The sequence below is a fragment of the Spirosoma pollinicola genome, assembly GCF_002831565.1.
Taxonomy (GTDB): Bacteria; Bacteroidota; Bacteroidia; order Cytophagales; family Spirosomataceae; genus Spirosoma; species Spirosoma pollinicola.
In genome coordinates, this window is record NZ_CP025096.1 from 4,930,587 (window position 1) to 5,045,929 (window position 115,343).

The window sequence follows — 115,343 nt, forward strand, 5'->3', positions numbered from 1 at the left end:
AACCGATGGCAAAGCTGCGTCAGGTCGTGCTGCCTATGGATTGTTAAAGTGTTGTATTAAATGGGATACTGCCACTGGACTGGATCTGCTCGACTGGTTACTAAAGAAACTGTATATTGATGTTGATGATGGGATCGAACTTATACTTGATAATTTATTGCAAGAAGAAGTAAGTTCGGATTTGTTGTCTTGTATTGCCGATCTGTTCGGAAAAGTACTCTTACTTTCATCCAAGTCGGCTTCAAGTAAAACGTTTTCCCATCTTATACTGCTACTCCAACAGCATCAACAGCCAGAACTGATAAATGAGATAGTTGAGGATGTTGAGCGTTATGCCTTACAAGAAAATCGTCCAGAGTACTATGATTTATTAAGGAAGGCAAATGTCTCTTTTTCTCCAGCGAAAGGTTTTCCAATGGATCAACGCGAACATAAGGAAAAGAGCGAGGCCACAGTGCGTTTGAGGAACGACACACGAATTTCTCAAGCAGCATTTATTGAAAAGTTTACGACAGCCTCAGAATTACAGAATTTAATAAGTCAGGTATACGAAACATCAGGTAAATTCAACTGGCAGGCTTGTTTACTAAAAGTTGTGCATGAGATAGATGAGCCATGGTTAATTCAAACATCAACTGTCATAATCGCAGATACTCATAGTTCATTCTTGTTAATATTAGCATTAGGAGAGTTAGCCTATCAAAAAGTGTATACTAGTGCAGTTAAAAATATTTCGACAAAACTGCTATCGATTGATGATGCATCTTGGTCTCCGTTTAATGATGGTGGACTAAGGCTACGAGCTTTTGAATTTGCTATAAAGGTTGAAGGTGATTTGGCACGCAAAGCCGCTTGGCTCGATTTTATACGTCAATTTGAACGATCATCGGCAGTTGAATTACTACGTGAGCTCGACGAAATCATTCCTGTTCTATCAACTTCTTCTGACATTCGCTCAATTTGGTTAGAAATTGAATCGTACCTGAGTCGGATGTTTTTACACATAGAAGCAAGTACCGATGTACCTGAATTAATCGCTGCTCCAATTGATAACCAACCAGAAGCATTGATTGCCAGATTAGCATGCAACCTCAGTCTGATTGCAGAATGTGGCTTGAGAGAAACGGCCTTAGTTCACCTAGCAAAGCAGACCGCAATGGGCTATACTGGTTACATAGAAGAGATTCGTCGCTTTGTCAAAGATATCACTGTGGACATCGACCAAGAGATATTTGCCAAAATTGTTCTGTATGTTGGCGAAATTGATCTTGTTGTTTTAGCTAAATTCACAAATGAACTACAAAAGTTATCTAGATCTTCACTGTTAAGCAGTCGGATAGCCGCCAATGTCTTGCTGCAAAAGCTCAATGAGCCTATTCAACCAAGTCCATTGATTCAACGTCCATTAGCTTGGTTAAGAATGCCGTCGAGCAGAATAAACCAAGATAAGGAATTACATCGGTTTAATGAAGCAATGAGCGAGCTTTGGATTGGTTCCCGATTTTCAAAGGAGCGGCTTTTCAATATGTTGATGTATCATTTAGAAACTGTAGGTAAGATTACAAGTTTTGATGCATATGCACTATTCAGTCGGACTGTCGATTTATTAATAATCGAATTAGGGCGCGGAGATAGTCGTTTAAAAAAGCTGGCAAATGGGAGCGAAATTAAGTTAGAAACTACATACTCCCCATATTTTGTTATAGTCTCTTTCTTAACTGACACGCTCCTGAACGAATTATGGGAAGGAGGTTATTTGCCAGATTTACATGAAGTAGCATGGTTGAACTCACTCGTTGATCCACAAATTTTTCAATTGGAGCAGCATCGTCGCCCAGAGGAGCTGCCAGGAGTCAGGGGATTTGAAGACTATTATACATTGCCTTCGGACTGGATAGAGCAGATCAAGGATGGCTTTATTCATTTCACAAAGCAATTGGGGAACCGTATTGTAATTGCTGAAAGGACAATATTTAGAGGCTTGGGTTGGGATCTTGCCTCTGAAACACGTGAATCTTGTTTAACTATTAATGAAGGTAAATCATCTTATGAATTTCAAACTGGTGTGCTCTATAGAAAAGAAAATCTATTAATAGCTGACTATGTAGAAATGAGCCAAACTCACTCCACTCTGACTCCTTCTACCCCACTAATCTTTGCTAATCATGCAGACCGTTTCATTGATACACCAACCCATTTAAGTGAATGGGTCGCTATAAATCCAGAAATTGCTCAATTATTAGGATGGCGATTGGCTGACCCGCTCAAATTCCAATGGATTGATGAAAACGATTCAATTATGACAGAATCTTTCTTTTGGGTTGATGGTAACATTCGTATGACACCTCCCCAATTTAGAAGCCAGGCCGGTTGCGGGTGGATTGTAACGGCATCTCAAGAAGCTTTCAGTACACTGAAAGCTAAGTTTAATTTAATTCAAAAATCACAATTGGATCGACAAACACATGATAGTTCTACACGAAAGCCATTCCGTAAAACTCTTCAGCATATTGAGAAAATAATTTAAAATCATTATTGAATTAGGAAACTAAAGTGTGGCTATCAAGTTGAGCTTACAAAAGTAGTCTAAGTTAGTAAATGGAAGACATAAAGCCTGTAATTAAATAAATAATATGCCGTATTCAAATCCTGATGTATTAAAACACGTTGAAAACGGTAAGTATTATTATGTTGAACATAGTGATTATGACAACACTAATGTCTATGGTGAAGTTAACCAAAGTGATGTGCAGTCAATTATAGATAGCAATAAAGCTATTATTGAGTACGAATATTTTTATTTAAAAAAATGGGAGATAGAATTAAATTTAGAGGATTTTTATGCAACAGTTTTTGAATATGAACAAAAAGTAAAAAAACTAACTAGTTTTGAGGAGATATATAATTTCAGTAAAGAAGAGATTCACGTTAATATTAATAGAAAATTTATTAGTTATATAAATTCTGCAAGAATTTATATAGATCATATGGATGCAAGGTTAAAGCATAAGTATGGACAAAATTCAATACAGTACATGAAATTTGAAAGTGCAAAAAGATATTGTTATGATACATATTTCTCCTATAGGTTTTTCAATCAATTGAGGAACTATGCAGAGCATTCTGATTCTCCAATCACACAAATAGTATTAAGTGGAGAGCCAGAAAAAGACGGAAAATTAAAAAAAGGATCTACATCAGTTTATTTTGAATTTGACAAAAAAAAGCTTTTAGAAGACGCAGGAATAAGGAAAAAGCTTTTGGTTGACATGAAACGAAGAAATGATTTCTTTCCAATACTGCCTCAAGTTGAAGAATTTAAGAAGCCTATAAAATACTTAATAGATATGTTATTAATAATTGAAAAAGAGTATTATTTATTAAACTGTAAGACGATAGAGGATTTCTACAATTCTAGAAAACAAGGAGGAGCTCCTGAAATAACAAAATTCATATTTGGACCAACAAAACAAACATTAATTTATTCCTCAACAAATATAAGGTTAGATTTAGTAAAAAAGATAGATAAAGAACTTAGTAAATTAAAGTGAATACTTGAATATTTTATAAATTTAAAAATCGATTCATATGCCCGAAAATGACCCTTATCGTAGTCGATTCAATCGTTGGCATGACAAGCAAATGGATTATTTATCCTTTTCAATAAATCTCGTGTTCACAATAACTATTGGGGTGGTAAGTTTTGTAATTAGTCAAAAAGATCTTTGGGCTAAACCGCATGTAATTGAAACCAGCCTACTTTATCGGGGCACTTTAGTGTTACTTGGTTTATCTGCTACTGTAGGTGTTGGAGCAGTTATGGCAAGACTTTTAGCTTTCCGCTATACCAAAGACAAAGTGAAAGTAAGATGGAATATAAAAAGAAACACAAGCAATCTCACGCAGGAAAAAAGGTTAGTTTACAAGAATGAATTAACTAAACTTGCTAAACGTATACTTATCTGTGAGGCTTATATATGGCCTTTGTTTTACTCTCAGGTGGGCTTATTGCTTTTGGCCATTTGGTCTTTAATAGTATTCTTTTGAAAATAATTATTGTATCTGGTTACCTTAATAACTGGACATAAAAGAAATGTAAATTTCAGAACTGTGTTCAAGATAAATTTATAAAAAAATTACTTCTTGAGGGCATTGTGCCAGATTTTTAAAATAGGTAGGTTTGGTAAAAACTATTATCAACTAAACAGCTACTTGAAATGGGAAAAAATATAATAACTAAAACATGTTATATGTGTAACTCCCTGGCTACAAGTACGGAGCATGTTCCACCACGTTGTCTATTTCCAGAAGAGAAAGATTTTAAAGGGGTTAACTTAAGAAAAAATTTACTAACCGTTCCATCTTGTGATCTGCATAATATTGAAAAATCACAAGATGATCAGTTTTTAATGGCCACATTAGCGGGTGTAGTTGGCAATAATATAGTTGGGTATATTCATACGAATACTAAAGTAAAACGCGCGTTAGATAGAAAAAAGGACCTTGTCAACTCTACAATTTTTAATGCAAAGAAAATTACTGGTAAGACAATTGAAGGCTTGAAATTTCCTTTACTTAAAGGCTCTCCTGATATCAACAGGCTAACCAAATGTTTTGAATATATCGCTTATGGACTTTATTTTATTGAGTATAAAAAAAGATTCGAAGGGGAATGTAGCGTCTTTATAAGCTTTGTAAGATATAAAAACCCTAATTTAGAGAAAACAAAAATTTTAAAAAAGAAGCACTTAATAAGGATAATATTGTAAAAATTAAAGGTGAAAACCCTAGTGTATTTAAATATTACTTTTACCCGCCTGATCAATCTGGAATCATACTATTGAGACTTTTTTTTTATGAAGGCTCAGAAGTATTTGTCTCCTTTAAGTTAAAAGATTTACGTTTCAATTTATTTCTAGAATTGAGTAAGATAAGTGATAAAACTATTTTTAAATTTGATAATGGAGAAACTATTGAGTTTAGTAATAATGTAAAAAGAATTCAACCGTAATGGCTATAAATATTGTAAAATGTAAATTGGTATAATAATCCTACAATGATTTCTTCAAGTCATCCCTTTGCCTAAATACGTTCAATTAAAGGCTATTAAGCAACTTTAAATGTACTCGTATTGCATTATAAATCAACACATTACTTGATTAAAATAGGGTCAAAAAAATCGTTCAGGAAAACCCTTGGACCTATGAACGCTTTTCATGACTTACAGTGATAATATATCGTTCAACTCCTGTGCCTGAAATCGTTCACGAAAAGGTTGCCTTTTCTGAACGATTACTATGAAAAGTACAAATATTGAATAGGGGAAGGGAAGATTTACTTATTTCTACTTTAGCGGAAAAATACTATTTTTAGAATAGATTTAGATTGACTATTGGCTCGTAGTTAGCAACTCTATGCACTAGTTAACGGACATTTGTATAAGGGCCAATACACCGTCTCCAGTAGGAGCGTTTTCGTGAGATTATTGAGTTTTAGCTTATCCGAATTGAAGGGGTTAACTATTTATCAAAATTTGACCCCTCGATTTGGAGAAGCCAATAGACTATAAATGAAAACCATGAGTTTACCTTGACGCTGGCCAGTAATGACCCTCAAAACAAAAGTCGGTACTGAGGAACTGGAAAAAAACCGATTTGGTATTGTGTGGCTAACTGCTGCGTGCGGTTGTTGTACGTGCGCGTAAACACATTCTGTTGCCCGGTGAAATTCTGTAAATCCAGTGAGATTTCATGCGTCAGTCGGCGGCGGTTGAGTCGGTACGAAAATTTCAGATCCGTGCGGAAATAAGCCCTTAGCTGCTCAGAGTAAGCCGCTTCGTTATGATAAACCGCCCGCCCCGCCCGAACGGAACGAGCGTAGTCGATGGGCGTTTCGTACCGACCACCGGCCGTCGTCAGCTTCCAGTCCACGTTGAACGTGTTATCGCGGTGACCTGTTTTAAACGCCCGCCCGGCCAGTAAATTAACGACGTAGTGCCCATTGAACGCGGTGTTGCGCCAGACACCGTCACTACCCTGGTAGTTTGAGTCGAAAAGCGAAACAGTCGTCAGGAAATAAAAACCTTGCTGGTAGGACCGCTCCAGCGTGAGTTCCAAACCATAATTCCGTCCGTGTCCCCGGTTGACTAAACTATCGTTGTCGGGCAGATCAAACGAGGCGCCCGCGTTCAGCATTGAAAATGACCCGGTAGTTGGATCAACTGGAGCCTGACGAATGCCCTGGTAATAGGTTTCTACTTTTAGATGCAGGCTGGCCGACAGACTTCGTTCATAGGCCAGAGCCAGGTGACGGCTGCGGGTAAAATCCAGGCTGGTATTCGTAAGCCGGTACGCATTGTCGGTAGCTGGTGTTTGCACGAAATAGCTGGTCAGCGGTTGTAACTGGCTATGTTCGCCGTACCCTAACCGAACAGACTGCCGGTCATTTAACTGGTATTTCAGACCCAGTCGGGGTTCAATTACCCGGCTGTTGGTCAGCGCGAAATGCTGCCCATGCAAGCCGCCATTAACGACCAGACGTTCCGAAAAACGGTGCTGCCACTGGCCGTAGAACTGGATCAGGCGGCTTTGCCCGGACTGCCTCAGTACGGATTGGTCGTTTGCGGCTGCCGGCTCATACCGGTTTTGATGGAGTGAAAACGTAAACCAGTCGAGGGTGAAGCCCGCAGTAAATAGGTCTTTGACGCTTAGTTTCTTGTTGAAAATTCCGTTAATCGAATATTTAGTCTGGGCATGACGGGTTTGCTCGAGCCGGACGGGTTGCCAGTTCTGTCGGCTCAGCGAATCAGTTGTCACCCATTGGTCGGTGTAGGAACCTGCCACGGTAAGTTTATAAAACGTGGTTGGGCTCAAATGGTGCTGGTACGAACTGCCGACTATACCCGTTCGGTAGCCCGAACGCATATCCTGGTTTTCATCGCCAAACAAATCCTGTTTGGTCGTGTCCATTGTGCTGCCCAGCAAGTTAATGCCACTCAATCCGCCCAGTCCAAATACCGAAAAATGACCATTCCGCCCGGTGGGTATGTCCACCTTAAGCGACAAGTCCTGATACTGGGGTACGGCCGTTCCCAGACCCAGATCCAGGCCCAGGGCATTAAACACCGCCAGCGTAGAATACCGGTAATTGACCAAATAAGAGGCTCCTCCACCAGTACGTGCTTTATCTTTTTTTGACAGGGGTCCCTCAGCGCCCAGTTCAAAGCCGTTAAATCCCATCTGAGCCAGGTACTCGGACTTGTCAGCGTTGCCTGTACGCATGTTCAGGTCAAATACCCCGGCAATTGCGTTACCATACTGAGCGGGAAACGCTGCGGTCAGAAAATCAGACCGGTCCAACACGTTGTTGTTGAGCATACTGACCGGGCCGCCTGTGGTGCCTAATGCACCGTAGTGATTTGGATTGGGAATGTTGATGCCTTCCAACTGCCAGAGAAGTCCCAATGGCGAGTTTCCCCGCACGATGATATCGTTTCGGTTGTCATTAGCCCCACTAACCCCCGCGTAGTTGCTGGCCATTCGGGCGGGGTCACCCCGGCTCCCGGCAAATCGGTTGGTCGCTTCCGGATTAAATGAATGGACACTCACCAGGGCCAGTTCATTGACCGGGCTGGTCTGGTCCCGACGGGCTTTGACAATGACTTCCTGAGCCGTAATCATCTGCTCGGTTAGTTCAACCGTCAGGCTCACTTCCTTACCCGCCGTAACCAGCACATTGGGAATGATTCGTTCCCGGTATCCCAGAAATGAGATCCTGACCGTTTGGTAGCCCAGGGGCACCTGACGGAGGCTGAACGAGCCGGTTTCGTCGCTGGTTGAGCCGAGTAGAGCCGATGTGTTGAGCACCATAACGGTAGCGCCCGGTAGGGGGTATTTCGACTGACCGTCAATAATCACCCCTTTGATCGTTTGGCTGGCTGGCTGGGCTTGACCCAGTGAAAAGTTGAGTAGGGAGAACAATAGAATCAAGCGTATGTGCATAACGAAAACGTTTATGGTCGGTTGAAAAAGCCTGAAAAAGGCTACCTGTCCCGTTTATAGCGGGCGATGAAACCGCCGACTGGCTACTAGTCGCTGGGGATAAATGACGGCCTGAATGAAGTTGAATTCGAGTTGCTGAAACGAAATAGTCTGCCCGTTCACCTGAGTCCTGAGAAAAGGTGAGTAGCGCAGGTTGGTGCGTAGCAGGATGGACTCGTAGCGGACGGGCCGGATGTCCCAGCCCACGACCAGACCGGGGGTGTACTGTAGGTCGCGCTGGTCAGTTACCAAAACGTCATCGTCTGTCTCCCGAACGCTTAGTTGTTCCCGCGAAAAGCTAAGACCCACAAAGGGCACAAACCCGTGATAGTCCAGCAGGTTCTTATACACCTCTAGGCTGATGGAGCGGCGGTCGAGTTGCTGGGTCAGACCGTAGGCCGTGTGATCGGCGACGATGTGGCGGTGCGCCAGTCGGATGTCAAAATCGGGCTTGTAAAAATAATAACCGATCGATGCATCGAGGAAGGTGTTATTGCCCGACGGGTTATTAAGGTAAGGCCGGTTACGGGCATTGTATGCCGAACGGGGCAGCGTAAAGGCTGCCGAGGGTCCCACATCCAGGTGAAAGCCACTGAGCTGTCCACGCTGACGCAGGTACTGACCGAAGGCTTGTTTATTGTCTTTTTCCAGCGGACGGGTTACGTCGATCAGGAATTTATACGATAGCTGAGCGGTAAAGGTTGGAAAACGAACGGGAGTCGTAGTTTGGCGGGAGGTAGCATAGCTAAACGTACGGGCGGGCAGGTACTGCACGCCCAGCTCAAACCAATGGGGGCCGCTCAACCAGTTCAAACCGCCCTCCAGGGTAATCACGTCTTTGGTAAACGTGGTTCCCGCTAATTTTTCATTGACCCGCTGGTTATAGGACAACGTTGACCAGTTAACGCCCACATACGGATTGAGTCGGTGGTAATGCAGTTGCAGCGGATGCACCCGGGCACCGGTGGCCACATTGGTCGACACGCTGTAGTCCTGAAGCTGGTCAATTTTAGGACGAATCGAGGTCAGTGGTATCGAGACGAACAAATCGGCCAGGCCCCAGAAATGCGTAGCCCCAATGGTAAACCGGGGATGATAGGTGCCGGGCAGCGTTAGGAGTCGCTGCTCACCCGTTGCACTTAGATACCCGCCCTGAACCGGGGGAATATACTGCCCGTCGAGACCCAGATGCAGTTGCGCGAAGCGAAAACGGCTCCTTTGGTTAATCACTGGCTGAGCGAGCGTGGCGGTGGGCAAACTAATCAGTCCCGTGGCGGCCAACAGGCCGTATAAAAAGAAAGTCCGAATCATACCGATGGCGGTTAGGGGTTGTATCGACTACCAAAATTGCGGCAGTACACCCGGAAACTGCCCCGTCAAACGGATTCTTAACCCCGTCAAACGGATTAGTGCTGATTGATTGAGCGGCTACGCCAATTTTGAGCGGCCAATCCTTTTGGGTATATTTACCCGACAGCGATTGGGCAAATCATAATCGAAGCCTATGATTATCAGGGCGAAGGACGAAACGGGTCAGTACGCGCCCTTTGAGAGCCAGTATCAGACCGAGACGGATGAACCGGCGGGGGTGATGCAAACCAGAATCCTGGTTCCTAGCCCTATTGTACCCTGGTCCATTACGGACCTGACCAGTCAGCAGATCAAGATTACTCATGCCACGAGTCAGATCAAGCAGAACGTGATTCTGCTCACCGAACAGGCGAGCCCAACGGTTGATTTATTTGTGCAGTTGAGTGGTCAGAGCCTGATTCGGCACACGGACCAGGTCGACCGGGCTTATCAATCCGGTCAGTGTAATATGGTTTACACCCCAGCCTACGAGGGTGAGCTCCGGTTGAGTGGGCCCGCCATCTCGACGGTTGCTGTGCAGTTTTCACCCCTGTTTTTTGGCCAGTTTCTGGATGAGCAGGTAGGTTCGCTGAATCGATTAGCGGAGGGTATGGCCAATGGGCAGATGCAAATGCTTGCTCCCCGTAACTTGCCCGTTAGGCCTGCCATCAAGAGCGTCCTGCACACTTTGTTGCACTGTCCCTACCAAGGTCTAGTGAAACGTTTATTTCTGGAAGCCAAACAAATAGAACTGTTAGCCTTATTGATTGATGAGGCCCAGAAACAACCCTCAACCCGGCCAGCCGGACTGAAAGCCTACGATGTGGATAAACTAATGGCGGCCAAAGCCTGGTTAGACGAGCATTTTTTGGAACCCGTTACCCTATTCTATTTAGCCCGGCTGGTTGGCTTAAATGATTTCAAATTAAAGAATGGCTTTCGGATCTTGTTTGCGACAACGGTGTTCGGTTATCTGAGCGGGTTACGGCTGAACCATGCTCGCCAGTTGCTGCTGGACGGGGGGCATTCGGTCGCTGACGTAGCCGATATAGTGGGCTACGGACGGGCCGACCACTTTAGCCACGCCTTCCGCCTTTATTTTGGTTATCGGCCCAGCGACCTCAAAGGTTAAGCCAAAAGCCTGTTATACTACGCTCCTGGTGCTCGATAACCGAATCAAGTTGTTAGGATACCGACACTTGGTCGGTTCGGCTAAAGAGTCAACTTTTTTCCAGGGCAATACAGTTTAACCGCTTATTACTATCTCTTTGAACGCCCATTTATCGAAGCAGATATATACCCCCCTGTCGTCTCAAGGAGGAGCCTTAGGCGAGAATCCGAAATCCTGGTAGATTAGCTGACGTGAAAGCGGTTAGTCAACAAAGTAAAGGTCCACAAGGCACGCGTTCACTGAAACCTAGATGACCGAATAGAATGAACTATGTACGGACCGCTATGCTGGTGCTTACCTTACTCCTCAACCCAGCCCGCAAGGCCCTGACTCAGCCCATAACGGCCCGGCAAGTGGACCAATTAGTGCAGCCTAACCGAGCCTTGTTTCACATTCCTGGTATCGCCATTACCATCATCAAGGATGGTCGGCTCATCTTCAACAAAGGCTATGGCCTGCGTTCGCTGCGCACCAAACAAGCCGTCACCCCCCAAACCTTGTTTGGGATCGCCTCCAATAGTAAAGCATTCACCGCCGCCGCCGTTGGCTTACTGGTAGAGGAAGGTAAACTCCACTGGGACGATTTAGTGACCCACTATCTGCCTGATTTCCGGCTCTATGACTCCTTGGCTACTCGACTCCTCACGATTCGGGATCTGTTAAGCCATCGTAGCGGATTGCCCTCGACCACTGGCGATTTGATGCACGATCCCGATTCAACCAGTTTTAGTCTCGAGCAGATTTTGTTCAATCAACGCTTCATTAAGCCGACTTCCTCCTTGCGCAGCCAGTTTGCTTATACCAACAACGGGTATTTGGTCGCAGGCGCTATCGTGGCGAAGGTCAGTGGGATGAGCTGGGAAGCCTTCGTTGAGCAACGTATCCTTCACCCCTTAGGAATGACCCGTAGTGCCGCCTCGTTCCAAGACTGTCAGACAAATCCGAATCTGATTGACGCCCACAAACGAATTAATGACTCAATTCGGGTGGTTGCTCGCTATGGCTCGACTAAAAATGATGCTGCCGGGGGTATTTATTCCAGCGCCGAGGAAATGAGTCAATGGATGCTACTCTTTCTGAACTGGGGTCGGTATAGCCCTTCTCTGAGCAAACGCTTGCTGAGTGAGTCGCTGATGGCTGAGCTGGTGGCCCCTCAGACGATCATCCCGGTTGGCCAGCCAGGCTCGTATCAAACCCATTTCGCCGCTTACGGGCTGGGGTGGTTTCTGAGTGATGTGAAAGGCTATAAGGAGATTGCGCATTCGGGTCAGGATGTGGGCATGGTCTCGGCGGTAACCCTGTTGCCCGAACTAGGCTTGGGTGTGCTGGTACTGACGAACTCAGAAAGTGGGGCGGCTAGTACCATCACGGATCAGATCGTCGATAGTTATATGGGTATAGGGGGCCAAGATCGAACGGCTCAATTGGATCAACGAGAGCAATTTGGACGCCGAGCGAGGCAGACCGTGCTCGACTCGATTCAGCGGCAAGTGGCCCGGCAAGCGCCTTTATCGAGCGCTGATTTAGCTGCCTACGTAGGCATTTACCAGGATCAGTGGTTGGGCAAGGTAAGGATTAGTTTGCGCCATGATCAATTGTGGTTTGCCACCGAACGCTCGCCCCAGTTGCGAGGCCGTATGGATTGGTTTGGGGATGCTCAGTTTGTGGTGCAGTGGCAGAATCCGGAGTTAGATGATGGCGTGCTGATTCGCTTTGGTTCTTCCTCAAGGGAAGTAAAGAGCAGCTTTGTGCTTCAAGCGCTAACCTCCCCAAGGAGTCACACCTACGATGATCTCCGGTTTGAACGGATAGTAAGATAAGCTTGGATTTTCTGTCTAGGTACCCTTTATACGGGTAAATTTATACATACTCCTTTGTCTCAGGTGGGAGCGTGGCTGTTGCACAACTCTGCCTGTGCATAAAATGGCTGAATAGGTTGGGTTTTTGTATCTTCAACTATGCAAGGCAGAAAACACGATCACGAAAAACTCGTCACCCGTTTCCAACTTTCCAGCCGCATTCCGAAAGATAACTTCTACCGTCGGCTGAAGGAAACGCTTGATCTGACTTTCCTTTATGAGCATACCAAAGCCTGTTATGGCTCGACAGGCAATCCCTCGATTGACCCAGTTGTCTTCTTCAAGTTCATGCTCATCAGCTACCTGGAGAATATTACCTCTGATCGTAAGCTGATTGAGCACTGCTCCATGCGCATGGATATGCTGTATTTCCTGGGCTACAACGTTGATGAACCGCTTCCCTGGCACTCTACGTTGAGCCGTACCCGCCAACTTTACCCAGAAGCACTTTTTGAGCTACTATTTGATCAGGTGTTCAGCTTGTGTGTCGCCAACAATATGGTGGCTGGCCGTCGAGTAGCCATCGATTCAGCCCCTGTTAAAGCGAATGCCTCGATGGAAAGGCTAGTAGAGAAACAGCCGCAAAGGCCAGGGCCCAAGCTACTTCCGCAGGCTGAAGACTCTAATGGATCTGTAGATTTGGTACCCAAACCCAGCAAGCGTCAAGCTGCGCCGGTGATCACCGCTACTGATTATCAGCTAAGACAGTTGAAAAAGCGCCAGCAGAAGTTGAAAAGTGCACCAACTACCCTGGGCGCTGGCAACGAAAAAGCAAAATTATTGAGTAACAAAACTCATTACAGTCCTACTGATCCCGATGCCCGTATTTCCATTAAGCCAGGAAAAGCTCGCAAACTCAACTACCATTGTAGCCTGGCAGTGGATACCGCCCAAGGCGTTATCAGCCATGTGCAGGCCGATTTTGCCGATGGTCGGGATAGCCAGTCACTACCTTCTATTACGCTGAAGCTTCAGCAACGGTTGGCCCATAATCAACTGCGTCTAGAGGAGCTACTGGCCGATTCTGGCTATTCCAATGGGAGTAACTACGCCTTGCTGGAGGGGTGGAACATCACGGGATGGATACCTGTCTTCGGTCAATACAAACCCCAAATCGAAGGCTTTCCCTATGCCCCTGAAGGCGATTACTTTACCTGTTCGCAAGGTAAGCGTTTAGTGTTTAAGACGTTTGACAAGAATGTCGATGGCGGCTGGATGAAAGTCTACCGGGCGGATTACCAAGACTGCCGACAGTGCCCCCTCAAACCCGCGTGTGTGCCCAAGAGTCAATGCCGACAGATTATTCGGACGGCCTATGATCCCTTCTACCGGCGAGCCGTGGAACGCCAGCAAAGTCGGCGGGGAAAGCGTATGAAACGACTTCGCCACCAGACGGTGGAACCGGTCTTGGGCAGTCTGGTGGAATACTATGGATTACGGAAGGTAAATGTACGAGGCAAAGCCAGTGCTCACAAGCTGATGCTGATGGCGGCTATTGCCTTCAATCTGAAGAAGTATATGAAGTTCACGCCCAAGTCTACTGTCAGCCAGGCCATAGCCCTAAAAGTGGAGTGGTCATGGGCTTCTGGTGACACTTTTCTGAGCTTTACCATGCTTTATCTCAACTGAGATGGGGCAACGAGGTGAGAAAATCTGACCACTAGCCTATACAGGATGAACAACCGATATGGGAAGCGGAGTTGTGCAACAGCCACGAGCGTTATTTAAGACAATCAGTCAACTCCAGTTAGTAGCATACCACTCAACTTAACCTAGCATTGATTCTATGATTGCCGCACAAATTTCATCGGGCGCATTCTCCTGAATGAAATGTTTAGCCTCTGCTAACAAACGAATTCGATGGATGGGAAAGTAGGTGAGCAGCCGAAGCCGTTCCGACGTTTGAAAGGCCCCGTCAGCTTCGCCCCACACGACTAAGACTGGTTTTTCCCGTAACTGGCTCAGACCGGCTTCTACTTCCCTTAAATAAGCCGTACTACCCCGAATCTCTTTGGGAAATATCCACGTAGGTAGCCGGGAAGCTGGCGTTGAGAAAGGACCCAGGTAAGCCCCTAGTTCCGACTCGGTGAGGGTTCGATTGGTACCGGCTGGAATGAGCCATTTGGCTAGGGTGTTATAGCGCGTAATTAGCAAACGGGCCAATGGGTTGCCAAAGACGACCGAGAACGCAGTCATGCCTCCCCTGGCAGGCCACGCCCAAGTATTACCCAGGATGAGCGAATGAACTAAATCGGGCCGACGACCAGCGAAACCCAAGCCAATGGGACCGCCCCAGTCCTGAACCATAATACGCAAATTGTGGAGCCTTAGTTGATCGACTAATCCCTCTACAATCATCGAATGCTCACGGGGCGTAAAGCCGTAGCCTGCTTTGGCCGTGCTGAGCCCGAAACCGGGGTAATCCAAGGCAATACAGCGGAACGTTGGGGCAAGCTGTTGAATTATATGCCGATATAGGAACGACCAGGTAGGATTGCCATGCAGTAACAACAAAGTGGGTCCCTCTCCTTCATCTACGTAATGAACCAGATTACCATCAATGCTCAGGGAATGACTGGTAAAGGGAAACAAGCTGCGGTCAAGCCAAGTAGGGTTTAAATCGTTTCGGATCATTAGTTTGTGCTTTATGTAGGTTACAGTGTTCAGATTTCGAGGAAGACCTGAGTCCATGACTAAACTAAATTCAGGAATAGATATGTTCTCTACGTTGCTAGTCATCAACATTTAGTTACACAATGTGAGCTTTGTTAAAAGTTAAAAATTGAGCGTATTAAGAGATCATTATACACATATGATTTGGACATTCTCTGACCGTCCTAAAAAAGATAGCAAGTCCACTTTAGCATCATTACCCTTGAGGAACAGCCACAAGGATGACTTCTTTGTCAGTGGTTTGATCTAGGGGCGACGAGGAGCCTTTCAAGGGAATAACAATGCCTCCACCGACAGTCCGTTGATAGAACTGCTTGTTGACTCGAGACAGTTTTGAGTCAAAAACAGTACCGGCCTGTGCATCCGTGGCGGTAAGCCGATAATAGTAATCATTTAAGACGCTGCCCGTGACCTTCCTGGTAAATGTAGGTACCTCACCCGTTGGGTTATGATAATAGGAATAGGTTAGGGTGTATTGATCGCCACCCGTCTGCTTGATGACAAGGGCAAAACTGTCAATATCCAATTTACTCTTTATGGGAAACCCCGCCTTATTGGCTGTGTGCAAGGTATCTCCAGCGACAATGTAAGTCGTGACTAAGTACCGTCCCGCAGGTCCATCGATAGTTGTCGCTGGCGATGGAGGTTGAGTTGGTCTGACTGGGTTTACAGTAGGTTGAACAGGCTGAATGGGCGCTATAGGTGCTTTAGGTCGACAGGCAAACAGGCTAACAAAAAACGAAACTAATAATAGCTTTTTCATGAGATGAAAAGTTTATACCGTTGAGAACCAAACCTATTTAGGCTTAAATTTAGGGTTTGAACTAATATAATCACAGTGGCTGTTGCAAAAGTAGATCAGTATATAATAAAATTGATCAGGTACCGGTAGGGCGATTACCATTCCACTCTGTTCAATGGGTGTGAAGCGCAAATACTTCTTTAGATTGTAGGCCATGGCCGCCACATACATCACTTTGGCGGCCGCTTCCCGGCTCCGGGTATTGATTTGACGCAAGCCGTAATAGTTGATTAGGCTCCCAAGGACGGGCTCTACCGTTGCCGACCGGATTCGCATCATTCGCTTGCCAAACCGACTCGATAACCGCTTCACCATTCGCTCGTATTGGGCTTTGTAGTAGGTATGATGCAATCGCTTTTCGCTGGCTTTCTTGCCCTTACACTGCTCACGGATGGGACAACTCTTGCAATCGGAGGCCTTAGCCAGGTACCGTTTTTGGGGATTCCCCTACTTATCGACCAGCAACTTGTCAAAGGCCAAGCGTTTTCCTTGACTACACGTGTAGCTGTCGCTCTTGGTATCGTAGTGAAAGCCTGGCCGCTCATTCTTGTACTTGCCATGGGGTGAAATGAATCCAGTTAACCCTCTGATTTCCAGTTGTTCGTAATTCTCACCGGAACTGTACCCGGCGTCAGCCACTACAGTACTTACGGCTATGCCAAACCCGGTCAAACGGTCTCGCGTCGTGTCGACAATAGGCATCAGGTTGCGACTGTCGCGCCGGTCGGCCGAGTTGGCCTGAATGTGGGTAATCACGTGCTGAGACACATCGACGCTCACGCTGGCCATATACGCCAGTTGACGGGGCTTGCCCGTTTTGAAGGCAATGCGGGCATCGGGGTCTGTGGGACTATAATGAGTGAGATTGCTCAGCAGTTGGCCCGCTTTGTTGGGCGCTGCTTTTCGAATATTGCCATGAAAGCGGTGAATGTGCTTTATGCGTTCTTCAGAAGCCGTCAATCGAGGGGCGCTCGGTTTACCTAAGGAAGCAGTAGTCTCAGACGGCCAGATGGCCGTTTTTAGCTTCAACCGACTCATCGATGCATTGGCTTTGATGTAGGCGGAATCGATCACTTGAGTATGGCCACTAACCAGTCCTTTCTGAATGCATAAGCCAACAATGTGCGTAAAGCACGTTTCGAAGACCGAAACCGGGATGCGTTGGCGGGTTCGGCAGAGCGTACTGTGCCAAGGCAAGGGCTGCTCTAACTGGTAGCCCAAAAACGCACGAATACCCAAGTGTAAATTGGCTAGTTCCAGCAATTTACGATCTGAGGTGATGTTTTCAAAATGACTCACCAACAGTAGTTTAACAAACACCACCGGATCAATGGATGGTCGTCCGGTGACACTATAAAAGGGCTCAAATAGTGGCCTTATGAAGCTAAAGTCGATAGTTTTGAACAGTTGCTGGTAAAAGTGGTGGGCTGGCACCAGTTTCACCAGCGAAGTTTGGATCGTGTGAACGCCTAGCATAGGCTAACAACTAATCTATCCTTCAATGAGTTACTTTTGCAACAGCCACATCAGTTATACAACCTGCCTAGAAATAGTACAATTATTGATTCCGATACAAAAGTGACCATCGGGGTGATTTGTTCAGGTTTTTAGTTAATTGCCCGGACGATTCATCACTTTGCTTAAGACTAATTCATACGCCTGGGGAGAAACGCTCACTTCACCCCAATACGGATGGTCTAACGCCGCGATCAGAAAGATCAGCAGTCCAATCACGGCCGCCAGTAAACTCACCAGCACCCCATGAAACCAGAAGGACTTGACCACAAATAAGTAACCGAACGTTAACGTTAACAGGGCGCCTAGTAACACCACGTACCAAATCACACCCGGTACACTCCCGCTGATGGACTCAGCCCGTAACCGACGCAGTTCGACCAACGAATTAAACGTCCGAATCGCTTCCTGGTGAAGGATCTTACCCGTTTCGGTGGTGGGCTCAAAGGCCATCAAGGGCCCCTGCAAGCCAACCAATTCCGCCGACTCGCCGTCATGGATAAAGCCCTGCCGCTGTAAGGGCCACGACTGCTCGATGATAAACCGGGTGTAAGTCCGTAACTGAGTTCGCAGCTGGATTCGCTCCGGGAGGGGATACCCGGCCAGATCCCGGTACAACACCGCCAAACTAGCCGCTTCTTGGGAAGCTAGTCCCGTGGCCTGGGTGTAATTCGTCCAGGTAGCTACCGTGAGCAGGCCCAGCAATAAACCATACAGCACCGTTACCCCCGAAAAGAACCAGCCCACCGTGCCGTTGTCAATTAGGGTAGCCAACGTGCCTGCATTCAGGCGACGGTGGATCAGGCGTAGGCCTACCAAGGCCAGGCTCACGAAGCCACTCATGGTCAAGAAGGCAAACAGCCAGGTGGGCAAGTTATAGAGCCAGATCATAAAAAGTCCGTTGTCGTCGACCGCATGGATCAGCGGGGACCAGTTGGGTGGTTGTGGCATGGGTTCATCCAGATGGCAGGGAGTAGGCCACCAGCACCAGGGGTAGATACAACCAAGGGGTGGGAATTGTTTGACGGCAAGCCGTTGCCTAGTCCTTGGCTGATTAGTAAACTCCTGTTTTATATTGAGTAGAGATTCTTCTACTAAACATTTCAGGGTCTGTCGAGGCTTATGGCATTTTACAAACGTCCGTGGCTGTTGCACAACTCTGCTTCCCAAATCGATTTTTCAACATCTGACTTGGCGAATAAGATTTTCTACCATCGTCTGCCTTATTAGTTGAAAAAAAGCACGCTAAAGCCTAGAAAAGTGTCTTGAAAAGACAATGACCATTCCACCTTTAGGGCTATGGCTTGGCTGAGAGTGGACTTGGTGGTGAACTTCATATACTTCTTCAGGTTGAAGGCAATAGCCGCCATCAGCATCACTTTGTGAGCCCCCGCTTTACCCCGTACATTGATCTTTCGTAACCCATTGTACTCTACCAGACTACCTAGGACCGGCTCCACCGTTCGTTGGCGAAGCCGTTTCATGCGTTTGCCCCGCTGACTTTGCTGGCGCTCCAGAGCTCGACGGTAGAAGGGATCATAGGCCGTTCGGATAATTTGTCGGTATTGACTCTTTGGCACACAGGTGGCTTTGAGCGGACACTGTTTGCAGTCCTGGTAATTCGCCCGATAGATCTTCCACAACCCGGTTTCAGCGTAGCTGGCAAAGGTCTTGAAAGGCAATCGCTTGCCAGCTGAACAAGTAAAGTAATCCCCCTCAGAATCATAAGAAAAGCCTTCGATTTGAGGCTTATAGTGGCCGAAGACAGGTATCCAACCCGTTATATTCCATCCTTCCAGCAAGGCGTAGTTACTACCGTTTGAGTAGCCCGTGTCAGCCAATACCTCTTCTAAACGTAGCTCATTGGCTACCAGCCGCTGCTGAAGCTTGAGGGCAATATCCGGCAAGTATTGGCTGTCCCGGCCATCAGCAAAATCGGCCTGCACATGACTAATGACGCCTTCGGCCGTATCGACTGCCAAGCTACAATGGTAGTTGAGTTTGCGGGCTTTGCCGGGCTTGACCGAGATACGAGCATCGGGATCGGTAGGGCTATAGTGCGTCTTATTACTCAGCAATTGAGCTTTTGTGTTGCTGGCTCCTAGATTAGCAGGTGCACTCTTTAATTTTTGCTGGTGCTTTTTCAACTGTCTCAACTGATGATCGGACGCCGTAATAATCGATCCAGGGTGGCGGTTGCTGGGTTCAAGTATCGTGTCCACTCCCTGATTCTGATCCTCGACCGATTGGACCAGCCTAGGACCGGGCAAGTTGGGTTGTTTTTCTAGTAGACTTTCCATGGAAGCATTGGCTTTAACAGGAGCCGAGTCAATGGCTACTCTGCGGCCCGCCACCATGTTGTTGGCTACACAAAGATTGAATACTTTGTCGAAGAGTAGCTCAAAAAGTGCTTCTGGGTAAAGTTGGCGGGTACGGCTCAGCGTGGAGTGCCAGGGTAAAGGCTCATCCAGGTTGTAGCCCAAGAAAAACAGCATATCCATGCGCATGGAGCAATGCTCAATCAACTTTCTGTCAGACGTAATATTCTCCAGATAGCCGATGAGCATGAACTTGAAGAATACGACGGGGTCAATTGAAGGATTGCCGGTTGAGCCATAACAGTCTTTGGTCTGTTCGTACAGGAAAGTAAGGTCAAGCGTCTCCTTCAACCGACGGTAAAAGTTGTGCTTGGGGATACAGTTGGAAAGCTGAAACGAAGTAATGAGTTTTTCGCGGTCGTTTTTTCTGCCTTGCATAGCTGAAGATACGAAAACTCAACCTATTCCAAGTTCTAGGTACTGTATAGTTGTGCAACAGCCACGTCCGTTTGTAAAATGCCATAAAGGGGTATATTTAAGAAATCAGACCGTGGAACATCTGTTTTCTACGTGATAAGGGTTATCGTATGAATTACATCTGTTACTACCGGGTATCCACGAAAGCCCAAGGCCGCTCCGGGCTTGGCCTGGGGGATAAACGGTCTATTGTGAATCAGTATTTCCAAGATGGGGATAAACTTTTGTTGGAATTTACCGAAGTTGAGTCCGGCAAAAAGGGCGACCGGCCAAAGCTTCAGGAGGCTATCCGAGCTTGTCAGCAATGGGGGGGCGAAATTATTGATTGCAAAGCTCGACCGGCTCAGTCGGAATGTAGCCTTCGTGATGACGCTACGGGATTCAGGCGTTGATTTTGTCGCCTGCGATTTGCCGGATGCCAATACGCTTACGGTTGGTATGATGGTTACGTTTGCCCAATATGAAGCGGAGCGCACTTCCGAACGTACCCGTGCTGCCCTGACTCAAAAGAAGGTGCAAGGTTTTAAACTAGGTAAACCAGAGAACCTGACCTTAGAGGCCATTCAAAAGGGTGAAGCAATTAGAGTAACAAATGCGCTAACTCATAAAGCTAACGTTCAAGCTACGGAGCTGGCTACACTCTACCGGAATAATGGCATGACCTATGCTGAAATAGCTGACAAGTTGAACCAGACACATTACCAGACCAGACGGAACAAACAATTTGATGGTAAAGCGATATATCGATTGCTTCAACGAGTGAAAATGTAATTCACTACAAATCGACTACACTATAAAATAGTTTCAATACCATAATACATTCAATGCTCAAAAAAATGATATTTCCATACACCGCACAAGAATTAGATGATGTACTAAAAGCTTGTATTGAGCTTAAAGAATATCGTCCAGAGGATTATATATATACAGGAAATATTTCTGTAGGTGAACCAGATGATGTACCGATATAGCAGTTAAAACAAAAATTGAAGTACATAGCGAACTTAAATATATTTCTTTTAGAAGATTTAGGTCATGGACATGATAATATAGAGTATTTTCAAATTGGGCCTTATGCCAAAAAATTTATCACTGAAGGTGGATTCGAAAAGTATTTTGAAAACTTACTCAATGAACAAGAAATAAGTAAAAAGAAAGACACTATTTCTGTGACCCATGAATCAAGTCAATGTGATTATGTTATCATAACGGCATTAGAAGAAGATGAAATGGAAAGAATAATACCAGTTTTTACCAAAGTTGGAAATATTAAAAATGACAGACATTTAATTGAATATGGGTATCTAACATCGAATAAGGATAAAAGAATTGCTTGGTCGTCTCAACAAGCTACCGGTATGGTAGATGCTTCTATTCTTGCAGCAGAGATGATTATCCGGTTTAATCCTAAGTTCTTAATAATGCCAGGAGTCTTAGGTGGAAAGCCAGAAGATACTAATATTGGCGATATTGTTGTTTCAACCAAGGTATTTACTGTTGATAAAGGAAAATTTAATGAAAATGATTTTAAAAGGGAGATTGAAGCTGATAATACAAATAGCTCTTATATCACTGCATTTCACAGGAACAAAAATAAAATAATTAATTACATAAAAGATAGTGATCCAACTAGAAAAAATAGTATAAATATTCATTTTGAGCCTGTAGCCTGTGTTAGACAAGTGATTAATAAAAAATCTTTTTTTATTGAAAATATCGTTACAATCGAGAGAAAAGCAATTGCTTTAGAAATGGAAAGTTATGGTATTGCTAGAGCTTGTGAATTAATAAATGATGGCAAAACAATTCCATTAATAATAAAATCTGTAATGGATAATACACAAAATAAAAATGATGGAGCAAAAACATACGCTGCTTGGACAAGCGCAATGTTTGTCATTTTTATACTGGAAAATGATTTAATCTAAAAAAGGGAGAATCATCTTTTCGAAATTAGATAGTAATAGACGGACGTTGCGACAGAGTCTGCGACTGAACCTTGAGCGGGATTGGTATCAGTAGCAACATTCAAGTGGATGTCTAACTTCTTTTTTGGGCTTTGAGATGGTTTATACTTTCAACCTTAGTTGTACTTATTGATAGCTGTGGCTAATTCGTCAAATTGTGCACGTTGAGCCCCCACTTGCATCAGTCGTTACAACGTAATGGTTTTCTGAGTGGGACATACATCGTTTAGGATCGATTTATTAAGGGTAAAAAATGTCCATTGATCCAAATTGAGTGGATTGATAGTCGGTTTATCCTGGTGATGAAGTAAGCAAAACACATATAAATCCGACTGTCGTTTTACTTGGTTGCTATACTAGCCAACTGCTGCATCCCATCCTAAAGTAGGGCGAATACCAAAACTGATGGAAGAGAGCTTTTTATGATACCATGACTGCAAATAGGCTGCGGATTTAACTTCAATTTGCAAACCTGTACTTGTCATCAAGTCAAATGAATCCCATTCGGTTCGTAACGACGATGCAATACCCAGCGCTTGAGTTACCAGGTATTCAGCCAGTTTTCCGCGTAATGTATTGTTGACTAAGTCAGAAGATGACCAACGCCAAAAGTCAAGAAGCGTAGTGTCCAGTAGCCGTCCTTTGGAGTGAAAGTGCTCATCTCCAGTTTTGATTTTTATCTTAAGAGCATCATATCCAGCAAGGTCATCATGAGGCTTTTGGTCCATAATATAACTAAGAATTATACTTGATAATAAGCATCCAACTGCGGCAACTTACTACTAGGGGAAATATTACGTGAGCGACGAACGCGTTGATTGTGTCTAACAAAGAGATGTAGCTTGACATGGCTTTTAGAGGATAGCTGAAGGGTTCAGTTGATTTACTTGAAGATAGCCGCTACCTTCGCCCAATACTTAACTTTAAAGTGAATAATTTTGTAACGATTCGATTATTCAAAACGTTTAAACAGGTAACTTACTATACCTTTTTGGTAGAAGGTAGGGAGCAATCTGAAACTGATACTTTCTTTGCTCGTTTTGAAAATGACCTTGCTTTAGCCAACGATTTGAATCTATTAGTGGCATGGATTGGGGAAATTGGCCAGAACCGTGGAGCCAAAAGTCGCTACTTCCGCTTTGAGAATGATGCGTTGGCTTTACCACCTCCGGCTAAGATCATGGCTGAGTTGGGTAATAGCTATTGCCAATTTCGCTTGTATTGTATTCGGCTATCGGATGAGATTGTCATCTTGGCCAATGGTGGACGAAAAACGAGTCAGACAGTGCAGAATAGTCCAGAACTGATGACTCACTTCCGATTTGCCAATAAAATGGCTCAACAATTAATCGAGTTGATCCAATCCGGCGAACTGGTGCTGGATGGCAAACAGATAGCGAATCTAGAAACGATTGAACTACTCGATTGATTGAACTTATATATGGACGCATTCGACCGTATTACCGCCCGAACGCCCAATGAGACCCGGCGTTTAGTCACTAAGATGCTAGATGTAGCTGATCGCATTCATGCTATTCTTGAGCAAAAGGGCATGAGCCAGAAAGACTTAGCCGTTGCTCTCCACAAATCAGAATCCGAAATCAGCAAATGGGTCAGTGGGACGCATAATCTAGAGCTGAAAACCATCGTTCGGATTGAAGAAGCCCTGGGTGAAGATATTTTAACCGTGCCTAAGTCTCAAGCCCTAGCTTAGTAGCTTTCACCAATAATCTTGTTACTGTGTAGACCAACGTTTGTATGTGAACAAAATAACTATTTACCGCTCATTCCGGGGCTTTCAAATTGACAAACATTTTGGGACAGGCCCTGAATAACTAGTCAGAGCCTGCTCCAAGGGTGCTACTTACTGTGAGCGACCAATGCGGAAATGTAGTCCTGCAACGTAGTGGTCCCACGCATGGGTGCATCAGGTAGCTCGTAAGTCTGATCCAACGTAATGGCTGTCATGGCCGCCATCGACTCAGCAGCTGGCCTAGAAAAACCGGTCTGTTGTAAAGTGCTCACCCAGGCCTCACGCGGAGTTTCAACCGCTTTAACCTTTTTGCCCAGCGCATCGGCAAAGGCAGCTGCCACATCGGCTGACGAGTAGCGTTCCGGCCCTTCAACATAGTGTAAGCCGGTTTTTTCAACCGATTCCTGTAAGAGACGAGCACCTACTGCCCCCAAATCCTGCGGGGCAGCCATTGGCAACTTAAAATTAGCTGGATACAGCGTGTGGACTTGACCCGCTTGCTGGGCTGTTGCCAGGGCCATATCCCAGTTACTCATGTAGTAAGCCGCTCGAACAATGCTGGTAGGAATGCCGGTTTGAACTAAACCCTGTTCCAACTCATAGAGCACTCCCAAATCGCCCATCTGGTAGCCAGGCTGCGCACCGTACGTTGATTCAACGACGATCTTTTCAATGCCCGAGTCCGGTAAAGCCGCCAGAATCGATTGGACACTTTTGCGTTCTTCCTGGGCCGTGTCGGTGGTGATCGGGGCGGGCGGATTGAGCACGAACAGACGCTTGCCCCGCTTAAAGACCGTCCGTAACTGGTTGGCGTCATGCACGTCCGCTATAGCGACGGTTGCTCCTTTCTGCTGCCACTCTTCCTTTTTCAGGGCATCGTGGGTAATAACGGTGACTTCCTCACCTTGGTCCAATAATGATTGAGCTACTGCCGATCCGACATGGCCAGTAGCACCCAGTATGATGTACATAATGTTCTTAAGTTTAACGAGCTGAGTGATGAACGACAGCGATTACTACTGGCTGTCCCGTCAAAATTAGGGTGGCCCTGCGACAAGGGTATGTCAGGGGTAGCTAACTTTATTCACTCAAGCTCTCGAAATACTGCTTCAAGGTGAGTGGATGCGGAACGAATGTCTCATCTAGCACTTCAAGCTGCTCGATGCGGTCGAGCCTAAAGATGCGATAGGCACCGCGCAGCCCACACCAAGCCACCAGCAACCAGTTTTCTTGGGTGCTCATCAGTAAGGCGAAAGGTTCCAGCGTTCGACAGGTCAATTCTTCTGAAGCGGCCCGGTAGTCGATGCGTACCCGATGGAAGCTGGTCAGCGCATTTTGTAGGGTAGCTAGGTAGCGGCTCTCGGGCTGGTCGTTGACATATACCTTCAAGCGAGAAGCCAGAAAATTAGCCTTCTCTTGGGTAGGGCTTCGTAAGACGGCCTTGAGCTTGATCATAGCCTGACTGTAGGCCTGCGCTAAAGAAGTGTCTTGCTGGGCCTGGACCAATTGCTCCACCGTAATGAGGGCATTAGCCTCTGTCTGAGTGAAGGAAACAGGTGGTAGTCGGTAGCCTTCAACTAGCGCATAACCTCTACCTTCTTCAGTCAGGATAGGTATTCCGGCGCTTTCCAGGGTTTTGATGTCGCGGTAAATGGTGCGGACGCTGACGGCAAACCGGCTAGCCAGTTCCGTTGCCGTAATTAGTTGTTTAGTTTGTAGAATGGTTTGGATAGCCACTAAGCGGGAAAGTCGTTTTGTTTCGGCATCAACCATAATTAATGATCAGTTCATAACAGGCTAAAATTACGAAACGAAAACTATCGTTTATCGCTGGACTACACTCATATATAATGTTTGCTCGTATCAAGCTGAGAGGGTTTTATGGAACAATCCCTTTTAGGTTGGCAGTCGATGATTTCAAAATCTGTCCAATTCAATCCATAGCATACGAACACAAAAACACGCCCGGCTGTGAGCGTGTTTTTGTGTTGTCTTCAGGTAGCGACTTTGTATGATCTAGCTTTATTGCCGGGTTACATTGCCCCGAATAGCGCCCGACGGGAATTGAGTAGAGTGGATGTTGGCATAATAAAACCCATTTTTCATACTATCAACCCGCGCTTGACTCGGCAGAGTTGCCGTGCCTACGATGGGCGAAGTCAGGGAGGGAAACGGAATTTCCGGCGTCGGGTTCGCGCCGTTTACGCCCGCCGCATCGCCCGGGATAACCCGGTGAAGATGGCCAGCGGTAACCGTCGATGAAGTCGGAAACCCCGAGTAGGTAACGGTATAACTCAGTACGCGGGTCGATTCGTTGAGCGATCCCATGAACGTACCCGTAGCGGGTGATGTCGTGGAGGTTGGCTTCTCGTTAGCGCCATTGAGTGTGGCCATGAAGTTGGTCGTCGTGATGGCCGTGACTGGATTATCATCCTTTTTACAGGCTGTCATCGTTAGGCCAACAGCCAGAAGGGCTACGGTTGATAAGGCAACTGATTTCATTGGTTTCATAATTTTTTTTGATCGTTGAGTTAACCGAATCCGGCTTATTAATGGCAGGAAGACTTACGGAAGTCTTCCTGCCATTAATAAGCCCTTTGGGATGTGTTTTGTTAGACGGACTGAGCATATTGGGGTAGTTAACATAGTTGGGTCGCTTTGCCGTTTCGGTGTTACCCTCCCCTTGCCGCCTATCCCCACTTTTGGTGGTTTCAGACGAACGACCGGGCTGCCGGAGCAGTCACACCGAAACGGCAAAGCGACCCGATGTTAGGTTATCGTAAAACAAAATACACAACAAAAAAGCAGACCAACAGGGTCAGTCTGCTTTCCGTATCTATCCACACCAATAGAGTATTGTTAAATCCTCTTTGATAGGTAGTTAAGCAATTATTTAACTTATTTATTACCAGTTAGATTAACATAATTACCAAGTTGTCAAAGGGTTACCCCTTTTTCCACCCGTCCCTGATCTTGCAATCATTTAAGGTGAACGAATCGCACAACTAAGATTATGTTAGTCGATTTAACTTGGATTGCTGTATTTACCTCGACAGAACTAATCTTAAACTTGTCCTGTCAGCAGCTTAATTTGTTCGATGCAGAAACTCATAACCATTCCCACAGGGATCTTCAAAGTAAACCGAATAGTAGGTAGGACTAATTGGAAACAAACCTGGTCCAGCCGTGACGGTACCGCCTGCTTCTTTGACTAAAGCAGCTATCTGATTCACCTCCTCTTGATTCTCAGCCCAAAAGCCCACCAAATTTTTATTCGGCTGATGAGCCTTATCCTCGGTAATGGCAAAGTAAGCCGCACTTGGAAGCTCACCTTGTGTGGCAAATACCTTCCATTTTGGCGAATCATATCGATTGGTGAAACCCAGTTGAGGCAGTAGCTTCTCGTAAAATGGGAGTGTCTTTTCAAAGCTAGTCACATAAAGGTCAATGTGGCTAAATGGATTTGGCTTGAGAGTCATAACAAGTCGATTTTTGCTGTTGTATAAGTAAACATTATGCTAAACAGAAGTAATTACGAGGCTAAAAAATAGAGAGATAAAGTCGTGTTAGTATATTCATATTTGAGTATTCGATTCAGATTATACCAAGAGTGGTCAACCTCAATAAATTCGTGACTAAAGACCCAACTGGAGCTTTCACTATACAACTTTTCCGAATCGAATCTATAAATCTGAACTAATGTAATCTGCTTGAGCTGGATTAACTCTTGTAGATTACTGGCTAGCACCTCACCTGGTGTTATCATGCGAGCGATTTAAGCAGGTGTTGATTTCATTAAACAGATGTTTCTGGTTGACTATTAGATTAAACCAGTTTTCTGCTGTGTAATCACCTTATGTTATATACTCAGTAAAAATACTCAGTTAAGCCCTATCAAGAAGCATATGTTACTGTAGTTTTATTTATATTCGAAAATCAAAGGAGCAAGTCTCCTATGGTGTGGATAGAAGCGGAAAGCAGGCTAGCAATGTTAGTCTGCTTTTTTGTTGTGTAATCTACGTTATGTTCACCTAGACGAAAAGTTTAACAAATCTGGAGTTCTGTTAAACAACTAAGTTAGGTGCTTTCTCCTGAATTTATCGTTTATGAAAGAAGAGTTTTACAGCCGAGTGATGGCGGTGGCCGACTGCTAATTTGACAGTCGGCCACCGCTACCACCTTTTCAGGTTTATCCCCTGTTCCCAGATACATAGCCTTACGGTACCGTTTCTTTAAACGCCCTATTAAAGAAGCAGATACATGAAGGCCGCTTCGTCTCAGGGAGGAGCGTTTTCGTGAGATGGATAAAGTTTAAAAAAATAAGACGCCCTAATCTAATAATAGGAGGGCTGAATGAAAGCGCTATACAGCCCCTCGCCTAGCCAACGATTAAGGAGCCATATACAATAGTGAACCCCATTGATTAAGAGCTATATGATTCGTTGGCTAAATACTCTTCAATCAATCCCTACTAAGGATTGCCCATCAGTTGGTTGTACAGGCTCTCAAATTCTTTTGTTTTTAACTCCGGCATGACCTGCGTATGGCGCTGCTCAACGGGCTTCAGCAGTGACTCAGCCAGTTCTAGGGTATCATCTCCTACTGGATGGAAGAGCATCTCTGCCGCTTTTGCTGCGTACAGATAGGCTTTCTCTAACGCCTGTCGGCCTGTAGGGGTTAATTGAATGAGTTTGGCCCGCTTGTCCCTTGGATCGGCCCGTTCACTGATAAAGTTGCTGGCCAGCAATCGATTGATGGCTTCCATACCCGTGGTGTACTCCGCAAAAAGATAATTGATCAACTCCGTTTTACGGACTTCACCCAAATAGCTTAACCCATTCAAATAATAGAAACTGTCGGCCGAGGGTAAACTGGTTTGAGTCATGGCCGCTCGGTGGTAGAAGCTATAAGCGCTGGAGATACGCCCTAGGGTTCGCAGCAGATTACCCTGCTGCTGACTACGGGTTAAATCAGGCTTTGACTCGGGTTGCTGTTTTTGCGCTAAATAATACCGACAAAAGTGTTCAATGGGCTGATGGGGGAATTGCTGATCGTATTCCGCCCAAGCCGATACAAGATTAACTACTGGATTAGCCATTGCCTAATATATCGCATTCGATGTAAATAAGGGTAAAAAACATTCACAAAGTCCCTATTTGTATCTTTATGGATGTATATTTGATTAATTAACATCCGAAAAGATACAAATATGACAGGCGAAGCAAAAAATTTACCACCAATGATATTTGGTATTTATCCCGGTGGTGTAGCTGGTGCACCAGGGAATACAGGAACCGTGGCTGACTTTGCTGTGGGTAAAGCCGACAATCCAATCCAGATCCGTCGGGCACTCGCGCAATTGCAGGGATCGACTTCGCTGTTTATCATCCGAAGTTACGTGCACTATATAGGCCAAGGTATCATCGAAGTTAGTAGCTCCATCGTTGATCAACTGGATCAATATAGGGGACCATGCCAGCAAGTTGATTTAGTGGTTGGCTACCATGCTGATTCGTATGTTAAGCAGGATTGGCAACAGGGGCTTAGCCAGCTATTCGATCAGTACGGCCCCCTCCTGCATAGTTTACAGATCGCCGAAGAACCCAACTTATATCATTTCCCGGGCGATGGCGTGTTTCCTCAAATTAGTCAAGTAATCGTAGACGGCGTCAAATGGGCCAAGCAAGAAGCCCTCAAACGGAACTTAACGGTCAAGATTGGTTTCAATACCTTACCCAGCTTTGCCGAGACTGATCCGTTCTGGAATTCGCTTAAAGAGTTAGTTGATGCGTCCTTTCTAGCGTCTTTGGATTACGTAGGGTTAGATTTCTTTCCGGATGTGTTTAGGCCGGTTGCGGAGGATGGTCAGCCTATGGACTTACGCCAATCCGTTCAAGCGGTACTAACTCACTTACGGGAGTCTACTCTGAAGAAAGCAAACATTCCTTTTAACGTTCCTATTCATATCGCTGAACACGGTTGGGCTACAGGCCCCGATCGCAGTTATGAACGGCAGGCTCAGGTATTAGAAATCGTCATTCGAAGTATCTATGAATTGAGGCAAACCTTGCATATTACTCACTATGAGTTGTTTGCGCTTCGCGATGCGGATAGTTCGAATCCCGGTCTGTTCCACCAATTTGGACTTCTGCGGGATGATTACTCACCGAAACCTGGGTTTTTAACCTACCAACGGTTGATTAACGAATTTGGTTAGTAGCCTTTCAATAGGTAGAACAGCCATCGAAAGCGGTTCCATAGCATCAAAACTGCTTTTGATGGCTTTAAAAAGAAATGAATTCCTGGCCATTTGCACACTCAACTTGTTCATAGTATTTGCCTTGACTAGATTATATCATTCACTCTATGTTGGAAGTTGCCACCTTTAAGCTTCATTGATCATCTCAAAAATCGCCCGTTTTTCTGAGATAACCTGTTCAGGATAATAAGGATGTTCTTAGAAAATGGTTGCTGTCCGCCCGGCGGCCCGGTTAAATTGCCATTCGCTCCGGCGACCCGGTCATTAATCAACCGCAGCCGCGGACGGTCGCAACGGCGGCCCGTGCCTTATTTTGTTTTATGAGATGAGTTTGTAAAACAATTGGGAAGAGGTTATAGCCAAGCAAATTTTGATGGATATCATTCATGTGTTAAGCTAGCCAAGTTTATTTCTGGCTCATAGGAATCATACAATTAAATATTATCCTAAATATCTCGAATGTGTGTTTTCGTTATCTATAAAAAGTGCAAAAATAGTTTTTTGAGCTTTCGTTCATGAAAACCCTTCGTTGATTGTACAATCAGTTTAACTATCTGTATATTGGCCTGCTACTGCGACTTTGAATCGATCAAGTAGTTTTAACGCTTTGTGTCGTAAATCTTGCTTGCTTAGTGTCGCCAGCTATACCGAATAATAGAACCACGATACTGATTCATTGAATTAGCTAACTGAGTCTTCTTGCTTGGCAAACAGCTCATGCCAGTTCATAGAGGGCCAGGCCGGTGAATGACGATTTCGGCGTTTCCCTAACCGGTGTTTAAGCCCGGCTTGCCCAAGCCACCTCCGTGCAAGGGGCCACCCTGTGGCCCAATCCGTTTCGATAAACAATGCACAACAACCCGTTTCATAAATAATAAGAAGACAAATTTGTTCACCGTTACACAAAGACTTCTTTGTGTAAATTGGTGAATCCTCTTTATTTTGTAAGTTGCCATCGGTTTACCACCCGTCGTACTTTACGACGTACCCAAACCTGTACATCGACGCTTGTTCACGTTTGTCCCTATGCCCTCTTCCCAATCATCGAGCCTGACCTTACCCGCCTTGCTCAGCTGGTATCGTGAGCTGACCAGGGACTCGCTTCCGGTGGGTGGTCACAACGGGTTGATTCACGTCTATCACTCGGCCGCTATTGACGGATGCAGTCTGACACTTGCCGAAAGTCTGGTCTTGCTGGAGAATGGCGAAACCACCGACACTAAACCCGCCCCCCATCATTGGATGCTGCTCGATTATCAGCAAGCCCAGCAACAGATGCTGGCCTGGGCCGCCGACCGGGAACCCTTGAACCGCGCCCGGCTTCAATCCATTGGCGCAACTCTGATGCGCCGGACGGGTGGGCCCCTGCATACATTACTGGGAAGTTATGATTCCAGCCAGGGCGAATTCCGGCTGGCCAGCCCCATGACGGCCCAGCGTAAGTTAATCGACGCGCAAAAGCTACCCGCCGCCGTGGATAAACTGCTCAAGCAGCTGAATACAAACCTGGCCACCCCGAAAACCATGCGACAGCTTTATGATCTTTCCTTTCAGGCGCATTACGACCTGCTCTGTCTGCAGCCCTTTGGGGAAGGAAATGGCCGGGTGGCTCGCCTGCTCATGAATTACGTACAGCACTACCACAAACTACCCATGAGTTTAGTGCACGCCGTTGATCGTCAGGCTTACCGGCGGGCTTTAGATCAACCTCCCGCGCCGTCCTTCGACCCGCCCATCCTAGACTTCCTGTATACCCAACTCATCACCTATTTACAGACGGAGTGTGAACGCATCACCCAGGAACCGTTTTAACCCCGGTGGATAAGCCTGTCCCACCAAGGTGTCTGTACTTGACCTATTTAATGACTATTGACTACCACTGGAATGCCACTACCTGCCAAACGTCCCGACGATCAGCCCCAATCACCGGCCTCCGCCCCGGCGAGCTATACTGTATCGCGCCTGATCGCCTATTTTGCCACTACGCTTTCGGCTTCCAGTAACTATCCCCGTCATGCCAGGGCCTATCTCGACTACTGCTTACAGCAGGGGTATGGCGTAGATCGGTTTAGCCTGGGTATATACACGGCTGGTTTTCGGCCCAATCGCATCTCGCCCCTGCGCAAGTTTCTTTTCTTTTATCAGCAACTGGGCTATCCGCTGATCGTGGCGGACCCGCCCAAAAAAGAGATCTCTCCCGCAGCCAACGAACTGGTCCTGCGCTTTATTCGGGAGCACAAAGGATTGAAAGGGGAGCGTTCGAAACAGACCTATACCCAGGCATTGAATGCTTTTTTTCACTACATCGATGCGCAGCTGCAGCAGGGCCAGCAAGCCTCGCTGACCGGTATAACGGTCAACGACTACATTACCCAACTGAACCAGCAGGGAAAGTCACCCTTCACCATCAACGTTTACCTGTCAACGGTGAAGCAACTCGCCGCCTGGTGCGTGCTGAAGCGAAAGGAGCTGGCCCTTACCCCCGATCAGGTCGATGCCCTGCAGGAGGTGCAGGCCGTGAAAGGCTTTACGGTGGAGCGTCGCTTTTACAAAGAGAGCCTGGAAACCAGGGAGCGAACCGACCTGCTGGCCTCGGCAGCCTCGCCCCGCGACCGGGCTATTCTGGCCCTGTTGAGCCTGGAGGGATTACGTACCGTTGAGATCACGCGTCTCCTATTGGCCGACGTGGATGTCGAGCGTCGCCTGATTCATGTGCTGGGAAAAGGAAAAAGCACCAAAAAGCCCATTAAGCTTTTCGAGGCCTGCCTGGAGCCGCTGGCGGATTACCTGCGGAGTATCCGGCAGTGGCCCCTGCCCGAACAGGATCAAAAAACACCTTTATTTACGAATCTGACCACGGCTCAGATTCGCTACATCACCAACAAGCACCTGCGAATAAATGGGCTTAAAAAGAAAGGGATGTCGGCGCACAGCCTTCGGCATACGACCGCCCAACTCCTGCTGGATGAGGGCGTTGACTTAGTGTATGTGCAGCAGCATCTGCGCCATGAATCCATTGAAACGACGCAGTTTTATACCTTAAAACAAACCCTAAAAACGTATTTTCAGAAACTTCCCAATTAGCGGCCTGTTTACTCCTAGTTATGCCAACTCATCCCTTTAATCGCCTAACGCGGACCGCTTGCAGTCGTGATGGTCAACCATATACTTACTTCAGAAAATGAACCAAATCTTGGCTTAACCAGCAACCCCTGATTAGGAAGCAATAATCATCATCAGTACTAATAAAAATGCGCTAATTGTTATCCCAATTAACAAATCCATTATTGTTCTGGTCCATTTAGAATACTGTTTTCGACGCGCAATAAGGATCATGATGAGTATTCCTATTAGGCCAACAGCTAGTAGATTAATTATAGTCTGGCTGTTTTCCATAATTACTAGGTATTATCATGACAACTGAATTTGCTGTTGAGGTGTACTAAACTACTTAATTTTCACCTGGTGAAGCCTTTTAAAGCGGCTTTAGTCCCGTAGCCAGAAAATAGTTTCTCCCCTTTTAATAGGTTTCTGCTACTGCCAATTGGGCAATTACATACCAGAAAAAAACAATTATTAGCCCCTAACTTGTTACCTTGTTGAAACATTTCACCAGTTAACTATTTACTGTTATGGGCTTTATACGAATCTTCCGCGTACTGTTCGCCAATAGTTATATGCGACCGTTCGAACAGTCTTTTTTCTTTACTCTGTATGCACCCATGATCAAGCCGTGGGTCCAACGGGTTGTGCAACGGGAGTACATGCAACCCTGGACCTTATTATTTGTCATCTGGGCGATAGCGATGGCCGCCTTGCCCACCCTTACCATTTTATAGCTCCGTGAGTAGGTTTATAATACTTATGGCTTGTTGTCGGTATGCCAAAATATAAACCAGCGGATTACGAAGTATTACGACGACGCTGTGTCGAGCTCGATCAGGCGGGCTGGAAACAAGGTCCTATTGCCCAAGCCCTGGGCTTAACTCAAGGCTGGGTTAGTCAGACTCTAAAGAAATATCGTCAACAAGGGCCACTAGCCTTGCAGTGGCGCAAGCCCCCTGGAGCACCCACCCGGTTGACGCCTGATCAGCTTTGCCAGCTTGTTGAAGAACTTAATAAAGGAGCGGAGCATCAGGGTTTTGCGGGGGCAGTTTGGACCCGGCCTCGTATTAATGAAGTCATCAAGAAATTATTTGATGTCAGTTATGATCCTTCTCAAGTCGGTCGTCTGTTGAAGAAAATAGGTTGGAGCCGACAAAAACCACAGCCTAAAGCCCGGCAGCAGGGTGCAGGAGCGGTGGCTCAATGGCGTCAGGAGCGGCTACCCGAACTCAAAAAAAGCTAAAGCCGAAGGGCGGGTAATTCTTTATGTCGATGAAGCAGCTTGCTATCTATTACCACTGTTAGCTCATACTTGGGCACCGTGTGGCCAAACACCAGTGCTCCTCGAGCAAGCCGGTCGTTTACACTTGAGCCTAATTGCTGCTATAGCTCCTAATGGGCGCTTGTATGTAGCTGGGCAAGATCAGCCTTTCACCAGCGAAGATATTGTATGGTTTCTGGGCAAGCTTTGCAGTCGGTATCGAAAACGAGACTTGTTGGTGATTTGGGACGGCGCATCGATCCACCGCAGTGAGGTGGTAAAAACCTTTCTAAAAGAGCGGCCAGGTCGGATTCATTTGGAGCGTTTACCGGCCTACAGCCCTGAACTTAATCCAGTCGAGTTGGTCTGGAGTCAACTAAAACGAAGTTTAAAAAATCAAGTATTTAGCAGTTTAAAAGGACTCGCAGTAGCCGTTTTGGAACAGGTACGGCTTTTAGAGCAAGACCCAAAACTGGTTAAAGCCTTTTTCCGTAAAAAAGAGATAGGCTTTATTACAGGCTAATGCACGGCTCTATATCATCGTTTCTTTTACAGGGGCTCAGTCAGTTTACCTGTATACCTACCGAGCTTATAACGACGGCCATCTTACTGGTTCAATTGGTGATTGGGGGTATTGAAGTATGGGGTATCTACTACGTAACCCGGTTGCACCTCACCAAGTTTTTTTACTGGCATCGGGGTAAATATCCGGATTGGCCCAATCGACCGATCTGGTTTCAAATGGATCGATACGTGTTCCGACCGGAGGTGTTTGCGCTGGTCTTTGTTACATTCTTCTGGCTACAGCTCGGAAATTTTATGCAGCATAATGACTTGCTGGCCCTTCAGAACGGCGGGTGGATCTCGTTGATTCAACTCTGGTTGCCGTGGGTAGGTGGAGCCGTATGGCCAATGGTATCTATTTTTTATCACCGTCAACTCCTGGAATTATAACGATTTATCCAGGATGAATAAGTGAAGTAAAGTAGATAGACGTCAGCAAAAAGCCGCTTCCTAGCAGGGAACGGCTTTTTAGTTGGCTAACAACAAATCGAACGCTTTAGACTGCTTCGATCACTTCGGTTTCCAGTTGTTTTTTCAATTCACTAACCAGCAAGCTTAATTGGGTCAACTGCTTCTGTTTTTTGAAAGGTTGATTCAAATTCTGACTAAAGGCTTTCTGTTGACTAATGGCCCGTTCCAGTTGTTTTTTCCCTACTTCGGGCGCGTCTAACGTTCGATTAATGGCCGCTCGCAGGGACGTACCTAATGCCCATCCGTAGTTAATCTGACCCTTTAGATTTACCCCCCACTGGTAACTGATGGAGTAAATAGCGCGGCCTGTTTCCCGATCATGGCCGGTCCATTCGCCTTTCAACTGTATATCCAAGCCGTTTACCGTAAGCAGACCTGAACTATACGCGCCGTTGGTGCGCCGGGCTTCGGATTTGATTTCGGAGAAATACCGCTCTAGTGGTTCGCTCCAATCGGCTTTACTGGTAAACTGCTGACCATTAAACCCAATCGTTTTAATCATTCCTTCAACCTCATCGGTCGGCACGGCTACGAACTTATTTTTTATGATTTCGGCCTCCAAACTCAATTTTGGCAAAAGCCCGTTTAAATGAACACTTGTGCGCCGGGCTTCTTCAATCATGGATTGTGCGTTCATTAGACCCCGTTGCCACGCCTTTTTCTGCTGATTCAGCCGCGTTAATTCGTGGTTTTTAGCCGTATAAAGCAAGGCGGTCTGAGAGCCGGATAAAGTAGCCATCATCTGTTCATAATTCATCGACGAAAAATCGTCGTCGTCCGATACATCGGCCATTGTTTCAACCGTAGCCCCCCCTTTTAGAACCTGGTTGATAAATTTTTGCTTCATGGCTAACCGTCCGTAACTCGTCGCGTCAAGGGTTTTTTCTACGCCATAGGTTAGTACCTCAACGCATCGTTTCCAGACGGCGAATAAATTACCCTGTCGGATAATTCGCCCGTTCCGCTGTTCAAAATCGGTGGGCCGGTTAGGAGCGTCTAAATGATGGATTGCGGCTAACCGTTCCTGCACGTTTACGCCAACGCCCATGCGTTCACTACTGCCCATCAGAACGCGAATCTGGCCGGTGCGAACGTTGGCAAAAATGGGCTCCCGTTTGTTTTTATCGGCGGGAACGATACAAATTTCCCCGGCGGGAATGCCCAAAAAGCGCAGTTTACAGGCAATTTCATCGAATAGATTGAATTGAGCAGGCGTCACCACAGCACCGGCGGACCGGCCGGGCGTCGCCATCGCACCGGCGAACCGGCCGGTTTCCTCGTCAGCCTCGCCAGCAAACAAGCTGGCTGACGACTTAAATACATCGCAAAAAACTAACTGCGTTCCTTTAACGTCGCTGGTCTGGTGGTAAATCCGGTGTATTTCTGTAACAGCCCGGTTCACTTTATTACCGGGTTCATCCTCGGCGGTGGGATCGATCAAGCGTATATCCAGCGTCGCTTTTTTAGCCCTGCCGTACATCACTAACGGTATATGACTGTTCTCGCGCTTTTCTTTGCCGGTTAACTGCTCGAACCAGCGCAGCGTTTGCCGAATATCAAAAAGTTCAGCCTTAACGCCCGGCGTTTGGGGTAGCAAAATACGGGTAAAGCCGGGATTGGCGGGGGTGGTTTCCGTAGCGGGTTGCGAGGTTATTACCGGCAAAAAGTCGCCGGTTTTAAACTCGTGTACATCATCGGCCAATACAACGTCTACCGACTGCCGGTATAAGGCTGACAATTGGGCAACGTTCATAAACTGCGCCAGTCGTTCCACAGTCTTAAACTGACCCGACGTACTTAATTCAAAAACGGGCACTACCTTACAGAATGTTCCGCAAAACTGGTCAAAGGTGGCTAGTTGCAATTTTTCCAGTCGGTCGCTGGCAATATAGCGTAGCATCGTCCAGGCTTCGGCCATTGTGTTTGAAATAGGGGTTCCCGTAGCCAGAATGACCCGTCCGTTTTTATTTAGAATGGTCCGGCATTTGACCATGGCTTGAAAGGCATCCTGACTCCCGGCTGTGTCGATGCCTTTAATTTGGTACCGGCTGGTTGTAAAGCCAAACCGTTTGTATTTGTGGGCTTCATCCAGAAACAGCGCATCAATTCCTAATTGAGAGAAATTAAGCATCTTATCTTTTTTGCGGCTGGCCTGTTCAAGCCGTTTTGCTTCTATTTTGGCTTTCCGTTTGTTGATTTGTTTAACGCGTTGCTTTCCGCTCCGGCGGTTGGCCCGGCCCTCGGCGGACTGGTCTCTATCGTCGTAGTCAATGCGGCTTAGTTCATCCCGAATTAATTCTTCTTCGATCGCCACATCATCCGGGATAAGCTTTAAGAACGACTGCGGAATAACAATACCGTCGAACCGGTTCGTCGCTATCCGTTGCAGAAACCGTTTTCGGTTGGATGCCTCTAAGTCTGCCGGGGTTGGCTGGTAAACAATTGCGCCGGGGTATAGCGCGCGCCATGCCTTGGCAAAATCCTCGACGGTTGAATTCTGCACGGCAACGAGGGCTTTTGATGCTCTGCCAAGCCGTATCAATTCCATGGCGGTCGAAATGATTTCCCAGGTTTTACCCGTTCCGACCCAATGAGCCAATAGGCAATCTTCCTGTTTTCCCCGCTCAACGGCTTTAAACTGATGGTCACGTAAGGTAATTAACGGGGAGGCACCGGGATAATGGGCCATGGTCGGTTTGGCAAACTGGCGTTCGACGTAGCTATTAAACTGTTCGTTAAATGCGTTTTCTATGGCGGGTGCGTAATGCTCCCGCGCCCATTCGTTAAATTGTACCTGCAAGACTTCCTGTTGCTGTACGGCGGCTGTCATGGCCTCAATGTCCTTGACCTCCTTTTTATTTCCGGCCTCATCCCGCAGCGTTTTGGTAATGACAATAGTACGCTGATTCAACGCCGCTTCGATTAAGTCAAGGGCGGTACGTTCTTTAGTACCTTGTGACTGATTGAGCGCGGAATACCCCGTTTGATTCGCTATACTGTATTCGGCCCGTTGAGGACTATATACGAGTGTTAGTTTTACTGAAAGCAACGTCTGTATCCAGTCGGTTATACAAGCCAGTGGCAACCAGTTCGATCCTAATTGAAAACTAATCAACGATATCGGTAAACTGGGCGGTAATATGGCTTGTAAAGCATCTGCATTGGCCTGTAACTGTGGCTCATCCAGCAATCGGCCTTCCAATAGGGTTAGTTTCTCCCGAATATCCCCCGACAGATACGTACCGGCATCTAGTAACTCATCGGCCCGCTCAGGGTCAATGAAGGCTAGCGCGTTCGTTAAAAGGTAGGTACGGACTTCGCCAATAGGCTTGCCCGTTAGCGTACTGATATAATCCAGATCAATACGTCCGTGGTTAAATAAGGACAGACCTAACCCGTCCTCTACTAAATCAACGTGCGTAATGGTGGTAACGGCTCCAAAAACCCGTTCCCGCAAAATGGCCGATTCAACAATGACTGGTTTTCCTTGGGTATCCAGCTTTTGAATTTCAAGCGCCTGAACGCTTAAAAACTGACCGTCTACGGATTCAATCCAGTTTAGCGACCGATTGGCGGACAATCGCCCGTACGTGGTGACAAAGAACGTATAGTGGTCTTGTAGCTCCTGACGTAAGGAATCACAAACGGAATCGGGCTGATTCTGTTCCGCCTTTAACAAATCAAAGAACAGGCGTTTTAGGGTCGAATAGGAACGGTATATACTCTGCTTGCTCCACATCCGGCCCCGAATTTTCACGGTTCCGCCCAAAGCGGGATTTATACGTTCCGTGCGTTCTTCGGGCAACTTTGCCCCTGTTTGACCAAACCGGCTGGCGGCCCCCTGTAGCTGGTTACCTAAGTGAGTTACGGCTTCATCCAGGCGGGTAGCCAGTTCGCTACTGCGTTCCAGAAATAACGTCTGGCGGTCGCCCCGGTAGAGCCCTCCCTTTCCTACTTCGCTGGCAAAGGTCATTTCCCCTAACATCCTATGGGGGTTTTCAACGTAATATTGGTTGACCTGAATGCTTGGCATAACGGGGGGGTCGTCCTGGTCTTCCCCCTCGCTAATCAGTGTTCGCAGCGTAGCCGTATTGACAAAGGGTTGGGCAAACGAGGTACGAGCCTGATTTTCGGGCCGCTTTTGAAATAGTAAAATATCCGTCGTTACTTCGGTGCTGGCGGTTTTATCAAAGGCGCTGGAGGGCAGACGAATGGCACCCAACAGTTCCATGCGCTGTTCATCCAGTTTAAGGCGAAAGGCTTTACTACCGGCATCCAGCGTGCCCATTGACGTAATGAAACAAACCATTCCACCGGGAACGACAAGCCGGGAGGCTTTACCGATAAAATAATTATGAATGTGAAACGAACACCAATCCCTGTCCACGGCATCAAAAACCGTGTAATCCCCGAACGGCACATTGCCAATAATTAGATCGTACTTGCCTCGTTCCAGCGGGGCCACCTCTACCCCCGTTGCGTGGGTAATCACTTCGGGATAAAGCAGCGCTAAAATAGCGGCTGACAGGGGGTCTTTCTCCACGGCGGTAATCGTAGAGGCTTGCCGTAAATGGTCGGGCATAGCCCCGATGAAATGACCTGTACCGGCGGCTGGCTCTAAAATTCGGCCTCCCTTGAAGCCTACTTTCTCCACTAACGCCCAAATTCGTTTAATGACCTCAATGCTGGTAAAGAATGCGTTTAATGTGCTCTGCCCGGCCCGTTCCCGCTCCAAAGGTGTCATTAACGAATCGGCCTCCATTCGCAGATTCTTATATTTCCGGTGCCAGCGGTTTTGTTCTTCGGTCTGCACGTCTGCGTCGGTAGCTTTGTGGGTTATCTCATCCCATAAAGCCGCTAAACTGCCCCATCCGCTAAAACGGGCCAATTCGTTACACTGCTCCGGTGTGGGTTGCTCCTGATTGGCAGTAAGCGATTTACAGAGGGCAATAGCCGCCAGATTAGCGCGTATCCGGCCTATTTCCCCCGTTGGGGCGGGTTCTTGCTGTAAGGTAAACCGTTGAATTTGTGGCGAAACGATCTGGTTAACCGCTCGAACAGCAGGAACCAGTTCGGGTGCAACTTGTAGCAATACGTCAAATAAACTGAGTTGAACGGGTGCGCCCTGTTGCGAAGTTGCCGGGCGTTTGGATTTGAGCGATTTCATACGATTCCTAGGTGTTCTCTTTGTTGTTTAGCATATAAAAATACCCATATGCCGACCAAGAAACCCCCTAAGACCTTTTCGCTAACTAACTAAAATTCAACCCTTTACCCTGTTATAGTAGGCCCGTAGGGCCTTTATTTCGAACGTATTCCAACTTGCCCATCCGAGTTTCGTTCATTCTTTACTCATGAAGCTGGTGAGGTGATGTCGACAAAAATTGATAAGGCCTCGGGTTCATAAGGGGATTATTCCGAGATTTAACCCACTGGAAGGAGCGTTGAAGGAAACCCAAAGCAACCGCTAATAAACTCGTGTAGACCACGCCCTAACTACCCCGAACAGCCATCGCCAATTCATACGGTTACGACCCAGAATGGAACTGCATGAGAACGGATAGTGGAATCAAAAATGTCGTTAAATTTCGGCTAACCGGAACCGCTGCGGCGGGCCGTGCCCGATGGCAATTTAATGGTGAGTTTCTACTACTTGAATATCGCCAGCCAGGAGGCCGTCAATTGGCATATTGCCGAGCAACTGGTTGAAGGTAGGCTGATGGCTGAAGTCCTATATGAAGGAAATTTGCAGAATAATACCGCCTATTCAGCTGCGATTTACCGACTCCTTGAACGGGTCGAAGTATACGTCAACTGCGTCCGGATCGAACGGGTAAAGTAGGGCCATTAAGTGCATTGTATTGACAGGTATATACCAGAACCAATATAGGCTAAATTAGGCAACACGATATGATGAGTTTTGAAATAGGTCGGCCATTTCCGATCGATCGCTACCAGGCCACTGGGCAGGAATCGATTAAAGCCCTGATGACGGGCGGCTTGTTTGACATCTTGTTTTACTCGCTCAACCCCGTCGACGACCGCGCCCTGTTCAACCGGGGCCTGCTTCGGTACGGTCTCTACGAACGGGAGGGCCTCCCGTTTTTTCTGATCGAGTTTCCTGGACACTTCAGCTTTGACGTTCCACTTAATATCCGTAAAATCGATCCGGATGCGGTCGCGGACTGGGTCAAGAGCGACGCTAACGGCTTGACGCTTTACTTGCTCAATGCCCACTCGAATATCATCGAAGGGATACGATTCATTGGTTTGCGGCCCGAGCTGATAGCCCAACTCCGGCAAGTCAGCCGTGAGCAGCTGGCCCGCTACCCGACGCCCCCTGCTGTCGAGGAGGGCTTTAATCACATCTACGCCCACACGAGCATTGACCAGATGGTGCGGGGCACGACGATATACTTACTCTAAACCGGACACCCCATGAATGCCAGATCGGTCAGTCATTATGCCTTATTTTCATCTGGCTGTTTGTCGAGTGAAGTTTTAAGGCGTTTCAGTACCTCAACTGAATTTTCATTACCTTGTCGTGTAGCTTCTATTGTGGTATTGATGGTCTTAGCCAGATTATCAGTCGATTCCCAAGCCGATATTTTATGATACGTAGCGGCCCATTGCTTACTGATAAACCAGCTTATAAGTGCTTCTTTCTCTTCATTCATAATTCAAAGATAGTTACCCTGTTGTTGGTAGGTCTTCCCGGCGGGAAAGAAAGCACCCTGGAGAGTATTCTTGCGGAGCTATAACCTTCTCGTCCCCTTTATGACCCATTTGCTTAGAAAAACGTCAACTTACTGACCTTTTCGTCATTTGGTAGAAAAATCAGTCTCACAAACTCATCTAAAATGTGAGATTTTGATTTTGTTTAGTGAGATGACAATTTGAGACCGAGGCTCGAACAGAATGACTTTGCTAGGACAGCTACTTTACATATCTCTTTGAACGGGCGATTTCTGAAACAGTAATTAACCTTACGTTTTGTACTTTGGCTTACATAACGTTCATTCATACGACATCAAAGACATGGAAAACCTAGTATCGAAAGTTAAGAAATTACAGATGGCTGTAGTTGCTCTAATTAGCTTGAATTTGTTCTTCCTAGTCACCTCTTATAAGCCCAAAGAATCTAAACATGAGAAGTTTGAGGAAATTAGCGTGGACCGAATCAACATAGTGGACAAAAAAGGTGTCACCAAAATGGTCATTGCTAGTCAAGACATGCTACGCAAGGATTCCAAAGATCCGGGAGTAAGTGAAGGATTCACTTACTCAGGTATGTTATTTCGGAACGAAGAAGGCGAAGAATGTGGCGGGCTAATTTTCAATGGAAAAAAGACAAAGACAGGCCAATCGGCTGATGCAGGTTTAACTTTAGACCAGTACAACCAAGATCAAAACGTAGTGATCGAACACAATGAGACAGTAGATCGTGCTGAATCTTCGATCAAAGATGGGCTAACTGTAATTCAGCGCCCTGACTACACCAAACGACGTGATGAATATAAGAAGTACGAAGAAATTGATAAACTGATGCAAACTACCGCTCAAAAAGATTCTTTGCGAACCTATTATGCTACTCAAGGTGTAACGAGTCGACGTAGACTATTTGTCGGTATTGAACATGGGGTTAAAAGCCAAAAGTCATACAACGAGGCAGGCTTATTTATTCGTAATAAGGCAGGGGCCAATGCCATTAAGCTTTACGTAGACGATAATAACATCCCTCACTTCGAGGTGTATGATCTAAGTGGGAAGAAGAAGGTATATGAGTTAGACTTAAAAGAAAAAAAATAGATTTCTATAGAAGCTATATGACAAGAAAAGTTTAATGCCAAACAATCAGAGTTGTTTGGCCTAAGCTACTGATTAGATTGAACAGATGTTAAAAAATCACCGTCGCACAATTCGCTCCCTCATAAGACGAAGAAGCGTACACGGGCCCGCTTCATCAGTAGAGTGTGTAAAGGAACAACTGATTTAGGAGTTACGGCAAAATCTTGTTACTAGGATTGTTCAGTTTGGGTATCCCGTTCCCATCCAACGGAGCCGGTGGGAACGGGATAGCCTCGGTAGCGGCCCTCAGTCCGGTAGTTCGTCGATACTGCGTGGCTCGATCCTAGGCTGGGCATTCATCTGGTGGCGATACTGACTCGAGGTCTCATACGCCAGTTGACGAGCCCGCATGATGCTACCCAGCGGCCGGTGGTCGGGCAGGCAGTGAAAGGGATTGAACGTCAACACATCATCGGCGTACACCCGCCGGGCCGGGCTGTACGCATTCTGGGCTGGGATCACCAATTTGCCAATCGGCTGGTAAGGACTTTGATCCTGAGGCCACTCCACCGACCCGTCCTCCACCGGCATACGGGTTAGATCGGTGCACAGCTGGGCGCGTAGTTCATACTCGGCCCCTTGGTTCACGAAAAAAGAGACCACTAAGTCACGCAGAGCCGAATCGTTACGGGCATCAATCTCTTGGCCCCGCAGGGGTTGCAACGCTTCGGATAGGGGTACCGCCGATAGTTTGGCGATATAGTCCCCGTAACGTAGAGCGGCCATGCTGAAAAAGGTTTCCCCTAGAATATGCGTATTGGCCTTTCCAATGCCCAGGTCATTGGGTTCCGGCTCCAGCCCCACCACATCCAGCAGTTTGTGAACGCTGGTGATCAACTTTGACTGAGCCTCTTGCAGTTCTTCGGGTAGTCCGGCTTGCTTCTCTAGTTTTAGCTGCTGCTTGAGGTAGGCTTCCACCGTACCGGTTGGAATGATGGGATGGTTGACCAGCAGAAAGTCCTGGGTGAGGGCATCCGCCTGGTCGGGCAAAAACTTGGGGCCCTCAACGCCGATCACCTTGATAGCCATGCCCCGGAATGTGGGCTGTCCATCGGGCATGATAGCCCCCGGTGCGGTCGATAGCCGAACGATAATTGGATACGTAGCAGGCGTTTTGAACAAGCCCTGGGCTAGTGGCTGGGGTAGGTTGTCATAAATCTGTAATTCGCCCCGCAAAATACCATGGCTTTTGGCGTGGGCGTCGCGAATCGCATGCCGATGCTTCTCGAACATGAGCCGGTTGACACGGGCCATCGAGTCAACGACCTGGCGGGTTTGTTCGTCCTCGTTAGGCTGTTTCACTTCAACCGCGTCCGAATAAGGGACATAATTGGATTGGTTGGTTGTCATATACTAAATTGCTAGGATGAGGGCTAGAGCTAGTAGCCGTAGTCGATTCACCGCGTGAACCAGCCACAGCCCTAAAGATTGAGAAACGGGTTAGTTGGCTGAAGGCATTTCCTCCGGCTTAGAGAGCATACCGGCCATGATGCCAAAAACGCCCGCTACCAGAAAGGTATTGCGCGCTTTGGCATGGCCTGAAAAGCCAAACAACCAGGGAGCGCTCAAGGCGAATAGCCCCACGGCGGTGTCAGCAATCAGATGACCTTTGAAGGGAATAACTTTGGCTAGTCCCCACTCGGCGCGGGTTAAGAGGCTAGTGGCCAGAATGCTGCCGCTCAAGACGCGGGTTAGAACAACGGCTGTTGGTTGGTCGTCAAAGCCCACCAGGGCGGGAGCTGCCGCCACCATGGGCACGTACGAGTAATCGGTGAAGCCGTGCTGCTGACGGCTGATGGGTTTTTTCATACCGGTTGAGGGGTTGCAGGGGTGACGACAAACTGATTGTTGACCTTTACGGATGTATAGGGCGTCAGCTTATGGCTAGATAAACGTAGATGTCAAAACATGGTTTTAATTTTTTCTGAAGAATGAACGCACCCGCTGCCTTAACGAACGGGGTACATTGGTAAGTCTTTAATTTGGTTAGTCTCAACAGGCGTGTCCTTATTTGGAAAATTCGGAGGGGTTGATCAGCGGACCGCCGCCGCGGCTGATTTCGAAAAAGGCGGGCAGGCTGTTTCGCCTCGAAAATACCGCGCCACGGCGGCCAATTTAAGTAGTTGATAATCTTATTGTTAGGTTTACATTGTTTTGAGAAGCCAGATGGCCGCCGTGGCGCGGTCAGTTTGCTACGAAATCGACTGGTCAAGAGCCCTGAAATCTCCAGGGTAAACAGTAGGCCATAACAACAATGTCGATGCTATAAACAGCCAGTGCCTTGTTCCAATAACTACTTTGATGGGTAGGCCAAATCGTTATATTTGTGAAAATATAACGATCAACTCAGTCCAATACATGCAACATCGGGTTTACGTATCATTTCTTAGCCTACTGGTTTCGGTCACCGCATTTTCTCCTTCAGTTTTTGCTCAACTCGCTACGGGCACGGATTCCAGTCGCACCTTTCGATTAGGGGAAGTAACGGTACTGGGGCGTCGTAGTCTGGACTCAACCAATACAGCGCTGAGTCAGCAGATCGAAGCCTTCAACCGGCTCGATGTAGGACGGGCCCTCAACTTATTGCCCGGTGTAACGCTCTCTAACGTAGGCGCCCGCAACGAATCCATGGTGTATGTCCGGGGCTTTGATCTGCGGCAGGTACCGGTTTTCATTGATGGAATTCCAGTCTATGTACCCTATGATGGGTACGTGGATCTGGGGCGGTTTACCACCTTCGATCTGGCTGAAGTGAATGTCTCGAAAGGATTTTCGTCCGTGACGTACGGGCCTAATACCTTGGGCGGAGCCATCAACCTGGTATCGCGCCGACCTCAGAAAAAACTGGAGTTCGATGGGCGAGCGGGTTTTCTGAGTGGGCAGGGCCACCGGCTCAACCTGAACCTGGGCAGTAATCTGGGCAAATTTTACGTGCAGGGTTCGGCTTCGCAACTCAAACAGCAAACCTTTCCGCTATCGGAGGATTTTGTCCCCCAGACTCAGGAAGACGGCGGCAATCGGGAGAATTCGTACCGGAATGATCGGAAATACAGTTTGAAAGTTGGCTTTACCCCCAACGCGATGGACGAATACACCCTCAGTTACATCAATCAGCAGGGAACCAAGGGAACCCCGCCCTACGTGGGAGCTGATTCCCGGCAGGTCGCCCGCTTCTGGCAGTGGCCCTACTGGAACAAAGAAAGCTGGTACTTTATCTCCCGAACGGCCCTGACGGCGAGTAGCTACCTGAAAGTTCGGCTGTTCTACGATAAATTTAAAAATTTGCTGAGTGCCTTTGATAACAATACGTACACCACCCAGCAACGGGGCTCGTCCTTCAACAGCTATTACAACGATGATACCCAGGGCGGTTCGCTTGAATACGGCAATCGGCTTGCTACGAGCCACAACCTGAAAGCTTCATTTCATTATAAACAGGATCGTCACCGCGAAAACAATGCCGGCGAGCCGGTGCGTACGTTTATTGATCAGACCCTATCCGCCGGTGTAGAGGAGGTTTGGGCAGCGGGCAAACGCGTATCGCTGGTTCCCGGGATCAGCTACAATCGTCGGCAAAGCCTGCGGGCCCAGAACTACGAGAGTTCGACCAAAACCATTTCAGCTTTCCCAGGCAATAACAGCGACGCGCTGAATGCCCAGGTGGGTCTGTTCTACAATCCGAGCCAACAGCGGCAGCTCAGTCTGACGGTAGCCCGGAAAACCCGATTTGCGACGGTAAAAGACCGCTATTCGTACCGCATGGGCGCGGCTATTCCCAACCCGGACCTGAAAGCGGAATCCGCTCTCCATCTGGAAGCGGCCTATGCCGATCAGCTGAGCCCATTGGTATCGCTGCAGGCCAGTGCGTACTACAGTCGCTTGAGGGATGCCATTCAACAGGTCAACAATGTGCAGCCGGGTATTTATCAGTTTCAGAATACCGGACAAGCGGAGTTCTACGGAGGCGATGTCTCCCTGAAGATACCAGTCAGTACGATGTTTCAGGCTGGCGTGCAGTATTCCTACATTCACCGCCAAAATCTGAGCAATCCCGATCTGAAGTTTGTGGACGTGCCCGATCACAAACTCTTCGTTTACGCCCAAGCCCAACTCCTGCGTCGAGTGGTGCTACTTGGTAATGTCGAGTATGACTCGGATCGCTATAGCACCAGTTACGGCACCCAGGCGGCCAGTTTTATGGTTGTGAACGCCAAGGCTTCCGTTCGACTACACCGCTACGTGAGTCTGGAAGGGGGAGTGAACAATCTCTTTGACCGAAACTATGCGCTGGCCGAAGGGTTCCCCGAGCCGGGCCGCAATTTCTTTGTTAACCTAGCCATCAGTAATTTATAAAAAGCCCCATGAGGAAGCTACACGTACGTGCGACAACTACCTGGCTACTACCGTTCCTGTTTGTCTTTGGGCTTACCGGGCTGTCAAGTCAGGCACAGACCGTGCTGACCATTTCGGGAGAAGTGACCAAACCCTTAACGTTACAAGGGTCCGATCTAAAAGCGATGGCCCATAGCCAGGTAAGCGCTAAAGATCGGGATGGCAAGGAGCATCAGTATACGGGCATTCCCCTGGTCGATCTACTGAAACAGGCGGGCGCTACCCTGGGCGGTGAACTGCGGGGCGAAAACCTGATGAAGTACGTGGTCGTCAAAGCTATTGATGGATACGAAGTCTTGTTTGCGCTGGCTGAGCTCGATCCTGAGTTTGCGACGCGGACGATCTTGCTGGCCGATCAGGTGGATGGCACTCCTTTACCCTTCGGTACCGGTCCGTATCGGATTGTCGTCCCCGGGGAGAAAAAACCGGCTCGTTGGATTCGGGAGGTTAAAGCGATTGAAATACGATTTGCTAAATAACGATAACTGGCTATGCGGTCATGGATGGGGTATTTTATCGGCGCGGTGGTGATGGCTGGCGTATCTGCCTGGACGATGGTCGATGATCCCGTGCCAACCGGGCCGTACGCGTTCCACTATCCTGCCTCATTTGGTGGCCGGTTCACCATTCCTGCCGACAATCCAACCATGCAGGAAGGGGTTTACCTGGGGCGATTGTTATTTTACGAGCCCAGGTTATCATCTACCCAAACGATTTCGTGTGCGAGTTGTCATCAGCAGGCACGGGCTTTTACCGATGGGCTACCCTTGAGTATCGGTGTTCATGGGAAAACAACTCGGCGAAATTCGATGTCACTGACAAATTTACTCTGGGTACGTCAGTTATTCTGGGATGGCCGGTCCACGAGTCTGGAAGAACAAGCGCTGGTTCCGCTGGGGCATACTGATGAGATGGGTTCCAAACCAGGCGAAGCAGCCCGAGCATTACAGAAAACCAAATCGTACCCAATGTTATTTAAACAGGTTTTCGGTTCCGACACCATCACCGATGGTCGGATTGGTAAGGCCCTGGCTCAGTTCGAACGGACGTTAATATCGGCTGATTCCCGGTATGACCAGTATGTAGCGGGGCAGTATCAGCTAACCGAATCGGAACAGCGGGGGATGCAGCTGTTTAACCGATCGCCTTCGCCGGAACGCAACGTTCGGGGTGGCAACTGTGCCCATTGTCATGGGGGGGCGAAACTCTACCAGGAATTATTTCACAATAACGGGTTGGATAAGCAAGCCACGGATTCGGGTCGGCAAGCGATTACGGGAGTAGCCCTTGATCAGGGCCGTTTCCGAGTGCCGACCTTACGTAATGTCGCCCTGACCGCCCCCTACATGCATGATGGCCGGTTCGATAGCCTGGAAAAGGTGCTGGACCATTACAGTGAACACATTCAGCCTAGTCCTATGCTGGCTCCTGAATTAGCTGGTCAGCCCAACGGGTTTCATCTGACAAGGGGCGAAAAAACGGATTTAATTTCGTTTTTACGGCTGTTCACCGATAGCACCTTTATTAATAATCCTCAATTCGCCAACCCCCATTAACACTATCTTGTTTTAAACTGGTAGCAATTTTGGCGCTGATCAGGCTTTTTGATTCATCCTCGTTATTGGCTGCCGGATCTTAACCCAGCCACGAACCCTTTATGGCCAGACAGACTACCACCGACTCGGTGTCCGCGAGAATTTTAGGCTGTTCTGCACGACAAGGCTACTGGTACAATTATCTCTAAAAACGCTCATAAGTGAGACGTAGCGGATTTCTTGTCCGTAAAAGTAAAATGGGGCTTTTCAGGAGATGATAGGATCAATAAGGCTATCAGGCAACTCCTTTAACCAATTATGATTCCTGATGCTTCATGAAACCCAGGTTTGTCCCTGGCTAATGGGGCTTACGGAAACTTAGTCCGGCAAATTCCAGGGTTTGATACAAGGGGGCCTCCCGGAAGATAACGTTAACACCGCCAAAACCTGAATTTACCCCACTGCTCAGGGCGTAGTTCGCATCAATCGCATCCAGGGGCATTTCAGAGGAACTACCCATGGTGCTGAGCCTAAGCATCAGCACGCTGTCGGCTGACATGTACAACTCAGCACGCTTGAACTTACTGTCCCCAATCATCAGCTGATACCCGTAATGCTCGTAGATGCCCATCCGGTTCGACCATATGTGTGGATCAATTGGCCGAAGCCAATACCCCAGATTGTAATCCCGGGTGTTGACGCGTCGAAAAAGAAACGTTTTACCCTTGAGCTTTCTAAAGATCAACCGTTGCTCAACCCGTGGAATCGTATCCGCACCTTTAACGTCGTAGGGAAGGAATTCGGTTTCACTGACTGGTTTCAGGACGAGCTTTTGCCCACCGTTTACCAGGATAAGTTGGTGGTTCGTCAGTTTCACCACGTTGTAGGAGTTGGATTCAGCATAGATGCCGACGTAGCTCGTTAATGTGCTGTCAGCAAGAGTAACCAAGTCTTGCGGCTTGCCCACCAAATGGGTGGTAGGGGTTGGAAACAGATCTGGAATACGCAAGCCAAACCGGGGTAGCTCATTAAAGCAGAACGTTTCAGCGGCCTGTCCGCCTTCAGCCGTGTTGGTTAGTACGAGTAAGGCGGCATTCCGGTCAGGAATCAACAAGAGTTTGGCATGGGTAAAACCAGCACTACCAGCATGGTACATCGCAAACGTGGAATCGTTTCGGAACATGAACCAGCCCAGCCCTTTCTTGTTGGTCTCCAGGGGCACTTGGGCATTTTGCTGAGTAAACATTTTTTGGGCAGTCGCTTGCTTAAGCAACGCCGTAGACTCACCCCGGTAGGCCTGTAACATGCCGAGGGCATAGGTGGTGAAGTCATTCATATCGGTGTAAATACCCCCTGAGGCAATGTCCCGTAATTCGTACTCGTTAGCCTGCTGGCCATAGGCATAAATCTTGGTGCGATTCGTAAGCCCATCCATGGCAAAGCCTGAATGGGTCATCCCCAAGACAGTAAAGATATGTTTATGGACATACTGGACATAATCGGTCTGGGTAACGTCTCGGATCAGGTGTCCCAGAATGTTGTAGCCCGCATTTGAATAAAGTCCGGCCAAGCCAGCCGGATAAACCAGGTGGGTTTGATTGATAAAACCTAGGACGTCGGTATAGTGCCCTGAGCCTAGATCGGAATTCTTCCAGACGTCAGACTGGATGCCGGAGGTGTGGGTAATCAGGGTTTTGACGGTGACTGAGTCCAGTGGTATTCCCGGTCGAGTTAGGGGATGAAAGGTGGGCAAATAGGTTGTCAGCGGTTTCTGAATATCGAGCAAACCGCGTTCCTCCAACTGCATGACACTGAGAGCCGTAAACGTTTTGGTTACTGAACCAATGTTTACGACCGTATTGACCGTCATAGGGGTCTTAGTTTGTTGGTCAGCATAGCCAAATCCCTTTTTCCAAATCACTTTACCATCCATTATGATGGCTGCGCTGAGTCCGACAATTTTATCGGTCTTGAGTTTATCTTCGAAGTACGTCTCCGATTCAGCGATCAACCCCGCGTAGGTATCCGGTTGGGCATACCGGCTTTGTCCAAACCCAGGCAGCGCTATGAAGACGACTAGGGTTAACAAGCCCCCTGTAAAGAGAGATAGTGCGGGTCTGCTGTCTTTCATGGCGGTTAGATTTTGCGGATAGCCTCGAATCGGGTGGTTTATCCGTGAATGTATCAGTTCTTGATTATCAACGCCGACCCGTTGCATTTCATATTGGAACGAGTTGTGGGCGGGTTTATATCACCGTCTCACGAAATCCTCTAAACTGAGACGTACTGGGATTTTATGTCATTAGATAGGGTGTTTTTTGTGGGGTTTGTCGAACTGCCAGATTTTGGGATTGACCAGTGTCAGCCCCTAACAAGCTTACTGGTGATGTTTCAACAGCCATCGATAGATCTTCTTTTGCTGATAAAGGTATTGAATCTCATGCCCCTCATTGATTAACCGGGTAAAGCGGACTTGATCCTTGCCCGAGCAACCACGTAAGCGTTTGACTAATCGGTCCGTCAGACCAAAGGCAACTTTGTCGTCCGCTGTACCATGAAACGTCCAGACTGGCAGGTGCTTAAGGCGGCAAATCTGGGTGGAGTCGTCGCACCCCCCACACAGCGGCAAAATGGCGGCAAACCTGTCAGGATAGGCTATTGCGGTCTGCCAGGTGCCATAACCGCCCATGCTAATCCCCGTTAGATAGACTCGTTTGGGATCAATTCGATAGGTCGTTATCAGGTCGGAATAGAGCGGATCGAGCCAGTTATCGGTGGACCAATATTTACCGTCCGGGCATTGGGGCGAAGCGATAATGAAGGGAAACTCTTTTCCCTGGCTGACGAGCTGGGGCGGCCCATACTCGGTCAGCTTCGTCAGGTCGCTGCCTCGCTGCGAACCACCGTGCAGGTAGATGACCAGTGGGTAACTGCGCTTAGTAGCTGGATAATCTTTGGGCAGATAAAGTGAGTAGGGGTAGTTTACTTTTGTTTTGTCCTCCGGGTTGGTTTGGGCACCAGCTAGTCCGTACGAGATGACGAACAACAAACTGAGAAAAAAGCGATTCATGAAAGGCGTATCAGCTAACAACCAGACCACAAAGCTAGCAGGAGCCACCGTTCAGAAATTGTAAAAATGCGAACAGTTTAGTAACCTGGGCTGCTAAGCGGCAACAAATAGTGGATAGGATCAAATTTACCCGGTGCGTGGTGAATCAATTCCTTCAAGGTATGACCCGTCCTAAAAAGTGTTGACCGTTTTTTGGTAATCCGTTTTTTTATTGACCAGTAAATTAAGCTCTATTTTCATTTTTCACAACAGTAGCCGGTTGCTTTTGAGGATAGTAGTTCTTCCACCTTCGCTTTAGTTTTCCCTCCCCTTTGTGAGCCTGTTCTGGCACCAGCATGTCACAACTTAGGTGAGGGCGCTTGTAATTGTAGAGGAAAATAGCCTGATCAAGAACTAACTCGGCTTGGGCTAACGAGTGTACCGCCCGATGAGCCAGATACTCTTCCTTTAGTATACCATTCACTCGTTCCGCCACGGGGTTATCCAGCGGATCGCCCGTTTGGGTCATACTGATCTGTACAGCATAAGCGTCCAGCAATGCAATATAACTTTTGCTGCAATACTGGATGCCTCGATCTGAATGATGAATTAACGACTTGGCATCCCGCTTTTTGACTTTGTTAAGCGCCATCTGTAGCGCTGTTTTACAATGAACGGTGTCCAGGCTTGGGGCGACACAATGCCCCATAATCCGTTTAGAGTAATCATCCGTTACTAGTGAAATATAGAGACAGCCAAACTGAGTAAACCAGTACGTAATGTCGGCGACCCACAATTGGTTAGGGCGCTCGACAACCAACTCTTTGATCAGGTTGGGGTATTTACGAAACCCATGAGCCGAAAAAGTAGTTCTCACCCTGCGTCTTCGTCTTCTGATTAACAGCTTATTAGTGCCCAAAAGCTCAAAAAGACTATCCCGGCCCATCGTTATTCCCCTTTCCAAGAAGGCATCCTTTAGCAGCCAATAAAGCTTTCGTCCTCCAATGCGCGGATGATCCTGACGGACCTTCTTGACCAGTTGCAGAATGTCGACGTCATGGTTCATCTGGTCCGCTTGCCGTTGCCAGTATTGATAGTAGCCCTGTCGACTAAAACCAAGCACACCCTCTAACTGCCGAATCGAAATGTTTGGGTGATTCGTCAGCATAAACCGGATGGCTTGGTAACGGACTTTTTTTCGACATCGACCCCCAGCTCGTGTTTAGCCACCCGTACCAGGGTCGAATAGTAAAGGGCTTTGAAGTTGGCCGTCTCTAGCTCTTTTTCCATCGACTGCAGCTTAGTCCGCAGTTGTTTAACTTCCTCCTCCGGGGTAGAGCGCCGAGTTGATTTTGGGGACGGCAGGGAGGGTTGATCAGAGGTAATCGAGGTGGATTGTTTACTGGCCTTGGCTTCCTCTTCGACTTTCCTGATCCATCGAAGTACCGTTAAGCGATTGACCTTATAGCGCTCAGCGGCTTGGTCAATGTTGAGTTGATCGAGGAGCACGGCGGCCACCATTTCGCGCATGATTCGTTTAGGCTGCTTCATGCGGAGTTTAACAAGTCTGTCCATAAATTGACTATTTATGGTCAACATTTAGCCGGACAAGTCAGTATGACTAAAATGGGCCTCATCATAAAAGCCGTGATCAGCAGCGACTTGAGCCAATGGCTGATGGGCTGGTTTGCTTCGGATGGCATCCACGACCGCTCGTACCCGGAGAATCGTTGAAAAGCGTTTGGGCGAGAGGCCGAGGTAGTGCTTAAAGAGTTTTTCCAACAAGCGCGTTGAGCAGTTGATGAGCTGTGCCAGTTCTTGAACGCTGCCCCCGCCTTTGCGTTGCATGAGGTATTGACAAGCCTGCTGAAGCCTAGGATGAGGAGCGGTGCCCAACCAGGAGGGCCAGCCCGATTCAACCACCGACATAACGGCCTTAGGCCAGTGATTGCCTGGCGCCTTTTGGGCCTGATGCTTATTCAATAAAGAGGCTAGTTGAGGGAGTATGGTGCTGAGGGGCATTACGGTGTCCGTGGTGTCCGTTAGGGGCTGATTGGTAAAAGCGGAAAAGGACCAGGGGTAGAGCTGAATCATGAGGACTTGAGTAAACGGTCGAATCAGCACATCGACGCTTTGCGTAGCTTGTCCACAGAAATAATACTCGGCGGGCATAGGCATCTCTCCCATTCGGGTTCTGATCAAGGCCCCCTGGCCTTTGACACAGGCTATATTAAAGCAGCCGTTGGGCAGGACATGTTGATTAAGAACGGGTTGGGAATTAGCCCCGTTATCCAGCAGCCAAAACTTGCGGATCGTTTGGTCGAGTGGCGGGGTGGTGAAAAAATCGTGGTACTCAAACGGGGGGTTCATCAACTTACAATCGGATCAAAGCTCAACGTAACCGTTGTCTAGCACTCCCACAAATGTACGGACGGCGCGTAGTATTAAAGGCCCGATGACATGCCATTATCTTTCTTCAAACAAAGGGCAATAAGAAGCTGATCTCGGAACGGTATTCGTAACAAAACAACCTCACTTCAACTAGGAAGTCCCAGTCGAGGCATTAAATTACCCCATCTCACATAAGGCTCCCAACTGAGACGATAGAATCATCATGTATCTGCTCCGAGAAGTGGGCTTTTTGGGATACACTTGGATACAGGCTATTATGTGCAGGTGGGACCAACAATTGAGACTACTAGATATAGACTCTCTAAAAGAAATTATTCAACGAGCCAACATCGGACAGGGATGTCCGAAATCGTACAGCTACGTTCCGTGACAAAGTGATTAAAGCGTGCTAGACCGGATTTGACACAATGGTACGATAATTGGACGACACAAATTAACTTGATTGGTTAAGCCGTGTCCCTATGCTACGAAACTACCTTACGATTGCTTGGCGGAACCTGGTTCGCAACAAAACATTTTCGGTTATCAATTTATTGGGGCTGGCACTGGGCATGGCTAGTAGTCTGCTGATTGGGCTGTGGGTACAGGATGAGCTCAGCATTGGAACCCACTATCCCAAGGCGGCTCAGCTCTACCGCGTGATGGAACACGAAATGGCCGACGGGCACATTGTGACCGATGAAGACACGCCGGGCATTCTAGCCGATGAACTCAAAAAACAATTTCCCGAAGTCATTTACGCAGCCGCGTCGTCGGGCTGGGAAGAGCACGTGCTGACCGTAAAAGACAAAGTAGAACGGCAAACCGGCCGTACCGTAGGAGCCGACTGGTTACGCATGTACGGCATTCCGCTGGTGGTTGGCCCACCGGCGACCGCCCTCACTGCGCCCAATGGCATAGCTATCTCTCGTAAATTGGCCCACGTTTATTTCGGCACACCTCAGCAGGCCATCGGCAAATCAATTCGGTTGGACAACCACACCGACTATCAAGTGACGGCCGTCTTCGAGAACCTGCCGTCGAACGCACCTGAGCAGTACGATTTCCTACTCAACTGGAGCGCATATCTTAAACACGAACCCTGGCTCAACGACTGGAGCAACGCCGGGCCGGGAACCCGGTTGCAACTCCGACCCGATGCGGACCCAGATAAGGTGAGTGCAAAACTGAAAACATTTCTCAAAGGCCGCAACAAAGACATTGGCCCTAGCTTCAACATCGAGTTATTTCTGCAACCCGAAACCGAAGCCTATCTCTATTCCAACTTTAAAGACGGCCAACGTGACGGCGGGCGCATCGACTACGTGCGGCTGTTTATTATTGTTGCCAGCTTTCTGCTGCTGATTGCCAGCATCAATTTTATGAATTTAGCCACCGCCCGCTCCATCAAACGGGCACGCGAGGTAGGCGTACGGAAAGTGGTCGGGGCCGAACGATCAGCTCTGATTGGGCAGTTCATGGGCGAGGCTCTGCTGCTGACCGCCCTTGCGCTGGTGCTGGCTGTGGCCCTAGTTACGGTAGTGCTGCCCACGTTTAATCAACTCACCGGCAAGCAACTGAATCTACCCTTGGCCCAACCTTCGTTCTGGGCAGTGCTATTGGTCCTACTGCTGATCATGGGCAGTTTGGCGGGCAGTTATCCGGCCTTTTTTCTGTCGTCGCTCAATCCAGTGCGGGTGCTAAAAGGAGGCTTGCGGTTTGGGGCGGGAGCGCAGTTGTTTCGACGGGGATTGGTGGTCTTTCAGTTTGGGCTGTCAATGCTGATGATTATTGGGACGCTGGTTATCTACCGTCAACTTCAGTACATCCAGACCAAAAATTTGGGCTACGACCGCCAAAATCTGATTCAACTCTCCAGCAACAACAGCGCGTTGGGCGCAAAATACGGAACCTTAAAAGAGCGGTTGCTTAAGATGCCGGGTATTAAAAGCGTTACGTTTTCGCAAACTAGTCCCTTAGGCAACGGCAATACAACGGAGGGCGTGAGTTGGATCGGCAAAGACCCCACCCATACGATCTCGTTTCATAATTCGGCCATCGGCTACGACTTCGTTGAAACGATGGGTCTCAGCCTTCGGGGTGGTCGCGATTTCTCCCCAGCGTTTGGCAGTGATTCAACCAACTACCTCATCAACGAAGCAGCCGCCAAACGAATCGGCTATAAAGACCCTATTGGCAAACCCCTCACCTTCTGGAACAAGCCCGGAACGATTGTCGGGGTATTGAAAGATTATCACTTCAACTCCCTGCACGTAGCCATCCGACCGATGGTTCTGCGGCTACAAAAAACGAATCACTACGGCCAGATTCTGGTCCGCACCCAACCGGGTCAAACCAAACAAGCGTTGGCCAGTCTGGAACAATTAAGTCGGCAACTGGACCCGAACACACCGTTTACATACCTATTCGTGGATGCCGCCTACCAACAAGTATATAAAAGCGAAACCATCGTTGAGACACTGGCTAGCGTCTTTGCGGGTCTGGCCATCTTCATTGCCTGCTTAGGTCTGTTTGGCCTGGCCACGTTCACCGCCGAGCAACGCACCAAAGAAATTGGGGTTCGCAAAGTGCTGGGCGCCAGCGTGCAGAGCATCATTGGTCTGCTCAGTACAGATTTTCTCAGATTGGTGTTTATCGCCATCGTGATTAGTTCACCGCTGGGGTGGTACACCATGCATCGCTGGTTAGAGAACTTCGCTTATAAGGTGAGCATTGAGTGGTGGGTGTTCGTCGTAGCGGGTCTGCTAGCGGTTGTGATTGCTCTGTTGACGATCAGTTTCCAGAGCATCAAAGCCGCTCTGATGAATCCAGTGAAGTCTTTACGAAGTGAATAGCATCACGAACCAGCTGTTCTCACGAAAACGCTCCTTAGGTCAGTCATTTAAAGAGTAACAAAAGCGCTCATTTTCCTTACGTCAGAGTGCCGACTATCTTAAACCGTTTTATCAATCATAATGACTGAATATCAGACCCCCAAAGACCGTGCCTATACCAATACGCTGCTAAATGCCGCACCTAAAGAGGCCGCTGCCTTCATGAATCTGAAGCATACCGCCGAGCGAACCGATGGCGTCATTCCGATCAAGTATCGGGAGCTCATGTCAGTGGCCGTTGCTCTGACCACTCAATGCGCCTACTGTATTGAATCTCATATTAACAACGCTGTACAGGCGGGCGCTAGCCGCGAGGAAATAGCCGAAACGGTCTTTATCGCAGCCGCTTTACGGGCTGGTGGAGCCGTGGGTACGGGTTTAATGGCGATGCGTCTTTTTGAAGAGGCCGGAACAGCCAGCAAATAATAGAGTAAGTGATAACTTTTTCTGACACCTTCTCAGGTTCACTAACAGATTGCACCTCCAGAATTTAAGTTCTAAAATACGCTCTTACTTGAGACGATAGAGTCTTCATGTATCTGCGTCAAAAAATGGGCATTTTTCGGAACACAGCTTTTCTTGATTGCGTAGAAAACGTCAACTTACTAACCTCACCTTCTATCTTGCAGTTGTATGACAGCGCTTATTCTTGTCCCACATTTTGTATTGCATAAAACATAAAACACGGTACAACTGTTGAAAGCCGGTAGCTGAAGGGTAAAAAGATCATTTTTTTGGGCCTGTGGGTCTTTGCCCAGATTTCTTGCGCACCTAAGTGTGATGGATTGAGATACCTCGTCACTAATAAATGGGGGGTACTTATTCTCTACTATCTTTAGTTAGTTAAACAAGACGAACCGATGACGACTAAACTGCTTTTCTTTCAGGTTTTGGTAGGTGGCTTATTAATTGCCCCTACCACGTTTAGTCAAATCCTTACACCTGGCTTTGATAAGCAGGAGTACATCGAAACGTTGAAAATTAATCAGAAGACCCATTTAGCCCTTAATAAATGGGCCGAAAATACAGTTGTTCCAAATCCCACCCAGTTCAACTTTGCTTACCGTTCACCCGTAGTAGCATTTGATAATCTCTGGGATTTATGGATTCACAAAGAAAAACGTATTGCGATGATTGCCGTGCAGGGCAGTATTCCAACTCAAGCAAGCTTTTTGGCCAATTTATATGCCGCCATGATCCCGGCAAAAGGTGAATTACAACTGGATAAAGAGTTTAAGTTCACTTACACCTTAGCGAAAAATCCGACCGCAGCTGTCCATATTGGCTGGTTTGTGGCCATGGCCTATCTCTCCAAAACGATTGAACATAAAATAGATTCCTGTTACCAATCCGGCATCAAGGACTTCATTTTAACGGGCCATAGCCAGGGCGGGGGCATTGCGTTTCTACTTACCTCCTACTTGGAAAACTTAAAGGCGGAGGGAAAATTGGCCAAAGACATTCGTTTCAAGACCTATTGCAGTGCCGGACCCAAACCGGGTAATTTAGCCTATGCTTATGACTATGAGATCATGACCCAAGGGGGCTGGGCTTACAATGTCGTCAACTCAGCCGATTGGGTGCCTGATGTTCCCTTCACGGTTCAAACGGTGTCTGATTTTACGTCAGTCAACCCATTCCATGGGGCAAAGACCTTAATCAAAAAGCAAAAATTTCCTAAGAATCTATTCCTTAAGCATGTATACAATCAATTGAGTAAACCCAGTGAAAAAGCGAGTAAGAACTACCAACGGTTTTTAGGGAAAATGATTTCGCAAGCCGTAAAGAAGAGCATTCCTGGGTTTATTACTCCGACTTACTACAACAGTAATTACTACGTTAGAACCGGGAACATTATCGTCTTGAATGCCGATGAAGCCTACTTCAACCTGTTCAGTAATGATCCTAATAACCCTAATATTTGGCAGCACCACTGGCCTACACCCTATTTGTTTCTGGCGGAGAAACTTTAGCCCGTTCACGAGGAATTATACCGGGGTGGCGACGCTTAGCCGATTCGGGCCACTTAGCAGTTAGGTAAAATAATCATCCCATAAAAGGCTCGTACACGAGACTAATGAGCCTACATGAGTCTGTTCCATAAGTAGGACGTTTTTCAAGGTGCTTTTCTCGGGCCTGAAAGCAAGGATGACTCTGCTTAGCGACCGTAAGCAGAGTCATCGACCATCGGTGTGGATCTAACTAAGAAGCAGGATTGATTTGACCTAGCTATTGACCAGCCAGAAAGTAGTTCAAACTAATGAGTTGAGCCAACGGAAAATAACATGGACTCAGGCACCAGCACCTTGTTCGGTTCTAATAGTTGGGCAAATCGATCCCTTCTTTTTCTTCATCGGCATCGTCGGAACTGAATAGGCCGACCACTTTCTGAACCGATTTGCTGGCCACGATCCCAGCCACCGTATTAAGCACTGACACACCAAATTTCGTTTCCGGGTACACCAGCTTGGGAGTGCCCGGTGGCAACTTCTGTACCTCATCTACGTAAGGGCGCATCAGCTTTTCGTAGGCCGCAAAGGCGTCCCCATGCCGTTCGTGTCGCGACAGTTCACCAGCCAGCACATAAGCCCCCACAATGGCCAGAGTCGTACCTTTTCCACTGATGGGCGTGGGGCAATACGCTGCGTCGCCAATCATCGCGACCCGCCCGTCTGACCAGCGTGGCGCTTTAATCTGACCGACTTCGTCGAAATACAGGTCATCCGTCTCGTCGATGGCCTGACGGATACGGTCGGCTTCCCAGCCCGCGCCAGCTAGTTTGGCCTTCAATAGGCTTTTTTGCTCGTCGGGCTGGCGTTTCTGGTCAGTTTCACTGCTGTCTTCCAGGAAAGCCACCGACGCCCGAATCGTGCCTTTATTATCAGGGCGGAGCATGAGCACCCGGCGGTCGACGGCGGTGTACCAGCGCCACCAGTCGTTGTCGGTTGACAGTCGGGGAATAGTCATGTAGGCGATGTAGAGGCCAAGCGATTTGAACTGAGGCTCATCGCCAAACATCAGTTGCCGGGTCTTCGACCGGACCCCGTCGGCCGCAATGACCAAATGAAACGTTTCAGTTATGCCACTGGCGAACGTTACGGATACCTCGTCTGGGTGCCGCTCCAGATCTGTTATCGAATCGCCGAAGCGGTAATCGACGTGCTCCTTCGAACAATCATAAAGGATCCTAACTAAATCGCCCCGAAGAATTTCCAGTTCACGGGTTCCGGTGAGCGATGCCTCTTTGGGAAACTCACCGGCTACTTCGCCATTCTGGCCGATGATCTGCAAACCGACTTCAGTGGTATTTTGGGCCAGAATAGCGGCCTCGACGCCCATTTTTCGGACTACCTTCCGGGCTGGCCCATTGACGTCGATGTTCTGCCCACCCAGGCGCAGGGCCGGTGCCCGCTCGACAACGGTAACGGCGAATCCATATTTAGCCAGCCAGAAAGCTAGCGTCGGACCAGCAATGCTGGCCCCGGATATCAATACTTTCTTTGCTACTACTGTAGACATGCTAAAAAATTAAGTGTTGATTTTTGAGACATTGCAGCTTTGAGCCCAGCAGGAATACTAATCAACAAAATAACTATTTCGTATTATTATTGTTTGTTTAGTACGAAAATAAAGTAAATATGCCTTATATATCAGTTATTCCTGTCCTGACGGCCTGGGAGCGCTTCTGCGACGAGCAGCCCCAGGGGAGTCTCCGTGAGTTTGCCAGCTGGCTACTCAACCACCTTGATCCGTTGCGGCAGAGCCCGTCGCCACCCGACTCCGAACCCATTATGAAATCGGGGCAGCGCCTGTCGGAAGCCTTCGATAATGAGGATTTTCTGGCTGGTTTTTTCATCGGACGCCTCGGCCGGTACGCCAAGTCCTACGGCAAGTCGATCATGGACGAGCACGGTTTCGCCAGCTCCGATGAGTTTCTGTTTCTATCGCTAATTGCCCGTATGGATCAGCCAACGAAGAAAGAAGTGTGCATCGCCAACGCCACGGAACTGACCACCGGCATGGATATGCTTCGCCGACTTGGTAAAAACGGGCTGATTCAGGAAACGCCCGACGAGCGTGACGGCCGGGCTAAACGCCTATCGCTGACCGACCAGGGACAAGCCATGATCAAACGGGTCTATGAGCAGTTTGAGCAGATCCCTAACAGCGTACTGGCCGATCTGCACGGGGTAGAGCGTAAGCAGTTCATTCAAACGCTGAAGTACCTCAACAACTACCATTTCCAATTCTACCAGCCCTGATGCCGGTTGACGCTACTCCAGTACTTCGAACAATTCATTCGTCCTCATCTAGTATTGCTGAAAAATGAGCAAGCATAATTCTTCGCTGGTAGGGAGGTAATCAATATACTAAGCTTCTAAAACTTGTTATCTCTCGAAACGCTCCCTAGAGTGAGACTAATCGAACTTCAAGCCTCGTCTAAGAAATAGGTGTTAGCTGCTGTAAAACTGATTCTAAAATGAATAGCCCCTTTTATCCTATAGATTACAAATGTTGCCTGTAGAAACTTACAATCTGCTCAATCAGTAAGGCTGGCTTATCATGAGGAATGTTGTGAGAAGTGCCTTCCACATAAAGTAAACGCCGATTTCGATGGCCCTTTACCAAGTTGCGCTGGTCCGCTTTAAATCGCTCGTTCTCCTTCGCGTCCAAAAAAGGACCCCGCTCCGCCATAATATCGAGTAAAGGTATAGTAAAAGGTAACGGCACTTGCCTGACATAATCACTAGTCCGCTCCATTCGGGCCAGCAAATAGTACAAGCTCATATATTCCGCTTCATAATCTTTGCGATTAAGGCTCTGAAAATAGATTCTAGCGAATCGCATGTCAGCGTAGGAAGGTAGTCTAGGGTCGACGAGAATAATGCCCTTCACCTGAGCCGGATGCCGAGCAGCATAGACCCGGTTGTAAAAAGCACCTAATGAGTGGCCAATCAGTAACAGATTCTTATTACTGTATCCAAGTTGTTGTAAAGCCGTCTCTAGGCTTTTGATTTCTTGGAGAATGGTATAGCCCGCTGTGTCAAAGCTACTTTGGCCAAAGCCCGCCCGATCATAGGTGATGACGGTTGCTTGCAGACGCTGATGCACGATTAGAGCAATAGAGTCCCATTGGGAGGCGTCCTGTCCGCCCCCTGATTCAAAGAGAATAGGTGGCTTCTCCCCTTTTACTAGTCTAAAATGAAGCCGATAAGGATGAGCGTCAACGATTGTGTCAAGGAGTTGAGCATTAACGTTGACATTTATCACGAGGGATAGCCCAATGAGAACGATTTGTAAAAAATACTTCATTAGGTAGTGTAGGGCTTTTCTACGCGCATAAACTTATAGATTCACAACTGAGCAAAAATACATTTTACAATGGACATTTTTGATAAGCTATTTATTCTCAAGTGATTGCCTCCCACCTAATCCAAAGAAAACGTTCCCACATGAGATTTAGGGGATTTCATGCATCTGCTCATTATAAAGGGCGGTTTGTGAAATACCGCTTCACTGAATTACTTACTACAGCTTCGGCTACAAGTTGTCTTATCGTGTAAAACAGTAGGTTAATCTTATCTTACAATTTGTATTACTTAACATGCAGGTGATTATGTAACAAAGTGTATTTTTAAACGATATGTTGATTTATTGTCCCCGGCATTTTCTTGAAAAGAGTTTACTACTTTACTGCCTATTCAGTCTGTTCCTATTCGGGTGTAAGCAACCTGATGTCTCAAATCAGGACGCTACTATTTATATAAACAATCCGAGAGTGATTGCTGCCCTGGACACCAAGACAGGGGCAATTCGCTGGCAAAAAGATAGTCAAGGACCTGCCTATGCCAGCATGATTACTTCAAGTAAGCAGCTTTACGTGCCAAAGTCAAATACCGTTCAAATCTTAGACTTGAAAACGGGAAATGATCAATCTGAAATATCGTTATCAGCTTATAGCGAATTCCAGGGACTAGCCTTGGCAAACGACATTTTATATGTCGGCGATAGCAATAGTGCCAGCTTTTACGCTTTTGATACGGCCACCGGTAAAACCAAATGGTCATTTAGCAATAAGTATGGGGGTGTATTTAGTGTAGCCGCTATCAGTAGCGGTTCGGTTTTCTTTGGTAATAGTGAGGGGCAATTCTATGCTTTGGATGCCCTAACGGGAAATGTAAAGTGGACATTCCGGGCATTACGTGAAATCAATTCTTCCCCTGTAGTTGTAAATGGGGTTGTCTATTTTGGATGTGGCGACGGTAAACTATACGCATTAGACGCGGTAAACGGCACGATAAAGTGGTCTTTTGCTGCGGGTGGTGGTATAGATTCTAGTCCAAAAGTGGCGAATGGAATCATTTATGTAGGAAGCCAAGACAATAACGTATATGCTATTGATGCTGCGACAGGGCTGAAGCGATGGACATTCGAAACGGGTGACGATGTGTCATCAAGTCCGGTTGTCGCTGAGGGTATCCTATATGTCGGAAGTAACGATCAAAACTTATATGCCATCGATGCCACTTCCGGACAGCAGAAATGGGTGTATAAGGCAAGTAAAGCATTTTTTTTATCTAGTCCGGTTGTACTTGATGAAATGGTATATATAGGCGGATCAGATGGTATGTTTTATGCCCTTGATGTAGCAAGTGGCACTGTCAAATGGACGTTTAAGGGCGGGGTATTCTTTGGCGCTACGGCAGTAATCTGTCGAGGTGGCTCCATAGTTGGACACTATCCATCAAACTGTGGTTCTAAGCAGTAATTATATCTATTCTTAATTATAAATCTGCGACCGTATGCAACCAACTAAGTTAAATAATTTTTATTAATCGTCTTGTAAAAACGCTTACCGGAATGAGCAGCAGCAGAGGTCATGTATTTGCTTATCTTACTATATCTTAGTAGGATAATTTATCTCCTTGATTTTAAGTACGGTCTGATTCCATACTATCGGTAAAAAGTGGGTTCGACAAAAAATATATGACCAGTTTATTCAAGCTCATTCTAGTTCTAACCCTTTGCGCCAATGCCACCGCTCAGACCAAATCGGGCAGTTCAACCAATGGCTTTAAAGTAGAGGGATACATCAATGGAATGCGTGACTCAACCCTGGTACTAGCTCATTGGTATGGAGCTACCTCCTTCATTCCGAAGGATACAGTTCTTGTAAATGCACAAGGGTATTTTTCTTTTGAAGGGGATAAGCCCTTACCACAAGGGCTTTACTTAGTCGTTCCTCCCTCAAAACGGGACATAGGGCTCCACTTAATCATTACCGAGCAACAGCGGTTTTCCTTTAAGACAGATACGGCTAATCTAATTAAGAATATGAAGGTTAGCCAATCGAAAGAGAATGAGTTGTTCTACGCTTACCAGCAGCAATTAGGCCAGTTTAATGAGGAAGCCAAGACGATCAGTTTGAAGAACAAAGCGGCTAGTCCATCCGCTGACAATACGACAGCTAAAGATGGATTGGCTGAACTAACCAAGCGGGCTAAAGCCTACCAAGCGCAATTCATGAAGGAGCATAAGGGCTCGTTTGCCGTCGAACTTTTCAAAGCGACGGCGGAGCCGACTCTCCCGACAGCGCCTATGGCTGCCAACGGAAGAGCCGACTCAAATTGGGTCTTCAACTACTACAAAGCGCACTACTGGGACGGCTACAATTGGACTGATGAGCGGCTGATTCGCACCCCCGTCTTACAAACCAAACTGAATCGCTATATTCAGGAATTGACCGTCCAAAACGTGGACTCCCTGGTAAAGGAAGCGGATTGGCTGGTGGGTAAAGCGAAAGCTTCTGAGGTTAAAACCTATATCATCTGGTACATTACCAGTCAATACGAACGACCTAAAGTGATAGGGACCGATGGAGTCTTTATTCATATGGCCGAGAAATATTGGCTGACTGGTGTGTATCCAGTAAGTGATCCGGCAACCCTGAAGACGATGCGGGAACGGGTGGCTATTTTAAAGCCGCTACAAGTAGGCAAAGCCTTCCCCTTTTTCAAGGCGAGTGATACGCTTCAGCACCCGATTAGCTTACAAAGCCTGAAGGCCGATTATACCGTCATTTTCTTTTATGCTCCCCACTGCGGGCATTGTCGAGATACGGCTCCAAAACTTAAACAGCTAGCCGATCGCTATTTCAATGAAGGCGTTCGAGTAGCGGCCATTGCGGTGGATGACAGTGAAGCGGATTGGAAGAAGTTCATTCGGGAGTTTCGCTTAACCAATTTTATTCACGGCTACGATTTGACCCACACCTTAAGTTTTCAACGAGTGTATGACGTGGCTATGACGCCGACGATCTATATTCTAGACAAAGACAAACGGATTATTGCCCGTCAATTGCCGTTTGAACAAGTGGAAGACTTCATTCTTTTTCATCAGCGACAGCAGGTTGGGGCTTCTTCCAGTAAGAAGGTAATGCCAGGCAAATTATAGCCAGTTTTCACATTTTGATTTATCTTCCTAAAACGCTCCAGATTGAGACATTTAATCGTTCATCTATCTGCACCCTAAATGGGGCGTTTTAGGAAACAGTGAATCAACGTAGACTTAACAATGAATAACATTTCTTCCGAGTGGTACCGACAGTAGAATTAGCTAATTTGTCGCAAAATGATCTCTTACCATGAATGATTATTGGATAGCCATACGTGAACAAGTCAATGCCATTTTGCCAGCATTAGCTACTAGTTTCAATCCACCTGCTTCTGATGATCAGATTGATTTCTTAGAAAAGGTATTGAATGTATCGCTTCCCCAATCTTTTATAACATATCTGAAGACATTTAACGGACAGCATCAAATTGAGCCGCCATTTGAACCTTTGATACTTGGCTACAATTATCTCTTCAGTGTTAATGAGATCCTCAACAATTGGTCATGCTATGTGGACTTGTTTGACGATGATCCAAAAATTGACTTCCTGGTAGAAAACAAGGTACAACCTGTATATTGGGATCGTGGCTGGATTCCATTCGCGGGCTTCAATGGTGGCTCAAGTTTACTTTGCATTGACTTGAACCCTGGCAGAAACGGTTACCGAGGCCAGATTATACAATATTTTCATGCTTGTGATCTCGAAGCAGATGACATTGTTAAGGCAGCGTCATTTGATGATTTCAGTGAAATCCTACTGGCTCGACTCACCACACATCAATATGAAATAGATGATAACATAATCTGTTTTACTGACGAATGGTTTGTATAATAAGCTAGCTGCTAGGCGACAAGACGCTCGTCGGTGAGGAAAATTAACAGTCTTACCAAACAAGGGTGTCAAGGCTCATTTACGCTCTGTTTAAGAAATTTCTGCCGTCTCGTTAAATCCCTCATAAAATAACATAAAGTGAACGGCAGTAGTATTAGCGATGATCTATCGTCCACTCGTTAAGGTCTATTTTGCCAATCGTCGCAGTAGATCATCCCGGTAGCTGGACGAGACCGGAAGCCGCTTGCCCCCCAGGCTCACTTGATGCCGCTCCACTTTATCGACTTTAGTCAGCGCGATCACATACGACTTATGAATGCGGAGGTACTCGCCGACCGGTAGCTTGGCCAGCACCTCCGATAGGCTCATGCGGCTCAACGTTTGCTTACTCAACTCAACAAAGGTTAGATAATTGTCATCGGCTTCAATGTACAGCAGATCGGCTAGATTAACCCGGCTCCAGTCGTACCCTGTTTTGACAAACAACTCAGCCCCAGCCACACTCTGAACCGATTCATTGACCCGCTTTTGAGCGGTGACTTTCTCTAAGGCCCGGCTGCTCGCTTGCAAAAAGCGGCTTAGACTGATGGGCTTCAATAAATAATCCAGGGCTGCTACCTCGAAACCTTCTAGTGCATAACCCGCATGAGCCGTGGTAAATATGACGACCACTGGCTCGGGCAATAAGCGGACCAGTTCTAGGCCCGACAAGTCCGGCATCTGAATGTCGACAAATAAAAGATCAACGGGATGACCCTGCATATACGCCAAGGCTTCGGTTGCGCTCAGGAAACTACCCAATAACGCTAAATAGGGCACTTTGGCCGCATGGGATTCGATGATACGCAGCCCAATCGGCTCATCATCCACCGCGATACAACGGAGGGAATGGACGGCAACTGTATTCATAACAACGATTCGATTTGGTGATATAACGCCTCTTTCTGGGAGGGGCGGTTGGCTTCTACAGTCGTGATTCGGCCCAAGGCATCCACTAAGATATACGAGGGGAAGCGGAGATTATCCTGCTCGGGATACAGACTACGAAGATAAGCTTCCAAGTTGGAACCCGCTAACACATGCTGGCCCGTTAGTCCATAAAAATGAATCGCCTCCCGCCACCGCTTTTCGGGTTGAGCCCCGTGTTCAACGGCCACATAGACAAAGTCAACCGGCTTGTTCTTGAAGCGTTTTTTCAAGGCGCGGTTGTAGGTAAACTCTTGTCGGCAGGGGCCACACCAACTGCCCCAAATATCCACGTACACCACGCGGCCCCGATGGGTGGCCAGCAATGAATCCAGGTTTACGAATCGCGCCGAATTGGCCAGTAATTGAATATCGGCTTGCGGATTAGCGGCCGGGTCAATACTGGCCAGGTAGGGCTTCATGTACTGCTGCACATCGGGCAGGTAAGGACTTTGCGGGAAGCGCTGTTTGAAATTGGTGTAGGCTTCCAGCTGGTAGGCTAAGTCACCCTGCTCAATGCCATTAATTAAGAACGAAGCCAGCGCCCGTTCTAAAGCCCGTCCTTGCAACCCATACTGGAGGGCGCTGTACACCCAGTAGCGCTCCCCTTTTTGTTTCATCTCTTGATTGATTTGGGCAAAGGGTTTGCCAAAAACGCGTTCGGCAATGGGAACAAATTCGTCTTTGGTGCTGGCTTGATGTTGCAGGTAGCGGGGATAATAGGTGATGATTTGTTGATAGGCATAACTGCTCAAGGCAAGTGGATTCGACAGATCGACCCGTTGGTAGGCCGTGATCAAGGTTTGCTGCCAGGCGTTACGGTCATACACCGACTTATTTTTTTGGGTCCACACGCCATTTTGCCAAATCAAGTCCCAGAGTTTACTGACGGCAAAGTAGGTGATGTCGGCTTGAGTCATCTGTTGAAAGGCGAGCGACCCCTTCTTCGGTTGTTGTTTCAACAAGGAAAGTCCGGTTTGCTGCTGGGTTTGCAAGGCCCGAAGAATCAGTTGTGGATCGGACAGTGAATCATTCCAGGTTGGTTTTCCGAGTTGATTCATCGTCAGGCCCAATCGCTGACGGAACGCATTTTCAGCCCCGAGTTCCCCGCTAAATCGCACGGTCCCCGGCCAGCTCTGCACGTGAGCCGTCAGCGAAACCGATCGGCCTGGCTCGGCGTAGAGGTAAAGGCGCTTCCCCGCATAGTCTAAGAAGATAATCTGCGCTTTGGTCAGGGTGAGCCGAGTTGAAAAATGACCCTTCGCGTCAAACAAAACCGGGACTGAGTTCTGCGGATAATAGTAGCAGTCGTAGGGAACATTGACTGATACCGAAGCACCGGCTTTGGCTCCCTCAATCTGGCCGGAGAGGGTCAGCTGGGCCTGAAGAGAGTGGCTAGCTAGCCAAGCAGAAAACAGGATCATTCGGAAAAACATAGTCGATTCGATTTAGTGAAGATTCATCTGTAAGTGTACCCGGAAGCGGTCGGCCTGGGGTCCAGCCGTTAGGCTGTATTTCCCGGCATAAAGCAGGTCGAGTCGTTTCCGCGCATTCTGGATCCCCGTTCCCAGACCATAGGCCGTTCGCTGGGGAAATAGCCGGTTCTCCACCACCAAGTCAAGCTGTCCTTTTTCAATGGTCAATTGAATGGCAATGAAGTAATCCAGGTCGGTACTAACCCCGTAGAGAAAGGCATTTTCGACGAAGGTGATGAGCAGCAACGGAGCGATTTGAGCGGGCAACTCGTCATACACCAAATGTGTCTGCAAGCGGTTGGCGTCGGTCTGGGCCAACCGTAATCCCTGCAACTGGATATAGTCCTGTAAGAAGCCCAGCTCACTAGCCACTGGGGTAAAGTCGCGCTGGGCTTCACCGAGGGTATAGCGCATGATATTGGCTAGCTGCTCGATACTTTGGGCAGTGTTGGTGGCCTGCTCGAGCAGCGCGGTTCCGTAGAGGCTGTTCAGGGTATTAAAGAAAAAATGGGGATTCAGTTGGGCTTTCAGGGCGGCTAGCTCGGCTTGCGATTGTTGCACCTGGCGCTGCGTCTGCTGGATCCGTTGGTTGAAAAAACTACGGACTAAGGCATACGCGATGCCGTAGCCGAAGACCGTGAGGGTAGGCTCCCAGAAGCGANCCTTCGAATCGCCACTGATTAAACGCTAGTAGCAACCGGACGAACACCGCTGAAGCCACGAAGGAAACCAGCAGGAAGGTGGGCAACGAACGAGCCCTAAATAGCCGATGATAATTTAGCTCAATCAGTAAGGTGCCCCCTAAGATCACCAGCCAAAGCAGTTGAACCCCATTGTGATTGGCAAACCGTTGCCAAACGCTGACGGGGGAGCCGTCCGAATTGATCAAATAACTGCCGTGCGTATAGACTTCATACCAGAACGTCAGGGCATCGGCTAGATTCATACTCAGCCAGAGTAGGCAGGCGTGCAGTAGCCACTGTTGCCAGATTGTCAAGCGAGGGAAAGCCATACGGTTGCGATTTATGGGACAAATCACGGTAAGGTATGGGCCTCTGGCAACAAAATGGGGTGAAGTGGTTTAAGTTTGGGGTGAAGGCTGACCTGCGGCTGATGAGCGCCGACCCGCTCCTTGTTCGAGACTGGGCCACTGTTTGACCAGGCACAAAATTATACCTCCAAGACGCTGGATAGTTATATATCTAATTTAATGTGGTGTAATCTTATAAAACCCTCTTAAAAGAGAGATGAAGCGCATTCGTCCGTCTGCTGAAGCGCGACGGTGGATGAATTCGCATCTTGAGTTTACAAGGAGGCTCAAAAAGACCAAATCAACTGTGTTTGTAGTCCCAAACTATAAGAGCTGTACTGCGTGAGAGTATAGACTGCATCACTGGATGGGCGGTAGAAGCCATAGCTAGCAGTGGGTTGAACCAGCAACGATAAGCCGGCATCAAATCGGTAGATCAACCCAACACCCACAATCCCATCAGTAGTGACGGGCCGTGCGGTAAACGTGTTACTCCGAGCAAAGATGATCCCGGTAGAGAAATAGGGCGATAAACGCCGGTCCGTCAATCGGAAGTTCACTAAAAGGGGAAGTTGCCATCCTTTGCTGATGAAGGGGGCTAATTCACCATAGGGTCCCAGGGGACTTTTGTTATGATTAGCGTCACGATAATAAAGGGCTCCGACGGAGACATCCCACCGAGGGTTAAACCGGTAGCGTGCCGTCAAACCAAATGAGGAAATGATGCTGTGGCCCGAAGCTAAAATTTGGGTTGGCGATCCATTATAAGTATAAGTCGTTTTAGACGAATAGGGATTATAGTTGAACCAATAGGCCGGTGCTAGCGAAAAGCGGCTTTGAGCCACTGAAGGGGCGTTTAGCATCAGTATAAGCGTCCCAAAAAGTAAAGTAGTTTTCATAACTGGAGATGATTATGGACAAAGGTGACTTTACTGGAGCAGAGCTGCAAGATCTAGTCAATAACGGCTCCTCTAATCAAATAATATACGTATTTTGCTGAACGCCTGTATACTTTTTAATTTCTTACACTTGAAATTACTAATCTCTAAATAGGCTCATATATCTAATCAGCCTTGACTTGTTTCAACCACCTTACCGCTTGCTTAACTTTCTCATCCTTGTTGAGATTGGTAAAAGAATCTGCACCTATAACTAATATGTCCGGCTTGAAGGCTGCTTTGTAAACCCTTCCTAATCTATCTTTTCCGTAAGAGGTAGATAGTAGAACACTCGTGGCATCATTAATTTGAAAGCCTTCAATACCGGTGATGAAACCGGCCGTTTCAGTGCCCACTAAAATGGTCTTGGGCCTTCCCTTAAAGGCAATCAGAAGAAACTCTGCTGAACTGCCGGTTGGAGGACTAATCAAAAACGAAATTGGAATGGTTAGCCCGTTAATAGCGCATCCTGGTTTAATAGTAGCCAGTACAGTGGTATCAAAAGAAAAACTATCTTCGGTTAAATACCACTTCTCGTTTTTCTTCGACTGAAAGGAGCCAATCTGACCTTTTTCCAAAAGCTGTTGTACGCCTAAAATCATCGGGTACATCGCTCCACCGCCATTCAGTCTAAGATCAATGACCAAGCCCTTTACATTCCGGCGTAGCAGATGACACAGACTATCATTTAATTGCTGAGCATTTTTATCTGTGTCCTGCTTGCCGGTAAACTGCATTCCGGGGATTCTCAAATAGCCAATATCATCCTCAAGGAGCGCTGTCTTTATTCCCGCCCCTTTCTTCCATTGGTTCATAATTGAATCAGAGACCACGGGCTGGTTGTTCATCCAACGAAAAGTGCTGTCTTTGTAATAAAAGGCACCATGATAATCGTCAATTGCTTTATAAAGGTTTCTTATTACCGGGCCTAGTTGGTAGGGATTGGAAAGCAGCTTAGCGTCATTGAGTGCCTGCTTCCTTATTTTTTTCCAGTTGACCAGTCTGGCATTTACGGAATGCTGCTGCATGAGGTCAATGGTTGAGTCAAGTAGCCCGATCACTTCTTTGGATTGGCCATAGACTGAGCTGGTTGATGAAAAGTAGAGCAAGTGTACCAAGCAGAGTAAAAGTGCTTTCATACATCGATTGGATCAGGAATGTGTGATGTTTTGAAAAGGCGAGCAGTTAGCCAAGCTACCTACCCCTCGTCACAACGGGTCCAAAAACGTAAACTACAGTTGCTTTGTCATTTGAGCAACTATTCTCGTCAAACGCTCCCCAGCGAGACGAGGTAAATTCCATGAATCTGCTTCTTAAATGGGGCATTTGCGAGATGGATTGAGAATCGCTTCACACCAGCTTTACAAAGTACTTAGCTCAAAGAGAGTTGCACCTACCAAAGAAGATATACTTCAATAATCGAGTGTTTGTAAAACCGGCGATGACGCTTTAATTATGATTAGCAAACAAATTATAACCAGTCTATAACAATTGATTTAACTAATTGTACTTTAGAGATGATACCAGACCCAACTCCCCTCAGCGATGAAGAAACTGATGATTATAAATCTGACCGGATTTATTACATTTTTTAGCATGATAGCTTGCCAAGGCGTCAATGAGCCTAGCGATTCGTCAGTTCCCAAAATATCATCGGTCATGGTCGCCACCCAGCCAACCTCTCAGCTGCCTTATATTGTTTGCGATTTCAACATTAGCAAAAGGTACGAACGCGACACGTTAAAACCCATAAACGGACGATTCCTTAAGACCTGGCAACTCAAGCGACCAGCGGTGGTGCGGCTGTACATTCCAGGTCAATATGTGCGGTTATGGGTGGCACCAGGGTATCATACCGAGATCAAATTACCAGCCGACCCAGGTAAAGCTTACGAGTTGTCCGGCGATGGACAACTCGAAAAAACATACGCGAGCGACATTCAAGCCATCAACATAAATGACTTTCCAAGAGTCATGAAAGATGGTGCTGTCATGCCACCAATCATGTTTTTCAAAAAAGCGGAGCGTATTTCGCAGCGGAGAGATTCAGTTTTTCAGGCTTATTTAAAGATCTACGGCAAAACTATTGCTGATAATCCGGATCTGATGGCATTTTTTGACATGGAGAAAGAAGATAATCGCTTTTTCTTGCCACGGGTTTTGATGAATTACGTCGAGTCGGAACAGGTTTCTGAAAGAGAAAAGCGGCATTTTTTTGACCAATACGTCAAGACGATGAGCCAGTTGAATGAGCCGGTCGATTCGCTTTCCAGTGAAAACAAGCGTTTCTTTTTCCCCAGGTTAAATACTTATTATGTCCAGAAACAGCGAATGGATGGGGATAGCATGCGGAGTATTGAAGTTGGGATTTATGCCTATATGATGGAAACTGCCACCAAGAAATTCACTGGTTCGACACGCGATTATTTACTAGACTACTACCTGTCAACATTGACCCATTTTGCTAGAACATATAATCCAGAATATCCCTCAATCTCTTCTCTGATCGAGCTTTACAAAAGTTCTTTGAGTGAATCAGGCAGAAAAGCAATGCTCGCTAGGGTTACCTCGGCCACTTCGGCAAGTTTAAAACGACCTTATCAAATGGCATCGGAGTCTGGCCGGGAAGTCCTGCTAGCTGAAAAGCTGGCACCAGTGACCGTGGTGGACATCTGGGCAAGCTGGTGCGGTCCCTGTCTAACATCCTTTCCAGCGATGAGGACATTGAAAGAAAAGTATCGCGCCCATAAATCCGTCAAATTCATCTGGATCTCAGTCGACCAGGACAAAAACAAATGGGACAAGGCGATAAAAGAATTAAAACTTGATCCCGAAAACTCGCTCTGGGTGCCGTATGGTCTTAACTCTGTATTCGCCAATGACCTGGCTATTAACAGCATACCACGCTACCTAATTTTGAATGCTAAAGGCGAAATACTCCAAATGAATGCTCCAGGTGGAAAGAATAATGAGCAGAAGCTAGCCGCTCTGATCGATAAGTATAGCCGGGATGCAGGTCGATAGTTTGTCTTTTAGAAAAGTAACCAATTGCAACCATAGTTTTTGTACATGCTACTGATGGAGTTACCTCTAGTAAAAAAACAACTGTCTCAAAATACGCTCCAATAAATGAACTACGCGAAATGCTTGTTACCCATTAACCTTTAGTAAACGGCTATCAATTCGGAAAGGCGCATTCTCCACAATCTTGACGGCATCCTCAAAGCTGGGATGAAGCGTATGCAATAAATAATTTCGGGATCGTTCAACGATCGCTGAAGGCACGGATACACTCAGCCTGTCTGGCCTGTCAAGCCAGGCCTGTAAGTAAGACTGTAAAGCATCAATTTGCTGCTCATCTTGCCAGTTAGCGGGTAGATCAGCTAATGACACAACATGATGCGTTTCTGGTATGTCTAGCACTAGCAAATGGAAGTTGGGCAAATAGAGCGGATTGAGATGAGCGACTATTTCCAGTAAAGCTAGCTCAGGGGTAGCCGACGTGTAAAGAATAGGGTAGCCCTTGGGGTTCCAGCGTCCACCCGCCCGACGCGCACCTTCTGCCGACAAGGGCTGAGCAATGTAATTGCTCTTGTAAAGTCGATATACCAACATCAATCAACAAACTAATCTGCTACGAATAAACGCCGTACTCAATCCGGGTCAACACATCATCCACCAAACTAAACCCACTGATGGTGTTCAGCCACTGAAGGGGCGCTTGGCCTTTCAACTCTCGTAGAGGATAACGTAGCCAATCCGCCAAGGCCTCCGCTCGACCGTCAAAAACCAGCAGGCCATGAGCCGTCAGGTTTTCCAGCAACAACAACCGCTCCGAGGTTTGCTGGTCCAGTTGCCCTTCACTGCGAAAACGGTGTAGTGTTCGTTCGGCGACTTGCAGAACGATAGCCATCTCTTTAAGGGATATTCCCAGCAGCTCAGCTAGCTGATCCACTTGCTGAGTTGGTACGCCCTTTTGCGCTTGTTCAATGATGGCGAAGCTAGTGGCTCGTTGGGGTTGGTAAGCGGTCTTTGCTGGCCCGGCTGGCTGAGTAACGCGTCGCCTTGATGAAGCAGGTGAGGAACCCTGAGCCGGTGGCTGAGAGATAGTAGCCATAAGAATAATTATTTGCCAACAAAGGTAGCTGCTTTTTTACAGTAAGTCAACTGCAAAAAAGCAGTATTGATTCATGAATAATCGTTCGAGAGAGGGTACTCATTGAAACGAAAAACGGCTGTGTATATTTGCTTCAAAAAAGGGGCGTTTCAAGAGATGATGACACGAGGGATAGAACATACCTATCACACCTCAGACTAATCTTTTTAGGGGGCAAAAGCTACCTTCCTAGTATAGCTTCTTTTTACAATGATTGGATAACGTTATACCGCCGTGATCCGTGTCCAGTCATGGACACGGATTCGTCCGATTCTGGACAATGTTCTCACTACGACATTACTGGATTAGCGCTAAAGACTCTTTTTCGATTCTGGCATCAGATTTGATTTAAGATATTGTATCTAATCAACAAGCTTAACACGCTTATGAAAAAGACCGTACTGGGAGAGCTGGAAGAGTTAGTGCTGCTGGTCGTAGCGGCCAGCACGGAGGATGTTTACGGTGTGCCGGTCATGGAGCAACTGCACCAACTAACCGGACGAAACTTTACCATCAGTGCGGTGCACACTACCTTATATCGGCTGGAAGAGAAAGGCTTTCTGACCTCTTCGGTGGGGGGAGCAACCACGGAGCGGGGAGGACGCAGTAAGCGGTTGTTTAGCCTGACGGCCGAAGGGGGAAGGGTGCTACGCCAGATTCAGCAGATGCGAACTAGGCTTTGGGACGCTATTCCTCAAGGCAAGCTTCTCCTGTTGGGACTTTAAGCCTTTGCGATAGGTATGATCCCCAAGCGAATGTTCTCTCAACCTGATCGACCCGCACCGCCCCGTTGGGCGGAACGGTTATTGGAGTGGTTTGTAGCTCCCCATTTACTAGACTATGTGCAGGGGGACTTACATGAAACCTTTCACAAGCAGGTGGTCCAGTTGGGCATTGACCGAGCCCAACGCAACTACGTATGGGCCGTACTGCACTGCCTAACCCCCTTCTTTGCCAAACGACAAGCCGCCGGGTCAACCCAGGCTGGCCCACCCCAAGCCGGGCCAAGAAAGGCCAAACGCCTGTCAATCGATTACAATCCCAACCCTGCACTCACGGATATGCTACACAATTATCTCAAAATCGCTTTCCGAAATCTGCTTCATCAAAAGAGCTATTCCTTGATCAATCTGTTTGGACTGGCCACGGGTTTGGCCATGGCACTACTGATTATCCAGTACGTGCGCTTCGAGTTGAGCTACGAAAACGCCTACCCGCTGGCCAATCGACTGGTGCGGCTTACCACCGATTATATGAATGGTGGTACGGTCGACGCCCAGGATGCCGAAGTCTATCCACCACTGGCGGCCAAAGCCAGCCAGGAAATGAATGAAATAGCCAACTTTACCCGTGTCTACCCCATTCGTAAACCCACCGCCACGATTCAGATTAGCGACCAGTATTATCTGGTCGATAACGTCTACGCCGTTGATTCCTCTTTTTTCTCCATGTTTAACTATCCCTTGCTCCGGGGAAGCCGAAACGGTCTGTTTACCCGACCACGGCAGGCTATTCTAACCAAAGCGATGGCGCTGACCTATTTTAAGACGCTTGATGTGGTGGGCAAAACCCTGAAAATTCCGCAGCGGCAAGGCCGTGTTCTGCTGGAAATCGTTGGGGTAATACCGGATAGCCCCGTCAACACGCACTTGAAGATTAACATGCTTCTCTCTTACCCAACGATGCTGTCGGACTTTGGCGAACAAGAAGACAATTGGAACACCAACAATACATACACCTATGTGCAACTGGCCGACCATGTCAGCGATGACGGGTTTGCCAAATCATTAGCGGCCTTCACCGATCGATTACTCCGGGAAAAAAAACTGAATAATGAGCGTGTGATTGGCCAGAAAATCGGTGACATCCACCTGTATTCCCATAAAACCTTTGAGACTGAACCCAACGGGGAAGCGCAGTCGGTCTATTTTTTGCTGGGGGTTGCGTTTCTGGTATTGGTCAGTGCTTTGGTCAACTACGTCAATCTAACCACCGCCAAATCCCTCGATCGGGCGCGGGAAATTGGGGTGAGAAAAGTGGTCGGTTCCACCCAGGGCCAGATCAGAACGCAGATAGTCACCGAAACCGTATTGCTCAATAGCCTGGCCGGGGTACTGGCCGTGGGGTTGGTAGCGGGTCTTCGATCGGTATTTGTCCAGATGGCGGGCTTACCCGAAGGCTTTACCGTTTTGGGAGACGTATTTTTTTGGGAGAGCGTCGGCGTATTTCTGTTCATAAGCATTGGCCTATCGGGGTTTTATCCCGCCTTCGTGCTGTCGGCATTCGATCCGGTTACGGTGCTGAAAGGCAATTTCTCCCGTTCGATCAAAGGGAGCTGGTTACGGAAGTCATTGGTGGTTTTTCAATTTACGATTACGCTGATTTTACTGGTGCAACTGTTTGCTGTTTACCAGCAGGTGGGCTTTCTACGGAACCAGAACTTAGGGGTAACCATCGATCATACGCTGGTGGTGAAAGCTCCGGTGGGTGCCAACGCCCGGCCGGATTACGGTGCGTTTCGGCAACTGCTGCTCCAGCAGGCCCGGGTGAAGGCGGTCTCTTTTTCCGGTACGGTACCAGGCCTGGGGTCCACTCAACTGGCAACCACAACGGGCATCAATTTATCCGATGCCGTCAAGAAAACGTATTACAATTATTACCTGACCACGATCGACACCTCGTTCATCGACTTGATGGGAATTCGGCTCCTGGCCGGCAAAAACTTCGATGCGACGACGCGGCCGGGTTTTTCGGATACGACCAATCGACAGCTCATTGTGAACGAGGAAACCCTGCGGCTGTGGGGAATTCCCAGGGCTGGGGAGGCAATCGGCAGACGGGTAAACTTCTGGGGACATCAGGCCACGATTCGAGGCGTTGTCAAAAACTACCATTACGAATCGCCCAAGGCGGCCTATATCTCGATCATCCATATGTACTCGCCTTCGTTCAATTCGTTCGCCAGTGTAAAGTTTACGGGAGGCACCGCTGAGCAGCAACTCGCTACGTTAAAGCAGATTTATGAAGCCCGTTTCCCCCATTCGCCCTTCAGCTATTTCTTCATGGACAGTGAGTATGACAAGCAATATAAAGCTGATGACCGTTTTCAGCAGGTTTTCGGGGCCTTAACACTATTCGCTATCCTGATTTCGTGCCTGGGTCTGTTCGGCCTGGCAACGTTCACCGTGTCGAAACGAACGAAGGAAATTGGCATTCGTAAGGTGATCGGAGCCAGCACCACAAACCTACTGGTTTTACTGGCCAGGGATTTTGTCGGAACGGTACTAATATCGATCCTCATCGGTCTACCCATTACCTACGTGGTGGTCAATAACTGGCTGAGCCATTACGCGGTCCGGATCGACTTAAGCTGGTGGCTTTTCGCTACGCCAGCCGGGTTAGTGCTGTTGCTGGTATTGGTATCGATTGGGGGTAAAACGATTGGTACTGCCCTGATGAATCCGGTCAACTCTTTAAGGAGTGACTAACGCGATAATCCATAAAAAGAATGAGTTGACCTGACACCTTCATTAAACACAAAATGAATTTGTAACCACAAGGTATTTATTCTCAAAAAACACTCCTAGGTGAGACGATAAGTACGATCATGCGTCCGCTTCATCATTGGGACATGGCCATAAAATGCTTACTTCTAACAGCTGTCCAATGCAATCAGTCCCCTACCTCTACCACCTGTCTGCTTTCGATTGACAACGCAGTCTCAGCGACCTAACAAAGTCAGGCCAACAGCTTAATACTAGGTTGCACATTTTTGGCTACCTAGCTTACAATCAACCACTCCCTATACTCAGATAGACAGTAGATAGCAACGCTATGGGCTTATTTGACTTCTTTAAAACAAAATCCCTTAAGGGGAACCACTCCATAATCGCTTTATCCAGCTTTAGAGCTTACTACTTGTATGGCTTCACCCAGCAACCTAACCAGGTGGCCCCTGACAAGCAACTTTTTGGTGAACTCTACCGTCTGGTGATCGGGGATAGCGGGGGCATTGCCATCAGCAATTCGTTTCATCCTTATTTTATTGTAAATCCTAAGGGGACAACAGTATGGAATGCCGCCTATGTGATGGTGTACACTAATGACAACAAAGCGGAGGTGTTTGACTCGATCCGAACCCAAAAGGCGATCTGCACACTAGATCTATCCCCCCTCTTCAAAGAAGTCAACGTTTGGCCAGATACCCGCTTAACCTATGAAGAAAATCCCCTCTTCGAGACGTATTCGCCTTTTGTGATTCCCTTCTTAGTCGATTCACAAGACAGAGTACCCCGATGGGACACCGAGATTGCCCAGAGAGTGGGCCAACAAGGGCACGCTACCGATTACGTTGAGCAAGTTACCAACTCAATCCAATTTTTTATGGCTGAGCCATCCTTTGTGATTGGATTTGACGAATTTGACGAGCAGAACCCATCTGGTCTGATTACCAATTTTATCAACTGTAAGCCAATGTTCACGGGTCTTTGAGAAATGGTGGACTCAACCCTTTGAAAGTAGTCAGAAGCGGCCGGCTTAGCGTATCCAAGTGAACGTCGAATCCTATAAAACGGATGGTGTTGGTTAGGTGTAAAAAATGGATGTCTCACAAAAGGCTCCCATCTGAGACGAAAAAACTTGCTTGTATCTACTTCTTAACCAGGGCGGTGAAAGAGACGCTTATCGAACTTTCAGATTTTGTCTTCGAATGTTGTCAGCTCTCAATTCCTTATTGGTGCTGTTTCAATAGCCATCGGTAGATCTTCTTTCGCTGATAGAGGTATTGAATTTCATGGCCCTCTTTGACTAATTGGGTAAATCTGACCTGATCCCTTCCCTGGCACGAACGCAAGCGTTTAACTAATCGGTCAGTAAGGCCAAAAGGTACCTTATCATCTACCATACCATGAAACGTCCACACCGGCAAGTGCTTGATGCGGCAGATTTGGGTGGAGTCATCGCACCCACCACATAGCGGTACAATAGCAGCAAACTTATCAGGATAAGCCACCGCTGTCTGCCAAGTACCATTACCTCCCATACTAATCCCCGTTAGGTAAACCCGTTTGGGATCAATTCGGTAGTTAGCCAGCAGGTCCGAATAAAGCGGATCGAGCCAGTTGTCGGTAGACCAGTATTTTCCATCTGGGCATTGAGGCGAAGCGATAATAAAGGGAAAGTCTTTTCCTTGTTGAACGAGCTGGGGTGGCCCGTACTCGTTGAGTTTATTAAGGTCGTTTCCTCGCTGCGAACCGCCGTGTAAGTAAATGACTAAGGGGTAACTGCGTTTATTGACTTGATAATCTTTCGGTAGATAAAGTGAATACTCGTATTTTACTTTCGCTTTATCCGCCGGTTTGGTTTGGGCGTTAGCGAACAGAGAAGAGATAAGGAAAAATAGACAAAGAAAATACCGATTCATGAATAGAGCACTCAGTAGCGATTATGTGGCAAAGCTAACTATTGCCAGCGCTTAGAAATTGTAAAAATGCGAACGCATCAGTAGCTTGGGCTTGTGAGCGGTAATAAATAGCGGGTGTATTACCACATCTCACTAAAGGCTCCTACATGAGACGACTGGGTTTGTATACGTCTGCTTAGAGATTTGGGCGGTTGAAGAGACTGTGAACTAGCAAGAATTAGCCTTGAAAATCGTCAACTAAAGTCATCTCTATCTCAGTATCAGCCAGTAATACTATATGCTTGAATAACCCGTTCCCTAAACGAAGTAAAAAGTCTTACGGGTTCGCACGGTGTATGATGAAAACTAGCCATTTTCTGCTTGGCTTCGGCTATTTAACCGCAACGATAGGGGTTGCCCAATCCCCTTTCTCTCCCTTACCGTCTACCGTTTTAGAGCGCAAAACAGATTCATTATTCGCCAATGCGAACGTTTCAAATACGCCTGGTGGCGTGATCGCGGTGCTCTACAAAGGAGACGTTCTGCTCAAAAAAGGATATGGCATGGCCAATATAGCCAACAAAATACCCCTCACAACGGCTAGTCTATTTAACATTGCTTCCACCGCCAAACAATTCACGGCCACTTGTATTGCCCTCCTCGAAGAGCAGGGCAAGCTATCTTTTGAGGATGACATCCGAACCTATTTCCCGCAATTTCAAATCAAGAAAACGATTACGATCCGACACCTGATCAGCCACACCAGCGGATTGCGGGAAGCTTATGTATTAGCGGCTTTATCCGGGAAAGTCAATCTGAAAGGGCAAGTAAGAAAGCAGTATAAGACCACAGCGCATTTAGTCCAGTTAATGGCTAAGCAACAAGAGCTTAATTTCGAGCCAGGCCATGAGTTCGCCTATACCAACATCAACTATATTTTACTGGGTGAAATCGTTCGCAAAGTCAGTGGGCTTAGCCTAGCCGAATTTGCCGATCAATTCATTTTCAAGCCTCTGGGAATGACGCATACTTATTTCAATGATCCGCTGGCCGTCTCAAGATCGGGTCGGGCGATTCCCTACCAATTGATCGACGCCAAGAAGCAGAGGTTTAAGCCGCTATCCATCCGCAACGATCAAGGCGTAGTCGGCGATAATAACCTGATTACGTCAGTGGATGACCTGATTCGATGGGATCAGAACTTCACTACCAATCGGCTTGGTCTGGGCAAGCAATCGTTCGTGAAGACCCTACAGACCCCCTACATACTGAGTAGCGGAGATACGATTCATTATGCATTCGGTCTGAATGTGACACCCTATAAAACCACCCGCTCCATTGGTCATGGGGGTGACGACTACCGCTACACCTCCCTGATGATGCGTTTTCCGGCGTATGATCTCGATCTGATCTACTTGTCCAACCAGTCGGATTATCAGAATACCCAACAGAAAGTTTTTGCCCTAGCCGATGTCTTGTTGAACGTCTCGGCTCCCTTACCGACACTCGTCCCAGAGCCCCTTCAAGCCAGCCTGCCTTTTGATTCGCTTTACTTTAAGCCGTTTACCGGCCAGTATATGGGTAATGGTGCTAAAAATAGGTATAGCTTTCGAGAGGTATTTATCCGAAACGGCAAACCCTACCTTTCGTTTCAGCCTCAGCCTAACAAGCATGTGTTTGAACTCCTGCCGATTGGTCGACAGCATTATCGATTCAAGGTAGAAGAGCCCAATGTATATGTAGAAGCATGGTTTACTGATCACAAAGAAGGTGGCCAGGCGCGCTTGTCTGAGCGGTTCAAAACCGATACGCTTCATTATGACAGACGCTTGACAGCCCCCTCATCAACCCCTAAGTTAACCCAGTTTACTGGTATTTTTAGGTGTCAAGAGCTTGACGGCCAACTCAAAGTCAAGGTTAAGCGGCATGGCCTGACCATCAAGCGGGGACTAATTACAATTAATACAATCCCGATTGGAGAAGACACGTTTTACGCTCCGGAGAATCGAGCGATTTTCTATTTTAAGCGGGACAAAACGGGACTGATCAGTGAATTTTTAATCAGTGCTGTCGATTTCAGGAATGTGCGCTACAGCCGCTAGCGTTCTATGCTGCGTTCTGGTTACGGTTTCTTCATAAATGATGTCTTCATGACTTGTTGCCCGATCTCATAAAATGCTCCATTACTGTTATACGGACTCTTCAAAGGCAAGTGACGAATTGTATACGAAATGACTAACGTACCCTATTTTGTGGATCGGTGTAGCCAGTGCAGGAAATGCAAATTAAACCCATCGTTTATCCTTTGCCAGGGCCTGCTTGATTGACCTCAACTAGTACCCGAATAGGTTAGTCATTGATAATAAGCTACCTTTGACTATGAATCAACCTACATATATCTCTATCCCTGATACCTCGGACAACAACTACTGGGCAACAAAGTCTGACCCTGGCAATGTGCGCAGCACCACGTTTGTACCCAGAGATAAAGAACTACACCAGCAGCTAAAGATTAAAGCGTGGGCTATTATTCAGGCTTCACTCAGGAAGAGTAATAGAAAAGTAAGCTACTAAGTATGACCCTTCCGCCTTTATAAGATGAGCTGCATAATCGGCTGACTCTGGCTGGCTTTGTAATCAATACGCGGGGTCGCATCACGGCCGCCCTCGCCTTCCATTTAACCCGGCTCTATTTGTTTTAAAGCAAGTAGAGCCGGGTTTTTAGTGGGGTCTGATTTATTATTAAACTCTTTTGGGGAAATCTAAAAAAAGTTACTGTTCCGTGCCACCGGAGCGGTACTTAAAGATAACGTATGTTACTAAGTGGAGTTGATAGGTTTTGAAATCTCATTTAACGCTCCCGCGTGAGACGAAAGGGCTTTCATGGGTCTGCTTCTGAAAAGGGCGTTCAGCGAGACGCTTTCTGACAACAGGATAGGTCTGTCCAGTTATTGCCAACAATCCTCACAAGGCAGTAGGAAAAATCCGTTCCTAATTACAGTGAAAAGAGATAAGTTTCAGCTTACCCGTAATCCATTCAGCGACCCGCTAGCCTTTCGGATCCTAAACAGATTAACAAAGTTTAACAGCCTGGCTACTAATACACTCCGTATTTTAGATGGCTAAATCAACAGATGGGATTTTGCTCTAGGCTCACTCCATGATCCACAATTACATTCGTATTGCCTTCCGGCAGCTCCGCAAACACGCGTTTTATTCACTACTCAATCTCATGGGCCTCGCCACGGCCATAACGCTTGTCTTTCTAATCGGCCAGTTTGTCTGGAGCGAATTTCAGGTCAATCAAACCTTGCACCAAGCCGACCGGCAATACATCTTACTCAGCCATTGGAAAGACCCCAATATGGGCTTAGACATTACCACGCTGGCTCCTCTAGCGAAACGTCTGCGAGAAGAGTATCCTACGCTGGTTGCCAATTATTACCGCTGGGATGGCCTGACATCCATTGTCACCAAAGCCGATAAACAATTCAGAGAGAGTATTCAACTGGGCGACCCAACGTTCCTGTCCATGTATGGCCTTAACCTATTGCAGGGCGATGCCCAAACCGCCCTGCAACAACCTTTTTCACTCGCCATCACCGAGGACAAGGCACTTACCTATTTCGGGCGGACGGATGTGGTGGGTCAGACCCTAACGATTCAGAATTTTTCGGGGGCTTCTCATCCCTTTACCATCACGGCGGTGCTGAAAAACATCCCTGAAAATTCGATCACCCAGATTAACGCCACCATCAAGAACACCTTTTTTATTCCCACTAATACCTACACCTACTTCAACCGAACGGATTTCGAGTCGTGGCAAAATGGTGTACTGCCGTCCTATGTTGAGCTACAGCCAGGTGTTTCACCGAGCCAGTTAGCCAAGCCGATCCAGCACTTAATCGATCAGAACGCGAGTGCGCTGGTCCGAGCGAACCTGCGGGTTGAACCCCTCGCCTTGACGACCTTTTATCGGCAAAAAGATAATGGTCTGGTTAATCGGATGTTGATAACACTCACCTTAGCCGGGCTTTTCGTTTTGCTGATGGCCATTGTCAACTGCATTAATCTGGCCATGAGTCAGTCCGCCAGCCGCCTGAGGGAGATTGGCGTACGCAAAGCCCTAGGCAGTCGCCAAAAACAGCTCATTACTCAGTTATTAACCGAATCGGTTCTGCTCGCCATCCTGGCCACTGGGTTGGCCTTGTGCCTTTACCCACTGGTCAAGCCATTTTTTGAGCAACTCGTTGGCAAGACTCTTATGCCCCTGACCACATTACCGCCCCTGGCTCTGTCTATTCCGCTGGCGGTGGCGGGCGGGATCAGTCTGCTAGCTGGCATTTATCCTGCTTTTATGCTTTCCTCCCGGCCCGTCGTGGATGCACTACAGCGTAAACAACCCCTGCTTGTGGGCAAGCTATCGCTGCGTCAGGGGCTGGTTAGTTTTCAGTTTCTAGTCGCGATCATGGCCCTGATTGGGGCCATTTTAGTGACTCAACAAGTGCGATACATGTGCAGCCAGGCATTGGGCTACAACCAGGCCTATGTGGTTTCCTCCCAAGTTCCTCGTGACTGGTCACCGGCGGGGGTGCGCAAGCTAGAGACGAGCCGACGCATCTTAGCGAAGCTACCCGCAGTCGCCAGTGTCAGCCTTTCCCACGAAATTCCTAACGGCAACAACGGTGGTCAGCCGATGGTCTATCAAAATGGCACCGATTCAACCGAATCTGTATCAATGCAAGCTTTAGTATCGGACGAGAACTACTGGCAAACCTACCAGATTCCGCTGGTAGCGGGTCGGTTTTTTGGGGGTGGTGATCTAGACTCCCTGAGTATCGTGCTGAACGAAAAAGCGGTTCAGGCGATGGGGTATAAAAAACCAGGGTACGCTATCGGAAAACAACTCCGGATGCGGAGTGACCCCCGGCTGTTTACAGTGGTGGGGGTGAGCCGGGATTTTCATTTCAATTCCATGCAGCAGGCCATCCAACCCATGCTGTTTTTTTCGGTCAAGGGCGTTCCCATCTATCGCTACCTCTCCTTCAAACTTCATCCTGGCTCTATCCCTGCCAGTTTAGAAGCCATTCAGCAGCAATGGTCGGTGCTGTTTCCCAATGCGCCTTTCGAGTACCAGTTTATGGATCAGACGCTGGAAAAGCTCTATCAAACAGAATTGCGGTTAAAGAAGGCCGCTTACTTAACAACGGTTCTAGCCTTGCTGTTGGTGCTGCTTGGCTTGGTCGGATTAGTCTCGCTCAGCGTGATCCGGCGGGCGAAAGAGATCGGTATCCGGAAGGTGCTAGGCGCATCGGTCATTGGCATCGTGGGCTTATTTGTGGCGGAATATGCCTGGGGGCTGCTGCTGGCAAACGTAGTAGCGTGGCCACTAGTATACTGGCTGGTGTCAAAATGGCTAGCATACTATACCTATCACATTCAGATTAGTTGGCTGCCTTTCGTAGGCGTGGGGTTGGTCGTCGCGCTGTTCACCGCCTTGCTGATTAGCTTCCAATCGATCAAAGCGGCCCTGGTTAATCCGGTGGAGTCATTGAAAAGTGAATAGTCTCATTCATCAACTAGATATATGCTCTATAAGCGAGTGATGAAATCAATGGTCTGGGTCGTGACGACTACCGTATGTATGGGCTGGTATACGCCCTTATTTGGACAAACCCAGTACGCCACACCCGATACCGCGTATGTGCGAGCGGTGGAGCAAGCCTTTAGCTTTCTCAAGCAGGGGGATTGTCGCTCCTGCTTAAGGGCGTATCAACGCGCCTTCACTATCTCCCAAAAGAGCGCGCTCAGTACTCTGCGAGCGGCGGCTTGTGCGTACCAGTGTGGCCGAACAAAGCAAGCTCAGACGTATTTACAGCAAGCAGCCTCGCTTGATTTCTGGATTAGTGAGGATGTATGGGAGAAACCCCAAGAGGCCCCTGAACTGAATAGTCTACGGAATAGCTCACTAACGACCGCTTTTCAGCAGTACCTTGATGAACAAAAGATAGCCGAGGGACGGAATCCAGCGCTTGAACGGGAGCTAAAACGGATTTTTACCGAAGACCAACTGCCGCGATTACGGATGGATACCATTATGAGACAGTATGGCGCTAACTCTCCGCAAGCTCAACCGGTCTGGGCGCAAATGCGACGTGCTGACTCAGTGAATCTGCCCAAGGTGGAGCGCATCATTGCGCAGTATGGCTATCCCGGTAAACGACTGGTAGGGGAAAAACAGAATGAGACTGCTTGGTTAGTGATTCAACATGCTTCCCTAATGGTTCAAGAAAAATATTTACCCCTCTTGCAGGAAGCGGCGGCTCAGGGGCAACTCGCCAAAGCAAGTGTCGCATTGACGGTGGATCGTATTCGAGTCAATAAAGGTCAAAAGCAGTTATACGGCTCCCAAGTAAAGAATGGTTATAATGGCAAACCGGCAGGCTTTTGGGCGATTGAAGACGAAGTAAATGTGGATAAACGGCGTGCTGAAGTGGGTCTACCTCCCTTAGCAACTTACGCGAAATACTATGGCTTTGAATACAAGCTACCTGGTAACTAGCTAAATAGTAATGTTCTCAAAAAAGGCTCCCAAATGAGACGAAGGAGCGTTCATATATCTGCTTCTTAAATGGGGCGTTCAGCGAGACACAAACTTCTGAATTTTAAATAAGCCGATTCAGCTGCAGGTCCTAACACGAGTCACTGTTGTGGGGGACCGCGTAAAAGGTGTGATTAAATCCGCGCCCTTAGTGACGGCTCGCCATTACAGATGAGTTATGATTAATTAACCCAGTTTCATATCCCAGTATGACAACAGTAGATTTAGTTTGATTCGCTATTCTACTCTCGACTATAAATTTTTGATCAGTCGCGTTATGGTAGGTAGGAGTGGCCACACACTTCGTTAAATGTGGACTAGCTATCAGGCATGTTATAATACCCTATATGAGCCAATCAACCCGCTTTCAGCAGCTACGTCCGCATTTGATCGCCCTAATTGGGTTACTACTCCTATCGTTTCTCTATCTGTGGCCTGTAACAGCTGGCAAAACAATTTCCATGACGGATGTACAACAATCCACCGCCTTAGCGCGCGAAGTGCGGGAGATTGCTCAACAGACAGGCCAAAAGCCACCCTGGACTGAGGCAGCTTTTAGTGGTATGCCAAGCTACATGATTGATTTTAATTATCCCTATATCTTGCTTTATAAAGCCGTTATGAGCCTGTTTAGCTTGGTATCGAGTATTGTAGCGGTACTCTTTGCCATCATGCTAGGCGCTTACATTTTGTTAGTTGTACTAGGCTGTAACGCCTGGGTAGCGGCTTTAGGAGCGGCCGCTTATGGATTGGGCACTTATGGGATCGTTAGTCTGGAAGCCGGACATATTTCTAAATTGTATGCGATGGGCTTTGGGGCAGGTCTGCTGGCTGGCGTCATTCTCGCTTTGCGGGGGCGTTACTGGATTGGAGCCGCCTTAACGGGCCTGTTTTTGAGCCTAGAGCTTGGGGCCAACCATATCCAGATTACCTATTACCTATTTATGACCATCGCCCTATACCTACTCTTTGAAGGCATCGCTCTGGTTCGAGCGGGCAAATCGAAGCAGTTGCTAGTAGGGTTGCTCACGTTGACGGTGGCCGGTACGTTAGGGTTGGGCAGTTTTAGTAAGCGACTACTTGTGCTAAATCAGTACACAAAAGAAACGATTCGTGGTCGGTCTGAATTAACAGCTCAAATCACGAATCCCGAGGGTAAATCAAGCGAGAATGAATCAACAGGTGGCCTCAGTAAAGAGTATGCATTTACCTATAGTTACGGCATAGCTGAAACGTTAACCCTATTAATACCAGGACTTTATGGCGGCTCTTCTGCCGGAGGATTGAGCACGAATTCTGAAGTTTATCGAGCCATGATCAGCCAAGGGTTAGATCCAGGCTCGGCGAAACAGTTTGTCGAATTAGGTATCCCTACTTATTGGGGAGAAACGCCTATTGTCGGTGGGCCTGCTTACGCTGGTGCAGCTATATTGTTTCTATTCATAGTAAGCTTGTTTGTGCTTCGTGGCCCAATTCGCTGGTGGTTAGTGAGTGCGATCAGCTTGCTACTGATCATCGCTTGGGGCAAAAACTTTGCCTCTATAAATTATCTCTTGTTTGACTATTTACCCTATTTAAATAAGTTTCGAGCCATGACAATGGCCTTGGGACTAGCTCAATTATTTTTCGGAATAGGGGCCGCTTTAGGGCTGCAAACAATAATCAATCAAAAATTAACGCTGGCCCAACTTAGGCAACCACTGCTGATTAGTTTAAGCTTAACGGCAGGTTTATCCTTAGTGGTAGCTCTAGTAGGAAGTGTTTTTTTTGACTTTCAGTCACCCAAGGATTTAGCTCATTTAACGCCTTCGTTTGGCGATACGGCTAAGGATTTCCTCTTGCCTCTTGTCCATGACCGGCAAAGTATGCTCCGAAGTGATGCACTTCGTGCAGCACTCATCAGTCTGTTGACAGCCGCCCTAATCTGGGCACTCGTAACCAACAAATTGAAATCTGGTGTGTTTTATGCCCTGCTTTTCCTAGTGGCGGTTGCTGACCTGGCAAGTATCGACAAACGCTTTTTAAATAATGCAGATTTTGTTCCTAAATCACAGCTTTCCAAGGTCTTTGAACCGACAACGGCTGATCAACAGATTTTGCAGGATCATTCATTAGGATATCGTGTATTCGATCAGACTGAGTATTTTATGGAAAGCAATCGGGCCTCCTATTTCCATCGTTCGATTGGCGGTTATAACACCACCCGGCTACGACGATACAACGAATTAGTTACGTATGCGTTTCAGGCGAATGGCCTTAACATTTTAAATATGTTGAACGTCAAATATGTCATTCAACCGGGTCAGCCTGACCCCAACAATCCAACTCAACCGATTAGTCCGATTGCCCTACCTAATCCGCAAGCCCTAGGCGCAGCTTGGTTTGTTGAAACCATGCAGTTTGTCAATAGTGCTGATGAAGAGATGGCAGTTATGAAACAGTTATCAACGAGCGATACAGTTGTCATAGACAAGCAATTCTCAACTCAACTTACGGGTTTACCGGCTCAAATGAATCATGCTGGTAACACCATTGAGCTTACTGATTACCGGCCTGATCGCCTGGTCTATCAGGCTAATGCTGCTCAAGATGGGTTAGTCGTTTTCTCAGAAATTTATTACCGGGGTCAGGAAGATTGGCAAGCCAGTATTGACGGTAAGCCGGTTCCCCATTTGCGAGCAAATTATGTTTTACGGGCTATTCGTCTGCCAAAAGGGAAACATACCATCGAGTTCAAGTTTGATCCCCCTTTAGCTAAGGTTGGTGATACAATCGACTTAATCTGCAATCTGTTATTGATTGCGCTCATTGGTTTCGTTGTTTATCGGGGAAATCGAGAGCGTCATATTCTACCGACTCAGAAACTACCCGCTTAGGTTTGAACGCTTTTAAACAAGTGGTTTGGCTTTCCCGTATGCGACGGATGGCCGGTCCGCCGGTGCGGTTGGACAGATATTAAAAAATTACTGTCTCACAATTCGCTCCAATGCGAAACTATAGAATCATCATAAATCTGTTCCTTAGAATGGGTGTTTTGTGAGGTGGTGAAATTGCACCTTTTAGCAAGCTAAAAACTATTCTGCTGGCATAAAGCCAAACCTATCGTTGAAACACGTTCTGATCGTAGCCCCTATTAACATTTATTAACTAGACCCTGGAAGGCAAATTCATCGCTTTGATCAAACTTGCACGATGGTGAAAGAAAGTAAATGGATCGGCCTGATAAGTTTGCTGATACTGGCCAAAATAGGCTACGGCCAGCGGTATACCATCATTTATAAAGACGCAAAAGATAGCACTCAAAACTTCTATGTAGTTCGACCACCTAAAGATTCGATCAGGGGCTTGTTAGTGCTCAATGATCACGCTTTATCGGACAGCGCCAAAAGCCTGGCTTATCAGCAAGGTATTATGACCCTTACCGTTGTGCCGACCAACGATCCGCTCCGGAATCTGACCGATAAAACGATTGTGATGCGTATCCATTCAATGGTGCTTGAGGTAATAACCAAGTATCAAATTTCGCCCTCTAAGATCATCGTGGGGGGCATGTCAGCCGCCGGTACGGGGGCGATTCGATATGTTCAGTACTGCTACCAGCAATCATCTCTAAGTGTGAGGCCTGTTGGGGTGTTTGGCGTCGATGCCCCTCTGGATTATGAGCGGTTATATCGCGAGTCCATTCATGCGATTGAACGCAAGTTTAGCCCCGATGCCGTTGAAGAAGGCCATTTAGTTTCTCGCTACCTAAAGACCCAACTAAAAGCCACTCCCCAAAGTAATCAAAAAGTCTATCAGCAGATATCCCCTTTTTGCTACTCCGCCCCTAAAGGGGGTAATGCGCATTGGCTCAATCATACAGCGGTACGCTTATACATTGAACCAGATATCAACTGGTGGATTACGCAACGTCGAAAAGATTTTTATGATTTAAATGCTATTGATAATGCAGCCTTAGCCAATTGGTTGCAGATCAACGGCAACTCAAGGGCCGAATTGGTTGTAACAGCTAACCAAGGCGTGCGCGAGACTGGCGAAAAGCACCCTCACTCCTGGAGCATTGTGGACCAAAAGAAATTATTAAGTTGGTGTACTCAATTGTTTAAGAATCAAAACTAGCCAAGATGGATGGGCAGTCAACAAAAAAATCTAGATTACGAGTCTGGACCAATGATACCTCAATTAAATAAATCACCAATGAAAACATTTGTCTGGGTTATAACGGCTACCTTTTGTCTTGGTTGTTGTGTTACTGGCTTTGGACAAGCCCGGTACGCTACGGCTGACACAGCGTATGTTAAGTCGGTTGAAAAGGCTCTTACTTATCTTCAACAAAGCCAATGTCAGCCTTGTCTGAATGCCTACAAAAAAGCATTCATGATTGCTCAGAAAAGTGCTCTAAGCACCATGCGAGCCGCTCTTTGTGCGTATCAGTGTAAACAGTCTGAGTTGGCCAAGACCTATATTCAGCAAGCGGTCAACATCGATTACAGCATTGCTGAGGAGACTTGGATCGATTATCAGGCTGCTCCGGAATTCAACCTTGTTCGTTCTTCATCTATGAAGGAGTTGGTGCGAGAGGTGTTTGCCCAGAAAGATGCCCAACTCGGGATTAATCCGTCCTTGAAAAGCCAGTTACAGGCGATTTATGTGACGGACCAACAACCTCGATCTAGAGTCGATTCAGTCATGCGCGTTTATGGCCAGAACTCTACACAATGGCAACATCTCTGGCAAGGCATTCACCAAGTAGACTCCATTAATTTGCGCAAGGTCGAACAACTCATTCAACAATACGGCTATCCCGGCAAGAGTTTGGTCGGGGCTAAATTGGGAAACACGGCTTGGCTGATAATCCAGCACTCTCCTGTTGCCATTCAAGAGAAGTATTTACCCATTCTTCAACGAGCGGCTGACCAGGGTGAAATGCAAAAAACAAATATGGCGCTGTTGATAGATCGCATTCGGGTGTATAAAGGGCAGAAACAGTTGTACGGTACCCAAGTAAAAATGGAGGCAAATGGTCAGAAAGCCTTTGATGCGATTGAAGATGAGAAAAATGTAAATAAACGCCGAGCGGAGGTGGGCTTAGGCCCGCTGGAAGAATATGCCAAACAGTTTGGGTTTGAATACAAGCCTACTAGCAACTAGCCACTGGTCATTCCTAACTATTCGCTCAATAACGCTTCTCTTTGAACCGAAAATCGTCAACGATTAGCGGCTCTAATTGCCGTTTGATGAAATAGATAAGGCACGAGCAGTTACCCTAAATTTTCCTAGTTTGGCTATGCTACGAACCATCTCATAAATGAATCTATACGACTGACAAATGAGACTATATCCAGTACTTTTGTTCTGCTTTCTAACTTTAACTACTAAGGCCTATAAACCAGAACATGAGTACTGGACACGGCCTGATTCGTTAGGGTTGAAATACGTTGAGAAGCGATTAACAACGCCTGATAAGGCGCAATTGCTTTCTTGGCTCCTACCTACTACCTCATCTAAACCGCTAAAAAAGACCTTAATCATTGCTTACGCTGCCACTGGTAACATGGCGAACTGTGTCTACTACGCTAATGAGTTTTTAAAGGCTGGCTTTGATGTTGTGTTATTTGATTATAGAGGCTTTGGCCATAGTTCAACCTTTGAAATAGATCCTGAACGCTTCTACTATAATGAATTTGTAACTGACTTTCAGACCGCTATAAAAGCGGCTAAAACACAATTTCCAACCAACCAGGTAGGGGTTTTATCGTTTTCACTAAGTACGCTTTTAGCGACCCTGGCTTATCAAAAGGAACCCTTTGATTTTATGATCGGTGAAGGGTATGTAAGCGACCCGATAGCCATTACTTCTTACTGGAAGCGGGTAGCGAATCGGGAGTTTACTTTACCTTCAGGCGTAGAGGTTTATCCAAATGCAACTCGTAAGCTGAAGTGTCCCTTGCTTCTACTGGCTGGCACCAAAGATGAAATAACCCCTCTTTCCACCAGCCAGGCGGTTGTTGCACAACGACCGAATCGTAGCCTTTTGACCTATGAGGGCGATCATTTGCAAGGCACCACTGTGTGGAAAGAGAGGGAGTTTGCTGATGGTTACGTTCGACGGATTAAGGAGTTTGCCGAGAAGATTTGAATTCTCAACAAACGCTCACTTTAGTAAACTGTTGAAGATCAAACTAGAATAGCCTCTGAGGGCATTAACACAATTCTTTGCTGCAGCCGCGCTGTCCATGCAGAAAACAATAATGACTGCAATGCTATTTGTTGGATAATGACCTTCGTGTGTAGGTGATACCTAAGCGTTTTGCGTTTTCTTCCACCGTGTCCCCAAATCCCGCTTGCTTACGGCGTTCGTTTACGCCAGCAGCATCCCTGATGGGCCAGATGTAACAATCAGGTTGTTGATTGCCTACTGATCCAGCCGGTGGGTTATCACATCTAGCTTGGGTACCATACAGTTGTTCTTTCCCCTGATTGACAAACAATCGATCCTGCATCATAGCCACCAACTTGAAGGGTAGCTCTTTTTTCTGGCCGGCCTCTTCAATGAGAGGAAAAAATTGGTTGATATTCTTCGAGTGCTGAATGACATACCAGGCCGCTTCATTCGTGGGTTCTCCTACCAATGATTTACCGGGATAACCCACTTGATGAATAATTTGCCTGACCCGTTTACTATTCGAGGAATCAATCTCATTCATTTTATCAAATATCAATTGTTGAACTCCTTGAGCCGAAAGATTTTCCGCTTTCGCCAATGAATCCTTCTTGGGTTGACTCATCATTATCTCTCGATACAACTGGTCTATGCGATAGATACTATCCAGTTCTAGTTTCAGCTTGGCGCTAGTTTGGCTATAACTTATTGAAGTAACTAAACTGAGTACTAAGACCGTAAAGAATCTAGAAAGGTTCATCATTTTCTTGTTTTATAAGTGGCGTGGCTCGGGGCCGCCGGTGCGCCGGGCCGCCGTGGCGGTTGCAAAAGTCAATAATCTAGTCTGATAAAGGATGCATCTTATCAATTTAAAAACTTATCGATACAACCCTGACTCCTGTTAGAGAATCATCCATTAAAAACGACATATATCATGAATCGAGCTAAGTTTGGTTGGGCAGCCATAGGGCTCCTGCTAAGTTGTTCACCAGGAGATCCTACGCCTGCCAACAAGTCAGGCATAGGCATTGTCGGCAGGTGGCGCTTATTTGAGATTCAAGGGTCTACCGGTGCTAGTTCCTTCACCACACCTATATCCGCTAAACCTTTACAGGCATTAACCTTTACTTCTGGGCGACAACTCCGTAAGGAAGGCAATCAATTAGGGGATTACTATGACTATCCTTTCTATCGGGTAGATTCTAGTAAAACGGGTTATCAGGTACGATTTTTACCTAGTCAGACGGATACTTTAGGCGTTCAGGTAGGGTTAACAATTTCTAAAGATACTCTGCGTCTTACCCCTTTTTGTGCTGAAGGGTGTAGGCAAAGTTTTGTACGAATAAATTAGTCGTATGCCCCGGATAGTGTTGGACAGATCGTAAAAAGCAGCGTCTCTACAAACGCTCTCACATGAGACGAAGGAGCGTTCATGTATCTACTTCTTAAATCGAGCTTTTAAAAAAACTGTACAGTAAGGCCATGTATCCGTGAAAAGCGGGTAAACCTAAAAAGGTGATGGCGATGGCCGGCCGTCAAATTCCCAGTCGGCCTTCGACATCACTTGGACCCAAAACTCTTCTTTCATAAAAGACAAATTCAGTAGAAAGCACCTAAATTAGCTGTATAACAGAAAGCCAGTTATGTTTAACTTTTCGTCTAGGTAAACATAACGTAGATTATACAACAGAAACAATAGCCATTTGGTGTTAACTACCCCGATATACTAAGTCTAGTGAAATCGTTGAACCGTAAGGGCTACAGTAGTAGGAAAGTGAGGGCTTATTCGACACGTATTACCTTGCGCTTCCGTAGAGCAACCCACAATATAATAAGGGGCTATCGAATCGGGAGAAGAGGACAGAGTGAAAAAGACACCTGAATGCCACTGAGCCTGGTAAGAAAAGCGCCCTCCCGAATCAGAACGAAGGACATGTTGAGCAATGATGTCATTGGGAGCAAACGGATTGAAACGGTTATTAGTCTTCTCTTCAATCAGTAGGAACCGCATGTTAACAATCGGTTTACCACTTGAATCGGCGAAGTAGCCTTTCAGAGTTAATAACTGGTCTTTTTCTGTTTGTTGACAAGCGCCCAGTAAGGTCAGCATAGTTGTCCAGATGATTGCCCCTTGTTTCATGAGGAAGATTGTTTTAAGACTAGACCACTTAAAAGCTTCGTTGCAAACGCCTAAATAAACAGGTCGTTTGAATGAGATCAAGGCCGATTATTTACACTTAACTCGGCTTTTATTATATTAATGAATTAACATAAAGCAAATTATATAACGGATATAAACCTAACAGAATCATGAAGGGTAAACTGATTGTTTTGTTATTGATACTGACCGCCTTTAAGCAACCGATCGTGGCTCAACCTAGACTTCGTTTTGGCCTACTGGGGGGCCTAAATGGCAATTTGATTCATGCTACTTACTTGGGGCCTAATTCGGAATCGAAACCACGGTGGGATTATACCACAGGGGTAAGCGTTGACCATTGGCTAACGTCAAGCCTTACCCTAGGCTATAATTTACTCTATTCACGGCAGGGCGGAGCTGAACTGATCACCAGTAAGATAGGCTACGGTAGCACGAAGATGATGACCGAATTTTCCTATCTCACCTTACCGGTTATGGTGCGTTACCATCTGGGTGGCGGACGATTCTTTATCAGTGGCGGCCCTCAGATTGGCTACTTGCTGAAGGCCAAATGGTATGCTGCTGGTTTTGAAAGCTCTGCTCAGAGCTGGGACCTAGCCTATATGCGTCGGTTCGATGTTGGCTTAACAGGTGGCCTTGGGTATCGTCTTGGGAGACATGTTGTGCTTGAGAGCCGCTACTATTATGGGTTAAACCCCTTTAATGAAACTGATCCTCAAACCAATTACAAAGAGTATAATCGCACTTGGGCGTCAAATCTGGTTTATTATTTCTAATAGCCTAACATAATGCCACTTATACAACAGAAGAATTAACAAACTTTAAAACAGGGAGTCATAAATAAAGTATAGAATTGCAGACTACAGTTTCAAAAATTGGACAGATGAAACACTATGTTATGAAAGCTCTATCGCTGCTTTGCTCCTTGACTTTTTTAATGTGGGCAACAGGTTGCCAAAAAAAGGAAGTTGAGCCAATAAACAGTGCTCCTCAACTCTTAAATGGCCAATATTCCGGGAAGATAACCTATGTGACTTACCTCTGGACTGGCAAAGAGGATACGCTTTACCGCAAGGATACTACTGGTATCAATTTCAAACTAGAGGGAAGTAAGTTCCATCGCCCTGAGTGTGGTGATTGCAGTGGAACAATAGCTGTCGACACGAATTCTCAGACGGTCGAATTTAATAGTTCAGATAAAGCATGTTCTGATAAAGGGGCAGACGCTACTGGTAGTTGGACTTTTACTAATGGAATAATGGGCGACTATACTTACGCGTTGGTCGGACAGACATTAACATTAACACAAAAATATCCAAGGCCTAAAGATATGGGAGCAGGCAGTGCGTACACCACTGAAAAGATAATAGTAGCCACCAGGCAAGTATTATGAAAAATCAAACTTTGCACTGTTTAAACTTCTTGTAAGTAGAATACCCATTTCTTAGTTTAATCTCTTTACATATTCTTAGTTATACAACACTTCTCCAAAAAGTACAGTTACGTGTTTGTTCTATAAGTAGGACTTTCATATAATTTGATCCAATGAGAATTCTTGCTTCAAATTAATGTTCAAACTAATCTTTTCGCATTCTATGAAGACACTAACAGTTCTTCTGTTAAGTATGGTTTTTATGATCTCATCCTGCAAAAAAGATGAGATAGCTACCGAAGGAGAGAAAATAGCCCAACAAGTTCAAACAGTACTTACGGCTAACTCAAGAATTAAAACTGCCACTTTCTACATTTCAAATGTGCTTGTGGATCAGAATCAGACATTCACCCTTACTGGTCAATACATTACTACGGCGAATGGTACTTACAATTTAAGTCGGCTTATTCGCTATCAACCTTTTAGCCAAAGCATTTCTTTTTATTTCTGATAGTAATCTATAAAAAGTACTAAACTCAACAAAAATGAAATAATGTTGAGTTTGGTACTTTTTACAAAAGTGTTGTATAACTAGGATTATGTTAGTCGATTATTAGGAGAATCTGGTTGAAAATTCTCTTGACCTGATAGTGAAATAGTTATATCCGTGACTTCTATTTATTCAATGCTAAACCTAATTCATCAGGCCGTAAATTTCTACCAATAATGACACCTTTGGGATCAATAAGGATAGAAGTAGGCAAACCGACAATATGGTAAGTCTCGATCAGATTGTTAGTGCTGTCTGAAATAATCTGAGGCCAGGCTAAAGGTTGCTTCGCTAAGAATTTAGCTAATCGCTCTGGTGAGTCTTTTACTACGCCAATAAAGACTACCTTATTTTTGTCGACTTTTTGATACAGCTTTTTTAACGCAGGCATATCTTCTACGCATCCTTTACACCAAGGAGCCCAAAAATCAATATAAATATACTGGCCTCGATATTGATCTAAATTAATCAGTTGACCACTGGCAAATGCTTTAGCACTGAAGGGTCTAAAGGGATAACCAACCTGTAGTGAATAAGGCTTCTCTAACGAGTTAACAGGCTCTAGCTCCAGCCAATTGTTATAGACATCAACGCCTTTATTCTTGTAGCTTACTCCATCAATTTTGATGATATCATCAATCTCAATTTCGTCTTTGGGAGCAACCTTTTTGGCGATCAATGTCGTGGACGGATTGATTAAGTTAGTTACTTCAAAATCGGGCCTGGTAAAGCCTGAAGACACCAGTAAGTTATGCTCTTTGGTTCCTTGTTTTATAGAAACAGCCGCATGTTGAGGAAAATTGTACAGCAATTGACCGCCATACATTTTTAAGACCATAGGTATCCTCATTTGCCGAACTCGCCCTTGCTGATAGACTTCATACTGAACTGAAATGGCTTGTTTATATCTATAAGGATCATTTATATCCATTTTTTCAGGATAGATGGTCTTTTCATCGGCAAAGTCAAGATTATTATTAGTGTCTACCTTAACGGACCATTTTTGAGTTAGCTCATCAAATCCCTTAAGGATGTACAGATAGCACTTAATAGGTGCTTCAGACAGTTTTGTTGTATCCGGTGACCAGTTCCAGCCCTTCTGCAACCCTTGATAATCAATCTGGCTGATATGACCTGCTAAGACCTGTTGATAGATAAATTGGTGGGTATTCAACCAGATATGACAAACCTGGATATTATTCCAGTGAGTTGGCACTCCTTTAACCTCACTATAGGTTTTAGACCACAGTGGTGAGTCTTTACTGGCATTGTCTATTGGTGAAAAGCCTGGATGAAAAGGGCCATAGCCTTCGATGAGCTGAACGGGTAGGAACTTAACCATTTCAGTCTGATCAGCGACTTGGCGGCATGACACCGCTGTTAGAATTAGACACAGCAACCAGACTAATGTTTTCATGTGAATATATAGGCTAATGCTGTTATATAAGTGCTTTTATGTAAAGTAGAGCCTACTAAAAGCCTACCCAAACCCCTTGCATACAGTGAGTAAAATGGACCGCTTGAATGGTTTTACAGCTACTCAACTTAGGCTATCCATGCGCTTAACCTTCACGCTTATTCTTGGCTGTTTGGCTGTTCTTTTCCTGCCGCTGGCCTGTGTTGATCCCGAAGACTTAACGTTGCGCGGCACGGTGGATATCCTCGTGGTCGATGGTACGGTGACCAATCTGGCCGAGCCCCAAATTATCCGGCTTAACCGTTCGCAGGCTGACCGGCTGACGGGACGCTTTGGCTCGCTGCCCATTACCAAAGCCCGGGTTGAAGTCGTCATGGATTCCTTGATAGTGACACCAGCCCATGAAACCACCAAGGGTAATTATCAACTACCGGCGGACTTCAAAGGTCAAATTGGCCATGCTTACCAGTTGCGACTTACGCTCAGTGACGGCACGCACTACGAATCGACCCAGCAAGTGATGCCACCAACAGCCCGCATTGATAAGATCCGGGCTCAATTTAGCCTCAAGAGTCTGTCCCCACCAGTACGGGGCTATTATACATCAGGCCATGATGTGTTTATCGAGTTACAGGACCCCGCCGACCAGCGTAACTATTACCGTTGGGACTGGACTGACTACGAACCGCAATACTGGTGCCGTTCCTGCAAGCAAGGATTTTATTCGGTCTATAATCCCATCGGAAATATTGTGGCCGGTTTCCGATCCGGTCCAGACTTGTATGAAGATTGTTATTCTCCCTCTGGCATCGATCCTGGTAATCCCCTTTACGGTTCCACCCTGGATTATCCCTGCCGCACTCAATGCTGGGAGCTGGTGCCTAGTTACACCGTAGCACTGTTTGACGACCAGTATGCCAACGGAGGCCTCATATCAAATCTCAAAGTAGCCGCCATTCCCTTCTATCAGCATAGTCCCTGTTTAGCCAGTGTGCGCCAATCCTCGTTGACTCCCGATGCCTATCGCTATTTCAAGTTGTTCGCCGATCAAACCCAGAATACAGGAGGTCTAGCCGACACGCCCCCGACGGCCCCCATTGGTAATGTGCACAACGTGGCCAACGCCAAAGAAGTAGTGGTGGGCTATTTTACGGCCTCAGGGGTATTTAGCAAAAACATCTATATTGACCGCAAGGATTACCAAGGGGTGCCCTTGGGCTACGATCCCATCACCGGTTATCCCCAACAGCCAGGGGGTGAACTCTTCTTAGCTTTATACGGACGCTCCCCGAACGGAGAGGGATCTCCCCGTCCGGGGAGCAACAACTTTTTCATTGACGACACGCCCCGTCCGCCGACGGCTGTATGTGCCCCCCTTGACCAACGAACGTCTTTCAAGCCTGAAGGCTGGCCCAATTAATTGTCGCTTTTTTAGGGTTTGTCAGGTAGAGTTAAAGCCATGTTTTTTAGCGGGTTTTTCCTCGCATTCATAAAGGCCTGATTCTTAGAAAAGTTTCTTAACATAACGTATCTTGTGCAACTTGACTAAGAAAAGTACCATTTTCAAAACAACCAATTTGTCAAAAGGATGTGCAGAGAATAGTTCCTTCTCAACTGTAAAATGACCAATGAGCTAATCTTTTCAAGAACTAGTTGGTAAGCTAGGAAAATTACGAATTCTCAAAATACCCTCCTAGGTGAGACGAAGGAACGTTCATACATCTGCTTCAAGAAAAGGGTGTTTCATGAGTCGCTTTTAGCGAAGTTTACAAACGTTTAGTAGTACGTTTGTAAAATCGGACTCAGTATTAGTCGGCATTACCTGATTTAATTATATAAGATTCGACACTGGATATTCATAACCAGGGAAACTACTCTGCGTTTAAGTCTAACTTCAGCCTATAGATTACCTAGTTTTTGAGTGATGCTGATAACCGTTGTAAAATCTATTTTAGTGTTCATCCTGGCGGGCCTGTGCGAGATCGGGGGCGGTTACTTGGTCTGGCAGTGGATGAAAGAAGGAAAGCCGCTTTGGTATGGCCTAGTGGGCAGCATCATTTTAGCAGCCTATGGCGTTGTAGCCACCTTTCAACCGGCTGGATTTGGTCGCATATATGCCACTTACGGCGGGTTCTTCATTGTTATGGCCCTTTTATGGGCTTGGAAAGTGGATGGGTTCCGACCAGACCGATACGATATTATCGGGGCACTGATTGCTCTGGTTGGTGTTTGCATCATCTATTATGCACCCCGGAATTAAATCAATAGAGATACCCTATCGAACGGCGTGCTTTTGGAGTTTGTCGAGTTCCATCACCAAATAGACCATTTCCTTGGTTTCGGCGGAATCACCCATCTGCAAAGAAATCGGGCCTTCTTCGGGCTGAATCGTTAGGTGAAATACCAGCCACGGGCAACATAGCCGCTCGAATTTGATAAACTCAGCCAGATCGTTAATGATGGTATTATCTGACCCTGCGAACACCAGTTCATAGCTGGTCGGATGCTCCACAGCGCGCGACACCTTTTTAAAAAGCGTCTGGTGCAATTCGTTCATTCGCTTGATTTGGTCTTTGTCTGTGAGCTTGCAGGCCAGGGCGATTTTCTGTTTCAATACAGCTTCGGTTTCCATTGTCTTTGTTGTTTTGGTTTGAGCCAGGCAGGACAGAGCGACCAGCCAAACGAACCCAGTAAGCAGGAGTGATTTCATGGTTTTTCTAGTAAATTTAAACGGTGGAGTATATCCACTGTCAAGCGATTCACCAATAAATAGTTATGCTCATCGGCATCATTGCCCAGGAATCGGGCTTTTCCCGCGACACGATCCGGTATTACGAAAAAATCGGTTTGCTACGCCTGCCCAAACGAGCCCGTCGGGAAAACAACTACAAGGAATATTCACCGGCCATTTTATCGCGGCTTCGGGCGATCAAAGAATTAAAGAACATCGGCTACACGCTGAGGGAAATTCAGCAGGTCATTACGTCATATGAAACTGGCGGGCTGGACTGCATTGCAGGCAAAGACCAGGTATTAGAAAAAGTTCGACTGATTGACGCGCAAATGGCCCAATTGCAGCGTATCAAACAACAGTTACTAGAAGCGGTCGCTGAATGCCCCGATCAATGCAAAATTACGGCGATTCTGGACGGCACACTAGCTTCACCAAAATGACATAGTTATCTTAAATAGATGCCCCTTAACATGTTAACTAGAAGGCTGTAACGGTCATTCCTGTTTTGTAACCCTTGTTTGCTGCATTCTCATGAAAACGCTGGTATTACATTAATGAAATATCCATAGATTGAATCCACAGATTACGAGTAAAGGACCGCGAATAACAGCTACATGGTTGGCATAACCTTTGATTATACAATAAAAATAAGGGGCCTGCATACCGTATAATTGATGCTACTTTTTTGAAATATCAATATGTCGAGCCACCTCGTTATCAGTATCAACTGATATCTTTCTGCCTTGCTTCCATGAAATCTATCTTGATCCTTCTCTCCCTTTTTGGCTGGGCAGCTTCGACAAACGCCCAAGCCGTACGACTTGTTCAGTACTCAGGAACGACTTGGAAGGAGAGTAAACAAAACGCCGTCTATCTTGAACTTGCCGGAGGCCCTTCGTTGTACTCACTCAACTATCAGCGCATTGCTACTTCTAACGCTCGGCTTGCCTTTACTTACCGGCTGGGCAGCTCCTACATTCCTCGATTCACTACAGCTACCTTTTATTTAGGTGGCGTACTAGGTAGCCCTAGAAGATCAGTTGAATTCTTAGCGGGAGTCGGTTATCTGGGCGTAAAGTATCCAAGTCCAGAGCGGGTAAATTTTGCTCAAGAGCAGCATGACAATCTGTATCTAACTCCTCAGATAGGCTACCGTAGCCAGAACCCGAGAAATGGATTTTTATTACGAGCGACCTTAACTCCTCATTTATTCTTTGGGGAAGGTCTGAAGAAATTACGGCATACACCCGGTTTTGGCGTCAGTGTAGGAAAAGTATTCTAAAGAGATTATGCCTCCTACTTAATATATAACCACTTATACATCGAAAATACGAGCCTTGCACGTTTTGAGTAAAAAGAACTCCTCGTATGAAAACAGCTCTACTTTCAATAGCAATCATCTCTGGTATAGCTGCTTGTCGACAAGAGTTCCATCCACTTTCACCACCAAATTCAACGTCAACTCCTACGGTTTCGGCAACTATTACTCAACCTGCCTCCCCTAGTTCTGGTTGTCCCAATAAAACCTTTACACAGAATCTGCTTGGTTGGTGGACATACTCATCAAATCGGTTAGTTAATCCCAATGGAGGCAGCACAAAGTATTCAGGACGAATTATGTTTAAGGCAGATATGAGCTTTAAAGACCCAGATACGTTGTTTGGTTATAGATTACAGAATGAGCCTGTTTTGGCTAGATTATACGAAGTGCAAGGAGATAGTTTACTCGTTTATATCAGTGACAAACTCGAACGGCAACAAGGAGTTATTTTAGTACTTCAAACTGCAAATTGTAACGAATTAAGGTTTGTTGGTACAGGAAAGGGAAATGATGTTAAAATCGAATTGACGCGGTAGTTTACAATGTAACTCATGAGACTTTTTCGCTTGATAAGATAAAACTATATTGACTTATTTTGGGATAAACCAATGATAAGCAATAAAATGTAGATAGCTATGGCGAACCAGTCCCCTGGGTAGTCGTGATCACTCCAACGGCCCGGCGCAATGGTGGACCGCATTTTTTCAGAATGGCACGTGCCGTACTTTTTTTAGCGCACCTTAATTGGTAATTCTTTAGGCAGAACTGAAGGTTTTGAGTTATATGAAGTACTTCTATGCATTTTGTTTGCTGATTGGTTCTTTAGTTTCTTACGCGCAGTCAGGAGGAACAATTAAGTTTGAGTATGATCAAACTCCTACGGTGAGCCTGAATGGAGTTGCTTTAGCCAATCCCTGGGTAGGGGGACTCAATGCGCTCCAGTACTCAACTATTCGCTTAAATACGGATGAACGTGACGATTTGGTTGTCTTTGATCGCACAACTCATAAAGTGAGTACCTTTTTGGCTACTGATGACCCTTCGGGCAACGGTGTTCGTTGGCAGTATGCGCCTCAATACGAGACAGCATTTCCCGCTGATCTATACGGGTGGCTGCTACTGGTTGATTACGATGGAGATGGCCGGAAAGATCTGTTCACCAGTGGAAACAGTAATGTTCGCGTACTCCATAATGAATCCCAGAACGGCCAGCTTTTTTTTAAGGTCGCGATTGACCCGCTGATGACGGTCGGCTTGAATGGCCCCCGCCCAATCCAATTGTACGTGAACACCATTGATCTACCCGCCATCACCGATTATGACGATGACGGGGACATTGACATCATTACCTTCGATGCCGATGGAAACGTGTTGGCTTACCAAAAAAACATGAGCGTGGAACAAACTGGCCAGAAAGGGGGCTTACTCTTTAAGCGCACAGGTGACGTTTGCTGGGGGCATTTCCATAAAGAATTTTGCAATGACTTCACCTTTGGAATCCAGTGCGAGGACGGATCGGGTTCTGGTGGTCGTAAGCTGGCGAATCCGGCCAATGCCCGACCAATGCATACGGGCAACGCGCTGACCGTAGTTGATACAGACGGCGACGGTCATAAAGATCTGCTGTTTGGCTTTGTCAGCTGCGAAAATATAGCTCGCCTGCGCAATGCCGGGCCTAATAGTGATAAAGCTAATTACGTTAGCTATGATAGTCTGTATCCCCGAACAGATCCCATTTTATTTCCGGCTTTCCCCGCGACTTATTGGGAAGATGTGGACGGCGATGGCCAAAAAGATTTACTCGCCTCGCCCAATGTAACGGCCAACGATGGGTACGTTTTTGATTTTCGCCAGTCGAGTTGGTTTTACAAGAATATGGGAACGACCCAGAAACCTCTTCTCCAGTTGGTGCAAAAAGATTTCCTTCAGCGGGACATGTTGGATTTAGGGGAGCGATCGGCTCCGGCACTGGCCGATTTGGATGGTGATGGAGACCTGGATCTGCTGGTGGGGTATGCAGGCACGGGAACAGGCCGTCAATACCGGGCCGGTATCTGGCAATTTGACAACCAGGGCACCAGGCAGAAGCCCGCTTTTGTGCTGGTGAGTACAGACTATCTGGGCATATCCCAATCCCTGACACTGACCAACATAGCTCCTTCGTTTGCCGATGTGGATGCCAACGGGAGTCTGGATCTGGTGCTAACTGGGGTGAGCACGTCCACTACTGACATCCGGGTCTTCCTCAACAGTAGCCCGGTAGGAGCCCCCGCCCACTACAGCCTTTCACAAGCTATTCTCTGGCCCACTCCCGACCTGATGGCCCCCCAGGACTTACTTACGGTAACGGACGTCAATCAGGATCAACTACCCGACTTACTCATTAGCCGCTATCAGCTGGGAACCATTTTGTATTACCAGAATGTAGGCACCCTGGCCAGGCCGGATTTCCAACTCTGGAATCAGTCCTTCGGCGGCCTTGAAGCCGATTACTTTACCACCGTGCGAACCCGTTCCCTAGTGGTGACGGATGTCAATCACGACCAGCGCAATGAGCTTATTCTGGCCGCTGATGATGGGACCGTCAAGGTTTATGAATTTCCTCTCCCACCTTATCAATCACTTACTTTACTTGATTCCTTACCTGCCCTGGGCTATACCGGTGCGGGTTTAATTGCGACTGCGGCGGATCTAGACGGGGATGAGTTGCCCGACTTACTACTGGGCAGTACTGGGGGCGGTCTACGCTACCTAAGGAACACGTCGCAAAAGCAACGTCCTGTCGGTCTAAACCCAGATACGCCCTGGGTTTATCCTTCACCCGCTGATGATTACTTATTGATCCGCTCCGTAGCCACAGGTCAAGTGGAATTGCTATCTCTACTGGGTCAAGTCATCCAGCCTGCCAGAACCGTTCAGGCGCATGAGATAACGTCACTAGATGTGAAGACTATCCCGGCTGGCCTCTATTTGGTCAGATTGACTACCGTTGACCAAAAGCAACTGATTCAGAAAGTAATAATCAGTCGATAAGAATTAAAAACTTCATCGGCCCTGGCCCAACATACTCCTTTATGGCAGCACTGCATTTAGTGGATTTAAATAACAGGTGTTATTTAGAGATTTTGAATAAATAGTAATACCTCTCAGTAACTATACGAAGTTAATCATATTCGTTTTTTCACCCTGTCGTTTTATGGAGTGGACTTTACCATACAAATGATGAATAACGATCATGTCACTCAATTCCGCCTATGAAACTGTTGATCTTTTTAATTTTAATCGCGAGTTTGTGTTATACGTCTGCGGCAAATGCCCAAAATAAATACTGGTCGCTGGGACCCGCTTTATCGTTGGATCAGTATAAGGTTAATCTTCCAAGTGGAACAGATGGAGCAGTAATAAAAAATCCAGTGGCCCTAAGCTATGGGATCGACCTTTCATACCTATGTAAACAATTGCTATTTGACGTTAAAGTCCTGACGTCAAATAGAGAGTATCGATACAGTCAGACTTATCCCATTACCAGCAGTCCCGATATTTCAACGTATGCAACCATTAAAGGTCAATATCTAATAATTCCGGTTACCGTTTCTTATCGTTTAATCTCTGGTAATCGTTTCACTATGTTCGCCGGTGTGGGCGCGATAGATGAATGGGTGCCAAATGGTTTTAAAAGTTATAAGGCAAATAAAGATGGAATGATTTTGTCCAATCCAGGTTTAAAGGCAGATGCTGAGAAGACGTTTCGTGTAGGGGGCAACGCTCAGGCCGTTTTTCGATATAACTTATCAACTAAAATTCTACTTTCACTGGAACCGTCTTATCATCTGTTTTCTAGAATAGGTGTTCCGGCAGGTTATACCAACCAACACGCGTTTAGCGGCCTTCTAAGTATGGGGTATAAACTATAAATAAAACGTTTTTGCCAGTTAGATAAGATACCCCTTTCGTACTATAACTGATGTGGCTGTTGCAAATGTCGATGTTTGACTGGCTGAATCGATAGGAGGTCCGAAAATAGAGTACTATTTGCTTCGAAAGTAGGCTTTGAAAAGGGACAGTTAGTCCGTTGGCGTACTTTTGCAACAGCCACTAAAGTTATGTTATTAAAATAAACGAAGAAAAGCAGGGCGTCATTTAGCCTTGAACATCTATAATTCTTAATAAAATATGATTGATTAGCGCTAATAAATTTTATCAATTGACAGGTAATTAGCCCATTCTGTTTTAAACGTGTTTTTAATGATCTTGGCTGTTCCTGTTGTGTCATAAAGCTGAGCAAAACTGCCATCGAATTTAATCATCTTGCCGGGTACTTTATAGCTATCAGGCAAGTTGCAGAATACACTAACTTCTCGAGTTGCCATAGGATCAATTATTGAACTATCGGTAATAATGTAATAACTATCAATGGCCTTTGAGTAAGCAACAGGGGCGCTTATAGCCAAATAGCGTTTTGATATTATCTTACCACAGGCATAAGCTGTATTATCTGGAGTAGGCGTATTTTGACGACAACTAAGCAGACTCAACAGAAAGCAAAGTGAAGTTATTTTAACCATATAAGGTAGAGTTTACTCCGTAACGTCACGAGGCTGCTTTGTTGTATAAATGGTATTTGTTTGTTCTAACGGACAGACGTTAATCGTTTAAAAACATAATACGGACCAGCCGACGTGTAAGCGTATAGTTCTAAGTAGTCTTCACAAACGCGAAGACCGTTGGGATAGAAAACTTGTTGCTGACTTAATTCTTCTTCACCCTTGCTTGGCCGGGAAGCCCTAAGGTGAAAGTAGGCTCTTCCCGCTTCACTGATCACACATCGTAGATTGTTAAAATTAATACCCGAAGCCAATTGAAAGTCAATTAACTGCTTTCCTTTTTCATACACCACAGACTTTCCTTGTCCATCAACGCTCAGTGTGATGGAGTCTTCTGGCGTAGGCATCACCTTGTACGTCTTATTGCCAATATCAATCAGTTGCCACTGACCAACTAAAAGCCTGTTAACCGAATCTAAAACGACTTGGCGACGAGTGGAGTCCGTAGGATGCATGTAGCTTAATCGCTTGGCGTGTGGGCAGTACTCTCTGTCCGTTTGGTTAGCAGATAGTGACGGAGCCATTGTCTGCGTTGAGCCTAGTATCAATAAGATTAACGGAAGCTTGGTATTCATTTTCTATCAGATATTTACAGAGCAATAACTCATGATAGGGTGATACTATTATACTCTAGATTTTTTGTTCTATAATTAACCGTTATGTAAACCTAATTCTTGCTGGCCACCCTTCTAAAGGCATAGGCGTACCCTCTTCCATTAGACAGACCTAGCTTCTGATCACATAAACCCATGCGTGCCCACGTGTTAGGTTTAAGGGGCAATGGTAACACTTTTTTTACTTAATATGATAAATGTAATAAGTAGTTTTACCATATTTGTATTAAGTACATATCCGCTGACCTGTTCCCTAACTTTTTGATGAGCCTACCCCTTACAACACCTCACCCTGGCTTCTACCAGTACACGTACCCAACCTTTGTCGATGCCCCTCAGCCTATCTGCGTTCACTTCCTGACGCCGGATGGCCAACAGGCCTTTGTTAGCTATCCCAGCGACCGATCGTGTAAAGTCGCCCAATTGATTCCGGTAAGCTGGTTTCAATCCGTGACGCTGTCTCCCCAGAACGGGCAGCCCCAATTGATGCCCTTCCTGGACAGGCTATTTACCAAAGAAGCGGATAGGCATGCTATCACCCGTAGGCCAGGCCCCTGGGTGCCCAATAACCTGAAGGGGTGTAACTTGAGCCAGCATGACTATATGGCTGGTTAGCCACATCAGCTACCAAGGCACGTGATAAGCAAAACGGGGCAACCATCGCCCGTAAACACTCCGTTTTATAGCCACTTGTGGGGAAAGTACCCCTAAAAAGAGATTGTAAGTTAACCAATTTATGAATAGATGTCTTGGTCATTATGGTTTGCATCCGACAAATCGGGTTTGAAGGCGACTGTCCTTCCATCGTCAAGATTATCAATCAAATAAGTCAGCTGAGCGGCATTGAGCCTATTTATTCAGCCGATAGATGGCTTTTAATTAATTCGCAAAACCAAGAAGATGTCCTTAATCTTTATCAGGAAGATGACCAGACGATTACCCTCACATACGACGGTAAAATGACTGATTTGGTCAGAGCAACGTGCCAAACGTTGCTTCAAATGGGTGGTTATTATACAGACGAGGATAGCTAATAATGGCCTTCATAAACCTGGTTGTCCTTATACGACAGAGCTACTTCCAACCCTTTTCCTGCCTAAAGTGTCCTGGTCAAAACGCGCCTCTATTGACGCGCGAAACCTGGTCTAGCTACTCTGCTTTTTGTTTGGTAGTTGTGTCTACCGTATGTGACTGATTGGGTTTGACAGATAGTAAAAAGTTAGTGAATCGTAAAAGGCTCCTGTGTGAGACGCCTAATACAACGTGCATTTGCTCCTTATTTCAGGCGTTTTAGAAGGCCTGTCTGGATTAAATATCAACGACGCTCCGTAGCATATGGAGCGCAGCAAGGTAGACTTTGATACACAACTGAACGACTGTTAGAAGCTGGACTAGCGTTTCCGGTATCAGAAATACGATGAGCAGCGGCACGATCCAGGAAAGGGCTGTTCGGTCGCTAGAGTTAGGCGATACGCAGCAGGGGCCCAGCCCCAACGAACGGCCGATCTACAAGGGGCAAAAGAGCTATGGCTAGAGCAAGCCAAGATGAAAGGGCTAAGCCAACAACGAGAACTCACTAGTCAGCAAGAGCAAAAACGTAATCCTGACGTAGGTGTAGGCATGGGATAACACCCTAGCCTTTACTTTTCAAGGGCTGCTATGGCTTTTTCAATCTTGGCGGCAATGCCCTGGCTGGGACGCTCGGCGAAGTTTTCGATAATAGTTCCGTCGGCACCAATTAACACGTAATGAGGATAGGTGCTCACGATGTATTTTTCACTCAACGTTTTTGTCCAGGCCCGATTAGCATACAGATTAATGGTTTTTAGACCAAACCGTTTCGAGGCCGCTTTCCACTTGGGCAGTTGCTGGTTATCGGCCGCGCCAGGTGTGCCAATGCAGATACTAATAATTTTGACGGGTTTCCCTTTAAACTGCTCAACCAGTTTGTTCTCATAGGGCATTTCCTGAATGCATCCGCCACAGGTCGTGAACCAGAAACTGAGGTAAACCACTTGACCTTTGTACTGACTGAGCGTGGTTAGCGAATCATTCGCATCGACCAGCGCGAAATTGGGGGCTTTATCGCCCGACTGTAATAGCTTCACATTACTACGATCGCGCTGCTTGATGTAATCAACCAAGTATTTAAACTGAGCAGGAAATTGTTTTTTGAATTTTGTCTCAACCCAATTTGGATTATCTCCTGAGCCGCTCAATTCCCAGATCTCAAAAAAAGAACCCGCGTTTGGCCCCAATTCCTTTTTGGCGTAATCGATCAGGGCTTGTGATGAAGGTTTTGGTTCGGCCTGGCGTATCTGCCAGAAGAGTTGTTCCCGTATAAATCGCAGATAGTCATACTGGTACAACGCCGTCAGGTTCTTCACCTTGATTCGACTTTTAAACGCGTAATAGGAAGCAGGAATCACCTGTTTTTTCCTTTGATACTCGGTCTGGTACCAAACCATATACACCCTAAGCCAGGCGTCTGAATAATTGAGTGCATTAGTTTCGTACGTTTTGAACCAATCGGGTAAGGTGTGCTTCTTCTGATACGCCATCCAGAACTGATCCTGTTTCTGGTAGGTTTCATCCATCATTTTCTGAAAAGGAACGAGATTGACCGCCCGCATGCCCTCATTCATACAGGCCTGTAGGGGGTCATTCAGCACTTGGGTTTTAGCCTGATAATACTGTTGGACTTCCTTGTTTTTGCCCTCGAAAGTGACTAATGGCTGTTTATGACCCTCATTCCGTTCCGCTACAATGGAGAGATGGATTGTATCGCCAGGGACTCCTACGAGTACACAAGTCGAATCGGCAATGGTCAGAACCGATTGGCCTACGCTTCTCAATGGGCTGTTTACGTAAATCTCACGTCGGTTCAGCGGTATAGAGTCCCGAACCGAACTCACATCATTCTGAGGAAAGCTATGGTAGGTATCCAACTTTACGGGTAGCGTTTGGGCTTGTGGCACTGACTTAATGTGCACCGTAAGCCCCCCCCTTAGAGCCAATTTCGGAAGCAAGGCTTCTTTAGACTGGGCTATACAGATGGGTAGACTAAAAACGAGCATGAAAGCAGTCGGTAATGATTTCATTTTAGCTCCCGATTAAATGAGGTAACAAGGAAGAGTAAATGTAAACTAAAAATCTAGTTTACTAGTGGTTCCCTGTTTTTTATTTCTGATGAACTGGTTGTAAGCGAGAGCAGATGCGTTTAGGTTGGTATAGACCATATGCTACGAATTGCATCAAAAAACATTGTAATAGAAAACGCTCCTCAAAGTGAGAAGGAGGAGCACTTGTGAGGCTGCTGCTTAAATGGGGCATTTAGTTGTAAGGCTTGTATTAGTAACTGCCAAGTGGCCCGCCACCGCGGTACAACCCCTAGCATACGTTTTATATCATAGTCTAACTACCAGACAAAAAGAGGAGAGAAGTCAGCTTATCAAAAGGCGAAGTCATTCATTTCTGGTGCTCCTACTTCGGGCTATAGCTCAGTCATCAGACGAACGGTTTAAAATAGCCTTGTTCAGGATAATACGATTCGTATCGACATTGAACTAGTAGCCGCCAATGCCTTCATCAATTAATAATATACAGGTATTACACTTAGGTAAGCACTATATATCAACTATTTGCTTTATGATTGAGCACTACAAAATATGGGAGTACCATTGCAAGAACGTTTTAAGAGGTGATACGGATAGTTGGCAGCCATCTGCTAAAATTGACTTAGAGGAAGGAAACCCAATCTATGCAATCCATAATCCGTTCATTTTAAAAGCACTTAGGATTATTCACGGTAGCCCCTCTGACACGGAGGCATACGGAATGTGGACAAAACCGACTAGCATAGGCAACATCATCGATGATTCAATAAGTGAATACGTATTTAGGTATCGATACTTAGATGAGGCAACTCTTGAAGCCTTTAAACTATTTTTCACTGTATGGGTCAATCCAGATACTGATCAACCGTTTATGAACTCTTTGATAAATCGGGTTCAACAAACAGGTAGATAGCTTAGTATACTTTAAGGAATCACTTCCCAAAAGTTTCTTCCACCTGCTTAGACATTTTGTTTGTTAAGATTGCAATCGTTTTCATCAAATAATTTGATTTTGAATGTCAACCAAGGGTTTGGCAACTCACTCTCTGTAAGCTGACCTTGTTGTAGATTACGGACATCTTCGTTCACATACGGATCTAAAGGTGTACCTGCTCGTTCTACATTCTTTTTAATAATGGCTAGCGACTTATCAGGCCAGTTAAGTACGCACGCGACAGCTTCCACGTAAGCGGCACTCAATTAAAGATGTTGAAAGAAGTAGCCAAACCATTTTAAGGCAGAAGCAGTAATCAAAACACCGGTTATACATGTAGCTAATAAAGTGGTGGTCAACGATTGAGGATAAGGTAGAAATGAACTGTACCACCTGTTAAATCGATAAAGCATGTATAGCCAAATAACCCATTCGACCAAAATAATAAAGCCCGATAGGCGGTAAAGTTGAGTTAGGTCTTTTCGAATATGCCCATCTTCCCAGCGTAGAGAGTCCGCAATAAAGAACCCATTCAAGTACTCATGAGCATACGCCAGAAAGAAAGGAACAAAGTAACAGGCAAACACATTGATAGCTATCAGTAAACACAATCTGCCTACTAACTGCCCGACCGTCTTCAAATCATCTACGTCCTTTGATGTCATTTTCCTTCTAAGTAGTTTAGTCAACTAGTCAATCTGGTTTTGACCAGTACCTGAGGCGTCTTCTAAGTAAGTTGATTTACTACTCAACAACATCAGTAAAAAGGCACCACGCACAAACAAAGCAGTAGTTTCGTTCTTATAAAATCAGATGATGCCTAGCCGTTGGGCTACGTTTACGATGTTCGTGCGAAACCCCAGTTGATGACGAGAAGCGATTAATTTCTTTAGTTCTGCTCGAGCTTCTTCTTTCCGGCCTAAGCGGGCCAATAACAACATCCGTAAATGAGAGAAGCCCATTCGCTCACACTCCTGGAGAATGTCATCGACTGAATTAAATTGATTCAAGTAGGGCAAAATGCGAGTCAGTATTAGATTATTCAGATAGCTGATCATAATCTGTTCTGGAGCAGTAGCATCCAAGGCTAACCACTGAGTACCCCGTTTCTTGCCATAAAACTGGCCTAGATTACGATCAAATACGGAGTATGGGTAGCCTTCAAAAGGGAATACAGGGAGCTCTTGGCCAGGATGGGTTAATTCCCAAACGTCATCTGATAGGATCTGAACACGAATCGTGAAAATCGCTACCTGATGATAATACGAATGAGTTAAATCGCGCTGAATCGTTACTAGTTTACCAACCTGATCAGATTTAAGGTAAAACTGATTATCTTTTTGTTGGTACCCACTGGTCAATAACTGGTGGGCAAAGGAACGCTTGATAACCCGCTGGTACTTGTTATTGATAACCGATAGGCGCATTACTTCGACGTTGTTTTACCAGACAGCCTCCCACAAACTAGTTAGACGCATTTTTGAAAGCAAACAAATAGCAGCAAATAATTTCCTGATTAGAAAAATTATTTGAATTAAAGTTAGAGATTATGTAGCCATGTTTTCAGGTAAGTCCCTGAATTTAATGGCAGACGCTAGATAAGGCCTTCATTTGTTATACCTTTTTTACTTCTGTCTCACAATTCGCTCCTCTACGAGACAAAGAAATCCTCCTGTTTGTGCTTCGTAAATAGGGCGTTTACTGAACCGGATCGTACACGAGCAGCTAGTCCAATACTGCTACCTTAACTGACATACTGTTGGTTATATAAGATAATTCAGCCCTAACTACTTAACAATCCTTCTAGTTCGTTCCTATACTGAATCCTAAATTAGACTAATGAATGAAGCTCCCTAAATGGCTCTTTATTACCATTCAATTAATTGGAATCATAGGTGGAACTTGTTGTTAGGCTCAATCACAAACCGAGAATCCAATCTGGAAACCTTGTCCCCTTATACCCACTACCGATTCAACTACATTCCAACGAACACTTGATTCAGTCGCTAATTACTTGCCTGGGCGATGGGAGCTAGTAGAAGTCGGTGGCGGCTGGGGGCCTAACCGAAAACCATATCGAGTCGTTGAGTTGGTCATAAATCAAAAGCGCGAAGGTGTTGTGTACGAAAACGGCGTGGAGACAGCCACTTTTCAATTAACCCTGAAAATGAGACTGAATACAGTATGGTTTCGTATTAATCAGCAAGGGAAATCTATCTTTAAATTACCCCTTGGACCTAATAGGTGGGGTCTAATGAGTCTATGTGGTGAGAAACTAGGTCTGTCTGATTCATACGCGGATGGGTACGCTTATGCCTTTAGAAGAGTGCCCAGCAAGAATTAGGTTAACATAGTTCATATTGCCACTTATATTATAAAGTTTGACTGACTTAAAGAATGCTATCAATAAACCAGTTACTGCTGTCACTATTATATATAGTGACACCTTTTTGCGGACAATGCCAGTCAAAGGCGCTAGTAATCAATCAATTACAAACTGATAGTGTTACTGCGCTGCTTAATGACATTAACTGGCACGGCAAAGCATTGGCTTCCCAAGAAAGTTGGCGGTTCAGTAATCAGAAACAGAAGATTAAACCTTGGTTTGATATCGGCTTTGTCGTTTACTCGCCTTATGTAACATCATCTGATGGGATCACGCATGTAACTCATATACTGCCAAGCCAATTTCTTAGTATTAGTCATTTACCGACAACGACAGGTACATTTGATTTGTCCGACCTAATTATCAATCAACGGTTAAAAATAAAGGTGGAATATGAATTGATTGAAGGTGGAGATGGAATTACGAATCGATACGTCTTATCCAAAAGCACTGATAACTGGATAAAAATTATAAGATACGACCCT

101 protein-coding genes and 1 pseudogene (2 of these 102 cut by a window edge) are annotated in these 115,343 nt (G+C 46.6%); 58 read left to right on the top strand and 44 right to left on the bottom strand.

Annotated features, from left to right (window positions below; translation table 11 throughout):
- The 4 genes from CWM47_RS20730 to CWM47_RS20745 form a co-directional block, all read left to right on the top strand.
- Positions 1-2,527, top strand: partial view of a hypothetical protein gene (locus CWM47_RS20730; RefSeq protein WP_100990106.1) — the end only. Its footprint begins 3,587 nt before the window's first position; only the last 2,527 of its 6,114 coding nucleotides appear in the window; the start codon falls outside the window, past its left edge; the stop codon is at positions 2,525-2,527.
- A gap of 106 nt (positions 2,528-2,633) precedes the next feature.
- Positions 2,634-3,551, top strand: coding sequence for a hypothetical protein (locus CWM47_RS20735; RefSeq protein ID WP_100990107.1), 918 nt, complete (start codon positions 2,634-2,636; stop codon positions 3,549-3,551).
- A 37-nt stretch (positions 3,552-3,588) separates the two neighbouring features.
- A complete protein-coding gene (locus CWM47_RS20740) occupies positions 3,589-4,047 on the top strand; it encodes a hypothetical protein (protein WP_100990108.1) in 459 nt (152 codons plus the stop codon).
- Between the two features lie 170 nt (positions 4,048-4,217).
- Complete coding sequence (locus tag CWM47_RS20745) at positions 4,218-4,769, top strand: hypothetical protein (RefSeq protein WP_100990109.1); 552 nt, start codon at positions 4,218-4,220, stop codon at positions 4,767-4,769.
- A gap of 843 nt (positions 4,770-5,612) precedes the next feature.
- Here CWM47_RS20745 and CWM47_RS20750 read toward each other — a convergent pair.
- The 3 genes and pseudogenes from CWM47_RS20750 to CWM47_RS20755 all read right to left on the bottom strand — a co-directional run bounded on the left by CWM47_RS20750 (position 5,613) and on the right by CWM47_RS20755 (position 9,350).
- Complete coding sequence (locus CWM47_RS20750) at positions 5,613-7,238, bottom strand: TonB-dependent receptor plug domain-containing protein (protein ID WP_394342024.1); 1,626 nt, start codon at positions 7,236-7,238, stop codon at positions 5,613-5,615.
- Positions 7,239-7,664: 426 nt separating this feature from the next.
- Positions 7,665-8,000: pseudogene (locus CWM47_RS40310) on the bottom strand (carboxypeptidase-like regulatory domain-containing protein); the annotation flags it as partial.
- A 54-nt stretch (positions 8,001-8,054) separates the two neighbouring features.
- Positions 8,055-9,350 (bottom strand): hypothetical protein, encoded by a 1,296-nt coding sequence (locus CWM47_RS20755; protein WP_100990111.1) that lies wholly within the window; start codon positions 9,348-9,350, stop codon positions 8,055-8,057.
- Positions 9,351-9,543: 193 nt separating this feature from the next.
- Here CWM47_RS20755 and CWM47_RS20760 point away from each other — a divergent pair, with 193 nt between their 5' ends.
- From CWM47_RS20760 to CWM47_RS20770, 3 genes are all read left to right on the top strand, one after another.
- A complete protein-coding gene (locus CWM47_RS20760; protein ID WP_100990112.1) occupies positions 9,544-10,521 on the top strand; it encodes an AraC family transcriptional regulator in 978 nt (325 codons plus the stop codon).
- A gap of 302 nt (positions 10,522-10,823) precedes the next feature.
- On the top strand, positions 10,824-12,380 hold the full coding sequence (locus tag CWM47_RS20765; protein ID WP_100990113.1) for a serine hydrolase: 1,557 nt from the start codon (positions 10,824-10,826) through the stop codon (positions 12,378-12,380).
- A 138-nt stretch (positions 12,381-12,518) separates the two neighbouring features.
- Positions 12,519-14,048, top strand: a complete 1,530-nt coding sequence (locus CWM47_RS20770) for an IS1182 family transposase (RefSeq protein ID WP_100990114.1) — start codon at positions 12,519-12,521, stop codon at positions 14,046-14,048.
- A gap of 138 nt (positions 14,049-14,186) precedes the next feature.
- Here CWM47_RS20770 and CWM47_RS20775 read toward each other — a convergent pair whose 3' ends face one another.
- From CWM47_RS20775 to CWM47_RS20795, 6 genes are all read right to left on the bottom strand, one after another.
- Positions 14,187-15,053, bottom strand: a complete 867-nt coding sequence (locus tag CWM47_RS20775) for an alpha/beta fold hydrolase (RefSeq protein WP_157816010.1) — start codon at positions 15,051-15,053, stop codon at positions 14,187-14,189.
- Between the two features lie 235 nt (positions 15,054-15,288).
- The gene (locus CWM47_RS20780; RefSeq protein ID WP_100990116.1) at positions 15,289-15,855 is read right to left on the bottom strand and encodes a hypothetical protein; all 567 of its coding nucleotides are present in this window, start codon (positions 15,853-15,855) and stop codon (positions 15,289-15,291) included.
- Between the two features lie 33 nt (positions 15,856-15,888).
- Positions 15,889-16,320, bottom strand: coding sequence for a transposase (locus CWM47_RS39325; protein ID WP_262512026.1), 432 nt, complete (start codon positions 16,318-16,320; stop codon positions 15,889-15,891).
- 21 nt (positions 16,321-16,341) lie between these two features.
- Positions 16,342-17,370: a transposase gene (locus CWM47_RS20785; RefSeq protein ID WP_240625370.1), complete on the bottom strand. Its 1,029-nt coding sequence runs from the start codon at positions 17,368-17,370 to the stop codon at positions 16,342-16,344.
- A gap of 135 nt (positions 17,371-17,505) precedes the next feature.
- A complete protein-coding gene (locus tag CWM47_RS20790) occupies positions 17,506-18,360 on the bottom strand; it encodes a bestrophin-like domain (protein WP_100990117.1) in 855 nt (284 codons plus the stop codon).
- A gap of 275 nt (positions 18,361-18,635) precedes the next feature.
- Positions 18,636-20,165 (bottom strand): IS1182 family transposase, encoded by a 1,530-nt coding sequence (locus tag CWM47_RS20795; RefSeq protein ID WP_100990118.1) that lies wholly within the window; start codon positions 20,163-20,165, stop codon positions 18,636-18,638.
- 149 nt (positions 20,166-20,314) lie between these two features.
- Here CWM47_RS20795 and CWM47_RS39820 point away from each other — a divergent pair, with 149 nt between their 5' ends.
- Genes CWM47_RS39820 through CWM47_RS20805 form a run of 4 tightly spaced genes read left to right on the top strand, consistent with a single transcriptional unit; the run spans position 20,315 to position 22,132 of the window.
- Complete coding sequence (locus CWM47_RS39820; RefSeq protein WP_262511973.1) at positions 20,315-20,596, top strand: recombinase family protein; 282 nt, start codon at positions 20,315-20,317, stop codon at positions 20,594-20,596.
- The gene (locus CWM47_RS20800; RefSeq protein WP_262511974.1) at positions 20,526-20,975 is read left to right on the top strand and encodes a recombinase family protein; all 450 of its coding nucleotides are present in this window, start codon (positions 20,526-20,528) and stop codon (positions 20,973-20,975) included. Before CWM47_RS39820 ends, CWM47_RS20800 begins: the two co-directional genes overlap by 71 nt.
- Positions 20,976-21,028: 53 nt before the next feature.
- Positions 21,029-21,175 (top strand): hypothetical protein, encoded by a 147-nt coding sequence (locus CWM47_RS38205; protein ID WP_157816011.1) that lies wholly within the window; start codon positions 21,029-21,031, stop codon positions 21,173-21,175.
- A gap of 15 nt (positions 21,176-21,190) precedes the next feature.
- Positions 21,191-22,132, top strand: a complete 942-nt coding sequence (locus tag CWM47_RS20805) for a phosphorylase family protein (RefSeq protein WP_100990119.1) — start codon at positions 21,191-21,193, stop codon at positions 22,130-22,132.
- Positions 22,133-22,527: 395 nt separating this feature from the next.
- On the opposite strand, the gene CWM47_RS20810 is transcribed toward CWM47_RS20805, so the two are convergent.
- Entirely contained in the window at positions 22,528-22,899 is a 372-nt protein-coding gene (locus CWM47_RS20810) for a hypothetical protein (protein WP_100990120.1), read from the bottom strand.
- Positions 22,900-23,099: 200 nt separating this feature from the next.
- On the opposite strand from CWM47_RS20810, the gene CWM47_RS20815 reads away from it, so the two are divergent.
- Together CWM47_RS20815 and CWM47_RS20820 are read left to right on the top strand one after the other, a co-directional pair.
- On the top strand, positions 23,100-23,600 hold the full coding sequence (locus tag CWM47_RS20815) for a hypothetical protein (RefSeq protein ID WP_100990121.1): 501 nt from the start codon (positions 23,100-23,102) through the stop codon (positions 23,598-23,600).
- 12 nt (positions 23,601-23,612) lie between these two features.
- Entirely contained in the window at positions 23,613-23,885 is a 273-nt protein-coding gene (locus CWM47_RS20820) for a helix-turn-helix domain-containing protein (protein ID WP_100990122.1), read from the top strand.
- Positions 23,886-24,031: 146 nt separating this feature from the next.
- On the opposite strand, the gene CWM47_RS20825 is transcribed toward CWM47_RS20820, so the two are convergent.
- The 5 genes from CWM47_RS20825 to CWM47_RS20850 all read right to left on the bottom strand — a co-directional run bounded on the left by CWM47_RS20825 (position 24,032) and on the right by CWM47_RS20850 (position 29,022).
- A complete protein-coding gene (locus CWM47_RS20825; protein ID WP_100990123.1) occupies positions 24,032-24,895 on the bottom strand; it encodes an NmrA family NAD(P)-binding protein in 864 nt (287 codons plus the stop codon).
- A gap of 109 nt (positions 24,896-25,004) precedes the next feature.
- Positions 25,005-25,697, bottom strand: a complete 693-nt coding sequence (locus CWM47_RS20830) for a helix-turn-helix transcriptional regulator (protein WP_100990124.1) — start codon at positions 25,695-25,697, stop codon at positions 25,005-25,007.
- Positions 25,698-25,946: 249 nt separating this feature from the next.
- The gene (locus CWM47_RS20835; RefSeq protein ID WP_100990125.1) at positions 25,947-26,435 is read right to left on the bottom strand and encodes a CHRD domain-containing protein; all 489 of its coding nucleotides are present in this window, start codon (positions 26,433-26,435) and stop codon (positions 25,947-25,949) included.
- 575 nt (positions 26,436-27,010) lie between these two features.
- Positions 27,011-27,403, bottom strand: coding sequence for a VOC family protein (locus tag CWM47_RS20840; RefSeq protein ID WP_100990126.1), 393 nt, complete (start codon positions 27,401-27,403; stop codon positions 27,011-27,013).
- Positions 27,404-28,395: 992 nt separating this feature from the next.
- Positions 28,396-29,022, bottom strand: a complete 627-nt coding sequence (locus tag CWM47_RS20850) for a MarR family winged helix-turn-helix transcriptional regulator (protein ID WP_100990128.1) — start codon at positions 29,020-29,022, stop codon at positions 28,396-28,398.
- 141 nt (positions 29,023-29,163) lie between these two features.
- Here CWM47_RS20850 and CWM47_RS20855 point away from each other — a divergent pair, with 141 nt between their 5' ends.
- From CWM47_RS20855 to CWM47_RS20885, 7 genes are all read left to right on the top strand, one after another.
- Entirely contained in the window at positions 29,164-30,141 is a 978-nt protein-coding gene (locus tag CWM47_RS20855; protein ID WP_157816012.1) for a glycoside hydrolase family 17 protein, read from the top strand.
- A 1,068-nt stretch (positions 30,142-31,209) separates the two neighbouring features.
- A complete protein-coding gene (locus CWM47_RS20860; protein ID WP_100990130.1) occupies positions 31,210-31,995 on the top strand; it encodes a Fic family protein in 786 nt (261 codons plus the stop codon).
- A 72-nt stretch (positions 31,996-32,067) separates the two neighbouring features.
- Complete coding sequence (locus CWM47_RS20865) at positions 32,068-33,267, top strand: tyrosine-type recombinase/integrase (RefSeq protein ID WP_100990131.1); 1,200 nt, start codon at positions 32,068-32,070, stop codon at positions 33,265-33,267.
- A 548-nt stretch (positions 33,268-33,815) separates the two neighbouring features.
- Positions 33,816-34,022 carry a hypothetical protein gene (locus CWM47_RS20875; protein WP_100990133.1) on the top strand — a complete coding sequence of 69 codons (207 nt, stop codon included), beginning with the start codon at positions 33,816-33,818 and terminating at the stop codon, positions 34,020-34,022.
- A gap of 41 nt (positions 34,023-34,063) precedes the next feature.
- The gene (locus tag CWM47_RS39330) at positions 34,064-34,531 is read left to right on the top strand and encodes a helix-turn-helix domain-containing protein (protein WP_240625374.1); all 468 of its coding nucleotides are present in this window, start codon (positions 34,064-34,066) and stop codon (positions 34,529-34,531) included.
- Positions 34,473-35,072 carry an IS630 family transposase gene (locus CWM47_RS39335; RefSeq protein ID WP_240625376.1) on the top strand — a complete coding sequence of 200 codons (600 nt, stop codon included), beginning with the start codon at positions 34,473-34,475 and terminating at the stop codon, positions 35,070-35,072. The genes CWM47_RS39330 and CWM47_RS39335 overlap by 59 nt, the downstream gene beginning before the upstream one ends.
- Positions 35,072-35,503, top strand: coding sequence for a hypothetical protein (locus CWM47_RS20885; protein WP_100990134.1), 432 nt, complete (start codon positions 35,072-35,074; stop codon positions 35,501-35,503). The genes CWM47_RS39335 and CWM47_RS20885 overlap by 1 nt, the downstream gene beginning before the upstream one ends.
- A 106-nt stretch (positions 35,504-35,609) precedes the next feature.
- On the opposite strand, the gene CWM47_RS20890 is transcribed toward CWM47_RS20885, so the two are convergent.
- A complete protein-coding gene (locus tag CWM47_RS20890) occupies positions 35,610-40,751 on the bottom strand; it encodes an SNF2-related protein (RefSeq protein WP_100990135.1) in 5,142 nt (1,713 codons plus the stop codon).
- 468 nt (positions 40,752-41,219) lie between these two features.
- Here CWM47_RS20890 and CWM47_RS20895 point away from each other — a divergent pair, with 468 nt between their 5' ends.
- Positions 41,220-41,426, top strand: a complete 207-nt coding sequence (locus CWM47_RS20895; protein ID WP_240625377.1) for a hypothetical protein — start codon at positions 41,220-41,222, stop codon at positions 41,424-41,426.
- 5 nt (positions 41,427-41,431) lie between these two features.
- Here the strand turns inward: CWM47_RS20895 and CWM47_RS38210 are convergent, their stop codons facing one another.
- Positions 41,432-41,950 (bottom strand): hypothetical protein, encoded by a 519-nt coding sequence (locus CWM47_RS38210; RefSeq protein WP_157816013.1) that lies wholly within the window; start codon positions 41,948-41,950, stop codon positions 41,432-41,434.
- Positions 41,951-42,045: 95 nt separating this feature from the next.
- Positions 42,046-42,261, bottom strand: a complete 216-nt coding sequence (locus CWM47_RS20905; RefSeq protein WP_100990137.1) for a hypothetical protein — start codon at positions 42,259-42,261, stop codon at positions 42,046-42,048.
- Between the two features lie 361 nt (positions 42,262-42,622).
- On the opposite strand from CWM47_RS20905, the gene CWM47_RS20910 reads away from it, so the two are divergent.
- On the top strand, positions 42,623-43,393 hold the full coding sequence (locus tag CWM47_RS20910) for a hypothetical protein (protein WP_100990138.1): 771 nt from the start codon (positions 42,623-42,625) through the stop codon (positions 43,391-43,393).
- 285 nt (positions 43,394-43,678) lie between these two features.
- Here CWM47_RS20910 and CWM47_RS20915 read toward each other — a convergent pair whose 3' ends face one another.
- Both CWM47_RS20915 and CWM47_RS20920 read right to left on the bottom strand, forming a co-directional pair.
- Positions 43,679-44,782 carry a catalase family protein gene (locus CWM47_RS20915; protein WP_100990139.1) on the bottom strand — a complete coding sequence of 368 codons (1,104 nt, stop codon included), beginning with the start codon at positions 44,780-44,782 and terminating at the stop codon, positions 43,679-43,681.
- Between the two features lie 90 nt (positions 44,783-44,872).
- Positions 44,873-45,241 (bottom strand): SPW repeat domain-containing protein, encoded by a 369-nt coding sequence (locus CWM47_RS20920; protein WP_100990140.1) that lies wholly within the window; start codon positions 45,239-45,241, stop codon positions 44,873-44,875.
- A gap of 549 nt (positions 45,242-45,790) precedes the next feature.
- Here CWM47_RS20920 and CWM47_RS20925 point away from each other — a divergent pair.
- From CWM47_RS20925 to CWM47_RS20935, 3 genes are read left to right on the top strand one after another with little or no spacing between them, the layout of a single operon-like run.
- Positions 45,791-47,785: a TonB-dependent receptor plug domain-containing protein gene (locus CWM47_RS20925; protein WP_100990141.1), complete on the top strand. Its 1,995-nt coding sequence runs from the start codon at positions 45,791-45,793 to the stop codon at positions 47,783-47,785.
- An 8-nt stretch (positions 47,786-47,793) separates the two neighbouring features.
- Positions 47,794-48,303 (top strand): molybdopterin-dependent oxidoreductase, encoded by a 510-nt coding sequence (locus tag CWM47_RS20930; protein ID WP_100990142.1) that lies wholly within the window; start codon positions 47,794-47,796, stop codon positions 48,301-48,303.
- 12 nt (positions 48,304-48,315) lie between these two features.
- Complete coding sequence (locus CWM47_RS20935; protein ID WP_100990143.1) at positions 48,316-49,380, top strand: cytochrome-c peroxidase; 1,065 nt, start codon at positions 48,316-48,318, stop codon at positions 49,378-49,380.
- A gap of 337 nt (positions 49,381-49,717) precedes the next feature.
- Here the strand turns inward: CWM47_RS20935 and CWM47_RS20940 are convergent, their stop codons facing one another.
- The 5 genes from CWM47_RS20940 to CWM47_RS20960 form a co-directional block, all read right to left on the bottom strand.
- Positions 49,718-51,490 (bottom strand): serine hydrolase domain-containing protein, encoded by a 1,773-nt coding sequence (locus CWM47_RS20940; protein WP_157816014.1) that lies wholly within the window; start codon positions 51,488-51,490, stop codon positions 49,718-49,720.
- A 246-nt stretch (positions 51,491-51,736) separates the two neighbouring features.
- Positions 51,737-52,429, bottom strand: coding sequence for a carboxylesterase family protein (locus CWM47_RS20945; protein ID WP_100993978.1), 693 nt, complete (start codon positions 52,427-52,429; stop codon positions 51,737-51,739).
- Positions 52,430-52,652: 223 nt separating this feature from the next.
- Complete coding sequence (locus tag CWM47_RS20950; protein WP_100990145.1) at positions 52,653-53,576, bottom strand: IS3 family transposase; 924 nt, start codon at positions 53,574-53,576, stop codon at positions 52,653-52,655.
- Positions 53,570-53,983, bottom strand: coding sequence for a COG3415 family protein (locus CWM47_RS20955; RefSeq protein ID WP_240625379.1), 414 nt, complete (start codon positions 53,981-53,983; stop codon positions 53,570-53,572). The genes CWM47_RS20950 and CWM47_RS20955 overlap by 7 nt, the downstream gene beginning before the upstream one ends.
- 24 nt (positions 53,984-54,007) lie before the next feature.
- A complete protein-coding gene (locus CWM47_RS20960) occupies positions 54,008-54,778 on the bottom strand; it encodes a helix-turn-helix domain-containing protein (RefSeq protein WP_100990147.1) in 771 nt (256 codons plus the stop codon).
- 503 nt (positions 54,779-55,281) lie between these two features.
- On the opposite strand from CWM47_RS20960, the gene CWM47_RS20965 reads away from it, so the two are divergent.
- The 3 genes from CWM47_RS20965 to CWM47_RS20975 all read left to right on the top strand — a co-directional run bounded on the left by CWM47_RS20965 (position 55,282) and on the right by CWM47_RS20975 (position 59,666).
- The gene (locus CWM47_RS20965; protein WP_100990148.1) at positions 55,282-57,654 is read left to right on the top strand and encodes an ABC transporter permease; all 2,373 of its coding nucleotides are present in this window, start codon (positions 55,282-55,284) and stop codon (positions 57,652-57,654) included.
- A 120-nt stretch (positions 57,655-57,774) separates the two neighbouring features.
- Complete coding sequence (locus CWM47_RS20970) at positions 57,775-58,119, top strand: carboxymuconolactone decarboxylase family protein (RefSeq protein ID WP_100990149.1); 345 nt, start codon at positions 57,775-57,777, stop codon at positions 58,117-58,119.
- Positions 58,120-58,553: 434 nt separating this feature from the next.
- Positions 58,554-59,666: a lipase family protein gene (locus CWM47_RS20975; RefSeq protein WP_100990150.1), complete on the top strand. Its 1,113-nt coding sequence runs from the start codon at positions 58,554-58,556 to the stop codon at positions 59,664-59,666.
- Positions 59,667-60,009: 343 nt separating this feature from the next.
- Here CWM47_RS20975 and CWM47_RS20980 read toward each other — a convergent pair whose 3' ends face one another.
- Positions 60,010-61,212, bottom strand: coding sequence for an FAD-dependent monooxygenase (locus tag CWM47_RS20980; RefSeq protein ID WP_100990151.1), 1,203 nt, complete (start codon positions 61,210-61,212; stop codon positions 60,010-60,012).
- 119 nt (positions 61,213-61,331) lie between these two features.
- Between CWM47_RS20980 and CWM47_RS20985 the strand changes: the two genes are divergently transcribed.
- Positions 61,332-61,955, top strand: a complete 624-nt coding sequence (locus CWM47_RS20985; RefSeq protein ID WP_100990152.1) for a MarR family winged helix-turn-helix transcriptional regulator — start codon at positions 61,332-61,334, stop codon at positions 61,953-61,955.
- Positions 61,956-62,199: 244 nt separating this feature from the next.
- On the opposite strand, the gene CWM47_RS20990 is transcribed toward CWM47_RS20985, so the two are convergent.
- On the bottom strand, positions 62,200-63,006 hold the full coding sequence (locus CWM47_RS20990) for an alpha/beta fold hydrolase (RefSeq protein WP_100990153.1): 807 nt from the start codon (positions 63,004-63,006) through the stop codon (positions 62,200-62,202).
- A 331-nt stretch (positions 63,007-63,337) separates the two neighbouring features.
- Between CWM47_RS20990 and CWM47_RS20995 the strand changes: the two genes are divergently transcribed.
- From CWM47_RS20995 to CWM47_RS21005, 3 genes are all read left to right on the top strand, one after another.
- Positions 63,338-64,462, top strand: a complete 1,125-nt coding sequence (locus tag CWM47_RS20995; protein ID WP_100990154.1) for a PQQ-binding-like beta-propeller repeat protein — start codon at positions 63,338-63,340, stop codon at positions 64,460-64,462.
- Between the two features lie 218 nt (positions 64,463-64,680).
- Entirely contained in the window at positions 64,681-66,147 is a 1,467-nt protein-coding gene (locus CWM47_RS21000) for a TlpA family protein disulfide reductase (protein ID WP_100990155.1), read from the top strand.
- A 190-nt stretch (positions 66,148-66,337) separates the two neighbouring features.
- Positions 66,338-66,919: an SMI1/KNR4 family protein gene (locus CWM47_RS21005; protein WP_100990156.1), complete on the top strand. Its 582-nt coding sequence runs from the start codon at positions 66,338-66,340 to the stop codon at positions 66,917-66,919.
- 186 nt (positions 66,920-67,105) lie between these two features.
- Here the strand turns inward: CWM47_RS21005 and CWM47_RS21010 are convergent, their stop codons facing one another.
- The 5 genes from CWM47_RS21010 to CWM47_RS21035 form a co-directional block, all read right to left on the bottom strand.
- Positions 67,106-67,828: a LytR/AlgR family response regulator transcription factor gene (locus CWM47_RS21010; RefSeq protein WP_100990157.1), complete on the bottom strand. Its 723-nt coding sequence runs from the start codon at positions 67,826-67,828 to the stop codon at positions 67,106-67,108.
- Positions 67,825-69,321, bottom strand: coding sequence for a TlpA family protein disulfide reductase (locus CWM47_RS21015; protein WP_100990158.1), 1,497 nt, complete (start codon positions 69,319-69,321; stop codon positions 67,825-67,827). The genes CWM47_RS21010 and CWM47_RS21015 overlap by 4 nt, the downstream gene beginning before the upstream one ends.
- 12 nt (positions 69,322-69,333) lie before the next feature.
- On the bottom strand, positions 69,334-69,921 hold the full coding sequence (locus tag CWM47_RS21020) for a sensor histidine kinase (protein ID WP_157816016.1): 588 nt from the start codon (positions 69,919-69,921) through the stop codon (positions 69,334-69,336).
- A gap of 756 nt (positions 69,922-70,677) precedes the next feature.
- Positions 70,678-71,289, bottom strand: coding sequence for a porin family protein (locus CWM47_RS21030; protein WP_100990161.1), 612 nt, complete (start codon positions 71,287-71,289; stop codon positions 70,678-70,680).
- 164 nt (positions 71,290-71,453) lie between these two features.
- Positions 71,454-72,467, bottom strand: a complete 1,014-nt coding sequence (locus tag CWM47_RS21035; protein ID WP_100990162.1) for a S41 family peptidase — start codon at positions 72,465-72,467, stop codon at positions 71,454-71,456.
- Between the two features lie 406 nt (positions 72,468-72,873).
- Here CWM47_RS21035 and CWM47_RS21040 point away from each other — a divergent pair, with 406 nt between their 5' ends.
- Entirely contained in the window at positions 72,874-74,352 is a 1,479-nt protein-coding gene (locus CWM47_RS21040; RefSeq protein ID WP_100990163.1) for a TlpA family protein disulfide reductase, read from the top strand.
- A gap of 126 nt (positions 74,353-74,478) precedes the next feature.
- Here CWM47_RS21040 and CWM47_RS21045 read toward each other — a convergent pair whose 3' ends face one another.
- Positions 74,479-74,943, bottom strand: a complete 465-nt coding sequence (locus tag CWM47_RS21045; protein WP_100990164.1) for an RES family NAD+ phosphorylase — start codon at positions 74,941-74,943, stop codon at positions 74,479-74,481.
- A gap of 19 nt (positions 74,944-74,962) precedes the next feature.
- On the bottom strand, positions 74,963-75,445 hold the full coding sequence (parS, locus tag CWM47_RS21050; RefSeq protein WP_100990165.1) for a type II RES/Xre toxin-antitoxin system antitoxin: 483 nt from the start codon (positions 75,443-75,445) through the stop codon (positions 74,963-74,965).
- 425 nt (positions 75,446-75,870) lie between these two features.
- Here parS and CWM47_RS21055 point away from each other — a divergent pair, with 425 nt between their 5' ends.
- The 3 genes from CWM47_RS21055 to CWM47_RS21065 all read left to right on the top strand — a co-directional run bounded on the left by CWM47_RS21055 (position 75,871) and on the right by CWM47_RS21065 (position 79,975).
- Positions 75,871-76,209, top strand: a complete 339-nt coding sequence (locus tag CWM47_RS21055; RefSeq protein WP_100990166.1) for a PadR family transcriptional regulator — start codon at positions 75,871-75,873, stop codon at positions 76,207-76,209.
- A gap of 30 nt (positions 76,210-76,239) precedes the next feature.
- Positions 76,240-78,972, top strand: a complete 2,733-nt coding sequence (locus tag CWM47_RS21060) for a permease prefix domain 2-containing transporter (RefSeq protein WP_240625381.1) — start codon at positions 76,240-76,242, stop codon at positions 78,970-78,972.
- A gap of 346 nt (positions 78,973-79,318) precedes the next feature.
- On the top strand, positions 79,319-79,975 hold the full coding sequence (locus tag CWM47_RS21065) for a hypothetical protein (RefSeq protein WP_100990167.1): 657 nt from the start codon (positions 79,319-79,321) through the stop codon (positions 79,973-79,975).
- A gap of 238 nt (positions 79,976-80,213) precedes the next feature.
- Here the strand turns inward: CWM47_RS21065 and CWM47_RS21070 are convergent, their stop codons facing one another.
- Positions 80,214-80,906, bottom strand: coding sequence for a carboxylesterase family protein (locus CWM47_RS21070; RefSeq protein ID WP_100990168.1), 693 nt, complete (start codon positions 80,904-80,906; stop codon positions 80,214-80,216).
- Between the two features lie 335 nt (positions 80,907-81,241).
- Here CWM47_RS21070 and CWM47_RS21075 point away from each other — a divergent pair, with 335 nt between their 5' ends.
- The 8 genes from CWM47_RS21075 (at position 81,242) to CWM47_RS21105 (ending at position 93,625) form a co-directional block, all read left to right on the top strand.
- Positions 81,242-82,987, top strand: coding sequence for a serine hydrolase domain-containing protein (locus CWM47_RS21075; RefSeq protein WP_100990169.1), 1,746 nt, complete (start codon positions 81,242-81,244; stop codon positions 82,985-82,987).
- Between the two features lie 277 nt (positions 82,988-83,264).
- The gene (locus CWM47_RS38215) at positions 83,265-83,459 is read left to right on the top strand and encodes a hypothetical protein (RefSeq protein ID WP_157816017.1); all 195 of its coding nucleotides are present in this window, start codon (positions 83,265-83,267) and stop codon (positions 83,457-83,459) included.
- Between the two features lie 586 nt (positions 83,460-84,045).
- Positions 84,046-86,451, top strand: coding sequence for an ABC transporter permease (locus tag CWM47_RS21080; RefSeq protein WP_100990170.1), 2,406 nt, complete (start codon positions 84,046-84,048; stop codon positions 86,449-86,451).
- 21 nt (positions 86,452-86,472) lie between these two features.
- Entirely contained in the window at positions 86,473-87,447 is a 975-nt protein-coding gene (locus CWM47_RS21085; RefSeq protein WP_100990171.1) for a DUF6624 domain-containing protein, read from the top strand.
- Between the two features lie 386 nt (positions 87,448-87,833).
- Entirely contained in the window at positions 87,834-90,362 is a 2,529-nt protein-coding gene (locus CWM47_RS21090) for a YfhO family protein (RefSeq protein ID WP_157816018.1), read from the top strand.
- A gap of 316 nt (positions 90,363-90,678) precedes the next feature.
- Entirely contained in the window at positions 90,679-91,605 is a 927-nt protein-coding gene (locus CWM47_RS21095) for a hypothetical protein (protein WP_100990172.1), read from the top strand.
- A 78-nt stretch (positions 91,606-91,683) separates the two neighbouring features.
- Positions 91,684-92,637 carry a DUF6624 domain-containing protein gene (locus CWM47_RS21100; RefSeq protein ID WP_157816019.1) on the top strand — a complete coding sequence of 318 codons (954 nt, stop codon included), beginning with the start codon at positions 91,684-91,686 and terminating at the stop codon, positions 92,635-92,637.
- 277 nt (positions 92,638-92,914) lie between these two features.
- Complete coding sequence (locus CWM47_RS21105; protein ID WP_157816020.1) at positions 92,915-93,625, top strand: alpha/beta hydrolase family protein; 711 nt, start codon at positions 92,915-92,917, stop codon at positions 93,623-93,625.
- A 124-nt stretch (positions 93,626-93,749) separates the two neighbouring features.
- On the opposite strand, the gene CWM47_RS21110 is transcribed toward CWM47_RS21105, so the two are convergent.
- The gene (locus CWM47_RS21110) at positions 93,750-94,412 is read right to left on the bottom strand and encodes a DUF6624 domain-containing protein (protein WP_100990175.1); all 663 of its coding nucleotides are present in this window, start codon (positions 94,410-94,412) and stop codon (positions 93,750-93,752) included.
- 171 nt (positions 94,413-94,583) lie between these two features.
- Here CWM47_RS21110 and CWM47_RS38220 point away from each other — a divergent pair, with 171 nt between their 5' ends.
- Positions 94,584-95,000 carry a hypothetical protein gene (locus CWM47_RS38220; protein ID WP_157816021.1) on the top strand — a complete coding sequence of 139 codons (417 nt, stop codon included), beginning with the start codon at positions 94,584-94,586 and terminating at the stop codon, positions 94,998-95,000.
- Between the two features lie 381 nt (positions 95,001-95,381).
- On the opposite strand, the gene CWM47_RS21115 is transcribed toward CWM47_RS38220, so the two are convergent.
- Positions 95,382-95,789, bottom strand: a complete 408-nt coding sequence (locus CWM47_RS21115; protein WP_100990176.1) for a hypothetical protein — start codon at positions 95,787-95,789, stop codon at positions 95,382-95,384.
- Positions 95,790-95,959: 170 nt separating this feature from the next.
- Between CWM47_RS21115 and CWM47_RS21120 the strand changes: the two genes are divergently transcribed.
- The 3 genes from CWM47_RS21120 (at position 95,960) to CWM47_RS21130 (ending at position 97,693) form a co-directional block, all read left to right on the top strand.
- A complete protein-coding gene (locus CWM47_RS21120) occupies positions 95,960-96,586 on the top strand; it encodes a porin family protein (RefSeq protein WP_100990177.1) in 627 nt (208 codons plus the stop codon).
- Between the two features lie 107 nt (positions 96,587-96,693).
- Positions 96,694-97,203: a hypothetical protein gene (locus CWM47_RS21125; RefSeq protein ID WP_100990178.1), complete on the top strand. Its 510-nt coding sequence runs from the start codon at positions 96,694-96,696 to the stop codon at positions 97,201-97,203.
- Positions 97,204-97,405: 202 nt separating this feature from the next.
- Positions 97,406-97,693 (top strand): hypothetical protein, encoded by a 288-nt coding sequence (locus CWM47_RS21130; RefSeq protein ID WP_157816023.1) that lies wholly within the window; start codon positions 97,406-97,408, stop codon positions 97,691-97,693.
- A 163-nt stretch (positions 97,694-97,856) separates the two neighbouring features.
- Here the strand turns inward: CWM47_RS21130 and CWM47_RS21135 are convergent, their stop codons facing one another.
- Entirely contained in the window at positions 97,857-99,149 is a 1,293-nt protein-coding gene (locus tag CWM47_RS21135) for a peroxiredoxin family protein (protein WP_100990180.1), read from the bottom strand.
- A 139-nt stretch (positions 99,150-99,288) separates the two neighbouring features.
- On the opposite strand from CWM47_RS21135, the gene CWM47_RS21140 reads away from it, so the two are divergent.
- Both CWM47_RS21140 and CWM47_RS21145 read left to right on the top strand, forming a co-directional pair.
- Positions 99,289-100,569 carry a DUF4249 domain-containing protein gene (locus tag CWM47_RS21140; protein WP_100990181.1) on the top strand — a complete coding sequence of 427 codons (1,281 nt, stop codon included), beginning with the start codon at positions 99,289-99,291 and terminating at the stop codon, positions 100,567-100,569.
- 504 nt (positions 100,570-101,073) lie between these two features.
- Positions 101,074-101,409, top strand: a complete 336-nt coding sequence (locus tag CWM47_RS21145) for a YnfA family protein (RefSeq protein ID WP_206170533.1) — start codon at positions 101,074-101,076, stop codon at positions 101,407-101,409.
- Positions 101,410-101,424: 15 nt separating this feature from the next.
- Here CWM47_RS21145 and CWM47_RS21150 read toward each other — a convergent pair whose 3' ends face one another.
- Complete coding sequence (locus CWM47_RS21150; RefSeq protein ID WP_100990182.1) at positions 101,425-101,859, bottom strand: hypothetical protein; 435 nt, start codon at positions 101,857-101,859, stop codon at positions 101,425-101,427.
- A gap of 65 nt (positions 101,860-101,924) precedes the next feature.
- On the opposite strand from CWM47_RS21150, the gene CWM47_RS21155 reads away from it, so the two are divergent.
- The 5 genes from CWM47_RS21155 (at position 101,925) to CWM47_RS21175 (ending at position 107,118) form a co-directional block, all read left to right on the top strand.
- Positions 101,925-102,323 (top strand): MerR family transcriptional regulator, encoded by a 399-nt coding sequence (locus CWM47_RS21155; RefSeq protein WP_100990183.1) that lies wholly within the window; start codon positions 101,925-101,927, stop codon positions 102,321-102,323.
- A gap of 311 nt (positions 102,324-102,634) precedes the next feature.
- Positions 102,635-103,165 (top strand): hypothetical protein, encoded by a 531-nt coding sequence (locus CWM47_RS21160; RefSeq protein ID WP_100990184.1) that lies wholly within the window; start codon positions 102,635-102,637, stop codon positions 103,163-103,165.
- A gap of 86 nt (positions 103,166-103,251) precedes the next feature.
- Positions 103,252-103,740 (top strand): hypothetical protein, encoded by a 489-nt coding sequence (locus CWM47_RS38225; protein ID WP_157816024.1) that lies wholly within the window; start codon positions 103,252-103,254, stop codon positions 103,738-103,740.
- Between the two features lie 247 nt (positions 103,741-103,987).
- Positions 103,988-106,237: a T9SS type A sorting domain-containing protein gene (locus tag CWM47_RS21170; protein ID WP_100990186.1), complete on the top strand. Its 2,250-nt coding sequence runs from the start codon at positions 103,988-103,990 to the stop codon at positions 106,235-106,237.
- Between the two features lie 221 nt (positions 106,238-106,458).
- Positions 106,459-107,118, top strand: a complete 660-nt coding sequence (locus CWM47_RS21175) for a hypothetical protein (protein WP_100990187.1) — start codon at positions 106,459-106,461, stop codon at positions 107,116-107,118.
- A 273-nt stretch (positions 107,119-107,391) separates the two neighbouring features.
- On the opposite strand, the gene CWM47_RS21180 is transcribed toward CWM47_RS21175, so the two are convergent.
- Together CWM47_RS21180 and CWM47_RS21185 are read right to left on the bottom strand one after the other, a co-directional pair.
- On the bottom strand, positions 107,392-107,769 hold the full coding sequence (locus tag CWM47_RS21180) for a hypothetical protein (RefSeq protein WP_100990188.1): 378 nt from the start codon (positions 107,767-107,769) through the stop codon (positions 107,392-107,394).
- 65 nt (positions 107,770-107,834) lie between these two features.
- Positions 107,835-108,383 (bottom strand): hypothetical protein, encoded by a 549-nt coding sequence (locus CWM47_RS21185; RefSeq protein ID WP_100990189.1) that lies wholly within the window; start codon positions 108,381-108,383, stop codon positions 107,835-107,837.
- 303 nt (positions 108,384-108,686) lie between these two features.
- Between CWM47_RS21185 and CWM47_RS21190 the strand changes: the two genes are divergently transcribed.
- Complete coding sequence (locus tag CWM47_RS21190; RefSeq protein WP_100990190.1) at positions 108,687-109,037, top strand: hypothetical protein; 351 nt, start codon at positions 108,687-108,689, stop codon at positions 109,035-109,037.
- Positions 109,038-110,062: 1,025 nt separating this feature from the next.
- Here CWM47_RS21190 and CWM47_RS21200 read toward each other — a convergent pair.
- A complete protein-coding gene (locus CWM47_RS21200; protein ID WP_100990192.1) occupies positions 110,063-111,523 on the bottom strand; it encodes a TlpA family protein disulfide reductase in 1,461 nt (486 codons plus the stop codon).
- Between the two features lie 547 nt (positions 111,524-112,070).
- On the opposite strand from CWM47_RS21200, the gene CWM47_RS21205 reads away from it, so the two are divergent.
- Positions 112,071-112,451, top strand: a complete 381-nt coding sequence (locus CWM47_RS21205; RefSeq protein ID WP_100990193.1) for a hypothetical protein — start codon at positions 112,071-112,073, stop codon at positions 112,449-112,451.
- A 287-nt stretch (positions 112,452-112,738) separates the two neighbouring features.
- Here CWM47_RS21205 and CWM47_RS21215 read toward each other — a convergent pair whose 3' ends face one another.
- Positions 112,739-113,137: a hypothetical protein gene (locus CWM47_RS21215; protein ID WP_100990195.1), complete on the bottom strand. Its 399-nt coding sequence runs from the start codon at positions 113,135-113,137 to the stop codon at positions 112,739-112,741.
- Between the two features lie 144 nt (positions 113,138-113,281).
- The gene (locus CWM47_RS21220) at positions 113,282-113,899 is read right to left on the bottom strand and encodes a DUF4304 domain-containing protein (protein ID WP_100990196.1); all 618 of its coding nucleotides are present in this window, start codon (positions 113,897-113,899) and stop codon (positions 113,282-113,284) included.
- 1,012 nt (positions 113,900-114,911) lie between these two features.
- Here CWM47_RS21220 and CWM47_RS21230 point away from each other — a divergent pair.
- Positions 114,912-115,343 carry the 5' portion of a hypothetical protein gene (locus tag CWM47_RS21230; RefSeq protein WP_157816025.1) on the top strand. The gene runs 114 nt beyond the window's last position, so the window shows 432 of its 546 coding nt (coding positions 1-432); the start codon lies at positions 114,912-114,914; its stop codon lies beyond the right edge, outside the window.

What these genes read in the sequence shown, in the direction of transcription:
- CWM47_RS38215 (WP_157816017.1), top strand. Translation starts at nt 83,265, where the DNA reads ATGAATCAACCTACATATATCTCTATCCCTGATACCTCGGACAACAAC.
- CWM47_RS20795 (WP_100990118.1), bottom strand. Translation starts at nt 20,165, where the DNA reads ATGCAAGGCAGAAAAAACGACCGCGAAAAACTCATTACTTCGTTTCAG.
- CWM47_RS20855 (WP_157816012.1), top strand. Translation starts at nt 29,164, where the DNA reads ATGATATTTGGTATTTATCCCGGTGGTGTAGCTGGTGCACCAGGGAAT.
- CWM47_RS21190 (WP_100990190.1), top strand. Translation starts at nt 108,687, where the DNA reads ATGAGCCTACCCCTTACAACACCTCACCCTGGCTTCTACCAGTACACG.
- CWM47_RS21000 (WP_100990155.1), top strand. Translation starts at nt 64,681, where the DNA reads ATGACCAGTTTATTCAAGCTCATTCTAGTTCTAACCCTTTGCGCCAAT.
- CWM47_RS20760 (WP_100990112.1), top strand. Translation starts at nt 9,544, where the DNA reads ATGATTATCAGGGCGAAGGACGAAACGGGTCAGTACGCGCCCTTTGAG.
- CWM47_RS21065 (WP_100990167.1), top strand. Translation starts at nt 79,319, where the DNA reads ATGGGCTTATTTGACTTCTTTAAAACAAAATCCCTTAAGGGGAACCAC.
- CWM47_RS21140 (WP_100990181.1), top strand. Translation starts at nt 99,289, where the DNA reads ATGCGCTTAACCTTCACGCTTATTCTTGGCTGTTTGGCTGTTCTTTTC.
- CWM47_RS20835 (WP_100990125.1), bottom strand. Translation starts at nt 26,435, where the DNA reads ATGAAACCAATGAAATCAGTTGCCTTATCAACCGTAGCCCTTCTGGCT.
- CWM47_RS21045 (WP_100990164.1), bottom strand. Translation starts at nt 74,943, where the DNA reads ATGTTGGTATATCGACTTTACAAGAGCAATTACATTGCTCAGCCCTTG.
- CWM47_RS20960 (WP_100990147.1), bottom strand. Translation starts at nt 54,778, where the DNA reads ATGAACCCCCCGTTTGAGTACCACGATTTTTTCACCACCCCGCCACTC.
- CWM47_RS20910 (WP_100990138.1), top strand. Translation starts at nt 42,623, where the DNA reads ATGGAAAACCTAGTATCGAAAGTTAAGAAATTACAGATGGCTGTAGTT.
- CWM47_RS20890 (WP_100990135.1), bottom strand. Translation starts at nt 40,751, where the DNA reads ATGAAATCGCTCAAATCCAAACGCCCGGCAACTTCGCAACAGGGCGCA.
- CWM47_RS20945 (WP_100993978.1), bottom strand. Translation starts at nt 52,429, where the DNA reads ATGAATCGCTTTTTTCTCAGTTTGTTGTTCGTCATCTCGTACGGACTA.
- CWM47_RS20885 (WP_100990134.1), top strand. Translation starts at nt 35,072, where the DNA reads ATGCACGGCTCTATATCATCGTTTCTTTTACAGGGGCTCAGTCAGTTT.
- CWM47_RS21185 (WP_100990189.1), bottom strand. Translation starts at nt 108,383, where the DNA reads ATGAATACCAAGCTTCCGTTAATCTTATTGATACTAGGCTCAACGCAG.
- CWM47_RS20850 (WP_100990128.1), bottom strand. Translation starts at nt 29,022, where the DNA reads ATGGCTAATCCAGTAGTTAATCTTGTATCGGCTTGGGCGGAATACGAT.
- CWM47_RS20955 (WP_240625379.1), bottom strand. Translation starts at nt 53,983, where the DNA reads ATGGACAGACTTGTTAAACTCCGCATGAAGCAGCCTAAACGAATCATG.
- CWM47_RS20860 (WP_100990130.1), top strand. Translation starts at nt 31,210, where the DNA reads ATGCCCTCTTCCCAATCATCGAGCCTGACCTTACCCGCCTTGCTCAGC.
- CWM47_RS21030 (WP_100990161.1), bottom strand. Translation starts at nt 71,289, where the DNA reads ATGAAAACTACTTTACTTTTTGGGACGCTTATACTGATGCTAAACGCC.
- CWM47_RS20895 (WP_240625377.1), top strand. Translation starts at nt 41,220, where the DNA reads ATGGTGAGTTTCTACTACTTGAATATCGCCAGCCAGGAGGCCGTCAAT.
- CWM47_RS20875 (WP_100990133.1), top strand. Translation starts at nt 33,816, where the DNA reads ATGGGCTTTATACGAATCTTCCGCGTACTGTTCGCCAATAGTTATATG.
- CWM47_RS38220 (WP_157816021.1), top strand. Translation starts at nt 94,584, where the DNA reads ATGAATCGAGCTAAGTTTGGTTGGGCAGCCATAGGGCTCCTGCTAAGT.
- parS (WP_100990165.1), bottom strand. Translation starts at nt 75,445, where the DNA reads ATGGCTACTATCTCTCAGCCACCGGCTCAGGGTTCCTCACCTGCTTCA.
- CWM47_RS21015 (WP_100990158.1), bottom strand. Translation starts at nt 69,321, where the DNA reads ATGTTTTTCCGAATGATCCTGTTTTCTGCTTGGCTAGCTAGCCACTCT.
- CWM47_RS21115 (WP_100990176.1), bottom strand. Translation starts at nt 95,789, where the DNA reads ATGAAACAAGGGGCAATCATCTGGACAACTATGCTGACCTTACTGGGC.
- CWM47_RS20865 (WP_100990131.1), top strand. Translation starts at nt 32,068, where the DNA reads ATGCCACTACCTGCCAAACGTCCCGACGATCAGCCCCAATCACCGGCC.
- CWM47_RS20785 (WP_240625370.1), bottom strand. Translation starts at nt 17,370, where the DNA reads ATGCTAGGCGTTCACACGATCCAAACTTCGCTGGTGAAACTGGTGCCA.
- CWM47_RS20830 (WP_100990124.1), bottom strand. Translation starts at nt 25,697, where the DNA reads ATGGTTGATGCCGAAACAAAACGACTTTCCCGCTTAGTGGCTATCCAA.
- CWM47_RS21120 (WP_100990177.1), top strand. Translation starts at nt 95,960, where the DNA reads ATGAAGGGTAAACTGATTGTTTTGTTATTGATACTGACCGCCTTTAAG.
- CWM47_RS21110 (WP_100990175.1), bottom strand. Translation starts at nt 94,412, where the DNA reads ATGATGAACCTTTCTAGATTCTTTACGGTCTTAGTACTCAGTTTAGTT.
- CWM47_RS21095 (WP_100990172.1), top strand. Translation starts at nt 90,679, where the DNA reads ATGGTGAAAGAAAGTAAATGGATCGGCCTGATAAGTTTGCTGATACTG.
- CWM47_RS20995 (WP_100990154.1), top strand. Translation starts at nt 63,338, where the DNA reads ATGTTGATTTATTGTCCCCGGCATTTTCTTGAAAAGAGTTTACTACTT.
- CWM47_RS39820 (WP_262511973.1), top strand. Translation starts at nt 20,315, where the DNA reads ATGAATTACATCTGTTACTACCGGGTATCCACGAAAGCCCAAGGCCGC.
- CWM47_RS20905 (WP_100990137.1), bottom strand. Translation starts at nt 42,261, where the DNA reads ATGAATGAAGAGAAAGAAGCACTTATAAGCTGGTTTATCAGTAAGCAA.
- CWM47_RS21200 (WP_100990192.1), bottom strand. Translation starts at nt 111,523, where the DNA reads ATGAAATCATTACCGACTGCTTTCATGCTCGTTTTTAGTCTACCCATC.
- CWM47_RS20940 (WP_157816014.1), bottom strand. Translation starts at nt 51,490, where the DNA reads ATGAAAGACAGCAGACCCGCACTATCTCTCTTTACAGGGGGCTTGTTA.
- CWM47_RS20965 (WP_100990148.1), top strand. Translation starts at nt 55,282, where the DNA reads ATGCTACGAAACTACCTTACGATTGCTTGGCGGAACCTGGTTCGCAAC.
- CWM47_RS20765 (WP_100990113.1), top strand. Translation starts at nt 10,824, where the DNA reads ATGAACTATGTACGGACCGCTATGCTGGTGCTTACCTTACTCCTCAAC.
- CWM47_RS20745 (WP_100990109.1), top strand. Translation starts at nt 4,218, where the DNA reads ATGGGAAAAAATATAATAACTAAAACATGTTATATGTGTAACTCCCTG.
- CWM47_RS21010 (WP_100990157.1), bottom strand. Translation starts at nt 67,828, where the DNA reads ATGAATACAGTTGCCGTCCATTCCCTCCGTTGTATCGCGGTGGATGAT.
- CWM47_RS20980 (WP_100990151.1), bottom strand. Translation starts at nt 61,212, where the DNA reads ATGTCTACAGTAGTAGCAAAGAAAGTATTGATATCCGGGGCCAGCATT.
- CWM47_RS21150 (WP_100990182.1), bottom strand. Translation starts at nt 101,859, where the DNA reads ATGAAATCACTCCTGCTTACTGGGTTCGTTTGGCTGGTCGCTCTGTCC.
- CWM47_RS20825 (WP_100990123.1), bottom strand. Translation starts at nt 24,895, where the DNA reads ATGTACATCATACTGGGTGCTACTGGCCATGTCGGATCGGCAGTAGCT.
- CWM47_RS21130 (WP_157816023.1), top strand. Translation starts at nt 97,406, where the DNA reads ATGAAGACACTAACAGTTCTTCTGTTAAGTATGGTTTTTATGATCTCA.
- CWM47_RS20780 (WP_100990116.1), bottom strand. Translation starts at nt 15,855, where the DNA reads ATGAAAAAGCTATTATTAGTTTCGTTTTTTGTTAGCCTGTTTGCCTGT.
- CWM47_RS20990 (WP_100990153.1), bottom strand. Translation starts at nt 63,006, where the DNA reads ATGAAGTATTTTTTACAAATCGTTCTCATTGGGCTATCCCTCGTGATA.
- CWM47_RS21070 (WP_100990168.1), bottom strand. Translation starts at nt 80,906, where the DNA reads ATGAATCGGTATTTTCTTTGTCTATTTTTCCTTATCTCTTCTCTGTTC.
- CWM47_RS39330 (WP_240625374.1), top strand. Translation starts at nt 34,064, where the DNA reads ATGCCAAAATATAAACCAGCGGATTACGAAGTATTACGACGACGCTGT.
- CWM47_RS21170 (WP_100990186.1), top strand. Translation starts at nt 103,988, where the DNA reads ATGAAGTACTTCTATGCATTTTGTTTGCTGATTGGTTCTTTAGTTTCT.
- CWM47_RS21075 (WP_100990169.1), top strand. Translation starts at nt 81,242, where the DNA reads ATGATGAAAACTAGCCATTTTCTGCTTGGCTTCGGCTATTTAACCGCA.
- CWM47_RS20975 (WP_100990150.1), top strand. Translation starts at nt 58,554, where the DNA reads ATGACGACTAAACTGCTTTTCTTTCAGGTTTTGGTAGGTGGCTTATTA.
- CWM47_RS20840 (WP_100990126.1), bottom strand. Translation starts at nt 27,403, where the DNA reads ATGACTCTCAAGCCAAATCCATTTAGCCACATTGACCTTTATGTGACT.
- CWM47_RS20775 (WP_157816010.1), bottom strand. Translation starts at nt 15,053, where the DNA reads ATGATCCGAAACGATTTAAACCCTACTTGGCTTGACCGCAGCTTGTTT.
- CWM47_RS21100 (WP_157816019.1), top strand. Translation starts at nt 91,684, where the DNA reads ATGAAAACATTTGTCTGGGTTATAACGGCTACCTTTTGTCTTGGTTGT.
- CWM47_RS21080 (WP_100990170.1), top strand. Translation starts at nt 84,046, where the DNA reads ATGATCCACAATTACATTCGTATTGCCTTCCGGCAGCTCCGCAAACAC.
- CWM47_RS21160 (WP_100990184.1), top strand. Translation starts at nt 102,635, where the DNA reads ATGAAATCTATCTTGATCCTTCTCTCCCTTTTTGGCTGGGCAGCTTCG.
- CWM47_RS21215 (WP_100990195.1), bottom strand. Translation starts at nt 113,137, where the DNA reads ATGACATCAAAGGACGTAGATGATTTGAAGACGGTCGGGCAGTTAGTA.
- CWM47_RS21040 (WP_100990163.1), top strand. Translation starts at nt 72,874, where the DNA reads ATGAAGAAACTGATGATTATAAATCTGACCGGATTTATTACATTTTTT.
- CWM47_RS20790 (WP_100990117.1), bottom strand. Translation starts at nt 18,360, where the DNA reads ATGCCACAACCACCCAACTGGTCCCCGCTGATCCATGCGGTCGACGAC.
- CWM47_RS38225 (WP_157816024.1), top strand. Translation starts at nt 103,252, where the DNA reads ATGAAAACAGCTCTACTTTCAATAGCAATCATCTCTGGTATAGCTGCT.
- CWM47_RS21175 (WP_100990187.1), top strand. Translation starts at nt 106,459, where the DNA reads ATGAAACTGTTGATCTTTTTAATTTTAATCGCGAGTTTGTGTTATACG.
- CWM47_RS20755 (WP_100990111.1), bottom strand. Translation starts at nt 9,350, where the DNA reads ATGATTCGGACTTTCTTTTTATACGGCCTGTTGGCCGCCACGGGACTG.
- CWM47_RS21145 (WP_206170533.1), top strand. Translation starts at nt 101,074, where the DNA reads ATGCTGATAACCGTTGTAAAATCTATTTTAGTGTTCATCCTGGCGGGC.
- CWM47_RS20915 (WP_100990139.1), bottom strand. Translation starts at nt 44,782, where the DNA reads ATGACAACCAACCAATCCAATTATGTCCCTTATTCGGACGCGGTTGAA.
- CWM47_RS20820 (WP_100990122.1), top strand. Translation starts at nt 23,613, where the DNA reads ATGGACGCATTCGACCGTATTACCGCCCGAACGCCCAATGAGACCCGG.
- CWM47_RS20930 (WP_100990142.1), top strand. Translation starts at nt 47,794, where the DNA reads ATGAGGAAGCTACACGTACGTGCGACAACTACCTGGCTACTACCGTTC.
- CWM47_RS20770 (WP_100990114.1), top strand. Translation starts at nt 12,519, where the DNA reads ATGCAAGGCAGAAAACACGATCACGAAAAACTCGTCACCCGTTTCCAA.
- CWM47_RS21220 (WP_100990196.1), bottom strand. Translation starts at nt 113,899, where the DNA reads ATGCGCCTATCGGTTATCAATAACAAGTACCAGCGGGTTATCAAGCGT.
- CWM47_RS20970 (WP_100990149.1), top strand. Translation starts at nt 57,775, where the DNA reads ATGACTGAATATCAGACCCCCAAAGACCGTGCCTATACCAATACGCTG.
- CWM47_RS21135 (WP_100990180.1), bottom strand. Translation starts at nt 99,149, where the DNA reads ATGAAAACATTAGTCTGGTTGCTGTGTCTAATTCTAACAGCGGTGTCA.
- CWM47_RS21060 (WP_240625381.1), top strand. Translation starts at nt 76,240, where the DNA reads ATGTTCTCTCAACCTGATCGACCCGCACCGCCCCGTTGGGCGGAACGG.
- CWM47_RS21055 (WP_100990166.1), top strand. Translation starts at nt 75,871, where the DNA reads ATGAAAAAGACCGTACTGGGAGAGCTGGAAGAGTTAGTGCTGCTGGTC.
- CWM47_RS21125 (WP_100990178.1), top strand. Translation starts at nt 96,694, where the DNA reads ATGAAACACTATGTTATGAAAGCTCTATCGCTGCTTTGCTCCTTGACT.
- CWM47_RS20950 (WP_100990145.1), bottom strand. Translation starts at nt 53,576, where the DNA reads ATGCTGACGAATCACCCAAACATTTCGATTCGGCAGTTAGAGGGTGTG.
- CWM47_RS20935 (WP_100990143.1), top strand. Translation starts at nt 48,316, where the DNA reads ATGCGGTCATGGATGGGGTATTTTATCGGCGCGGTGGTGATGGCTGGC.
- CWM47_RS20985 (WP_100990152.1), top strand. Translation starts at nt 61,332, where the DNA reads ATGCCTTATATATCAGTTATTCCTGTCCTGACGGCCTGGGAGCGCTTC.
- CWM47_RS21005 (WP_100990156.1), top strand. Translation starts at nt 66,338, where the DNA reads ATGAATGATTATTGGATAGCCATACGTGAACAAGTCAATGCCATTTTG.
- CWM47_RS21090 (WP_157816018.1), top strand. Translation starts at nt 87,834, where the DNA reads ATGAGCCAATCAACCCGCTTTCAGCAGCTACGTCCGCATTTGATCGCC.
- CWM47_RS38205 (WP_157816011.1), top strand. Translation starts at nt 21,029, where the DNA reads ATGCTCAAAAAAATGATATTTCCATACACCGCACAAGAATTAGATGAT.
- CWM47_RS20920 (WP_100990140.1), bottom strand. Translation starts at nt 45,241, where the DNA reads ATGAAAAAACCCATCAGCCGTCAGCAGCACGGCTTCACCGATTACTCG.
- CWM47_RS20740 (WP_100990108.1), top strand. Translation starts at nt 3,589, where the DNA reads ATGCCCGAAAATGACCCTTATCGTAGTCGATTCAATCGTTGGCATGAC.
- CWM47_RS20735 (WP_100990107.1), top strand. Translation starts at nt 2,634, where the DNA reads ATGCCGTATTCAAATCCTGATGTATTAAAACACGTTGAAAACGGTAAG.
- CWM47_RS21035 (WP_100990162.1), bottom strand. Translation starts at nt 72,467, where the DNA reads ATGAAAGCACTTTTACTCTGCTTGGTACACTTGCTCTACTTTTCATCA.
- CWM47_RS20750 (WP_394342024.1), bottom strand. Translation starts at nt 7,238, where the DNA reads ATGGGATTTAACGGCTTTGAACTGGGCGCTGAGGGACCCCTGTCAAAA.
- CWM47_RS20925 (WP_100990141.1), top strand. Translation starts at nt 45,791, where the DNA reads ATGCAACATCGGGTTTACGTATCATTTCTTAGCCTACTGGTTTCGGTC.
- CWM47_RS21180 (WP_100990188.1), bottom strand. Translation starts at nt 107,769, where the DNA reads ATGGTTAAAATAACTTCACTTTGCTTTCTGTTGAGTCTGCTTAGTTGT.
- CWM47_RS21205 (WP_100990193.1), top strand. Translation starts at nt 112,071, where the DNA reads ATGATTGAGCACTACAAAATATGGGAGTACCATTGCAAGAACGTTTTA.
- CWM47_RS21085 (WP_100990171.1), top strand. Translation starts at nt 86,473, where the DNA reads ATGCTCTATAAGCGAGTGATGAAATCAATGGTCTGGGTCGTGACGACT.
- CWM47_RS21155 (WP_100990183.1), top strand. Translation starts at nt 101,925, where the DNA reads ATGCTCATCGGCATCATTGCCCAGGAATCGGGCTTTTCCCGCGACACG.
- CWM47_RS20810 (WP_100990120.1), bottom strand. Translation starts at nt 22,899, where the DNA reads ATGGACCAAAAGCCTCATGATGACCTTGCTGGATATGATGCTCTTAAG.